The 113,757-nt window shown below is 60.7% G+C and carries 103 protein-coding genes, 1 tRNA gene and 4 pseudogenes (1 of these 108 only partly in view); 54 read left to right on the top strand and 54 right to left on the bottom strand.

The features are described 5' to 3' along the window. Positions 1-705 carry the 5' portion of an alpha-glucosidase family protein gene (locus HGP14_RS13745; protein WP_168830426.1) on the bottom strand. 966 nt of this gene lie to the left of the window's left edge, so only the first 705 of its 1,671 coding nucleotides appear in the window; the start codon lies at positions 703-705; its stop codon lies beyond the left edge, outside the window. 267 nt (positions 706-972) lie between these two features. Here HGP14_RS13745 and HGP14_RS13740 point away from each other — a divergent pair, with 267 nt between their 5' ends. From HGP14_RS13740 to HGP14_RS13705, 8 genes are all read left to right on the top strand, one after another. Continuing rightward, on the top strand, positions 973-2,553 hold the full coding sequence (locus HGP14_RS13740) for a peptide ABC transporter substrate-binding protein (RefSeq protein ID WP_168830425.1): 1,581 nt from the start codon (positions 973-975) through the stop codon (positions 2,551-2,553). Positions 2,554-2,601: 48 nt separating this feature from the next. Continuing rightward, positions 2,602-3,525, top strand: coding sequence for an ABC transporter permease subunit (locus HGP14_RS13735; RefSeq protein ID WP_168830424.1), 924 nt, complete (start codon positions 2,602-2,604; stop codon positions 3,523-3,525). Then, a complete protein-coding gene (locus tag HGP14_RS13730; protein ID WP_168830423.1) occupies positions 3,522-4,439 on the top strand; it encodes an ABC transporter permease subunit in 918 nt (305 codons plus the stop codon). The genes HGP14_RS13735 and HGP14_RS13730 overlap by 4 nt, the downstream gene beginning before the upstream one ends. Position 4,440: 1 nt before the next feature. Next, the gene (locus HGP14_RS13725) at positions 4,441-5,448 is read left to right on the top strand and encodes an ABC transporter ATP-binding protein (RefSeq protein ID WP_168830422.1); all 1,008 of its coding nucleotides are present in this window, start codon (positions 4,441-4,443) and stop codon (positions 5,446-5,448) included. Next, positions 5,441-6,424 carry an ABC transporter ATP-binding protein gene (locus HGP14_RS13720; RefSeq protein WP_168830421.1) on the top strand — a complete coding sequence of 328 codons (984 nt, stop codon included), beginning with the start codon at positions 5,441-5,443 and terminating at the stop codon, positions 6,422-6,424. Before HGP14_RS13725 ends, HGP14_RS13720 begins: the two co-directional genes overlap by 8 nt. Positions 6,425-6,564: 140 nt before the next feature. Beyond that, positions 6,565-6,912, top strand: a complete 348-nt coding sequence (locus tag HGP14_RS13715; protein ID WP_168830420.1) for a hypothetical protein — start codon at positions 6,565-6,567, stop codon at positions 6,910-6,912. Positions 6,913-6,997: 85 nt separating this feature from the next. Beyond that, positions 6,998-7,909: a sugar kinase gene (locus HGP14_RS13710; protein ID WP_168830419.1), complete on the top strand. Its 912-nt coding sequence runs from the start codon at positions 6,998-7,000 to the stop codon at positions 7,907-7,909. A gap of 135 nt (positions 7,910-8,044) precedes the next feature. Next, the gene (locus HGP14_RS13705) at positions 8,045-9,226 is read left to right on the top strand and encodes a glycosyltransferase family 1 protein (RefSeq protein ID WP_168830418.1); all 1,182 of its coding nucleotides are present in this window, start codon (positions 8,045-8,047) and stop codon (positions 9,224-9,226) included. Positions 9,227-9,231: 5 nt separating this feature from the next. Here the strand turns inward: HGP14_RS13705 and HGP14_RS13700 are convergent, their stop codons facing one another. Then, complete coding sequence (locus HGP14_RS13700; protein ID WP_168830417.1) at positions 9,232-10,245, bottom strand: alpha/beta hydrolase; 1,014 nt, start codon at positions 10,243-10,245, stop codon at positions 9,232-9,234. 163 nt (positions 10,246-10,408) lie between these two features. Between HGP14_RS13700 and HGP14_RS13695 the strand changes: the two genes are divergently transcribed. Further along, positions 10,409-10,849 carry a MarR family winged helix-turn-helix transcriptional regulator gene (locus HGP14_RS13695; protein ID WP_168830416.1) on the top strand — a complete coding sequence of 147 codons (441 nt, stop codon included), beginning with the start codon at positions 10,409-10,411 and terminating at the stop codon, positions 10,847-10,849. 132 nt (positions 10,850-10,981) lie between these two features. On the opposite strand, the pseudogene HGP14_RS13690 reads toward HGP14_RS13695, so the two are convergent. Further along, positions 10,982-11,221 (bottom strand): annotated as a pseudogene (locus tag HGP14_RS13690) (hypothetical protein); the annotation flags it as partial. Between the two features lie 309 nt (positions 11,222-11,530). On the opposite strand from HGP14_RS13690, the gene HGP14_RS13685 reads away from it, so the two are divergent. Beyond that, positions 11,531-11,968: a hypothetical protein gene (locus HGP14_RS13685; protein WP_168830415.1), complete on the top strand. Its 438-nt coding sequence runs from the start codon at positions 11,531-11,533 to the stop codon at positions 11,966-11,968. A 158-nt stretch (positions 11,969-12,126) separates the two neighbouring features. Here the strand turns inward: HGP14_RS13685 and der are convergent, their stop codons facing one another. The 3 genes from der to HGP14_RS13670 form a co-directional block, all read right to left on the bottom strand. Beyond that, positions 12,127-13,545, bottom strand: a complete 1,419-nt coding sequence (gene der, locus HGP14_RS13680) for a ribosome biogenesis GTPase Der (RefSeq protein ID WP_168830414.1) — start codon at positions 13,543-13,545, stop codon at positions 12,127-12,129. Between the two features lie 15 nt (positions 13,546-13,560). After that, positions 13,561-14,244: a tetratricopeptide repeat protein gene (locus tag HGP14_RS13675; protein WP_168830413.1), complete on the bottom strand. Its 684-nt coding sequence runs from the start codon at positions 14,242-14,244 to the stop codon at positions 13,561-13,563. 101 nt (positions 14,245-14,345) lie between these two features. Further along, positions 14,346-14,930, bottom strand: a complete 585-nt coding sequence (locus HGP14_RS13670) for an NnrU family protein (protein WP_168830412.1) — start codon at positions 14,928-14,930, stop codon at positions 14,346-14,348. 118 nt (positions 14,931-15,048) lie between these two features. Here HGP14_RS13670 and HGP14_RS13665 point away from each other — a divergent pair, with 118 nt between their 5' ends. Beyond that, positions 15,049-16,050, top strand: a complete 1,002-nt coding sequence (locus tag HGP14_RS13665; protein WP_168830411.1) for a polysaccharide deacetylase — start codon at positions 15,049-15,051, stop codon at positions 16,048-16,050. 82 nt (positions 16,051-16,132) lie between these two features. Here HGP14_RS13665 and sbmA read toward each other — a convergent pair whose 3' ends face one another. Together sbmA and HGP14_RS13655 are read right to left on the bottom strand one after the other, a co-directional pair. Further along, positions 16,133-17,398: a peptide antibiotic transporter SbmA gene (sbmA, locus tag HGP14_RS13660; protein WP_168830410.1), complete on the bottom strand. Its 1,266-nt coding sequence runs from the start codon at positions 17,396-17,398 to the stop codon at positions 16,133-16,135. Between the two features lie 124 nt (positions 17,399-17,522). Then, positions 17,523-18,704: a YbfB/YjiJ family MFS transporter gene (locus HGP14_RS13655; RefSeq protein WP_168830409.1), complete on the bottom strand. Its 1,182-nt coding sequence runs from the start codon at positions 18,702-18,704 to the stop codon at positions 17,523-17,525. Positions 18,705-18,861: 157 nt separating this feature from the next. Here HGP14_RS13655 and HGP14_RS13650 point away from each other — a divergent pair, with 157 nt between their 5' ends. Continuing rightward, on the top strand, positions 18,862-19,452 hold the full coding sequence (locus HGP14_RS13650; RefSeq protein WP_168830408.1) for a PadR family transcriptional regulator: 591 nt from the start codon (positions 18,862-18,864) through the stop codon (positions 19,450-19,452). 27 nt (positions 19,453-19,479) lie between these two features. On the opposite strand, the gene map is transcribed toward HGP14_RS13650, so the two are convergent. From map to HGP14_RS13605, 9 genes are all read right to left on the bottom strand, one after another. Continuing rightward, positions 19,480-20,238, bottom strand: a complete 759-nt coding sequence (gene map / locus HGP14_RS13645) for a type I methionyl aminopeptidase (protein ID WP_168830407.1) — start codon at positions 20,236-20,238, stop codon at positions 19,480-19,482. A 41-nt stretch (positions 20,239-20,279) separates the two neighbouring features. Beyond that, on the bottom strand, positions 20,280-21,341 hold the full coding sequence (locus HGP14_RS13640) for an LLM class flavin-dependent oxidoreductase (protein WP_168830406.1): 1,062 nt from the start codon (positions 21,339-21,341) through the stop codon (positions 20,280-20,282). Positions 21,342-21,458: 117 nt separating this feature from the next. Further along, entirely contained in the window at positions 21,459-21,959 is a 501-nt protein-coding gene (locus HGP14_RS13635) for a GNAT family N-acetyltransferase (protein WP_168830405.1), read from the bottom strand. Between the two features lie 113 nt (positions 21,960-22,072). Next, positions 22,073-22,495, bottom strand: coding sequence for a type II toxin-antitoxin system VapC family toxin (locus HGP14_RS13630; RefSeq protein WP_168830404.1), 423 nt, complete (start codon positions 22,493-22,495; stop codon positions 22,073-22,075). Then, positions 22,496-22,747 carry a type II toxin-antitoxin system prevent-host-death family antitoxin gene (locus HGP14_RS13625; protein WP_168830403.1) on the bottom strand — a complete coding sequence of 84 codons (252 nt, stop codon included), beginning with the start codon at positions 22,745-22,747 and terminating at the stop codon, positions 22,496-22,498. A gap of 134 nt (positions 22,748-22,881) precedes the next feature. Further along, the gene (locus tag HGP14_RS13620; RefSeq protein ID WP_168830402.1) at positions 22,882-23,349 is read right to left on the bottom strand and encodes an SRPBCC family protein; all 468 of its coding nucleotides are present in this window, start codon (positions 23,347-23,349) and stop codon (positions 22,882-22,884) included. Positions 23,350-23,452: 103 nt separating this feature from the next. Next, a complete protein-coding gene (locus HGP14_RS13615) occupies positions 23,453-24,712 on the bottom strand; it encodes an RNA polymerase sigma factor (protein WP_168830401.1) in 1,260 nt (419 codons plus the stop codon). Further along, the gene (locus tag HGP14_RS13610; protein ID WP_168830400.1) at positions 24,709-25,083 is read right to left on the bottom strand and encodes a YciI family protein; all 375 of its coding nucleotides are present in this window, start codon (positions 25,081-25,083) and stop codon (positions 24,709-24,711) included. The genes HGP14_RS13615 and HGP14_RS13610 overlap by 4 nt, the downstream gene beginning before the upstream one ends. Before the next feature lie 129 nt (positions 25,084-25,212). Further along, positions 25,213-25,854 carry an HD domain-containing protein gene (locus tag HGP14_RS13605; protein ID WP_168830399.1) on the bottom strand — a complete coding sequence of 214 codons (642 nt, stop codon included), beginning with the start codon at positions 25,852-25,854 and terminating at the stop codon, positions 25,213-25,215. A 110-nt stretch (positions 25,855-25,964) separates the two neighbouring features. On the opposite strand from HGP14_RS13605, the gene HGP14_RS13600 reads away from it, so the two are divergent. Then, positions 25,965-26,942, top strand: coding sequence for a GlxA family transcriptional regulator (locus tag HGP14_RS13600; RefSeq protein WP_168830398.1), 978 nt, complete (start codon positions 25,965-25,967; stop codon positions 26,940-26,942). A gap of 128 nt (positions 26,943-27,070) precedes the next feature. Further along, on the top strand, positions 27,071-28,027 hold the full coding sequence (locus HGP14_RS13595) for a hypothetical protein (protein WP_168830397.1): 957 nt from the start codon (positions 27,071-27,073) through the stop codon (positions 28,025-28,027). Here the strand turns inward: HGP14_RS13595 and HGP14_RS13590 are convergent. The 4 genes from HGP14_RS13590 to glpK form a co-directional block, all read right to left on the bottom strand. Next, positions 28,017-28,574, bottom strand: a complete 558-nt coding sequence (locus tag HGP14_RS13590; RefSeq protein ID WP_168830832.1) for a TetR/AcrR family transcriptional regulator — start codon at positions 28,572-28,574, stop codon at positions 28,017-28,019. The two genes, HGP14_RS13595 and HGP14_RS13590, sit on opposite strands and share 11 nt — an antisense overlap. A gap of 15 nt (positions 28,575-28,589) precedes the next feature. After that, positions 28,590-29,051: a nuclear transport factor 2 family protein gene (locus HGP14_RS13585; protein WP_168830396.1), complete on the bottom strand. Its 462-nt coding sequence runs from the start codon at positions 29,049-29,051 to the stop codon at positions 28,590-28,592. A 98-nt stretch (positions 29,052-29,149) separates the two neighbouring features. Continuing rightward, positions 29,150-29,290, bottom strand: a complete 141-nt coding sequence (locus tag HGP14_RS13580; RefSeq protein ID WP_168830395.1) for a hypothetical protein — start codon at positions 29,288-29,290, stop codon at positions 29,150-29,152. Between the two features lie 160 nt (positions 29,291-29,450). Continuing rightward, positions 29,451-30,944, bottom strand: a complete 1,494-nt coding sequence (gene glpK, locus HGP14_RS13575) for a glycerol kinase GlpK (RefSeq protein ID WP_168830394.1) — start codon at positions 30,942-30,944, stop codon at positions 29,451-29,453. Positions 30,945-31,162: 218 nt separating this feature from the next. Between glpK and HGP14_RS13570 the strand changes: the two genes are divergently transcribed. The 5 genes from HGP14_RS13570 (at position 31,163) to xdhC (ending at position 37,401) form a co-directional block, all read left to right on the top strand. Beyond that, on the top strand, positions 31,163-31,939 hold the full coding sequence (locus HGP14_RS13570; protein ID WP_168830393.1) for a 3-hydroxybutyrate dehydrogenase: 777 nt from the start codon (positions 31,163-31,165) through the stop codon (positions 31,937-31,939). 29 nt (positions 31,940-31,968) lie between these two features. Continuing rightward, positions 31,969-33,435, top strand: coding sequence for a xanthine dehydrogenase small subunit (gene xdhA / locus HGP14_RS13565; protein WP_168830392.1), 1,467 nt, complete (start codon positions 31,969-31,971; stop codon positions 33,433-33,435). Positions 33,436-33,612: 177 nt separating this feature from the next. Further along, positions 33,613-35,952, top strand: coding sequence for a xanthine dehydrogenase molybdopterin binding subunit (xdhB, locus tag HGP14_RS13560; protein WP_168830391.1), 2,340 nt, complete (start codon positions 33,613-33,615; stop codon positions 35,950-35,952). Beyond that, positions 35,880-36,437 carry an endonuclease domain-containing protein gene (locus tag HGP14_RS13555; protein ID WP_409527080.1) on the top strand — a complete coding sequence of 186 codons (558 nt, stop codon included), beginning with the start codon at positions 35,880-35,882 and terminating at the stop codon, positions 36,435-36,437. Before xdhB ends, HGP14_RS13555 begins: the two co-directional genes overlap by 73 nt. A 154-nt stretch (positions 36,438-36,591) precedes the next feature. Then, complete coding sequence (xdhC, locus tag HGP14_RS13550) at positions 36,592-37,401, top strand: xanthine dehydrogenase accessory protein XdhC (protein WP_168830389.1); 810 nt, start codon at positions 36,592-36,594, stop codon at positions 37,399-37,401. Here the strand turns inward: xdhC and HGP14_RS13545 are convergent. After that, positions 37,383-37,598: a hypothetical protein gene (locus HGP14_RS13545; protein ID WP_409527077.1), complete on the bottom strand. Its 216-nt coding sequence runs from the start codon at positions 37,596-37,598 to the stop codon at positions 37,383-37,385. The two genes, xdhC and HGP14_RS13545, sit on opposite strands and share 19 nt — an antisense overlap. A gap of 84 nt (positions 37,599-37,682) precedes the next feature. On the opposite strand from HGP14_RS13545, the gene HGP14_RS13540 reads away from it, so the two are divergent. Then, entirely contained in the window at positions 37,683-38,588 is a 906-nt protein-coding gene (locus tag HGP14_RS13540; protein WP_205927164.1) for a LysR substrate-binding domain-containing protein, read from the top strand. On the opposite strand, the gene HGP14_RS13535 is transcribed toward HGP14_RS13540, so the two are convergent. Further along, positions 38,582-38,914 (bottom strand): hypothetical protein, encoded by a 333-nt coding sequence (locus HGP14_RS13535; protein WP_168830387.1) that lies wholly within the window; start codon positions 38,912-38,914, stop codon positions 38,582-38,584. The two genes, HGP14_RS13540 and HGP14_RS13535, sit on opposite strands and share 7 nt — an antisense overlap. A 329-nt stretch (positions 38,915-39,243) precedes the next feature. Between HGP14_RS13535 and puuD the strand changes: the two genes are divergently transcribed. The 3 genes from puuD (at position 39,244) to HGP14_RS13520 (ending at position 42,372) form a co-directional block, all read left to right on the top strand. After that, positions 39,244-40,482: a urate hydroxylase PuuD gene (puuD, locus tag HGP14_RS13530; protein ID WP_168830386.1), complete on the top strand. Its 1,239-nt coding sequence runs from the start codon at positions 39,244-39,246 to the stop codon at positions 40,480-40,482. Continuing rightward, on the top strand, positions 40,479-41,795 hold the full coding sequence (gene guaD, locus HGP14_RS13525) for a guanine deaminase (protein ID WP_168830385.1): 1,317 nt from the start codon (positions 40,479-40,481) through the stop codon (positions 41,793-41,795). The genes puuD and guaD overlap by 4 nt, the downstream gene beginning before the upstream one ends. An 85-nt stretch (positions 41,796-41,880) precedes the next feature. Continuing rightward, positions 41,881-42,372: an anthrone oxygenase family protein gene (locus HGP14_RS13520; protein WP_168830384.1), complete on the top strand. Its 492-nt coding sequence runs from the start codon at positions 41,881-41,883 to the stop codon at positions 42,370-42,372. Between the two features lie 143 nt (positions 42,373-42,515). On the opposite strand, the gene HGP14_RS13515 is transcribed toward HGP14_RS13520, so the two are convergent. Further along, on the bottom strand, positions 42,516-42,791 hold the full coding sequence (locus HGP14_RS13515) for a DUF4242 domain-containing protein (protein ID WP_168830383.1): 276 nt from the start codon (positions 42,789-42,791) through the stop codon (positions 42,516-42,518). Between the two features lie 221 nt (positions 42,792-43,012). Between HGP14_RS13515 and HGP14_RS13510 the strand changes: the two genes are divergently transcribed. Next, a complete protein-coding gene (locus HGP14_RS13510) occupies positions 43,013-44,155 on the top strand; it encodes an alpha-hydroxy acid oxidase (protein ID WP_168830382.1) in 1,143 nt (380 codons plus the stop codon). Between the two features lie 2 nt (positions 44,156-44,157). On the opposite strand, the gene HGP14_RS13505 is transcribed toward HGP14_RS13510, so the two are convergent. From HGP14_RS13505 to HGP14_RS13460, 10 genes are all read right to left on the bottom strand, one after another. Then, entirely contained in the window at positions 44,158-44,898 is a 741-nt protein-coding gene (locus HGP14_RS13505; RefSeq protein ID WP_168830381.1) for a metallophosphoesterase, read from the bottom strand. 3 nt (positions 44,899-44,901) lie between these two features. Next, a complete protein-coding gene (gene uraH, locus HGP14_RS13500) occupies positions 44,902-45,258 on the bottom strand; it encodes a hydroxyisourate hydrolase (RefSeq protein WP_168830380.1) in 357 nt (118 codons plus the stop codon). Beyond that, entirely contained in the window at positions 45,255-45,755 is a 501-nt protein-coding gene (locus HGP14_RS13495; protein ID WP_168830379.1) for an ureidoglycolate lyase, read from the bottom strand. The genes uraH and HGP14_RS13495 overlap by 4 nt, the downstream gene beginning before the upstream one ends. 3 nt (positions 45,756-45,758) lie before the next feature. Further along, on the bottom strand, positions 45,759-46,097 hold the full coding sequence (locus HGP14_RS13490) for a DUF86 domain-containing protein (protein ID WP_246704458.1): 339 nt from the start codon (positions 46,095-46,097) through the stop codon (positions 45,759-45,761). A gap of 20 nt (positions 46,098-46,117) precedes the next feature. Next, on the bottom strand, positions 46,118-46,411 hold the full coding sequence (locus HGP14_RS13485; protein WP_168830377.1) for a nucleotidyltransferase family protein: 294 nt from the start codon (positions 46,409-46,411) through the stop codon (positions 46,118-46,120). A gap of 57 nt (positions 46,412-46,468) precedes the next feature. Continuing rightward, the gene (gene alc, locus HGP14_RS13480; RefSeq protein WP_168830376.1) at positions 46,469-47,491 is read right to left on the bottom strand and encodes an allantoicase; all 1,023 of its coding nucleotides are present in this window, start codon (positions 47,489-47,491) and stop codon (positions 46,469-46,471) included. Beyond that, positions 47,492-47,986 carry a 2-oxo-4-hydroxy-4-carboxy-5-ureidoimidazoline decarboxylase gene (gene uraD / locus HGP14_RS13475; RefSeq protein ID WP_168830375.1) on the bottom strand — a complete coding sequence of 165 codons (495 nt, stop codon included), beginning with the start codon at positions 47,984-47,986 and terminating at the stop codon, positions 47,492-47,494. It lies immediately after the preceding gene. Beyond that, the gene (puuE, locus tag HGP14_RS13470) at positions 47,986-48,909 is read right to left on the bottom strand and encodes an allantoinase PuuE (protein WP_168830374.1); all 924 of its coding nucleotides are present in this window, start codon (positions 48,907-48,909) and stop codon (positions 47,986-47,988) included. The genes uraD and puuE overlap by 1 nt, the downstream gene beginning before the upstream one ends. A 107-nt stretch (positions 48,910-49,016) precedes the next feature. After that, complete coding sequence (locus HGP14_RS13465) at positions 49,017-49,724, bottom strand: DUF1045 domain-containing protein (RefSeq protein WP_168830373.1); 708 nt, start codon at positions 49,722-49,724, stop codon at positions 49,017-49,019. A gap of 114 nt (positions 49,725-49,838) precedes the next feature. Then, the gene (locus tag HGP14_RS13460; RefSeq protein ID WP_168830372.1) at positions 49,839-51,017 is read right to left on the bottom strand and encodes an FAD-binding oxidoreductase; all 1,179 of its coding nucleotides are present in this window, start codon (positions 51,015-51,017) and stop codon (positions 49,839-49,841) included. Here HGP14_RS13460 and mnmD point away from each other — a divergent pair. Beyond that, complete coding sequence (gene mnmD, locus HGP14_RS13455; RefSeq protein WP_168830371.1) at positions 51,016-51,732, top strand: tRNA (5-methylaminomethyl-2-thiouridine)(34)-methyltransferase MnmD; 717 nt, start codon at positions 51,016-51,018, stop codon at positions 51,730-51,732. The genes HGP14_RS13460 and mnmD overlap by 2 nt on opposite strands. Here the strand turns inward: mnmD and HGP14_RS13450 are convergent. Next, on the bottom strand, positions 51,722-53,191 hold the full coding sequence (locus HGP14_RS13450; RefSeq protein WP_409527076.1) for a response regulator: 1,470 nt from the start codon (positions 53,189-53,191) through the stop codon (positions 51,722-51,724). The genes mnmD and HGP14_RS13450 overlap by 11 nt on opposite strands. A 387-nt stretch (positions 53,192-53,578) precedes the next feature. Between HGP14_RS13450 and HGP14_RS36670 the strand changes: the two genes are divergently transcribed. The 3 genes from HGP14_RS36670 (at position 53,579) to HGP14_RS13435 (ending at position 58,100) form a co-directional block, all read left to right on the top strand. Next, a complete protein-coding gene (locus HGP14_RS36670) occupies positions 53,579-54,061 on the top strand; it encodes a hypothetical protein (protein ID WP_246704457.1) in 483 nt (160 codons plus the stop codon). 340 nt (positions 54,062-54,401) lie between these two features. Then, positions 54,402-56,075 (top strand): DEAD/DEAH box helicase, encoded by a 1,674-nt coding sequence (locus HGP14_RS13440; protein ID WP_168830369.1) that lies wholly within the window; start codon positions 54,402-54,404, stop codon positions 56,073-56,075. Positions 56,076-56,318: 243 nt separating this feature from the next. Further along, positions 56,319-58,100, top strand: coding sequence for a B12-binding domain-containing radical SAM protein (locus HGP14_RS13435; RefSeq protein ID WP_246704456.1), 1,782 nt, complete (start codon positions 56,319-56,321; stop codon positions 58,098-58,100). A 100-nt stretch (positions 58,101-58,200) separates the two neighbouring features. On the opposite strand, the pseudogene HGP14_RS13430 reads toward HGP14_RS13435, so the two are convergent. Continuing rightward, positions 58,201-58,323: pseudogene (locus HGP14_RS13430) on the bottom strand (IS5/IS1182 family transposase); the annotation flags it as partial. A gap of 215 nt (positions 58,324-58,538) precedes the next feature. On the opposite strand from HGP14_RS13430, the gene HGP14_RS13425 reads away from it, so the two are divergent. Continuing rightward, positions 58,539-59,495, top strand: a complete 957-nt coding sequence (locus tag HGP14_RS13425) for an MBL fold metallo-hydrolase (protein WP_168830367.1) — start codon at positions 58,539-58,541, stop codon at positions 59,493-59,495. An 81-nt stretch (positions 59,496-59,576) separates the two neighbouring features. Continuing rightward, a complete protein-coding gene (locus HGP14_RS13420) occupies positions 59,577-60,242 on the top strand; it encodes a nitroreductase (RefSeq protein ID WP_168830366.1) in 666 nt (221 codons plus the stop codon). A 164-nt stretch (positions 60,243-60,406) separates the two neighbouring features. Here HGP14_RS13420 and HGP14_RS13415 read toward each other — a convergent pair whose 3' ends face one another. From HGP14_RS13415 to iolG, 3 genes are all read right to left on the bottom strand, one after another. Continuing rightward, positions 60,407-60,811 (bottom strand): cupin domain-containing protein, encoded by a 405-nt coding sequence (locus HGP14_RS13415; RefSeq protein ID WP_205927163.1) that lies wholly within the window; start codon positions 60,809-60,811, stop codon positions 60,407-60,409. 477 nt (positions 60,812-61,288) lie between these two features. Then, complete coding sequence (locus HGP14_RS13410; RefSeq protein ID WP_168830365.1) at positions 61,289-62,182, bottom strand: DMT family transporter; 894 nt, start codon at positions 62,180-62,182, stop codon at positions 61,289-61,291. A 162-nt stretch (positions 62,183-62,344) separates the two neighbouring features. Further along, positions 62,345-63,337 (bottom strand): inositol 2-dehydrogenase, encoded by a 993-nt coding sequence (iolG, locus tag HGP14_RS13405; RefSeq protein WP_168830364.1) that lies wholly within the window; start codon positions 63,335-63,337, stop codon positions 62,345-62,347. A gap of 153 nt (positions 63,338-63,490) precedes the next feature. Between iolG and HGP14_RS13400 the strand changes: the two genes are divergently transcribed. After that, a complete protein-coding gene (locus HGP14_RS13400) occupies positions 63,491-63,727 on the top strand; it encodes a hypothetical protein (protein ID WP_168830829.1) in 237 nt (78 codons plus the stop codon). On the opposite strand, the gene HGP14_RS13395 is transcribed toward HGP14_RS13400, so the two are convergent. Next, entirely contained in the window at positions 63,728-64,207 is a 480-nt protein-coding gene (locus HGP14_RS13395) for a hypothetical protein (protein ID WP_168830363.1), read from the bottom strand. It lies immediately after the preceding gene. A 96-nt stretch (positions 64,208-64,303) separates the two neighbouring features. Beyond that, positions 64,304-65,299 carry a LysR family transcriptional regulator gene (locus HGP14_RS13390; RefSeq protein WP_168830362.1) on the bottom strand — a complete coding sequence of 332 codons (996 nt, stop codon included), beginning with the start codon at positions 65,297-65,299 and terminating at the stop codon, positions 64,304-64,306. A 273-nt stretch (positions 65,300-65,572) separates the two neighbouring features. Here HGP14_RS13390 and chvE point away from each other — a divergent pair, with 273 nt between their 5' ends. The 9 genes from chvE to HGP14_RS13345 all read left to right on the top strand — a co-directional run bounded on the left by chvE (position 65,573) and on the right by HGP14_RS13345 (position 76,143). Then, positions 65,573-66,637: a multiple monosaccharide ABC transporter substrate-binding protein gene (chvE, locus tag HGP14_RS13385; RefSeq protein ID WP_168830361.1), complete on the top strand. Its 1,065-nt coding sequence runs from the start codon at positions 65,573-65,575 to the stop codon at positions 66,635-66,637. Positions 66,638-66,731: 94 nt separating this feature from the next. After that, a complete protein-coding gene (gene mmsA, locus HGP14_RS13380) occupies positions 66,732-68,270 on the top strand; it encodes a multiple monosaccharide ABC transporter ATP-binding protein (protein ID WP_168830360.1) in 1,539 nt (512 codons plus the stop codon). Continuing rightward, a complete protein-coding gene (mmsB, locus tag HGP14_RS13375) occupies positions 68,267-69,475 on the top strand; it encodes a multiple monosaccharide ABC transporter permease (RefSeq protein ID WP_168830359.1) in 1,209 nt (402 codons plus the stop codon). Before mmsA ends, mmsB begins: the two co-directional genes overlap by 4 nt. A gap of 110 nt (positions 69,476-69,585) precedes the next feature. After that, the gene (gene araD1, locus HGP14_RS13370; protein ID WP_168830358.1) at positions 69,586-70,581 is read left to right on the top strand and encodes an AraD1 family protein; all 996 of its coding nucleotides are present in this window, start codon (positions 69,586-69,588) and stop codon (positions 70,579-70,581) included. 70 nt (positions 70,582-70,651) lie between these two features. Further along, positions 70,652-72,085, top strand: coding sequence for an aldehyde dehydrogenase family protein (locus HGP14_RS13365; protein WP_168830357.1), 1,434 nt, complete (start codon positions 70,652-70,654; stop codon positions 72,083-72,085). Positions 72,086-72,147: 62 nt separating this feature from the next. After that, positions 72,148-73,887 carry an L-arabinonate dehydratase gene (gene araD / locus HGP14_RS13360; protein WP_168830356.1) on the top strand — a complete coding sequence of 580 codons (1,740 nt, stop codon included), beginning with the start codon at positions 72,148-72,150 and terminating at the stop codon, positions 73,885-73,887. Between the two features lie 114 nt (positions 73,888-74,001). Beyond that, positions 74,002-74,244, top strand: coding sequence for a hypothetical protein (locus HGP14_RS13355; protein WP_168830355.1), 243 nt, complete (start codon positions 74,002-74,004; stop codon positions 74,242-74,244). A 48-nt stretch (positions 74,245-74,292) separates the two neighbouring features. Beyond that, on the top strand, positions 74,293-75,168 hold the full coding sequence (locus tag HGP14_RS13350) for a transglutaminase N-terminal domain-containing protein (RefSeq protein WP_168830354.1): 876 nt from the start codon (positions 74,293-74,295) through the stop codon (positions 75,166-75,168). 99 nt (positions 75,169-75,267) lie between these two features. Then, the gene (locus tag HGP14_RS13345) at positions 75,268-76,143 is read left to right on the top strand and encodes a transglutaminase family protein (protein ID WP_168830353.1); all 876 of its coding nucleotides are present in this window, start codon (positions 75,268-75,270) and stop codon (positions 76,141-76,143) included. Here HGP14_RS13345 and HGP14_RS13340 read toward each other — a convergent pair. The 3 genes from HGP14_RS13340 to HGP14_RS13330 are packed head-to-tail and all read right to left on the bottom strand — an operon-like array spanning position 76,103 to position 79,286. Continuing rightward, positions 76,103-76,921, bottom strand: a complete 819-nt coding sequence (locus HGP14_RS13340; protein ID WP_168830352.1) for a transglutaminase family protein — start codon at positions 76,919-76,921, stop codon at positions 76,103-76,105. The two genes, HGP14_RS13345 and HGP14_RS13340, sit on opposite strands and share 41 nt — an antisense overlap. Positions 76,922-76,932: 11 nt before the next feature. Then, entirely contained in the window at positions 76,933-77,877 is a 945-nt protein-coding gene (locus tag HGP14_RS13335; RefSeq protein ID WP_168830351.1) for an alpha-E domain-containing protein, read from the bottom strand. Beyond that, positions 77,877-79,286: a circularly permuted type 2 ATP-grasp protein gene (locus HGP14_RS13330; RefSeq protein WP_168830350.1), complete on the bottom strand. Its 1,410-nt coding sequence runs from the start codon at positions 79,284-79,286 to the stop codon at positions 77,877-77,879. Before HGP14_RS13330 ends, HGP14_RS13335 begins: the two co-directional genes overlap by 1 nt. Positions 79,287-79,700: 414 nt before the next feature. Here HGP14_RS13330 and HGP14_RS13325 point away from each other — a divergent pair. Further along, positions 79,701-79,777 (top strand) — tRNA-Arg (locus HGP14_RS13325). Between the two features lie 105 nt (positions 79,778-79,882). Here HGP14_RS13325 and HGP14_RS13320 read toward each other — a convergent pair. From HGP14_RS13320 to HGP14_RS13310, 3 genes are all read right to left on the bottom strand, one after another. After that, entirely contained in the window at positions 79,883-80,632 is a 750-nt protein-coding gene (locus tag HGP14_RS13320) for a hypothetical protein (protein ID WP_168830349.1), read from the bottom strand. Positions 80,633-81,086: 454 nt separating this feature from the next. Continuing rightward, the gene (locus tag HGP14_RS13315; protein WP_168830348.1) at positions 81,087-81,953 is read right to left on the bottom strand and encodes a restriction endonuclease; all 867 of its coding nucleotides are present in this window, start codon (positions 81,951-81,953) and stop codon (positions 81,087-81,089) included. 6 nt (positions 81,954-81,959) lie between these two features. Next, a complete protein-coding gene (locus tag HGP14_RS13310; protein ID WP_168830347.1) occupies positions 81,960-83,117 on the bottom strand; it encodes a Shedu immune nuclease family protein in 1,158 nt (385 codons plus the stop codon). A 46-nt stretch (positions 83,118-83,163) separates the two neighbouring features. Here HGP14_RS13310 and HGP14_RS13305 point away from each other — a divergent pair, with 46 nt between their 5' ends. Continuing rightward, positions 83,164-84,750: a PIN domain-containing protein gene (locus tag HGP14_RS13305; protein WP_168830346.1), complete on the top strand. Its 1,587-nt coding sequence runs from the start codon at positions 83,164-83,166 to the stop codon at positions 84,748-84,750. Positions 84,751-84,764: 14 nt separating this feature from the next. Here HGP14_RS13305 and HGP14_RS13300 read toward each other — a convergent pair whose 3' ends face one another. Genes HGP14_RS13300 through HGP14_RS13290 form a run of 3 tightly spaced genes read right to left on the bottom strand, consistent with a single transcriptional unit; the run spans position 84,765 to position 87,877 of the window. Continuing rightward, positions 84,765-85,271 (bottom strand): hypothetical protein, encoded by a 507-nt coding sequence (locus HGP14_RS13300; RefSeq protein WP_168830345.1) that lies wholly within the window; start codon positions 85,269-85,271, stop codon positions 84,765-84,767. 12 nt (positions 85,272-85,283) lie between these two features. Further along, complete coding sequence (locus HGP14_RS13295; RefSeq protein ID WP_168830344.1) at positions 85,284-87,218, bottom strand: AAA family ATPase; 1,935 nt, start codon at positions 87,216-87,218, stop codon at positions 85,284-85,286. A gap of 41 nt (positions 87,219-87,259) precedes the next feature. After that, positions 87,260-87,877, bottom strand: coding sequence for a hypothetical protein (locus HGP14_RS13290; RefSeq protein WP_168830343.1), 618 nt, complete (start codon positions 87,875-87,877; stop codon positions 87,260-87,262). A 454-nt stretch (positions 87,878-88,331) separates the two neighbouring features. Between HGP14_RS13290 and HGP14_RS13285 the strand changes: the two genes are divergently transcribed. Further along, positions 88,332-91,733: an STY4851/ECs_5259 family protein gene (locus HGP14_RS13285; RefSeq protein WP_168830342.1), complete on the top strand. Its 3,402-nt coding sequence runs from the start codon at positions 88,332-88,334 to the stop codon at positions 91,731-91,733. Beyond that, entirely contained in the window at positions 91,730-97,831 is a 6,102-nt protein-coding gene (locus HGP14_RS13280; protein WP_168830341.1) for a DEAD/DEAH box helicase, read from the top strand. The genes HGP14_RS13285 and HGP14_RS13280 overlap by 4 nt, the downstream gene beginning before the upstream one ends. A 35-nt stretch (positions 97,832-97,866) precedes the next feature. Here HGP14_RS13280 and HGP14_RS13275 read toward each other — a convergent pair. Beyond that, positions 97,867-98,109: pseudogene (locus HGP14_RS13275) on the bottom strand (hypothetical protein); the annotation flags it as partial. Positions 98,110-98,474: 365 nt separating this feature from the next. Between HGP14_RS13275 and HGP14_RS13270 the strand changes: the two are divergent. The 6 genes and pseudogenes from HGP14_RS13270 to HGP14_RS13245 all read left to right on the top strand — a co-directional run bounded on the left by HGP14_RS13270 (position 98,475) and on the right by HGP14_RS13245 (position 104,880). After that, positions 98,475-99,323: a hypothetical protein gene (locus HGP14_RS13270; protein WP_168830340.1), complete on the top strand. Its 849-nt coding sequence runs from the start codon at positions 98,475-98,477 to the stop codon at positions 99,321-99,323. A 90-nt stretch (positions 99,324-99,413) separates the two neighbouring features. Beyond that, on the top strand, positions 99,414-99,938 hold the full coding sequence (locus tag HGP14_RS13265) for a metallophosphoesterase family protein (protein ID WP_168830339.1): 525 nt from the start codon (positions 99,414-99,416) through the stop codon (positions 99,936-99,938). After that, positions 99,928-100,256, top strand: a pseudogene (locus tag HGP14_RS35500) (hypothetical protein). The gene HGP14_RS13265 and the pseudogene HGP14_RS35500 overlap by 11 nt, the downstream one beginning before the upstream one ends. A gap of 83 nt (positions 100,257-100,339) precedes the next feature. Further along, positions 100,340-100,963, top strand: coding sequence for a hypothetical protein (locus HGP14_RS13255; protein WP_168830338.1), 624 nt, complete (start codon positions 100,340-100,342; stop codon positions 100,961-100,963). Next, entirely contained in the window at positions 100,960-102,906 is a 1,947-nt protein-coding gene (locus tag HGP14_RS13250) for a hypothetical protein (RefSeq protein WP_168830337.1), read from the top strand. The genes HGP14_RS13255 and HGP14_RS13250 overlap by 4 nt, the downstream gene beginning before the upstream one ends. Before the next feature lie 6 nt (positions 102,907-102,912). After that, on the top strand, positions 102,913-104,880 hold the full coding sequence (locus tag HGP14_RS13245; RefSeq protein WP_168830336.1) for a hypothetical protein: 1,968 nt from the start codon (positions 102,913-102,915) through the stop codon (positions 104,878-104,880). A gap of 159 nt (positions 104,881-105,039) precedes the next feature. Here the strand turns inward: HGP14_RS13245 and HGP14_RS13240 are convergent, their stop codons facing one another. The 3 genes from HGP14_RS13240 to HGP14_RS13230 form a co-directional block, all read right to left on the bottom strand. Continuing rightward, a complete protein-coding gene (locus HGP14_RS13240) occupies positions 105,040-105,210 on the bottom strand; it encodes a hypothetical protein (protein WP_168830335.1) in 171 nt (56 codons plus the stop codon). A 72-nt stretch (positions 105,211-105,282) separates the two neighbouring features. Beyond that, the gene (locus tag HGP14_RS13235; RefSeq protein ID WP_168830334.1) at positions 105,283-105,672 is read right to left on the bottom strand and encodes a hypothetical protein; all 390 of its coding nucleotides are present in this window, start codon (positions 105,670-105,672) and stop codon (positions 105,283-105,285) included. Between the two features lie 323 nt (positions 105,673-105,995). Next, positions 105,996-106,259: a hypothetical protein gene (locus tag HGP14_RS13230; RefSeq protein WP_168830333.1), complete on the bottom strand. Its 264-nt coding sequence runs from the start codon at positions 106,257-106,259 to the stop codon at positions 105,996-105,998. A 138-nt stretch (positions 106,260-106,397) separates the two neighbouring features. Here HGP14_RS13230 and HGP14_RS13225 point away from each other — a divergent pair, with 138 nt between their 5' ends. Genes HGP14_RS13225 through HGP14_RS13210 form a run of 4 tightly spaced genes read left to right on the top strand, consistent with a single transcriptional unit; the run spans position 106,398 to position 112,615 of the window. Then, positions 106,398-107,204, top strand: a complete 807-nt coding sequence (locus tag HGP14_RS13225; protein ID WP_168830332.1) for a hypothetical protein — start codon at positions 106,398-106,400, stop codon at positions 107,202-107,204. 22 nt (positions 107,205-107,226) lie between these two features. After that, entirely contained in the window at positions 107,227-109,512 is a 2,286-nt protein-coding gene (locus HGP14_RS13220) for a DDE-type integrase/transposase/recombinase (RefSeq protein WP_168830331.1), read from the top strand. Further along, positions 109,505-110,461 carry an AAA family ATPase gene (locus tag HGP14_RS13215; protein WP_168830330.1) on the top strand — a complete coding sequence of 319 codons (957 nt, stop codon included), beginning with the start codon at positions 109,505-109,507 and terminating at the stop codon, positions 110,459-110,461. The genes HGP14_RS13220 and HGP14_RS13215 overlap by 8 nt, the downstream gene beginning before the upstream one ends. Continuing rightward, on the top strand, positions 110,462-112,615 hold the full coding sequence (locus HGP14_RS13210) for a TniQ family protein (RefSeq protein WP_168830329.1): 2,154 nt from the start codon (positions 110,462-110,464) through the stop codon (positions 112,613-112,615). It abuts the gene before it with no gap. The last annotated feature ends 1,142 nt before the right edge of the window (positions 112,616-113,757 follow it).

Raw genomic sequence — 113,757 nt, 5'->3', positions numbered from 1 at the left:
ATTGCTATCGGGCGCATCAAGGCCACCGTCGCTGACATCCGGCTCATGAGGCGGATTGTCACGAAGCAGCCTGTCGCAGAAGTAGTAGTTGACCGTATCGAGCCGGAAGCCGTCGACGCCGCGGTCGAGCCAGAACTTCACCGTCTTCAACACTGCTTCCTGCACCTCCTTGTTATGGAAGTTCAAGTCGGGCTGCGACGTCAGGAAATTGTGCTGGTAGTATTGACGCCGCACCCCGTCCCATTCCCAGCCCGGCCCGCCGAAGATCGAAAGCCAGTTGTTTGGCGCCGTGCCGTCGCGCTTCGGATCGGACCAGACGTACCACTCCGCCTTGGGATTCGTTCGGCTGGAGCGGCTCTCCACAAACCACGGATGCTGGTCGGACGTATGCGAGATCACCTGGTCGATGATGACTTTCAAACCCAGCGAATGGGCGGCAGCCATCATCTCATCGAAATCGGCAAGCGTCCCGAAGATCGGATCGACATCGCAATAGTCCGAAACGTCATAGCCCATGTCCGCCATCGGCGACTTGAAGAACGGCGCGAGCCAGATCGCGTCGACGCCGAGGCTGGCGATATGCGGGAGGCGCCGGGTTATGCCTTTCAGGTCGCCGAGGCCATCGCCGTTCGTGTCTTGAAACGAGCGTGGATAAACCTGATAGATAACCGCCCCTCGCCACCAGTCCGCTGCCTGAATTGCCATTTGCCGGATCTCCCGTGTCGTTAGAAGGCCCACAGACTAAAGCCCGGAAAACAAAAAACAACCGCACCAGCGACCTCTTTTGGGAGAGACGCGGACGACAAAGCAAATGCCGCTCACGGGCTTGTCCACATGTCGATCGACGCTCGGTAATTGGGGGTTGCAACGCCAAGCCTTTGGGATAAGCTGCGTTTGACTTGCACGTAACAGGTCAAAACCGGGAAAAAATCACTAAGAATAGGCGAAAAAGCCTAGAAAGGTGGGGCCACCATGAACCATTTAACGAAAAAATTTCTAGCTTCGGCAATGCTTGGCACATTGCTGGCGTTCTCGGCCCATGCGGCCACGCTCAACATCCATAACGGCGGCGATCCTACGTCGCTCGATCCGCAAAAGCTGTCCGGCGACTGGGAGAATCGCATTGCCGGCGACATCTTTGAAGGCCTGGTCACTGAAGACGCCAAGGACAATCCGATTCCCGGCCAAGCCGAAAGCTGGACGGTTTCCGACGACGGCAAGGTCTACACCTTCAAGCTTCGTGACGGGATCAAGTGGTCGGATGGCCAGCCGGTAACGGCCGGGGACTTCGTCTTCGCCTTCCAGCGCCTCGTCGACCCGAAGAATGCCGCCGACTACGCCTATCTCCAGTTCACCATCAAGAACGCGGAAAAGATCAACAAGGGCGAGATCACCGATCCCAACCAGCTCGGCGTCAAGGCAATCGACGACAAGACGCTGGAAATCACCCTCGAAAACCCCACCCCCTACTTCATCAACGCCCTGATGCACTACACGGCCTATCCGCTGCCGAAGCATGTGGTCGAAGCCAAGGGGCAGGATTGGGTGAAGATCGGCAACATCGTCACCAACGGCCCCTACAAGCCGGTTGAGTGGGTTCCCGGCTCTCACGTCACCACCGTCAAGAACGACCAGTATTACGGCGTGAAGGATCTCAAGATCGACGGCGCGAAGTTCTTCGTGCTCGAAGACCAGGAAGCCGCGCTGAAGCGCTATCGCGCCGGCGAGTTCGACATCCTCACCGACTTCCCGACCGACCAGTACGAGTGGATGAAGAAGAACCTGCCGGGCCAGGCGCACGTGGCGCCGTTCTCCGGCCTCTACTACTACGTCATCAATTCCGCCAAGCCGCCCTTCAGCGACAAGCGTGTCCGCCAGGCTCTCTCCATGGCGATCAACCGCGAAGTCATCGGCCCGCAGATCCTCGGAACCGGCGAACTTCCGGCCTATTCCTGGGTCCCGCCGGGCACGGCAAACTATGGCGAGCCGGCGTATGTGTCCTGGAAGGACATGCCCTACAAGGACAAGGTCGAAGAAGCCAAGAAGCTTCTCAAGGAAGCCGGCTTCGGTCCTGACCACCCGCTGACGGCCGAGCTCAAGTACAACACCAACGACAACCACAAGCGCATCGCCGTGGCGATCGCCTCCATGTGGAAGCCGCTGGGCGTCAACGTCGAACTCGTCAACGCCGAAACCAAGGTGCACTACGACCAGTTGCAGCGCGGCGAAGTGCAGATCGGCCGCGCCGGATGGCTTGCCGACTACAACGACCCGGACAACTTCCTGAACCTGCTCGTGACAGGCGTTCAGATGAACTACGGCCGCTGGTCGAATCCGGAATATGACAAGCTGATCAAGGACGGTAATGCTCAGAGCGACCTGACGAAGCGCGCCGAACTCTTCAAGAAGGCCGAGCAGATCGCGCTGGATGATTCCGCCGCCCTTCCGATCTACTACTACGTCTCCAAGAACGTCGTCTCGCCGAAGATAGACGGCTTCGTCGATAACGTGCAGGACATCCACCGCACGCGCTGGCTGTCGATGAAAGAGTAAGGAAAAACGGCCCTTCCCGCGGCTTGCGTGAAGGGCCGGTCCACGCCCATGATCAAATACGCACTCCGTCGTCTGCTGTCGACGATCCCTGTCCTCTGGATCGCCGTCACAGCCTGCTTTTTCACTTTGCGCCTTGCCCCCGGCGGTCCCTTCGATAGCGAAAGACCGTTGCCGCCGGTGATCCTGAAGAACCTTGCGGCCCACTACAATCTGGATAAGCCGCTGATCCAGCAATACCTGATCTATGTCGGCGATCTCTTGAGAGGCGATCTCGGCCCCTCTTTTGCCAGCGAAGATTTCACGGTCGCGCAGCAGATCATGCTCGGCCTGCCCTACACATTCACGATTGGTACCGCCGCTTTTCTGCTCGCCATCCTCGTCGGCATCACTGCAGGCTGTCTTGGAGCCCTTTATCAGAACCGCGCTCCGGACTACTGGCTGGGCGCAATGGTGCTCGTTGGCGTCGTGCTGCCTAACTTCCTCATCGCCCCCATTCTGCAGCTTGTCTTCGGTATTCATCTCGGCTGGTTTCCCGTCGGCGGCTGGGGTGACGGATCGATCAAATTCCTCATTCTGCCGATCATCGTTCTTGCGCTACCGCATGCGGGGCGCATCTCGCGTATCACCCGTGGCTCGATGATCGAGGTCATGAACCAGAACTTCATCCGCACCGCCAAGTCGAAAGGCATCGGCCCGCGTCTCACCATCATGCGGCATGCGCTGAAACCTGCCATGATGCCGGTCGTTTCCTATCTCGGGCCGGCGGCCAGCTACCTTCTCACCGGCTCGCTGGTTGTCGAAAGCATCTTCGGATTGCCCGGCATCGGCCGCTATTTCGTCAATGCAGCCCTGAACCGCGACTACGGCATGGTTCTTGGAACGGTCATCTTCTACATGGTGCTGATCGTGTTCCTCAACCTTCTCGTCGACATCGCCTATGCGTGGCTCGATCCGAAAGTGAGAAACAGATGATCCTCAACCCCGCAAAACGGGAACTGCTCGCCGCCGAGCTGCTGGAAGCCGAAGGCCTTGCGCCAGAGGGCCGTTCGCTGACCAGGGATGCGCTCAGGCGCCTGTCGCGCAACAAGGCCGCGGTGATTTCCATCGCCGTGCTCGTGCTGCTCGTCCTCGTCGCCTTCCTCGGCCCCTATGTCATTCCCTTCAACTATGAAGATCCGGACTGGGCCGCCTTCCGCATTCCACCGTCGATCGAAACCGGGCACTATTTCGGCACCGATCCAAACGGCCGCGACCTGCTGGCCCGCACGCTTTACGGTACCCGCGTTTCGCTAGCGGTCGCCGTGACGGCGACCCTGGTCTCCGTCGTCATCGGCGTGCTCTACGGCGCCATCTCCGGCTATATCGGCGGCAAGCTGGATGCGGTCATGATGCGCTTCGTCGACATCATGTACGCGCTTCCCTATATCCTTTTCGTCATCCTGCTGATGGTGATCTTCGGCCGCAACGTCTATCTGCTGTTTGCAGCGATCGGCGCACTGGAATGGCTGACGATGGCCCGCATCGTGCGCGGCCAGACGCTGTCGATCAAGCAGCGGGAATTCATTGAGGCCGCCCGCGCCTCCGGGCAGCAGCCGTTCAAGATCATCCTCAAGCACATCATTCCAAACCTCGTCGGCCCGGTTGTCATTTTCGCGGCACTGACGGTTCCCGAAATCATCGCCACGGAGAGCTTCCTTTCCTATCTCGGCTTCGGTGTCCAAGAGCCGCTGACGTCGCTCGGCACGCTGATTGCCGAAGGCACGGATGCCATGGAGAGCATGCCCTGGCTGCTGATCTTCCCGGCGAGCTTCCTCGTCGCACTGTTGCTCGGCCTGCTCTTCATCGGCGATGGCCTGCGCGACGCGTTCGACCCGAAGGATCGCTGATATGCCCCAGGAAACGAAAACCGACGTCCTTCTCGAACTCAAGGATTACGCGATCACCTTCAAGACGCCTGACGGCGAGGTGAAAGCCGTGTCCAACATGAACCTCACGATCAAGCGCGGCGAACGCATCGCGATCGTTGGCGAGTCCGGCTCGGGCAAGAGCCAGACCTTCCTGGGAATCATGGGACTGCTCGCGAAGAACGGCAAGACCACCGGCCAGGCTCTGCTTGAAGGCAAGGATGTGCTATCGCTGAAGCCGCGCGAACTCGATCGGGTGCGCGGCAAGGACATGGCCATGGTGTTCCAGGATCCCATGACCGCCTTGAATCCGTCCCTCAAGATTTCCCGGCAACTGACGGAACAGCTTGAGATTCACCGTGGCTTCACGGCACGCGCCGCCTCCGCCGAGGCGCTCGATATGCTAAGGCGTGTTGGCATTCCGGACCCTGCCCGCCGCTTCAATCTCTTTCCGCACGAGCTGTCTGGCGGCATGCGCCAGCGCATCGTGATTGCCATGGCGCTGCTCACGAAACCGAAGCTCCTGATCGCTGACGAGCCGACGACGGCGCTCGACGTCACGATACAGGCGCAAATCCTCGATCTCTTCAACGATCTGACGGCCGAGATGAATACGGCGCTGGCGATGATCACCCACGATCTCGGCGTCGTCGCGGGCCTCGCCGACCGTGTCGCGGTCATGTATGCCGGGCGCATCGTCGAGGAAGCACCCGTGGACGAGCTCTTCGAAAATCCGGCGCATCCTTATACGGCAGCGTTGCATGCGGCGATCCCGCGGCCGGATCAGGACGTCGACCAGCTCGTCGTCATTCCCGGCAGGCCGCCGAACCTGCAGCACCTGCCGAAGGGCTGCAACTTCTCCCCGCGCTGTCCCAAGGTTGAGGAAGACTGTATCGACCGTCCCCCGCCGCTCGAAACGCTGGCGCCGCACCACTGCGCCGCTTGTTTCCACCCCTTCCCGCGCACGGAGGAGCTCTTGAATCATGTCTGAGCGATCACTTCTGAGGGTCGAGAACCTGACGACCCAGTTCGAACTGCCCGCGAAGGGCTTCTTCAAGCCGCCGCTGGTCCTGACCGCCGTCAACAATGTCAGCTTCGACCTCAAGGAAGGCCGCACGCTCGGTATCGTCGGTGAATCCGGTTGCGGCAAATCCACCCTCGGCCGGTCCATCCTGCGACTGTTGAAGTCGCAGAACGGCCGTATCCTCTGGCAGGGCCGCAATCTTCTCGACCTTTCCGAAGAGGAAATGCGTGCCGCGCGCCGCGACATGCAGATCATCTTCCAGGATCCGATCGCCTCGCTTGATCCGCGCATGACCGTGGGCGACATTATTGCCGAGCCGCTGACCGTCTTCGAACCGAAGCTCAACAAGGCGCAGAGACTGGAGCGCGTGCGCGAAATCATGAGCGCCGTCGGCCTCGTGCCGGAAATGATCAATCGGTACCCGCATGAATTCTCCGGCGGCCAGGCGCAGCGCATCGGCATTGCCCGCGCCGTCGTCACACGGCCGAAGCTGATCATTTGCGACGAGCCCGTCTCGGCACTCGACGTCTCGATCCAGGGCCAGGTCATCACGTTGCTGCGCAAGCTCCGCAAGGAATTCGGCCTGACGCTGATCTTCATCAGCCACGACCTCTCCGTCGTGCGGTTGATTTCGGACGACGTGCTGGTGCTCTATCTCGGCAAGGTCGTGGAAGCCGGTGATTGCCAGACGGTGTTCGAGAGGCCCGCGCATCCCTATACGCAGGCCTTGTTTTCGGCCGCACCGATCCCCGACCCGAAGCTTGCCCGCCAGCGTACGCGCATCCGCCTGCAAGGCGATCCGCCCTCACCTCTCAACCCGCCGAAGGGCTGTGTCTTCTCGCCGCGCTGCTGGAAGGCGACGGACATCTGCCGCACCGAAATGCCACCGACCGAACAGGTACGGCCAAATCAAACGGCGGCCTGCTATCACATGGATCGATAGACTCGCGTCCACATGGGCAAGTCGTTGGGCAACATGCGACCTAGGTCCAATGCGCCCCTCGGAGCGGAACAATTTCCGCTCCGAGGCAGTTGTTTTTACGTAGTGCGCGGGGTCTGGATAGGGCGCGAAAGGAGAACAAAATGCTCAAGCTGATCGCCAAGACTGGCCTCGCGCTGGCACTCACTCTCGGCGGCGCGGCAGCGCCGATATCCTTTGCTCAGGCTCAGGATCTTCAGTTCCGCATTGGCCCCGATGGCGTCCGTATCTATGATGGCGACCGCGATCGATACGATCGATACGATCGCTACCCTGACTACCGCAGAGGCTGCAGCCCGCGCGAGGCAGTGATGGCCGCTCGTGACTCCGGATTACGCCGTGCGGAGGTCGTTCGTGTTACGGACCGCAGCGTAACGGTTCGTGGCTGGACGCGTTACGGTCCCGACCGCATCGTCTTCGCCAACCGTCGCGGCTGCCCGGAAATCGGCTAAGGTTGCCTCGCCAATAGGCGTGTCAGCGCTTGCCTCCAAACGCCTCTCCGCGTAATCAGCAAACACGGAATTTCAGGAGGCAACTTTGGGCGGACGTTTTCTGTCGATCGGCGAATGCATGGTGGAGCTTTCTCAGGCCGGCCGCGGCCTGCTGAGGAAGGGCTTCGCCGGCGACACCTTTAATACCGCCTGGTACGCGCGTGCCTGCATGCAACCGTCTTGGAACGTCGACTATTTCACGGCGCTCGGCGACGATGCCATGTCGGAGGAAATGATCGCGTTCTTTGAAGACGCGGGCATCGGCACCGGCTTTATCCGCCGTATCAGGGGCAAGGCGCCGGGTCTCTACATGATCAGCCTGAAGGACGGCGAGCGCTCCTTCAGCTACTGGCGCGACAACTCGGCAGCCAAGCTGCTCGCCGCCGATCCCGATCGCCTGCGCGATGCCATCGAAAGTTCGGACGTGGTGTATTTCTCGGGGATCACGCTGGCGATCCTGCCGCGCGAAGATGCAGACACGCTGCTGGCCGAAACCCGCCGTGCCAAGGCGGCCGGCAAGTTCGTCGTCTTCGATCCGAACATCCGTCCGCGCCTCTGGTCGAGCTACGACGTCATGCATACGACGATCAGTGAAGGCGCCCGCTCCTCCAGCCTCGTCATGCCGAGCTTCGATGATGAAGCCTCGCATTTCGGTGACGACTCCATCGAAGCCACGATCCGCCGCTACCGCGCTCTCGGCGCGCCCAACGTCCTGATCAAGAATGGTGCGGACGGTGCGACGCTGAACTTCGCTGGCCAGGAAAGCTTCGTGCCCGCCGAAAAGGTCGAGAACGTCGTCGATACGACCAGCGCCGGCGACAGCTTCAACGGCTCGTTCCTTTCAAAATATCTCGAGACGAAGGACGCGGTGGCCAGCGCCCATTTTGCGGCGAAAATCGCGGCTCGGGTCATCGGCGAACATGGGGCGCTGGTGGCGAAGGACAAACTCGGTCTATAGGCAACAGCCGAAAACCGCCTGTAATAAATCCATCATGGAAAAGCCTCAAAATAGGGCCTGCGGGAATCACGTTCCGTAGGCCGGGGTCAAAGCCGCCGCAATCCCATCCGGTGCGGCGTGGATGGAAAACAGGACATGCTGCAACGTCCGTCGAAAAGCTATAGCGGCGAGGCTTGGGCGAATGCTGCGCCGGGAAGCCTGCCGGAGCGGCTGGTGATCGTCACCGACGCATGGCATCCGCAAGTGAACGGCGTTGTGCGCTCGATCGAAAACACCAACCGCGAACTCGCGAAACTAGGGGTCGAGGTGTCGATGGTGACGCCCGAGCGCTTCAACAGCTTTCCCTGCCCGACCTATCCGGAAATTCGTCTCTCGATCGCCAATTACAGCCGTGTTGCCCGCGAGATCGAAAAGCACAACCCGTCCTATGTGCATATCGCCACCGAAGGTCCGCTGGGCCTGACGGCACGGCGCTGGTGCATCAAGAACCGCATGCCGTTTTCCACAAGCTATCATACGCGTTTCCCGGAATATGTTTCAGCCCGCCTCCCCGTGCCGAAGAGCTGGCTCTATGCTTTCGTGAGATGGTTCCACAATTCCGGCGCCGGCTGCATGGTGGCAACGCCGAGCCTTGCGCGCGAGCTGTCCGAAAAGGGAATCCGCAACCTTATGCCCTGGAGCCGCGGCATCGACGCCACGCAGTTCCGACCGGCAGAGCTGGAAGAGCGCCCGTTCGGCCTGCCACGCCCGATCTTCATGACCGTTGGCCGTGTTGCGCTGGAAAAGAACCTGCCGGCCTTCCTCGACCTTGACCTGCCCGGCTCAAAAGTCGTCGTCGGCGACGGCCCTGCCCGGGCCGAGCTGGAGAAGCGCTATCCGGATGTGCTGTTCACCGGGCTTAAATTCGGCGAACAGCTCGCCAGCGCCTACGCACAGGCCGATGTTTTCGTCTTTCCGTCGCAGACCGACACGTTCGGCAACACAATTCTGGAAGCGCTGGCCTGCGGCGTTCCGGTTGCCGCCTACCCCGTCACCGGCCCACTCGACATCATCGGCGAGGATGGTGAAGTCGGCGCGTTGAACGAGGACCTGCGGACCGCCTGCCTCGCCGCCCTTTCGGCGTCGCGCGAAAAGGCACGCGAGCTTTCGCTGCAATATTCCTGGGAAGCGGCGACGCAGCAGTTCATCAACAATATCCGCGCCGCCAATGGCGTCATCACGCCGAAATGGAAAAAGGCCTGGCAGTTCGCCGCCAAGTCGCTTCCGAAAAGCAGGAAGCCCGGCGAAACCGCCGGGCCTCTCTCTTCCGGAACCTGAGCCTTCTATTTGTGCAGCGCGGCGCGCAGCGTATCGCTGGCAAGCTTGATCGCACCCCGGACGGCCGGCGTTTCGCTGATGGCATTCAGAAGCACGAAGTCGTGGATCGTGCCGTTGAAGCGCACCGACGTAACCTTCACTCCGGCCTGGCTAAGCTTACGGGCATAGGCCTCGCCTTCGTCGCGCAACACGTCGTTCTCATCGACGATGATGAGTGCCGACGGCAGGCCGTTCAGCTGTTCCAGCGATGCCTGCAGCGGCGATGCCGTCGGCTCCTTACGCTTGGTTTCGTCCGGCAGATAAGCATTCCAGAACCACTTCATGGCTTCCTTCGTCAGCCAGGGTCCATTGGCGAACTCATTATAGGAACCGGTCTCGAAGTTGGCGTCGGTAACAGGGTAGAAGAGGACCTGCTGGCCGATCGCGGGACCACCGCGCTCCTTGGCAAGAAGCGTTACGGCAGCCGTCATGTTGCCGCCGACGCTATCGCCAACGACAGCCAAGCGGCTCGCATCGACCTTGAACTCCTTGGCATGCTCCGCGACGTACTTGGTGGCGGCATAGGCCTGCTCGATTGCGATCGGATATCGGGCCTCTGGCGAGCGCTCGTAATCGACGAAGACAACCGCGGCATCGGCACCATTGGCAATCTCGCGAACGAGGCGGTCATGCGTATCGGCATCGCCGAGCACCCATCCGCCGCCATGGAAATACATAACGACAGGCAGCGTACCCTTGGCGTTTTCCGGACGAACGATCCGAAGCTTGATGCTGCCGGTCGGGCCGGCCTTGATGACCTTGTTCTCGATGGACGCCGGAAGCTTCTTCACGTCGATCTTCTGCGCGCCGGCCAGAACGTTGCGAGCATCAGTAGGCGACAGCGTGTAGATCGGCTTGCTGCCGGCAAGCGCATCGATGAATTTCTGCGTCGTCGGTTCGAGCACCGGATCGGCAGCGGCGCCAAGGGTCGAGGCTGCCAGGATGGTTGCTGCTGAAAGTGTGGTCTTGATGGTCGACATCGTCTTGTCCTCTCGGGTTGCGGTTCGTCCTGAACACGCCTATTTATATCGCGCACGATTATTTATTGAGCAACCTATGCCTTGGGCATAGCTGCCATGCACATAAAAGCGCTTCCGATTCTTTATCGTACGATGTAAGTTTATGCATTTTCGGAGACAGGCCATGAATGACTACCAGCTGAAACTCGACGGTTCCATCTGTTTCGCCATATACACGGCGGGCCACGCGATGAATCGCGTCTATAAGCCGCTGCTGGACGCGCTTGGCCTAACCTACCCGCAATACCTGGTAATGGTCTCGCTGTGGCAGGAAGACGGACAGACCGTCGGCGGCCTCGGTGAAAAGCTCTTCCTGGAATCGAGCACTCTCACTCCCCTGCTGAAGCGTCTCGAAGCCGCTGGCTATATCCGTCGCGACCGCAGCAAGGTGGATGAACGCGTCGTCATTGCCCGCCTGAGCGACGAAGGGATCAGACTGAAGGAGAAAGCCGCCGCGATCCCGAACTGTATCGCAAATGCCACTGGCCGGGATGCAGCCGGTCTTGCGCGCCTGGAAGCCGAGATCGTGGCGCTGCGTGAGGCGCTGAACAAGAGCGCAGTTTGACTACTCGGCGGCAGCTGTCACCAGTTTCGGCTTTTGGATCGAGGCGGATGTTGCCCCAACGGTTCCCTGAGATGGAACTCCCAGGCTCCTGCCAGCACTCTCAACGGAGGAGAACGTCCCGATCGGCGCTTGGGCCGTCGGGCACCCGTCCCGCAGTTTCCGCCACGTCAGGACATTCAGGTTCATTTCGCAGCGAGCGAGATAAGACACTTCGCCAACCCTGATGCAGGCGATCTGGCCAAGGGTGTATTTCGAGCCGTCCTTATTGCGGCAGGCGCAACGTACATCTGCTGCCGCAGCAACGCTATCGGCAGTCACGGCGGCGGCTGCCAGCAACAACATTGCCACCAGTTTGGCGTGCCGGCGTTCCATCCGCTAAGCATAGCGCAAATTGGAAGCAACGAGAACGCACGACGGAGGCCATCCTCGCGCCCGCCCTTGTGCAGATCTATTCCAGCTCACTTTATACTTGAGCCTTCAGAACAAGTCCTGCGCTCCATCTCAGTCACCGCGCCTTTGCATCGCCGCTTCCCGCAATAGAGCCGCGCAGAAGGGGTTCCAACTACACAAAATAGCCGCCGGGTATCATCGTGATTGGACTTCCGCGGCGGCAAGAGTCAATCTTACGTCAGGGCAAGAAGTAAGGGGGCGAAGCAGCCATCGTCTGAAACGGAGGCAGAAATGAAACATCAGGCGCTTGACCAACTGCGTACTGTCGCAAATGTCAACCAAGACCATATGCGCGCACCGATGTCGCGTCGGGACCGTCTGCTACGCTGGGCAGAAGTTCTCGAGCAGTTTCCCAACCGGCACCTCTCGACACTTCACCAGACAGAGTATCAGTCAGAAGCCGGACGCGAAATCATGCGCGCCGACAACTCACCGATCACCGTCGCTTTCAAGGATCCTGTGCTGCGTGCAGCCGGGATGGAAAACGACACCTATGGTGAAGCGAAGCGGTTCTTCGAGTTGACCGACAGGGAACTGCACAAGGTCATCTGCTACTGCCACTTCGGCGCTACGGTGAATGCCGCGACGGCCGCCCGGCACATCCGCTCTTTCGCGACGGAAGGAAAGCGGAGCATGTTCGAGCGGTTCCGGACGACATTCCTCGAGTAGGGTCGCCGAGGTTTCGAAGGATCATTGCCGAAGCGGCTCGTGCCGCAAGGACTGTCATGGAATGGACGCTGCTGCTGGCCGTTTGCTCGGCATCAGCAGCTCCAGCCGGTTGCCATGTGCATAGCCTGCGCATGGCATAAACGCTCAGCTGCCGAGCCTTAGCGCTTCTTCCTCGACTCGTAGGGATTGTCCGGCGAGCGGTAGTGGATGCGGATTGGCACGCTCGGCATGTCGAAATCCTCGCGCAATCCATTGATCAGGTAGCGCGTGTAGGATTCCGGCAGCGCGTCGGAACGCGTGCAGGAAATCATGAATGCCGGTGGACGGGCTTTCACCTGCGTCATGTACTTCAGTTTGATACGCCGGCCGGAAACAGCCGGAGGCGGATGTTGAACCTGCTGCTGTTCCAGCCACCTATTCAAGCGCGCCGTCGAAATGCGCTTGTTCCAGACCTTGTCTGTATCGATGATCGACTGCATCAGCTTGTCGAGGCCACGGCCCGTCTGTCCGGAAATCGGTACGGCGCGGATACCGCGAGCCTGCGGCAGCAGCCGGTCGGTCTTCTCGCGCAGATCGGCGAGAACCGCTTGAGGGTCCTCGATCATATCCCACTTGTTGAAGGCAAGCACCGCAGCGCGGCCTTCGCGCAGCACCAGGTCAACGATGTGCAGATCCTGCTTTTCGAAGGGGATCGTTGCGTCGAAAACGATGACGACGAGTTCGGCAAAGCGGATCGCCCGCAAGGTATCGGCAACTGAAAGCTTTTCCAGCTTTTCGATGACCTTCGCCTTGCGGCGCATGCCGGCGGTGTCGAACATCTTGATCGTGCGGCCGCGCCAGTCCCATTCGACGGAGATGGAATCGCGAGTGATGCCAGCCTCCGGTCCAGTCAGCAGCCGGTCTTCACCGAGGAAGCGGTTGATGAGCGTCGACTTGCCGGCATTCGGGCGCCCGACAATCGCAACGCGCAGCGGCTTCGTGTCGTCGTAGACCGGTTCCTCGTCGTCCTCGCCGTCGACGTCCGTCTGCGGCACGTCCACGTCGGTGACGGCAACGTCTTCCTTCGGCGGAAAGGCACGCTCCTCGCCAAGCGCTGCCACGATCGCATCGCGCAAGTCGAGCATGCCCTGCCCGTGCTCGGCGGAGATCGGCGTCGGCTCGCCGAGCCCCAGCGAAAAGGCATCGTAAAAGCCGCTGTCGGAGCCGCGCGCTTCGGCTTTGTTCGCGACGAGCACCACCGGCTTGCCGCGGCGGCGCAGCATCTCGGCAAGCGCCGTATCGACCGGTGTCAGGCCCGTCTTTGCATCGACGACGAAAAGCGAAAGGTCCGCATCATCGATTGCCGCTTCCGTCTGCGCACGCATGCGGCCTTGAAGGCTTTCGGCGTCCGCCTCTTCCAGACCGGCAGTGTCGACGATCGTGAACTTGAGATCGACGAGCCGCGCATCGCCCGGACGGCGGTCGCGGGTGACGCCCGGCGTATCATCGACGAGCGCCAGCTTCTTCCCAACCAGACGGTTGAAAAGCGTCGACTTGCCGACATTCGGGCGACCGACGATGGCGACCGTAAAGCTCATTATAGATCCTTAGTTTCAGCCTTGAGCAGCTGGTGCCTTGCCGGATGCGGTGATATTATCAAGCATCATCTGGGCGCGGTTTGCAACGTTGCGCGGGCTGGCCACATCGTCGGCGATCGCCTGGAACCACTGACGGGCCTGCGCCATGTTGCCTGCCTTGTAGGCAGCAAGGCCGAGCGCTTCGCGCGCCGAGTGACGGAAGGCGCTTGCCGGAATGGCCAACTCTTCGACGGCTGCGGAAACCTGCTCATAGGTGCCGTTGTCGATCAGCAGCCATCCCGCGCGAATCTTGGCGGCGTCGCGGACAGCTTCCGGAACGGCCTGATCCTTGCCGATCGCTTCGAAGGCGGCGACGGCAGCGGCGGTGTCGCCCTTCTGCGCCTGGACGGTCGCCGCACGCATGCGCGCAAGAACCGGATAGGCGCCGTGGCCGTCCTTTTCCAGTTTTGCGAGAGCGGCAAGCGCTTCGTCGCTCTTGTTCTCGTCGGCAAGCTTCATGGCCGCCAGAAACTGATCGCCGGTGCCGGAAGACTGGTTCTCGTCCCAGTATTCATAGGCCACCTTCGCAGCCGTCCCGAGCACGATCAGAACAGCGGCGGCGATGACATACCGGCCGAACCTGTGCCACGCGCTCTTCATCTGGTCGGAACGAAGTTCCTCGTTGACTTCACGGATGAAGCTGTCGTCGTTGAATACCATTCTCGTCTCCGGCGCGGATAAGCCCAGTCCATGCGTTCCCGCATATTCTGCGGCCTTCTACTCCATTTTGCGGCACTTGTAAGGGGGATGCCAAAGATTCGTCACATAGCGAGCGGCGAAACGCCTATCAGCCACTCGTGCACCCTCCAGATCAACAACGCCCAGGCGACAGCGCCGATGACGATGGCGTAGAGATCGAACTTGCCGGAAACGAAGGGCCGGAGCTTCAGCTCGCCTGCCCGCTGGCGCCGCTTCAACGAGATGCGGAGAATGACGCCCCAGGCAAGGAAGGCACCAAACAGCAGCACAGACGAGGTCTCGCCGTTAGCCAAAAGATGCGCGAATGCCCAGATCTTCACCGACAGCACCATTGGATGCTTTGTCCTGACCGCAATGTGACCTGCGGGGAGCAGCGAGGCGGCAAGACAGATCAGCGCGATCAGCATCAGGGTGATAGCGATGTGCGCCATCCACACCGGCGGATTGTACAGCATACCGGTTACCTGCCGCGCCTGGCCGAATCCGTAGATAAGCACGATCAGCGACAGAATGCTGACGACCGAGTAGGCGATCCTCCAGCCGTTCTCTCCGAGGCTTGCGATCATCGATTGGCGAAATCCGGGCGCGATCACCCTCACCAGATGGAGCCCGAGAAAAAGTATGATGCCGATGATAAGCAATGCCATGGTGCGTCTCCTGTCCGATTACCGAGGCTTAGCGGTAGATGCCGAAAAACGCCAGCAAGACCGCAGCTTTGCCGCAATTCTGTAACAGGAAAACCGCAAACAAATTATCACGGTATCCATGCTTCATCCTATTTTTCCTGCCTCGCTGGCGCTTTGTCTTGTCGCCTCCCTCCCCGTACAGGCCGCTGACCAGCCGCCGAAGCAGCTGTTGATCGTTTCCTTCGACGGCGCGCATGATAACGCGCTCTGGCAGAAGAGCCGCGAGATGGCTGCCCGGAATGGCGCCCACTTCACCTATTTTCTCTCCTGCACCTTCCTGATGAATCAGGCTGCGAAGAAAGCCTACCAAGCCCCTCATCAGAAACGCGGAAAATCGAACGTCGGTTTTGCCCAAAGCGACGACGAAATCCGCGAGCGGCTCGGCAACATCTGGCATGCGCATCTCGAGGGTCACGACATTTCCAGCCACGGCTGCGGGCATTTCGACGGCCGCCAATGGAGCGAGGCCGATTGGTCCCAGGAATACGCGACGTTCAAGGCAACGCTGAAGAGCGCGTGGAAAAGCGTCGATCTCGAAGAGCCGCAAGGCTGGCAGGATCTGGTCGAGCACGGCATCAAGGGTTTTCGTGCTCCCTACCTATCCGCAACGGCGGGCGGCGACATGGTTGCTGCAGAGAGGAAAGCCGGCTTTTCCTATGACGCCAGCTTGGTCACCAAGGGTCCCGCGATGCCGGTGATGGAAGACGGCGTCGTCCGGTTCGGTCTGCCTCTCATTCCCGAGGGACCGAACGACAAGCCGGTCATCGGCATGGACTACAACCTCTTCGTCCGCCAATCCAAAGGCAAGGAAGACAAGGCCGACAGCAAGGCCTTCGAAGAACGCGCCTATACCGCTTTCAGGAACGCCTTCGACAAGCAATATGCTGGAGACCGTATTCCCCTCCAACTCGGCTTCCACTTCGTGGAAATGAACAGCGGCGCCTATTGGCGGGCGCTCGACCGGCTGGTGAGCGACGTCTGCCACCGCCCGGATGTCGCCTGCGTCAGCTATTCGGAAGCGATTCCGATGATCAAGGCGTGGGTGAAGCTGAAGGAGCAGACGCAGACATCAGGGCTTTAGGTCGTCCTTCTGCACTTATCCCGCGGAATGAAGGGGAGCGGCGAATGGTGCCGCTACCCGTCACAAGATCAGCGCGCTCCGCTTAACCGTCGACGTGGATGATACCCGCTTCGCGCTCCAGATAGCGTTGATCGATGTCAGGCAATGGCTCGCCTTCTATCGCGGATTCGAAGGTGCGTAGGCGCTTGTAGATCGACAACAGCTCGACGATCGTCGTCCACGAATTGACCAGATATTGGAACGAGCCTCGCACCTGATCGAAAACGTTGTTGATCTGCGTCAGCAGGCCGAGCGTCAGCTTGCCGGCCACGATCGAAGGAACGAGCACGATCAGACTGAAAAGGTTGTCGGCCTGCAGGTAGAAGATGCGGGCAACGTTGAAATACATGTAGTGGAAATAGAGACGGAAGTAGTTGCGCCGCACATTGGCGAAGAGCTCCGCCACTGTCGGCGGCGTGGCGCGGTCGGCGTGGTCTTCGCCATAAACCAGTTCCTTGCGATAAGACGCCTCGACGCGCTGGTTGCGGAATTCGAGTCCCGGCAGCTTGAAGCCGACAAGACCGAGGAAGACCGTTCCAAAGATCGACCAGAAGAGCGCCGCCCAGACGAGCGCATGCGGTACCTCGCCGATCAGCGGCAGTTCGGTGATGCTGGCGCCGATCTTGAAGAGCACCGGCAGAAAGGCGATCAGCGTCATGACCGAGCTGACGAGGCTCACGCCGAGGCTTTCCACCGTGGACGAGAAGCGCATCGTGTCTTCCTGAACACGCTGTGAGGCGCCTTCGATATGACGAAGCTTCGGCCAGTACGACATATAGTATTCGTTCATCGCCGTGCGCCAGCGGAAGATCCAGTGGCTGACGAAGAAGAGATTGAGCACGCCGACGGTGATCGCCACGAAGGCGATGCCGGCGAAACCCAACATGCCGAGATAGAGTTGAGATGCAGTCACCGGTGCCGTTTTCGCGAGAGCCTGCTGGATCAGATCGTAGAACGGTCCGTACCAGGCATTGATGGCAACGCTCACCTGAACCGAGAAATACGTATTGAAGATGATCAGCGCAGAGCCGAGCACTGACCACATCTGCCAGCGGTGCGGGCTGTAGGTGAACCAGAAGGCGGCAAAGAGCGCAACCGCCAAAACATAGTAGACGTAAAACCACAGGAACGGTGCCGACCAGAAGACCGAGACGCCGATCGGCGCGTCCTGGCCCGGGGGCAGCGGCGGCAGGCCAATCAGGGATCCGAGTCCGGAACCCACGAAATACCAAACGAGAACGGCCACAAGCGCCCAAGCTACAGCTGAGGTGAAGAAAAGCCTGGGCTTGGGAAAATAGGATACGAACACGGGAGAGCTTGCTTTCCTGAACTGGAGTTTTCGGAGTCTCTAAACAGACTAATTGCGGCGAAAACTACGGCAGTTCGCGAGGTGCGGCAATGGGCTCACCCCATCGTTACGTAATTGTAACGGCCTAGTGCAACCTCTTGATCACCGGCAACACGAGCGCTGCGCACAGAATGAGAGCCGCTGCGGCGATATAGGTCGGCACCGTGAAGCTGCCGGTTCGCTCAGCGATCCAGCCGGCGACGATGGGGCCGATGATCTGGCCGAGACCGAAGGCCGCGGTCATTGTTGCAAAGATGCGGCGCGCGCTTTCCGGCACCAGCTTGCGGCCGATCTGAAGTCCATAGGCAGTAATGGCGAGGAAGGTTACGCCGAAGAGAGCCCCGCCGATGAGCGGCGCTATCAAGTGCGGCAGAAGCACCGTCGCGAGAACTCCCACCGCCTCCACCAGAAGAGTGGCGACATAGACCCAGCCGAGGCCAAGCGGACGCACGAGCGGTCGCCACGCAAAAAGCGCGACGGTTGCGGTCAGGCCGGCGATGAACCAGCAGAGGAATTCGACCGTCCGCCCTGCGGCATCCATGCGTGCGATGGTGACGAGGAAGGTCGCCGTGATCACGTAGCCGAATCCGAAGATGCCATAAGATAGCGTCAGCAGAACCGTCGGCAGCTTCCAGGCTATCGGCGGCTCCTTGCCTGAATTGCCCGCGCGCACCGGCTCCAATGGCAGCAGGGCCCAAACGGCCACGAGGCTGAGCGCCGAGAACAGTGCGCCGGTAATCCAATCAGCACGCCAGCTGGCCCCGTCGGCAAAGATGAGACCGATCAGCATCACCATGACGGAAGAGAGCGCAATACCCACCCCGGCACCGCCGAAGTGCGCCGCCTGAACGTGATCGTTACCGGCAGCCATGCCGTGGCTCAACACGATCGACGAGGTGAAGATCATCGCAAAGGCGCTTGCCAATCCGGCAAGAAAGCGGATTACCGCGAAGACGAGCACGGAATCCGTCGCGGCCATTGCAGCAAGCAGCAGGGCGTTCGCCAGAAGCGCCAAAAGGGCAATCTTTCGTTCATGCCCCGTGGCCCAGCCGTAGGCGGCGAGCACGGCACCCGCCAGGTAACCGGCAAAATTTGCCGAGGCGATGAACCCTGCATCCGCCGGAGAAAGGGGCACGCCGCTCAACATGCCGGGTAGGATCGGTGTGTAGGAAAACCGTCCGAAACCCATGGCCGCCGACATCGCGATCATGCCGGCAAGCGCCGTCCCGAAGAGGCTCACTGAATCATTTCCGCTGCGTGCCAACATGCGTGGCTTTATCGCGCCGCACAACGACAGCGACAAACGAGAAAATCTGATCGATTGATCAATTCCGCAAATTCTTGGGCGTCTCTTGAAAGGAGTATCTTACGATATATATTTTACGATATAACAAATGATACATCGAACGATAAAGGAGCAAACCATGAGAGGTTTCAAACGAGGCGGCATGTTCGGCGAGGCGATCCGGATGGGAATGGGCCGCAAGTTTTCGGCGGGCGATCTTCAACTCGTGCTGCTGGCACTGCTCGAAGAGCGCCCGCGCCACGGCTACGAGCTGATCAAGACGCTGGAGGAGCGCTCAGGCGGCTTCTACGTTCCGAGCCCCGGCGTCATCTATCCGGCGCTGACTTATCTCGAGGAAATGGAACTGGCCGAGGTGGAAGCCGAGGGCACGAAGAAGCTTTACAAGATCACTGAGCGCGGCAGGCAAAAGGTCGAGGAAAATCGCGCGATGATCATGCAGACACTGAGCAGGCTCGAGCGCATCGGCGAGAAGATGGCTTTCGTCAACCGCATGTTGGATGCGGAGCACCATGGCCGCCACCGCGACACTGATGATGAAGAGGATTTCATGCGCGACAGCGGCAACATCCGCGACGCCCGCTTGCTGCTGCGCTCGGCGCTCCGTGTGCGTTATCCGTGGTCGAAGGCGGAAGCCGCCCGCATCGCCAGCATCCTGGAACGCGCCGCGACGGAAATTCTGCAGGGCGGCAAGCCGGAGGAACGCAGCTGAGCGCAAACGCTTAGGCAGCAAGCGCCGTTAAACGGCACCATCAGGCAGCGTCAAGATCAGCGGACCGTTCCGGGTTGCGACGACCGTATGCTCGAACTGGACGGTCGGAGCCTGTGGATCGGAATAGAGCGTCCACGCATCGTCACCGCCTTCGGCCCATGTCGCGCCAAGCGACAGGAACGGTTCGACGGTGAAGACGAGGCCTTCGGTCATCATCCGCTTCTCGGAAGGGTCCGGCCAGGTGGAAAGCTCGCCGGGCTCCTCGTGCAGCGAACGGCCGATGCCGTGGCTCGCGAGGTTGGCGACCAGCGTGTACCGGTTCTTTGCGGCAAAGGCGCCGACGGCCTTGCCGATTTTCGCCAGCGGCTCGCCGGCCTTCACCTGATTGAGACCCACCCAGAGCGCGCGTTTGCCATCGCGGCAGAGCTTCTCGATCTTCGGCTTGACCGGTGGCACGGTAAAGGAGGCGCCGGTATCGGAAAAGAAGCCGCCCTTTTCGGCCGAGACATCGATGTTGATGAGATCGCCCGGACGGATCACCCGCGCACCGGGAATGCCGTGAGCGATTTCCTCGTTGACGCTGATGCAAGTGGCACCCGGAAACTGATAGCAGACTTCCGGCGCCGAACGCGCGCCGGCATCCTCCAGCACCTTGCGTCCAATCTCGTCGAGCTCGAGCGTCGTCATACCGGGCTCCACGGACGCTGCCATCACCTGAATGGCGTTGGCGCAGATGCGGCCGATGTCCTTCAGTTTAACCAGCTCGTCGTCGTTTTCGATTACCATCTCTTTTCCCGGCCTGCCGCAAGGCGCAGTCCTCACGGGGTTCAGGCCGTGGCTTTCGCCCCTTCGCCTGTGTCAGTCAATGCCTTTCTGACAAGCGGAGCCACTTTCGTGCCGTAGAGTTCGATACCGCGCATGATCTGGTCATGCGGCATGAGGCCGATCGCCATCTGCAACAGGAAGCGATCGTTCTTGAAGATCTTGTGGTGTGCGACGATCTTCTCGGCCACCACTTCGGGGTCTCCGACGAAGAGCGCTCCGGAAGGTCCACGCGACATGTCGAAATGCGCCCGGCTTGTCGGTCCCCAGCCCCGCTCGCGGCCGATGCGGTTCATGACTTCGGCCTGCGGACCGTAGAATTGGTCGGCTGCCGCATCCGTCGTATCGGCGATGAACCCATGGACGTTGATGCTCGTCTTCAGCTTCGACTGATCCTGCCCGGCCCGGCGCGCCGCCTCGCGGTAAAGATCAAACAGCGGCGCAAAGCGGCGCGGCTCGCCGCCGATGATCGCAAGTGCCACAGGCAGACCGAGCGCGCCGGCACGTGCCACGGATTGCGGCGTGCCGCCGACGGCGATCCAGAGCGGCAGCGGATCCTGCAGCGGACGCGGATAGACGCCTCGGCCGTTGATCGGCGCACGCAGTTCGCCCTGCCAGTTGACCACCTCGCCTTCGCGCAGCGCCAGCAACAAATCGAGCTTCTCTTCGAAGAGCTGGTCGTAATCTTCGAGGTTATAACCGAAGAGCGGGAAGGACTCGATGAACGAACCGCGCCCCGCCATGATCTCGGCACGGCCATTCGAGATGAGGTCAAGCGTCGCAAACTGCTGGAAGACGCGCACCGGATCGTCCGAGGAAAGCACGGTCACCGCGCTGGTCAGCCGAATATTCTCCGTCTTCACTGCAGCCGCGGCAAGCGCAACGGCAGGCGCCGAAACGGCGTAGTCGGGCCGGTGATGCTCGCCGAGCCCGAACACATCGAGCCCCACCTGGTCGGCAAGCTCGATTTCCTCGATGAGATGCTTGAGCCTCTCGGCTCCTTCAGCGCCCTTGCTGCGCGCCGGATCGGGGTTCACGTCGGCGAAGGTATAAAGACCCAATTCCATGGTCGGCAATCCTGTTGAATGTGCCATGGAGATAAGAATGCCGGCGGCGAAGGGCAACCGGAAATTCTGGATCGGATCGTTCGATGCAGTTGATGGGTGAGGCCGTCGAAACGGCCCCTATTGCGTGCAATCAACGATGGCCATGATAAAAGTGTCGTCATAGGCGCCATCATGAAAGATCGCGTTTCGGCGGATACCCTCTTTGACAAAGCCCATCTTTTCATAAAGCCTTATTGCCGCATGGTTTGACGCGTAGACGCTAAGCTCGATACGCGTGAGTCCGATGCGCCTTGCCGCGGCGATCGTCTCGCCAAGAAGAGCCTGCCCAATCCCGCGATTGCGATAAACTGGCAAGCAACCCATTCCGAGCGTGCCGCTATGCCTCGTGTTAAAGTCCGAGTTGCGCCGCACATCGCACCAGCCAACCACGGCTTCACCATCCATCGCCAAAAGATGAGGATTACCGGCCTCTATATTGCCAAGCACAAATGTCCTGGTCTGCTCGATCGGCGGGGCGCTCTCGCGCGACAGATATTTCCGTTCGCGTGCGACAGCGTCGAGGACGGCGCGATAGGCTTCTATAAGCTGTATCGTAATGGGTTGGATTCTGATTGGCATAGAGGCCTCGCTCGTAAACGATGAAAAACACTAGCGCGGCCACAAAAAGGGAACAAATTTAAGTTGTTGAAATCCGCGATCACAGATTGTGATATGAAGCTTTCGCGGCTGTGTCAGGCCGCGCGATCCCACGGATTGACGATCTCGATATCCATCGCCTGGAAATCGCGAACGTTGCGGGTTAACAGCGTCAGCCCATGCACCATCGCCGTCGCTCCAATAAACGAATCTCGCATCGAGCGAGGATCGGGTACGTGCAAGGCAGCACAACGTAACGCAATACCCTGGTCGATGTCGATGATGCGGCCTTGTAATTGCGCCCTCGCCTGCACGAACCAGTGCCGCAAGACCGACGCTTGCTCAGCATCGCGCCGCTCCAGCCTCAATATCCCGTTCTCAATCTCGAAAAGCGTTATGACCGAGATATAGAGACGCTCGGAAGGAATCTCGGAGAACCATTCGGCAAAGACATGATCTGCCTTGCCGGTAAGCAGCTTGCGGAACTCCGACAGAACATTCGTATCAAGGAGATACATTTAGGAAAAATCGGCAGGCTTCAGCCCGAAATCATCAATCCTCGGCGGCTCGAACTCGATCTCGTCCGCGCCCGGAGAATAGAAAAGCTCCGCAATACTCGGCCCTTTTTGCGCGAGCTTGCTATATTCCTCGATAGTCAACAGAACATGCGACGGCTTGCCGCGATCGGTAATGAATACCGGCCCCTTCGCGGCCGCTTTCTTCGCGCCGCTGCTGTCCTGGTTGAATTCCCTGCTGGTCATAACTGTCATGGCAGCCACCTCTATGTAGAAACGTTACTACATATATAAGCCGTTGCCAATCCGAATCCAAAATCAAAGGGTTGCGGGCGCTGGCGGATTCTGGATCGAAACCGCTTCAGCGCCGGCTTGAACTGCTTCGAGCGTCAGAGGCGCGCGAGAAGCTCGGCGAGCTGATCGGCCGCCTTCCCCCAGCCTTCATGGAAGCCCATCTTTTCGTGCGCTTCCTTGTCTTCAGCGCGCCAATGCACCACCTTGGCCGTGTACTTGGTTCGGCCGTTACCCAGGTCTTCGAGAAGGACCGTGGCGGTCATAAAGGGCTTTTCGGAGGGAACCCAGGCGCTGGTATAGGCATCCGTGAAGACGAGCTTCTCGTTTTCGACGACCTCCAGGTAGACACCGCGATTTGGAAATTCCTGACCTTCCGGACCGCGCATGACGACAAGGCTCGAACCGCCCGGGCGGACGTCGCTCTCGACCTTTGTGATGGTCCAGGGGCGCGGGACGAACCATTCCTTCATGAGTTCAGGATCCGTCCAGGCCTTGAAGATCTTCTCACGCGGAGCATCGAATTCGCGGACGAGAACGAGTTCATGTGTTGCTTCGGCAGTCATTTTCGGCATTCCTCCTGTTGAGCGAAACCTGTTTTCCGTCAGGTTGTTGCAAGGACGTCCCGGCAATCGCCGTCCCGACATCACCAGTCATTTTTCTTGAAATTTATTTCGCGGCCGGGTGCGCTGGCTCGCTCTGCAGCTTGTCGATCTGCAGGCGGATGTGAGCCGCTTCGGCAGCGGAATTCGCAAGCGCGATCGCATGATCGAAGGCTTCGCGCGCCTCTTTCACTCGCCCCATCTGCTTCAGCAGCCCGCCGCGCAGGCCATGATAGTAAAAGTAGCCGTTAAGCTTTTCGCCGAGCGTTTCGACGAGCTGCAATGCCTCCTCCGGCCCCTTGAGCTTCGAGACCGCGACAGCGCGATTGAGCGTGACGACCGGAGACGGATGAACGCGCTCGAGCACGCCGTAGAGCAGATCGATCTCTGCCCAGTCGGTATCCTCGGCGCGCTTCGCCCGCGAATGGAGGGCGGCAATCGCCGCCTGCAACTGGTAGGGACCAGGCTGGCGATGGCGGATCGCCTTGTCGAGCAGGTTCAGCGCTTCGTTGATCAGTGCATGGTTCCAGCGCGAGCGGTCCTGGTCTTCGAGCAAGACCAGTTCGCCGTTGGCATCGAAGCGCGCCTCGCGCCGCGATATCTGCAGCAGCATCAACGCCAGGAGACCCATGATCTCAGGCTCACCCGGAAAAATGCGGAGCATCAGGCGTCCGAGCCGGATCGCCTCGTCGCTGAAGGCAGCCGCCTCGCATTTCGGATCGCCCTGCGAGTAGCCCTCGTTGAAGATGAGATAGATCATCGTCGAGACGATCGACAGCCGTTCCGCCCGTTCCTCGGGTCCCGGCGTTTCGAAAGGCACGCCAGCTTTGGCGACTCGCGCCTTGGCGCGGGTGATGCGCTGCTCCATGGCGCTTTCGCCGACGAGAAAGGCGCGCGCGATCTGCTGTACGGAAAGGCCGGAAACGATGCGCAGCGCCAGCGCGATCTGCTGCGTCGCCGGCAGGTCCGGATGGCAGCAGATGAAAAGCAGCCGCAGGATATCGTCACGATAGTTGGAGTCGTCGAGCCGGTCAGCGAGTTCGCCTTCGGCATCCTCTTTGTCGGAAATCAGGTCCTCGTCGGGCAGCGCCTGGGTCTTCGACTGCTTGCGCACGGCGTCGATACCGCTGTTGCGGCCGACGAAGATCAACCAGGCGGTCGGGTCACGCGGCGGGCCCTTGTCCGGCCAGGTGCGGATCGCGCGCAGGCATGCCTCTTGAAACGCTTCTTCCGCGATGTCGAGATTGCGGAAGTAACGCAGCAGCGCTCCCAGAGCCTTCGGCCGGGCAGCAGTCAGCGCAACGTCGATCCAGGCAATATCTGTCATGCGGCTGCTTCTCCGGGCCGGAAGACATAGAACGGCCGAATTTCATAGGATGTCGAGCCGGGATTGACCGCCGAGAGCTCCTTCGAGAAGGCGATTGCCTCATCGAGGGTCTCGAAATCGACGACGTAGAAACCGAGCAGCGCTTCCTTGGTTTCGGCAAAGGGACCATCGAGTACGAGCGGCTCTTCCTTGCCCTTGCGCACGGTGGTCGCAGCCGTCGTCGGCATCAGCCGTCCGACCGGACCAAGCTTGCCGGCCCTGGCGACCGGTGCCTGCACTGCATGGAGTTTCGCCATGACGGCGTCTTCCTCCTCCTTGGACCAGGAGAAGACCGTCTCTTCGTTGGCATAGCAAAGGATCGCGTAGAGCATCTGTTACTCCTCCTCTCAATGACGAAGGAGTAACCCGGCTTCCGACACGGCGCAGCAAAAATTATCGATGGGAAAGGAGCAGCCCTAACGAGAGGGCCGCTACCTGCTGGCAGCGGCCCATGTCTCTCGTCAGCTTGCCCAGTGCGAGCAACGGATGACGCTGCAGAAATTGCCGCGGTGGAAATGCGGATCCTTGTCCGCGAGAACGTCGGCCTTGACGTTGCCAAACGTCGTTTCCGGCTTGTGCTTGATGCCGTCATAGAAGGTCTGGATGATGTTTTCCTTGAAGTGATCGCCGCGCGGATGGGCATGCACCACCGCCTCGCGCTCGGCATCGCTGTATTCCTTGTAGGCCAGCCCCAGCACGTCCATCTCGACGCCGGCCGTGACCAGTGCCACGACAGGATGCATGTGTTGCGGTATGCCGGGAGTGGTGTGCAGCGCAATTGCCGTCCAGACGGTATCGATATCGGCCTGCGAAATGCCGTGGCTCTTGAGAAAATCGCGGGCGGCATTGGCGCCGTCGACCTCGAAGCGCTCATCCGCGCTGCTGTGCTGGTGGGTCAGCCCCATGTCGTGAAACATGGCGCCGGCATAGAGCAGCTCCGGATCGAAGCTCAGGCCGCGCCGTTTCCCGGCGAGCGCCGCGAAATAGTAAACGCGGCTGGAATGGTGAAAAAGCAGCGACGATTCCGTATCGCGAACCAGCGCGGTTATCTCTCGCGCAAGCCTGCTGTCGGGGATGCTGATGCCATCGATCGAAAGTGTCATGGTTTATCTCCTTGCGGTTGGACAAGGTCGAGAGTAAAAGCGGCAGAAATTGTCCTCAATCGACGCAACACGTCATTTACTGCCAAAACCTGACCGGAGCGGACGCTGCCGTGACAAACAAAACGAAGACCATCGCCATCCTCGCCGTTCCAGGCGTACAGCTCCTCGACGTCTCAGGCCCGCTCGACGTCTTCGCCGAGGCCAATGTCCAGGCGGGCAAGGAGATCTACCGGCTGCTGGTGATCGCAGTGGAGCACGGCCATATCCGCAGTTCTTCGGGCGCGCGGCTTGTCACGGACTACGTCGTGGGCGACGACATCCCGAAGATCGATACCTTGCTCGTCGCCGGTTGCCCCAATGCGGCGGAGATCGCACCCGGCGCAAAGATGATTGCATGGCTGCGCCGGGCAGCACCGAAGGCGAGGCGCTACGGTTCCGTCTGCAGCGGCGCCTTCATGCTGGCTGCGGCCGGCCTTCTTGACGGGCGCCGGATCACGACGCACTGGGCGGTGGCTGACACGCTCGCCAAAACCTATCCCACAGTGACCGTCGAGGCCGATGCCATCCATGTCCGGGACGGACCATTGCGAACCGCTGCCGGCGTTACCGCCGGGCTCGATCTGGCGCTTGCGCTCGTCGAGGAGGATTTAGGGCGCGATGTCGCGATGAGGGTCGCAGGCCAGCTCGTCATGTTCTTCAAGCGGCCAGGCGGGCAGATGCAGTTCAGCCGGAAGGGCGAAGCCGCGCCCGCCGGCCGGTCCGCATTGCAGGAAGTGCAGCGCTGGATTGCCGTCAATCCGGCCGCGGACCACAGCGTTGCCGCACTGGCGCACCGGATGGAACTCAGCCCGCGCCATTTCGCGCGGCTGTTCCGCGACGAGGTCGGCACGACACCGGCCGCCTGGGTGGAGGCTGCCCGTATCACGGCCGCGCGAACCCTGTTGGAAGGGGGCCACGCACCAAAGCAGGTCGCTTCCGAATGCGGCTTTGCCGATGCCGATACGCTGCGACGGGCCTTCACGCGGCAAGTCGGCGTGACGCCGGCTGAGTATCGGCGGCAATATGCGAAGCTCAGCGCATCGCATTAACCTGTTGAGGCGGCCGTGATTAACCACAGATGATGCGCCGGCACATCTGCCATGGAACCGCCTGCTTTCGTGTGGATGGCTCGCTGACCGTCGAGGCAATCCATATCCAATCGATTTTTAGGAAGCCGATGAAGCCTATTGCAAGCACCCTTTCCACATTTGCCGTCATCTGCGTGAGCGCCACTGCCGCATCGGCCGCGCCCCAGAACTTCATCTATACCAGCTCCGGAAATCTCGACGCCGCCAAGGCCCTGCTCGAGCGGCCGGATATCGGCGGCGCGCAGGTCGTCTATAATTGGAAGATGCTGGAAGCGGCGAAAGGCGAATACGACTTCTCTGCAATCGAGAGAGATCTCGCCATCACCGACGGTCTTCACAAGAAGCTCTTCATCCAAGTGCAGGACCGCTTCTTCAATCCGAAAGCCCGCAACATCCCGGACTACATGCTCACCGGCACCGAGTATGGCGGTGGCCTTGCGCCGCAGTTCGACAATCCGGGCGAGAACAAGGGCATCGGTTCAGGCTGGGTGGCGCAGCAATGGAACCCGGCGGTTCGCGAGCGCTATCAGGCGCTTATCGCCGCGCTGGCTGCAAAATTCGACGGACGCGTCTACGGCATCAACCTACCCGAAACGTCGATCGATCTCGATCCGAAGAACGAGCCGAAGGATTTCTCCTGCGACGCCTATTTCTCCGGGGAAATGGAAAACCTCGGCTTCGCGCGCAAGGCCTTCGTAAAATCCATGGTCGTTCAATATGTGAACTTCTGGCCCTGCGAATGGGAGAACGACCACAAGTACATGAGCCGCCTCTTCGATTTCGCGGCAAAGAACAATATCGGGCTGGGCGGACCGGACATCGTGCCCAACCGGAAGGCGCAGATGAAGAACTCCTATCCCTTCTTCAACCAGTACAAGGGTAAGCTTGCCTATGTCGGCATGGCCGTGCAGGAGCCGACGCTGACCTACAAGAATCCGAAGACGAAGAAGCCCTTCACCAAGGAAGAGTTCACAGCCTTCGCCGACGACTATCTCGGCGGCAGCGTCATTTTCTGGAGCGTGAGGAGCCCCTGGTTCAAGCAGTGACACTCAACCGCTTCGCCATCTGATCGAGCGCGCGTTTGAACAACGACTTGTCATCGAGGGCGCGCGACAACACCAGCGCGCCTTGTATTCCTACCACGGCATCTTCAGCCGCCGCCCTCGCCTCGCCTGCCGCGCGGCCGCTGCGAACAAGGGCATCGGCAAGCGCATCGATCCAGCGTTGGAAATAGCCATTGATGGTGGAGGCAAAACGCTCGCGGGTCTCGTCCAGCGCAAAGGCGCCGACCAGGCAGATGCGCCCTCCGGAGCGGAAATACTCGTCGACGTTCCGCCACATCGCGCCGATTGCCGCAGCAGGCTCGTCGCGGCGCAGCGGCTCATAGACGAAATCCTCGAACCAGCGATCGACCTCAGCAAGCACCGCAGCCGCCATCTCTTCCTTCCCGCCGGGAAAGAAGTGATAGAGGCTGCCTTTGCCGATACCGGTCCGCTCGGTGATCCGGCTGAGCGTCGCGCCTTCGAAACCCAGCTCGCGAAAGGTTTCAGCAAGCAGCGGCACCACATCGGCGCGTTCGTAGAGCGTTTTCAGAGCGGGTGCCTTTCCTCAGAGGCCAAGGTCCGAGAGGCCCGGATGATCATCCGGCCGGCGGCCGAGGGGCCAGTGGAATTTGCGGTCCGATTCCTTGATGGGAAGATCGTTGATGCAGGCGAAACGCCGCTGCATCAAGCCCGCTTCATCGTATTCCCAATTCTCGTTGCCATAGGAACGAAACCAGTTGTTGCTGTCGTCGTGCCACTCATAGGCGTAGCGCACGGCAATACGGTTCCCGCCGAAGGTCCACAGCTCCTTGATCAGCCGGTAGTCCAGCTCCTTGGCCCATTTGCGCGTGAGGAATGCGACGATCTCGGCGCGGCCGTTGACGAATTCGGCCCGGTTCCGCCAGCGGCTGTCGGGCGTATAGGCCAGCGAGACTTTGTCCGGGTTGCGGCTGTTCCAGCCGTCTTCGGCGAGGCGAACTTTCTGAATGGCGGTTTCAAGCGTGAATGGCGGAACGAGAGCAGACATGACATTTTCTCCTGTACTGATCTTCATCATCTATACCGATCAGTACAGGATTTGAAAAAACGGCGCAAGTCGTTTTGCATGTCGCCGAACGAGCCCTGCTATTTGTCTTTTCTTCCGAGCACCGTCGTGCTTTCGGCATGCCGAACCTGCGATCCGGCTACCACCGCAGACTTCGGAGCGCTCTTGTCCTTCTTGGGTTTGCGTATCTCGCGGTTGCTGCGCAGCTGTCCCTTGGCCATGGCACCTTCCCTCCGTAAATCACATCGAGGAAACGAAGATTGGCGATCATCGAGACCCGATGGTCCAATCCAGGGCCATTCTATCACAACTTCAATGCTGATTGAGGATGCTGTGCCAACGGCTGCTGTCGGGGTACACGCTTTGCGGAAGCAAAGCGCCTTATGCTTCGCTCAATGTCCGCTTCACGGCGCTGCGCCACCCCTTCAGCTTGGCCGCCCGCGTCTTGTCGTCCATATCAGGCTCGAAGCGCCGGTCGCGTTTCCACTTGGCGGAAAAGCCCTTGCGGTCGGGCCACACGCCTGCCCTACTTCCGGCAAGCCAGGCAGCGCCGAGTGCTGTGGTTTCGAGGATGGCCGGGCGGTCGACGGGGGCTTCCAGCAGGTCGGAAAGGCGTTGCATCGTCCAGTCGGAAGCGACCATGCCGCCGTCGACGCGCAGCACCGTGTCCTCCTTGCCGTTCCTCCAGTCCTTCTGCATGGCTTCGAGCAGGTCGCGCGTCTGATAGCAGACGGCTTCGAGCACCGCGCGGGCAAATTCGGCGGGACCGGTATTGCGCGTCAAACCGAAGATTGCGCCGCGTGCCTTCGGATCCCAATGCGGCGCGCCGAGGCCGGTGAACGCCGGGACCAGATAGACCTCCTGCGTCGGGTCGGCCAGTTCGGCAAGCTCCCCGGTTTTCGCAGCGGTGTCGATGATGCCAAGGCCGTCGCGCAGCCATTGCACGGCCGCGCCCGCGATGAAGATCGAGCCTTCGAGCGCATAGGTCGTTTCACCGTTCAAGCGATAAGCGATGGTGGTGAGCAGCCGGTTCTTGGAACGCACGATGTCAGCGCCGGTGTTGAGCAGTGCGAAGCAGCCCGTGCCGTAGGTTGATTTCAACATGCCGGGCTCGAAGCAGGCCTGGCCGATGGTCGCGGCCTGCTGGTCGCCGGCAACGCCGAGAATCGGGATAGCGACGCCGAAGATAGAGGGATCGGTAACGCCGAAATCGGCGGCGCAATCCTTGACCTCCGGCAACATTGCGGCCGGCACGCGCAGGATTTCGAGCAGTTCCTCGTCCCATCTGTTCTCGGCGATGTTGTACATGAGCGTGCGTGACGCATTGGTGGCATCGGTGACGAAGCTCTTGCCGCCGGTCAGCCGCCAGATGAGGAAGGTGTCGATAGTACCGAAGCAGAGGTCGCCTCTGGCAGCACGCGCCCGCGCGCCCTTCACGTTGGCCAGCATCCAGGAAAGCTTGGTGCCGGAGAAATAGGGATCGAGAATGAGCCCCGTCTTCTTCGTGAATGTCTTCTCGAGACCCTGGCGCTTGAGATTGTCGCAGTAAGTCGCCGTGCGGCGATCCTGCCAGACGATGGCGTTCTGGATCGGCTTGCCGGTTTCGCGCTCCCACACGACGACGGTCTCGCGCTGATTGGTGATGCCAAGCGCTGCGATATCCTTGGCTTTGATCTTCGCTTCCCTGAGCGCCATCTTGATGGTCGAAACCACCGAATCCCAGATTTCTTCGGGATCGTGCTCGACCCAGCCCGAGCGCGGATAGATCTGGGTAAACTCCTTCTGGCCGGCTCCGGCGATCTTCATGTCGCCATCGAAGATGATCGCTCGTGTCGACGTCGTGCCCTGATCGATCGCCAAAACATATCCGCTCACGCTGTCCCTCCAATGCGCATCGCTTCTATCGGTGAAAATCATTAAGGCACCAAAGCGAACGTGAAAAGAAAATAAAACGAAATAACAAGCAGCTACGCACCCGGCCATCTCGGCCGCTCGCTTCACTTGCAAATCCATGTCGCGCGCGATTGCCAGAAGCGCCGCTTTGCGCATACCTTCCGGGTAGTGCGTCGGGAACAAGCCACAAGGAGAAGAGCATGAAGAGAACCGTTGTCGTCACCGGATCCACCAGTGGCATCGGCCTTGCGATTGCCACCGCCTTTGCCGGAAAGGGTGACAACGTCGTCATCAACGGCTTCGGAAACACCGATGAAATCAAGGCGATAGTGGAGCGGCTTGAATCGCTCTCGAAGGCCGGCGTGCTCTACCATCCGGCCGATATGACGAAGCCGGCCGAGATCGCCGATCTTATCGCAACCGCGGCCAAGACCTTCGGCGCGGTCGATGTGCTCGTCAACAATGCCGGCGTTCAGCATGTCGAGAAGATCGAGGACTTCCCGATCGAGAAATGGGACCAGATCATCGCCATCAACCTGTCGAGCTCGTTTCACACGATGCGCGCCGCAATCCCGCTGATGAAGGCGAAGAAGCATGGCCGCATCATCAACATCGCCTCGGCGCACGCGCTCGTCGCCTCGCCGTTCAAATCCGCCTATGTGGCCGCAAAGCATGGTATATTAGGCCTGACGAAGACGGCAGCGCTCGAACTTGCCGAGTTCGGCGTGACGGTGAACGCCATTTGCCCCGGCTATGTCCTGACGCCGCTCGTCGAAAAGCAGATACCGGATACGGCCAAGGCTCGCGGCATGACCGAGGAACAGGTGAAGACCGAGGTGATCCTCAAGGCCCAGCCGACGCACGAATTCGTCAAGGCCGAGGAGATCGGCGCCCTGGCGCTCTATCTGGCGAGCGACGACGCACGGCAGGTGACCGGCACCCACATCTCGATTGACGGGGGCTGGACCGCGGCATAACCATTTAAAAAACAACAATAAGGGGTACCATGAAAGACTGCATCCGCTTCATCCTCAATGGCGAGGACATCGCACTCAACGATGTCCAGCCCACCGAGACGCTGCTCGATTTCCTGCGGCTGAGGCGCCGGTTGACCGGGACGAAGGAGGGATGCGCCGAAGGCGATTGCGGCGCCTGCACGGTGCTGGTCGGCCGGCTTGTGGACGGCAAGCTGTCCTACGAGACGGTCAATGCCTGCATACGCTTCCTGGGCTCGATGAACGGCACCCATGTCGTCACCGTCGAGCATCTCGCCGCCAGAGACGGCACGCTGCACCCGGTGCAGCAGGCGATGGTGGATTACCACGGCTCGCAGTGCGGTTTCTGCACGCCCGGTTTTGTGATGTCTCTCTACGGTCTCTGGCTTGCGAACGAAAAGCCCGGCCGGGCTGAGATCGAAAAGGCGCTGCAGGGCAATCTCTGTCGCTGCACCGGCTACGAACCGATCGTCAAGGCCGCGGAGGCCGTCAGCCGCGCACGGCCGAGCGCGCTGTTCGATCCGCTGGAAAAGACGCGCTCGGATATTGTCGCCCGGCTTTGGGCGATGCAGACACGCGAGACGATCACCATCGCATCCGGCGAAGAGCGATTGATCATCCCCGGTTCCGTCGAGGCGCTGGCGCGCATTCTGGCTGATGAACCGGGAGCGATCGTCGTCGCCGGTTCGACGGATGTCGGGCTCTGGGTGACGAAGCAGATGCGGGCGCTGAACCCGGCTGTCTTCATCAATCACCTGAGCGAATTGCAGACGGTCAAGGCGACCGACGGCGGCGTCACGATCGGGGCTGGCGTGACCTACACCAAGGCTTTCGACGTTCTCGCCGCGAAGGTGCCCACGCTCGGCAATCTCATCAACCGCATTGGCGGCGAGCAAGTGCGAAACATGGGCACGATCGGCGGCAATATCGCAAATGGCTCGCCGATCGGCGACAGCCCGCCGCCGTTGATCGCACTCGGCGCCACGCTGAAACTGCGCTCGGCAATGGGCACGCGCATGTTGCGGCTGGAAGACTTTTTCATCGATTACGGCAAGCAGGACCGCAAGCCCGGCGAATTCGTCGAGAGCGTCTTCATGCCCTACCCGGCCGAGGGGAGCCGGTTCGCGGTCTACAAGATCACCAAGCGTCGCGACGAGGACATCACCGCCGTGCTCGGCGCCTTCTATCTGACGCTCGATGACGCAGGCGACGTCAATGACATTCGCATTGCCTTCGGCGGCATGGCGGGAACCCCGAAACGCGCCCGCACCGTCGAGGCGGAGTTGATCGGCAAGCCGTGGACCGAGGAAACCGTCGACAAGGCGCGCGACGCCTTCGACGCCGATTTCCAGCCGCTGACCGACTGGCGCGCCACCGCCGAATACCGGCAACTGACGGCGAAGAATTTGCTTACGCGCTTCTACCTGGAAACGATGGGCACGCCGGTGGAATTGAAACGGTTCGAGGGAGTGGCGTGATGGATCACTTGACTGTTTGCCCCAACAAGCCCCCTCATCCGGCTGCCGCCACCTTCTCCCCGAGGGGAGAAGGGATGTGCCGCGCCGTCTCGTTCCCCCTTCTCCCCAGCGGGGAGAAGGTGCCCGGAGGGCGGATGAGGGGGTGGCTCGCTCCGAGTTGCATGACGGAGGTGACCCATGGATAAATCCACCTTCGACACCGCCAAAGCGATGATCTCAGGCCCGATGCACAGTTCGCTGAAACATGATTCAGCCCATAAGCATGTGACCGGAACCGCTGATTATATCGACGATATTCCAGAACCCGCGGGCCTGCTGCACGGCGCGCTCGGCACATCCGACCGCGCCCATGCGGACATCCTCAGCATGGACCTTTCCGAGGTCCGCCAGCATCCGGGCGTCGTCTGGGTCTTCACCGGCAAGGACGTGCCGGGCGTCAATGATGTTTCCTCCAACGGCAGCCATGACGAGCCGCTGCTGGCCGAAACCAGGGTCGAATTCCACGGCCAGCCGATCTTTGCCGTGATCGCCGAAACCCGCGATGCAGCACGCAAGGCCGCGCGCAAGGCCAGGATCGAATATCGCGACCTGCCGCACTGGAGCGATATCGACGGCGCGCTCGAAAACGGCAGCCCGCTCGTTATCACTCCGATGACGCTGCAGCGCGGCGACGCCAAGGCTGAAATGGCCAACGCCCCTCGCCGGCTGAAAGGCCAGATGCGCATCGGCGGCCAGGAGCATTTCTACCTCGAGGGCCATATCGCCATGGCGATCCCCGGCGAGGACGACGAAGTCACGGTCTGGTCTTCGACGCAGCATCCGAGCGAAATCCAGCATATCGTCGGCCATGCGCTGAACATTCCCTCGAATGCCGTCACCGTGAACGTGCGCCGCATGGGCGGCGGCTTCGGCGGCAAGGAAACGCAGGGCAACCAGTTTGCGGCCCTTGCCGCGATCGCCGCAAAGAAACTCAAGCGGGCCGTCAAGTTCCGCCCCGACCGCGACGAGGACATGAGCGCGACCGGCAAGCGCCACGACTTCCTGGTGGATTACGAACTCGGCTTCGACGACGAAGGCCGGATCCACGCGGTGGACGCGACCTATGCGGCGCGCTGCGGCTTCTCCTCCGACCTTTCCGGACCGGTCACCGACCGGGCGCTCTTCCATGCGGACTCCAGCTATTTCTACCCGCATGTGCATCTGCAGTCGAAGCCGCTCAAGACACATACAGTCTCGAACACCGCCTTCCGCGGTTTCGGCGGGCCGCAGGGCATGCTCGGCGCCGAGCGTTTCATCGAGGAAATCGCCTACGCCACCGGCAAGGACCCGCTCGAAGTCCGCAAGCTGAATTTCTACGGACAGCCCGGCTCGGGGCGCACGCTGACGCCCTACCATCAGGAAGTCGAAGACAGCATCCTCGAACGCATCGTCGGCGAACTGGAGGAGAGCGCCGACTATCAGGAGCGCCGCAATGCTATCATCAGCTTCAATCGCGACAGCCGGTATATCCGCAAGGGCATTGCCCTGACGCCGGTGAAGTTCGGCATTTCCTTTACGATGACCGCCTTCAACCAGGCGGGCGCCCTCGTGCATGTCTATCAGGATGGCTCGATCCACCTGAACCACGGCGGCACGGAGATGGGCCAGGGCCTCTATACCAAGGTGGCACAAGTTCTGGCGGACAGCTTCCAGGTCGATATCGACCGCGTGAAGATCACCGCGACCACCACCGGCAAGGTCCCGAACACCTCGGCAACGGCCGCCTCCTCCGGCTCCGACCTGAACGGCATGGCCGCCTTCGACGCCGCCCGGCAGATCAAGGAGCGGCTCGTCGCCTTCGCCGCCGAAAAATGGAGCGTCGATCCCGCCGACGTCATCTTCCTGCCGAACCGCGTGAAGATCGGCGATAGCGAAATCCCCTTCCCGGACCTCATCAAACAGGCCTATTTCGCCCGCGTGCAACTGTCGGCCGCCGGCTTCTACAAGACGCCGAAGATCCACTGGGACAGGCAGGCGGGTCGCGGCACGCCATTTTACTACTTCGCCTATGGTGCCGCCTGCTCGGAAGTCTCGATCGACACGCTTACCGGCGAATATCTGGTCGACCGCACCGACATCCTGCACGACGTCGGCCGTTCACTGAACCCGGCGATCGACATCGGACAGGTCGAAGGCGGCTTCGTCCAGGGCATGGGATGGCTGACGACCGAAGAACTCTGGTGGGACGAGAAAGGCCGGCTGCGCACGCATGCCCCCTCCACCTACAAGATCCCGCTCGCCTCGGACCGTCCGAAAATCTTCAACGTCCGGCTGGCGGAATGGTCGGAAAACAATGAGGCCACTATCGGCCGCTCCAAGGCCGTCGGCGAACCGCCGCTGATGCTGGCGATCTCCGTGTTTGAAGCGCTCTCGATGGCGGTGGCGAGCGTCGCAGACTACAGGATCTGCCCGCGGCTCGACGCGCCGGCAACGCCGGAGCGGGTGCTGATGGCGGTGGAGCGGCTGCGACGGGTGTGACGATGGCGAAACATCCCTTCTCTTCGTCGAAAGAAAGAACGGATGGCGGACTTTGTCCTAACCGAGAGGACATAACAAAGAGACGAGCTGGCAAGACCGAACAGGCCCGCAGACTGCGCCGAAGTGACACCGAAGAAGAGTACCGACTTTGGGGTGAACTTCGAAATCGGCGGCTGAACGGTCACAAATTTATGCGCCAAGTGCCGCTTGGACCCTACGTCGTCGATTTTCTTTGCCGAGAGATGCGGTTGATTGTTGAGGTCGATGGCTTTCAGCATGCCGCCGATCCCGCTGATGCCACGCGGACGCATTGGCTAAATGGCAATGGATATTCGATTCTGCGATTTTGGAATCACGAGATCACACGGGAAAGGCGGGCGGTTCTGGAGACAATCCTAGCTGCGCTTGAAGGACAGATATTTCAGCGGGATGACACTCTGCGCTTTTATCCTGCGATCGTGCGCCCGAGGAATACTGATAGATGAAGCGCCCGAACCAAGCCCCCTCATCCGGCCCTTCGGTGGAGAATGCGGCAATCGTCGCGAGTCTCTTCTCCCCCTCGGGGAGAAGGTGCCGGCAGGCGGATGAGGGGGTAGCGCGGCACACTCAGCCTCCGCTGTACGACATGGATTGGTTTCCATGACAGATTTCTTTCAATTCCTTACCGCCCACCCCGTTTCCATCCTGGTAGACATCATCGGCACGCAAGGCTCGACCCCGCGTGAGGCGGGCGCCTTCATGCTTGTCTCCGAAAGCGCCAGTTGGGGCACGATCGGCGGTGGGCAGCTTGAATTCATGGCGATCGGAAACGCCCGTGAGCTCCTGAAGGGCGCCGGCCGCGCGTCCATGGACATTCCCCTCGGGCCGGCGATCGGGCAGTGCTGCGGCGGGCGCACGCAGCTGCGGTTTCGGAAGATCACGGATGAACTGGCGGCGGAGCTGAAGATCAGGCAGGCGGACGAAGCGGCGCATCTGCCGGATGTCTATCTCTTCGGTGCTGGCCATGTTGGCCATGCGCTGGCTGCCGCGCTCGCGCCGCTGCCGCTTTCCGTCACCGTCGTTGAGACGCGCCAGGAAGAACTCGCAAACCTGCCGCCAGACACGAAGACACGGCTTACGCCGATGCCGGAAGAGCTGGTGAAGGCCATGCGGGCGGGTTCTGCCGTGGTGATCCTGACGCATGATCATGCGCTCGATTTCATGATCGCGCGCGAGGCACTGGCGAGAACCGATCTGTCCTATGTTGGCATGATCGGCTCGGCGACGAAGCGCGCCACCTTCGCAAGCTGGTTATCGCAGGAGGGCGGCGAGCGGCGATGGCTCGACCGCCTCGTACTGCCGATCGGCGGGTCGGCGGTCAGGGACAAGCGTCCCGAAGTGATCGCCGCCATGACCGCCGCCGAAATATTGGCGGCCCTTTTCGCCTACCGTCAAAACTCGTCCTCGTAACGCGGGTCTCGCCCATCCAGGAAGCCGAGATCGCGCTTCACGCGGTCCGGCATGCTGTCGAGGTCGATCCGCGACGGATGGAACAGCTTGGCGCGGACCCAGTCCGCGACACTGGAAACAAGCGCTGAACTCGAGGGACTGACGGGCCTTGCGCTCTCTTCGATAGCATTGCAGTCCATGACATCACCTTTGTTCATTTGATGCTATGCCTTGCAGTCTGCCGAAAGAAATGCTGCAATTCCAATCGAACAACCGTCTGCATGCATAAAGAGAACTTATCCATGAAGCTGTCGAAGCAATTTCCGCTGAATGCGCTGCGCGCCTTCGAGGCCGTCGCCCGGCTCGGCAGCTTCACCAAGGCGGGCGAAGAGCTCGGCATGACGCAGACCGCCGTCAGCTATCAGGTGAAACTGCTGGAGGAGAATGTCGGTGAGCCGCTTTTCCTGCGGCGCCCGAGGCAGATAAGCCTGACGGAAACCGGCGAAAGGCTGGCTCCGCAGGTCACCGAGGCTTTCGAGATGCTGCAGCTCGCCATGGCAGAGGCGCGCGGAGAGACGGAGGTGACGCTGCAGATCACCTGTCTCGCGACCTTTGCGTCGCAATGGCTCGCCCGCAGACTCGGCAATTTCCAGCTCGCCAATCCGAATATCGCCGTGCGGATCAACACGTCAGATACACTGGTCGATTTTGCCCGTGAGGCATTCGATGTCGGCATCCGCTCGGGCACGGGAGATTGGCCCGGCCTGCGCGCCGAAAAACTGATGGACGTCTATTTCACGCCGATGCTGAGCCCGGCACTTGCCGACAGCATCGGTGGCATCCATGAACCAGCGGACCTCTTAAAGCTCCGGATTTTCGACCCCACGGACCCATGGTGGCACCAGTGGCTCGAAGCGGCGGGCGTGCCCACGTCGAGCCTGAAGACAAGGGCGACGAGCTTTTATGGCGCGCAGGCCTATGAGGCAGCCGCTGCGGTCGCCGGCCAGGGCGTCGCGATCCTGACGCCAGACTTCTACCCGGAAGAGCTGGCAAGCGGAAAGCTGATCCGTCCCTTCGAGCTTGCCTGCACCGATGGCCGTGGCTACTGGCTCGCCTATCCTGAAAGCCGTCGCAACGTTCCGAAGATCAAGGCATTTCGCAACTGGATATTGGAGGAAATGCACGGCAAGGAGGCTCGCCCTCAATAGCCCATTTCCGGCGCGTAGAAGCAGCGTGGTGTGTCCTCGTTCGGGAACAGGCAAAGGTGATAGTCGCCGTCGCCCGATTGCATCGCCTTCGTCATCGGCAGCATGAAGACATGCGCCCGTGTCACCAGCCGATGGTCGCCAGGCAGCAACGTTACGCGGTATCCCCTGGGAGTAACCTGGACGCTTTTCGAAGGGATCATCTGGCAATCGCCATTTTGACTATCGCCGTTGCAACAAAAGGGATCGTAAGACCAACCTGATGGGGCGTCGTGGGCACTCACGCTCGACGCAAACGCAATCATCACACCTGCCAGAATGCTGCGCATGGGCTATTCTCCGTCGATGAATGCCCCGCCTCAAATGCGGTTTCCACCTCATCCCGGCGGCCTTCAATGGAAACTGTAGCCTAATCTTGACATTTCAATGATCACAAAATTTGTGCAGCGCAGCATATTCACATGGGCGTGCTTGTGGATGTTGTTCAAGTAACAATCGCCGCAAGCGGCGTGCTGTAGCCCCACCTTCGCCAGCGCGACGAAGGGAGTGATCGCGTCATTGCATGGTGCGGACCGAGCAAATCGACAGTCATCTTTGCCCTTCCCTCTCGCGTCAACATTCTGCAATGTGGCGAGTCGGAGGAAGACAGGGGAACTCAATGTATGAATATGCCATAGCGTGGGAATGGCTGGCCTTCGCGGCGCGCTGGTTTCATGTCATTACCGCGATCGCCTGGATCGGCTCGTCCTTCTATTTCATCGCGCTCGATCTTGGCCTGGTGAAGCGTCCGCATCTTCCGCCCGGTGCCTACGGCGAAGAATGGCAGGTGCATGGCGGCGGCTTTTATCACATTCAGAAATATCTAGTGGCACCCGCCCAGATGCCCGAGCATCTGACCTGGTTCAAGTATGAGAGCTATTTTACCTGGCTCTCCGGCTTCCTGATGCTCTGCATCGTCTACTACGGCGGTGCCGATCTCTTCCTGATCGACCGCCATGTGCTGGACATCAGCCCGGTCACCGCCATCCTGATTTCGTTGGCCTCGCTTGCCGGCGGCTGGCTCGTCTATGATCTTCTCTGCAAGTCCCCGCTCGGCAAGAATACCTGGGGGCTGATGATCGTGCTCTACGCCGTGCTGGTATTCATGGCCTGGGGCTATACGCAGCTCTTCACCGGACGCGCCGCCTTCCTGCATCTCGGCGCCTTCACGGCGACGATCATGTCGGCCAATGTCTTCATGATCATCATCCCCAACCAGAAGATCGTCGTAGCCGACCTGATCGCCGGCCGCACCCCCGATGCGAAATACGGGCAGATTGCCAAGCAGCGTTCGCTGCACAACAACTATCTGACGCTGCCCGTCATTTTCTTCATGCTGTCGAACCACTATCCGCTGGCCTTCGGCACCGCATTCAACTGGGTCATCGCCGCTCTCGTCTTCCTGATGGGCGTGACCATCCGCCATTGGTTCAACACCACGCATGCGCGGAAGGGCCGCCCGACCTGGACCTGGATCGCGACCGTGATCCTCTTCATCCTCATCATGTGGCTTTCCACCGTGCCGAAGGTGCTCACCGGCGAAAGCGATACTGTCAGCGTCGCGCCCGCTTTCCAGCAATTTGCCGGCGACCCACATTTTCCGGCCGTCAAGCAGCTCATCTCGACGCGCTGCACGATGTGCCATGCCGCCGAGCCCGTCTATGAGGGTCTTGCCCGCCCACCGAACGGCGTGATCCTCGACAATGACGCGGACATCGCCGCCCATGCACGCGAAATCTATATACAGGCAGGCCGCAGCCATGCCATGCCTCCCGGCAATCTGACGGATATCACGCCGGACGAGCGCAAGCTGCTCGTCGCCTGGTTCGAAAGCGCAGTCGAAGGCAAACAGCAATGACGACGAAACTCCTGCGCGGGCGCCTGCTCTCGTTCAAGCGCGCCCCGCAAAGCCTGACCGATACGGACAGCTACAGCTACGAGACCGACGGCGGCCTGCTGATCGAAGGTGGCAAGATCGCCGCGACCGGCGGCTATGCCGACGTAATGGCCAAGGCTCCTGAGGGGACGGAGGAGATCGATCACCGCCCGCACCTGATCATGCCGGGCTTCATCGACACGCACCTGCATTTCCCGCAGATGCAGGTGATCGCCTCCTACGCCGCCGACCTGCTCGAATGGCTGAACACCTATACCTTCCCGGAAGAGTGCCGCTTCGTCGAAAGCGCGCATGCGCAGAAGATCGCCACGCGCTTTTACGATGAGCTCGTCCGCCACGGCACGACGACGGCGGTTGCCTATTGCTCCGTACACAAGACCTCCGCCGATGCTTTCTTCGCGGAGGCCATGCGCCGGAACATGTGCATGGTCGGCGGCAAGGTGATGATGGACCGCAATGCGCCGCAGGGTCTGCTCGATACCCCGGAGATGAGCTATGACGAAACGAGGCAGGTGATTGCCGACTGGCACGGCAAGGGCCGCAACCACGTCGCGATCACGCCGCGCTTTGCAATCACCTCGACGCCTGAGCAGATGGAAGCCGCAGCCACGCTTGCCCGCGAGTTTCCCGATCTGCACATCCAGACGCATCTCTCCGAAAACCACGACGAGATCAAATTCACCTGCGGCCTCTATCCGGAAGCGACCGACTACACCGATATCTACGCCCGCTACGGCCTACTCGGCGAAAAGAGCCTCTTTGGCCACTGCATTCATCTTTCGGAGCGCGAGGCGGATGCGATGAGTGAGGCGGGTTCGATTGCTGTGCACTGCCCGACGTCCAACCTCTTCCTCGGCTCCGGCCTCTTTCCGCTGAAGACACTGGCGCGCCGCCAGAAGTCTGTGCGCATCGGCGTCGCGACCGACATCGGCGGGGGCTCCAGCTATTCCATGCTGCGCACGATGGATGAGGCCTACAAGATCCAGCAGCTGCTCGGCGAACGCCTCAACCCGCTGGAGAGCTATTACTACATGACGCTCGGCAACGCGGAAGCGCTCTCGCTTGCGGACAGCATCGGCACCCTGGAGCCGGGTACAGAGGCTGACCTCGTCGTGCTCAATGCTGCGGCAACGCCTGCCATGGCGCTCAAGATGGAGGTCGTGAAGACGCTGCCGGAGGAGCTCTTCCTGCTGCAGACCATGGGCGACGACCGTGCAATCGTGGAGACTTACGTGGCTGGCGCTGCGGCGAAGACGGCGCTTTCCGCCGCATAGAGACGTCAAGGGATACGCTTCCGGTGGAACCGGTGCTTCGCTCACGAGTTGCGGCCTGCAACCCGCTGAAACGGAGTATCCTGTCATGGAGTTGTTTTTCCAGGTCCTGGCCGGGCTTCTGGCCGCCGTCGCCATGAGTTTCGCGTTGGCGCATGCGGCCGAACTGCCTGGCAAAATGCGGCTCGGCCAAGAGCAGTATTTCATCGTACAGTCGATCTATTATCCGGGTTTCACGATCGGCGGCATTTTCGAAGCCGCAAGCATCCTCGCGACCCTCGTCCTGCTGCTTCTGACCCCGGTGGAAACGACGGCATTCTGGCTCGTCGCCGGTGCGCTTGCCGCCGTCGCCGTCATGCAGCTTGTCTTCTGGCTGGTGACGCAGCCCGTGAACAAGCTCTGGCTGAAAGACGCGAAACTCTCCGGATCCGCCCGGCGCTTCTTCGAAACCGGCGCCTCGGAAATCGACCCGGCGGCGGATTGGACGGTCTTGCGCGACCGTTGGGAACGGTCGCATGTCCTTCGCGCCGTGGCGTCGATGCTGGCGCTGATCCTGCTCTTGATCGCAATCGCGCTTTGAGCCGACCGGGCGCGGGGGGCACAACTTTGGATATCCCCGGCTTCCTGTGCGCGCATCAATTGCTGTCTGCCGAAACCTTCTTCACAGACAGGACCGGCCGCTGCGGCCACCGCTTCCACAGTGATCGCCGGTTACTTGAGACATCATGCGTTGCCGGCCGGCGTTAGGTCGAGCGCCTCGATGACCCGCGTGTATGGAATTGCCGCATCTCGATTGACATTCTCGACCGTGGATGCGTCGGGCGCTTCGAAGAGACACATCGATCGCTCTTCTCCGGGAATATACATCGTCCGGATATATCGAACATCCTGACCAGTCTCAGAGAACTTCTTTGAAGACGCTATTGCGCGCTTCTGGGCGGCCGCGAGCTGGTCCATGGTGATACCTTTGAGATCCCGCTCGACTGCATATACTGGCATGACCGAACTCCCTTGATCGATTGACTGCTAAACTCCCATTCTACGCCGTACCGATTATTAGACATAACGAATTTACGCTTTGATCATCGGGGGCGTTCATCAGCCGATTTTGGACTGAGGGGCGCTCCGAGAGCGGCCTGCAGGGCATGAAATTTCTCATAACAGTTCCTTGGAAATCATGTTATGGGCGGTGGCATTCTCCAGATGTGAAAGTCTTTTGCATGGCCACTCCGCTCACGATCGCCGACCTCAAGAAAATGGCACAACGCCGCGTACCGAAGATGTTCTTCGACTATGCGGATTCCGGCGCCTGGACGGAGTCGACCTATCAGGCGAACGAGAGCGATTTTTCCAAGATCAAGCTACGCCAGCGGGTGATGGTCGACATGACCAACCGCACGCTTGAGACGACGATGATCGGCCAGAGGGTCTCGATGCCCGTGGCACTTGCCCCGACCGGCATGACCGGCATGCAGCACGCCGACGGCGAGATGCTGGCAGCGCGCGCCGCCGAAGAGGCAGGAGTTCCCTTCACGCTCTCGACCATGAGCATCTGCTCGATCGAGGACGTCGCCTCGGTCACGACGCGTCCCTTCTGGTTCCAGCTCTACGTGATGAAGGACAAGGACTTCGTCATGAACCTCATCAACCGCGCCAAGGCGGCAAAATGCTCGGCACTGGTTCTGACTGCCGACCTGCAGATCCTCGGCCAACGCCACAAGGACCTGCGCAACGGTCTGTCGGCCCCGCCGAAATTCACGCCGAAGCATATCTGGCAGATGGTGACCCGGCCCTTCTGGTGCCTCGACATGCTCAAGACGAAACACCGCACCTTCGGCAATATCGTCGGCCACGCCAAGAATGTTTCCGACCTCTCTTCGCTCTCTTCCTGGACGGCGGAACAATTCGACCCGCGGCTTTCCTGGGCCGACGTCGCCTGGATCAAGGAAAAGTGGGGCGGCCCCCTGATCATCAAGGGCATTCTGGACGTCGAAGACGCAAAGGCGGCAGCCGAAACCGGTGCCGATGCCATCATCGTCTCCAATCACGGCGGCCGTCAGCTGGATGGCGCCCCCTCCTCGATTAGCATGCTCCCGCAAATCGTCGACGCTGTCGGCCATAAGATCGAGATCCATCTCGATGGCGGCATCCGTTCCGGCCAGGACGTGCTGAAAGCCATGGCGCTCGGCGCCAAAGGCACCTATATCGGCCGCCCGTTCCTCTACGGCCTTGGCGCCATGGGCAAGGAGGGCGTAACGCTCGCTCTCGGCATCATCCGCAAGGAAATGGATATCACCATGGCGCTCTGCGGCAAGCGCGACATCAACGATGTGAATTCGTCGATCATTGCCGGACGGCAGTAACTCTACGGCATTCTGCCCGACGCCAGCGCGGCCGCCCAGTCCGGGCGGCCGCTTGCCTTTGCAAGTCGCGACATCGCCATGTGATCATAGGCGACCGTGCGAAACTCAACGGTCCACCCGGATGTGTGCTTTTCCAGGATTGCGTAACTCGCCATAGCATGGCCCGTCTCCACCTTGTGGAGATAGGGCCGGTCGTCGTTGTAAGCCGGGCAGCCGACGCTACCAGGATTGACCACAAGACGGCCGCCGGAAAGTTGCACCACACGCGGCAGATGCGTGTGGCCGCAAAGGATAAGCGGCAGGCCGATGCCTTCGGCAAATCGCTCGATGTCGACCTGCGGCCTCAGGCAGACGTGCCCGTCCGGCGTCACCGTCTCTACCCAATAGACGTCGTCGGCGGCCGGCGTTGCATGGCAGAGATAGGCTTCATCCTTGAAGACACGACTTGTCGGTAGCCGTCGCAGCCATTCGAGATGCGATGGGCCGAGTTGATCATAGGCAGCGGCGTCCGGGGCATGCATATCTTCGCGCGCCTGCGTGATCAGATAGCGGTCGTGGTTGCCGCGGACCGTCGGTATCTCGCGCGGAATAAGCAGATCGGCGGTTTTGCCTGCTTCAAGCGGACCGCTGAAACAATCACCGAGATTGACGATGTCACTGATACCTTGAGCCCCGATATCCGCAAGCACCGCCTCCAGCGCCAGAGCATTGCCATGGATATCCGCTAAAGCCGCAAAGCGCATCGTCTAGCTGCCGCGATAGGTCGAGTAGCCGTAGGGCGAGATCAAAAGCGGCACATGATAGTGCGCTCGGGAATCGGCGATGCCGAAGCGGATCGGCACAAGATCGAGAAAGGCCGGATTCGGTAGCGGCGTGCCCGATGCACGCAGATAGTCGCCCGCATGAAAAAGCAGCTCGTAGGTTCCGGCTTTGAAACTCTCGCCGGAAAGCATCGGGCCGCCGTCGATGCGGCCGTCGGCATTTGTTTCCACCGTCTTGATATGCCGGCGAACGTCGCCATCGATCTGGAAGAGGTCAATCCTCAGGCCCTGCGCGGGCTTGCCCGAGGCGGTGTCGAGAACATGGGTTGTCAGTCCGGTCATAGGGCTGGATCTCTGATGATAAAGGGTGTGTCGAAGAAATGCTCTTCGAGATTGTTGCCCGGTCCGTCACGATCGACGACGACAAACGTGCTCGGCTCGTCAAGGGCAATCAAAGGATGGTGCCAGACGTTGCGGCGATAATTCACGCCCTGCCCTCCGCTGGCGAGAAACACCTGTGGCCGGCCCGGCTTGCCGCCCTCGTCTTCGGAAACGACGACAAGGAACGGCCGATCGGCAAGAGGCGAAAAGCTCTGGCTGCCGAGCGGGTGCCGCTCCATCATGCCAATCTCATAGGGAAAGCTGCGCGGCTGGCCGCGGAAAAGGTTGACGATCACGCGCGCCCCCTCGCCTGCCGCCTCTGCCACAGCCAGCGCATGGAAGCGTTCGGTATTGCCGCCGTTGATGTAGCGCATCGTCGCGGGATCGAGCTCAATCACGTCCCCGAAAGGTGCGAAGGCGGTTTTCGTCAGGGGGTGTATGTCGAGGGAACGGGACATCGGCTATTCGCCTTGCGCGCGCCAGTGGCGGACGAGATCTAGCCTGTCCAGCAGATCGGGAACGTCGTCTTTGGCAGTGGCCCAGACCTTCTCAAGATCGATATCGAAATAGCTGTGAGCAATACGGTTTCGCATACCGCGCATTGCCCCCCAGGGAAATTCCGGATGCTCAACCTCGAATTCGGGAAAAGCCTTGATCAATTGCGCAGCAGTTTCCGATGCCATCAGAAGACTCATACCAACAGCGCGCTGCAGGATAATATCCTGCAGAAAATGTTGCTTGCTGACATTCGAAATCATCGAATGTGCATCCGCTGCGGCAGAACGAATGCGCTCCAGCATATAGGGGACGCGACTGTCGTTCATACAGGCTTGGCCTCGGAAAGAACCCGCACGCGGATCGATTCCGGGAAGTCGCCCGGCGTGAGCAGGTGGATTGGTGTGCCGATCATCATTTGCTCCAAGGCATCCTGTAGTCCGCCCAGGCTCAGCAATGTGCTGCCCGGCAGTGCGTCCACCAGAATATCCAGATCGCTGTCCGCCCGGTCCTCGCCGCGGGCCACCGAGCCGAAGACGCGCGGGTTCGCCGCGTTAAAACGCTTCGTCGCGTCGCGGATCGCCTGTCTATTCTTTTCCAGCACTTCCGACGGCTTCATCGAGGCATCACTCCTGATGCCTCGAATATAGGCGAGCCACGGTAAAGAGGAAAGAACTCACCCTTTTACCCCAAAAAGCCGCAGCCGCATGATGCCGCCGTCCGGATGCATCGCGATACGGACATGCGTCACCGGCCCGATATCGGCGATGGCGTCCGCGCCGTATTCGTGGATGTGGTCCATCTGCAGCTTGCTGCGCGGCAGGATCGGCTTCCAGCTTTCGGAAGCGGCGATCTCGGCCTCGCTCAGCGTTTCGCCAAGATTTGGCAGATGAGCGCCGAGAAGTTCGCAGTTATCGGGAAAATTGCCCTTGAAGAAGGCCGTGTCGACAATCACGCGCTTGATCGTGCCCGGATGGCCGAGACGGATGATCGCCCAGTCATGGCCCGGACCACGCCGGCGCTTGGTTTCCCAACCGTCGCCCATGTTGATGCCTCGGCCCGGCCCGAGCATCTTGTCCGGATGGCCATAGTGGGCATCCGACCAGGCGAGCGACTTCGCGCCGTTGAAGATATAGGCGAGATCAATTTCCTCCGCGCTTCCGACCTTCGACCAGTCGAAATAGGCCGAACCATAGACCCGCAGGCGCGCGACGCCGCCGTCCGGATAGATGTGCAGGCGCAGATGCGTCCAGATCTTCTGCTTGTCGGCATTTTCGAAGAAATGATGAGCGCTCGGACCAAGCGGCGACTGCGCCAGGATCTCGGTCCAGATCGTCGCATCTCCCGGATCGCCATTCTCGACGAAGGCGGCCTCGATCGAGCAATGCGGCGGATAGTTGCCCGTGAAATAGCTGGTGTCGACGTCGAAGCCGAAGATGCGGCCTGGCATGGCGAGCTTGATGATTGCCCAGTCATGGCCAGGCACACGCTTGCGCCGGCTCTCCCAGCCATCCATCCACTTGCCGTTGTCGTCATAAAGGTTGGGATCCCAGAAGGCATCCGTATCGGCCAGCATGCGTTCCAGCGGCGCGAAGAATTCGTCCGTTGCGTAAAGTCCCTTGGCGCCGAGCCGGGCGGAAGCAAGATTGATCGCGCCGGCAGCGAAGGAGGGCAAGCTGGTCGTGCTATTCTCGGTCATTCATTTCTCCAGCATGGATGTGAGGCGCAGCAGTGCGATTTTTTCGACCTGCTCCGCTGCGGTCTTGAACTCCTCGTCGCGGCTGTTGTTGATGCGCGTCTCGAAAGCCGCAAGAATATCGTCTTTGTTCAGCCCCTTCACGGCGATGATGAAGGGAAAGCCGAATTTTTTGGTATAGGCCGCGTTGAGTTCGGTGAAGCGGGCATGCTCCTCGGCGCTCAGCCGGTCGAGACCGGCGCCTGCCTGCTCCTTCTTGCTGTCCTCCGTCAGGTCGCCGGCGATCGCGAGACGCCCGGCAAGATCGGGATGGGCGCGAAGCACGCCAAGCCGCTCCTCGGGGCTCGCGGCCCTGAATATTGCGACGAGTTCTGTGTGAACCCGGTCGACGGTCAAGACATCGCTCACGAAGCCGTCGTCATAGGCGCGCTCCGCGATGAAGGGCGAATGTTCGAAGACACCGCCGAAGCGCGATACGAATTCGTCCCGCTTGATCATCAGATTGTTTCCTGCTTGTGGTGCTTGTGCCAGTGTTCAGCAATGTCGATGCGGCGCGGAATCCAGACCTTGTCGTGCTTCAGGACATATTCGATGAAACGCTTCAGGGACGCGGCGCGGCCCGGGCGGCCAACAAGGCGGCAATGCAGGCCGACTGACATCATCTTCGGGCTGCCGGCTTTGCCCTCTTCATAGAGGGTATCGAAGGCATCCTTGAGATAGGCGAAGAACTGGTCGCCGGAGTTGAAGCCTTGCGGCGTGGCGAACCGCATATCGTTGGTTTCCAGCGTGTAGGGAATGATGAGGAACGGCTTGCCGTCCACGCCCTTCACCCAATAGGGCAGGTCGTCGGCATAAGAATCTGACGAATAAAGGAAGCGGCCCTCCTCCTGCACCAGCCGCAGCGTATTGTCCGAAGGCTTGCCCTGGTACATGCCGTAGGGCCGCTCGCCGGTGATCTCGGTGTGGAGACGCACGGCTTCGAGAATGTGCTTGCGCTCGAGGTCTTCCGGAAAATCCTTGTATTCCAGCCAGCGGTAGCCGTGGCTGGCGATCTCCCAGCCGGCCTCCTTCATTGCCGCGACGGCTTCCGGATTGCGGGCCATGGCGAGCGTCACGCCGTAGACCGTCGCCTGCACCTTGAGTTCCGTGAACATCCGCCACAGCCGCCAGAAACCGGCGCGGGAGCCGTATTCATAGATCGATTCCATGTTGAGGTTGCGCTGGCCGGGCCACGGCTGCGCGCCGACGATTTCCGACAAGAGGTTCTCCGAGGCCGGATCGCCATCCAGAATCGAGCTCTCACCGCCTTCCTCGTAGTTGATGACGAACTGCACGGCCAGGTGGGCGCCGTCCGGCCATTTCGGATCGGGAATGTTGCGACCGTAGCCGACAAGATTGCGCGGATAGGTATCGGATGCCATCAGACCACCTTTTGAGAGACAGGCGAGACGGTAGCATCCGGAGATAGAATGTCGAGACGGAAATGCGAAGCCGACTTTGGGCGCTACGGCACAAGCACCGTATCTGATCAGGCGATCTTGCGCGCGCTTACCTTACCCATCGGATGCAGCGAATGAACGCGGAACGGCCCGCCGGTGCCTTCCTCGATCATCAGCGCAATGTTGGAGACAGTGATCGGCTCGGCGAGAACAGGTTCGAAGACAGAGCGGAGTGCCTGCTCGATGCGCGGCATGTCGATTGAATTGACCGGACCGGTTACCGGCATATGGAAGCGGAACTCGTCCATCACATAGGGATTGCCCCAGCGGTGCAGGTTGGCGAACTGCGCAGCCGACAACCCGTCCGGATCGCTCCGCTCGATGTCAGCCTCGGAAAGTGGGGCACGGAATCGGTCGAAATGCTGGACGACTGCCGATGCCAGATGTTGGACATGGTCACAGGGGATCGACGGGACCAGACTGTAGTAGCTGCCGAGGCGTGCGACCTCGATACACGGAATCCGGAAAGGGTGGAGGCTACCGGAGAAACGCATCAAATCGCGCATGAGTTGCGCTTCCGAGACATCGCTCGCGAGATGGAATGGAGCCTTCAACACGCCATGGAAACCGTAACGGCGCGGCACGGCCGTGTGGAAGGCAATCTCGTGGATGCCGATACCGCGGATTGCCGGAGGCTCGACCATTTCGCCTGAAAACACATTCCTGCCAAGCCAGCTCGCCGCCACATGGCTGAGCGGATCGCTCGGCGAAGGCGTAAAGCAAATGGCGTAGCGCATGCAATTTCCTCCGTTCCAGGAAGGCGTCGCGGGCGATTCCCGCGCCTTCAATGCGCAAGCAGATAGGTGATTTGCATGACAGAATAACGAAAGAGATAACTTTCTAATTCACGTTTAGCGTGAACTCGCCGTCATGTGACTCGAAAGCGCGAAGCTTTCGGGCAGCGCAAAGGGCACGGAACGGCTGGCAGCGATGTGGACGGCAGCTTCAGCCAGACGGTGTGCGAGACCGAAACTGACCTTGAAACCGCCGGTCAGCGCGATGAGTCCCGGATGCACAGGATGCTGGCCAACCATGGGATCACGGTCGATCGCCTTGGGGCGAAGACCGGCCCAACGCTCGACCACCGGGGCGTTGCGAAGCACGGGCGCCATTTCGCGCGCGGCTTCGATCAGCGCGTCGAGTTGGGCATCGGTCGAGAGCGGATCGTCGAAATTGTTCTCGCTCGTGCTGCCGATAGCGGCGTGGCCGCCCTCGTGCGCGACGATGTAAAGCCCATCGCGGAAAATGGTTGGAAAGGCCGGGTCGATATCGGCCTTCAGCATCGCCGCCTGGCCCTTGACCGGCTGGCCGAGGGGCTTGTCCAAGCCCGGCGTGAACTGCTGCAGCAGAGGAAATGACTGGTGCCCCGCCGCGATGATGCAGCGGCCGAAGCGTACCGGCTTTCCGCCGACCTCGGCAGTGCCGCGTTCCGGTTCGAGGGCTCCGACGGCCGCGTTCTCGACGATGTGTATGTGTTTTGCCTGCCGGAGAAACGCGGCAAGCGCGGCAACCAGCGCGCGGGGCGCAACGCGGGCAGCGAGCGTATCGTGAACGAAGCCGCTCTCTCCTGCGGCCGGATCGATCCAGCCGGCGACTGGCGCAGCATCCCCGACATGCCAATGGAAGCGGCGGCCGCCTTGGTGCCAATGCGTTTCGGCGTCGGCGGAATGGCGAAGCGCGATCTTGCGCAGATGCGGCTTCGGCAGCGGGATGACGCGGCCGGAACGGTGATAACCGGCGGAAAGACCGGTCGCGGCTTCGATCGCGGCGATCTCGGCTTCAAGCGAAACCAGCGCATCGAACTGGAACTGTTTCTTGGCATTCCATTTGTCCGGCATATGCGGCATCAGCGCGCCGAGCAGCCCGCCGCTCGCACCCTGCCCCAGTTCGCCTGCATCGGCGAGCAGGGTATCGATGCCAAGGCGCTCGGCATAAACCGCCGCCCACAACCCCATGATGCCGCCGCCCGCAATCAGCAGGCTGACAGACGATTGACCAGAGGAGAAGGCCGCACTATCGGCTTTATGCATGACAGAGATTGATCCCGATCAGAGTGGCAGCACGAGCCTGCCGCTCGAATGGCGCGACGGCGATATGCCCTATTCGGCTGCCTTTGGCGACCATTTTTATTGCCAGACGGATGGGCGGCTCGAATGCGGCCACGTCTTTCTGGCAGGCAACGGCCTGCCGGAACGCTGGGCCGGAAAAGACAAATTCCTGATTGGAGAACTGGGGTTCGGGACCGGGCTGAACTTCGTCGAGACATGGCGGCAATGGAAAGCACACCGCACAGACGGTCAGCATCTCGTCTTCATGTCTTTCGAGCTCTACCCGATGCGCGCTGAGGATATCGATCGCGCGCTGTCGCGCTGGCCGGAAATCGACGCCGAGCGGCAGGCGCTGACAAAAATGTGGCCGGGCGAACCACAAGGCACCGTGACGCTGGCATTGGACGGCCAGACGAGGCTGAGCGTCGTCTGCGGCTCGGCGCTCGAAGGCGTCGCAGCGGCCGAAACGGGCTTCGACGCCTGGTATCTCGACGGCTTCGCACCATCGCGAAACGGCGACATGTGGTCCGAGGATCTGATGCGGCTCGTCTTTGAAAGGACAGTTCCCGGCGGCAGCTTCGCGACCTACGCCGCGGCAGGCTTCGTCCGGCGCAATCTGATCACCGCCGGCTTTGCAGTCGAGCGGCGCAAGGGCTATGCCGGCAAGCGGGAGATGCTCTGCGGCATCAAGCTTTAAGGGCGGGACGCTCAGCGCTCCTGCCGAGCCAGAGCTGAATTTTCTCTTCCAGCAGTTCGGGGCTGACGGGCTTGGACATATAGTCGGCCATCCCAGCGGCAAGGCAGAGTTCGCGGTCGGCTTCCAGCGCGTGTGCCGTTACCCCGATGATCGGTACGCGGTGCCCCTGCCCGCGCTCGCGCTCGCGGATCGCGCGCGTCGCATCGTACGCGCTCATGACCGGCATCGTTAGGTCCATCATAATGATGCGCGGCAAATGCGTCTGCCATGCATTGACCGCTTCCTGACCGTTATTGACCACCATGAAGCTGAGACCGGTACCCTGCAGGATTTGCGTGAAGACGATCTGGCTCACCTCGTTGTCCTCGGCGACGAGTACATCGATGAACTCTGGCTCCCGAGCACTCGTATCGAGGCACGCCGGTTTGCCGACGATTCCGGAGGCCGGTCCCCGCTTCACACGGCTTGCGCGCACGACCTCGATGATCGTGCTGCGAAGAATATTGGCCGGCACCGGTTTCATATGATGCGCATGGCCGTTGATGCCCACGAATTCCTTCTCCGTGCCGGAGCTGTCCATCGAGGTCAGGAAGATGATGGGCAAGCTCTCGAAACGGGCATCGGCCATCAGGATGCGGGCAATCTCCGCGCCGTTCGGCATGTGATGGTCGAGTATGACGGCATCGACATCGACACCCATATCGCGCGCCGCTTCGAGGATCGCAATTCCGGTTCTGCCATCTTCGGCTGCCGCCCCGTCGACCCCCCAGCGCGCCAACTGCTCGCGGAGTATCTGGTGATTCACCTCGTTGCCGTCGATCACGAGTACGCGCGCTCCTCGCACATCGATGGGTAGCGGCTCGGGATCGGCGTCCATCTTCGAGACATCGGGAATGTCATTGATAATCTTCAAAAGCGCGTTGCCGGATTTGACGATGCCATGGACAAAGGCTCTCTGCTGCGGATCGAGATCGGTCTTTGCCAAAAGCCCGGCCATGCCGAGCACCTCGTTCGCGGGCCTGCGGAGTTCGTGGCTTATATGGGCAAGGAATTCGGACTTGGCGCGCTCGAGCAGAGGCTGAAGCTCGTCCTCGCGCCGTTCCAACCGGCGGCCGTTGTCAGCGAAGATACCGAGCACATAGGCTCTTTCTTCTGACGGCATGAAGCTTTCGATCTGGATGCGCGCATGCACAGTTTCCGCAGCATCGAAACAGATGGCGTTTTCTTCGGTGCCGAAGACGAGTGCGCGGCGCTCCTTGTCTTCGCGCTCCTCTTCCTCAGGGCGGTCGAGAATTTCGCGTGTGCGGTGGCCGATGAAATCCGAAATCTCCCCGCCGAAGAAACGGGCGTAGGCTTCGTTGACGGCAACGTACCGAAGTTCGCTGTTCTTGACATAAGCCGGGATTTCCAGATCTGCGATCCGGCTGCATGCCAGTTCCAGAAGGTTTCCCGCCAACATCAAAAAGCACGCACTCCCGCAAAAGACTGAAAATTCATCAGGACACCATAATCCCAGGCCGCTTAACAATGCTTTAACCATAAGGGTCGAAGCCGACGGCCGAGCAGGACAACCGACTTAAGGTTGAATCTGAACGGAAGGATCAAGGCGCCATCGCATTGATCCGGCACGATTTTCAACGCTCGGAAGCACCGGCAACTCAGCGGTGGGCCCGCGGAGACATTCGCTCTTGGGACGTTTCACGACGGCGATCCCGCCGAAAACGAAACGCAAGTATAGTCGAGAAGATTTGATTTGCGGCGCCGCTTTTTTCCATCAACTTGCCGTGATTGAAGCGGATTCTACCGTCGCTCAAAGAACAAGCGTCGTCGATGAAAGGAAACGACCATGTCCGTTCTTCATAAAATGGCGACGGGCCTGATTGCATTGACCCTGACTGCCAGCTCACTCACAACAGCAACGCCTGCACACGCCGACTCGGATGACTTCTGGGGCGGTGTCGCCGCCGGCGCCATTGGCGGCATCCTGCTCTCGACGGCAGTGCGCCCCGGATATTATCCGGCCTACGGCGGCTACGGCGGCTACGCAGGTTACGGCGGCTACGGCGGTTACGGAGTTTACGGCGGCTATGGAGGCTACTACCGTCCTTATTATTACCGGCCGTATGCGTACAATCGGCCATACTACCGGCCCTACTACAACTCCTATTATCGGCCCTATTACTACCGGCCTTATCATCGTCCTTACTATCGCTCCTACTATCGGCCTTACGGGGGCTATTACCGCAATTACGGCTATTGCGGAGTGGAGCGCCGCTACGATCATCGGTCGGACGTGTGGGTCAACGTTCGGGTCTGCCCTCGCTATTGAGGAGCAGATCTGCGTCGCGCCGCCGCCCATTGAGGCGGCGCCCGCTACACCTTTCTCTCGCGTGTCGGCTTGACTTTCAACGCAAACTAGCCCAAATGCGGCATAGCTTTCACCTTCCGGCCGCCGCGTGAGCGTGCCCCTGCCAGCAAATAGGATGCAGGAAGAAGGACAAAAGCGCATTTCATACAGGCCGCATCCCAAGACGCGGCAGAAGCGCTGGAAAGCTTTTTCCAACAAGACAAGTTCCCACTTCACGCGGGGTGCTTGACGCCAGAATGACACCGGGCCGCACTCTGCGATCCGGCGATATTGTTTTGGCGCGCCCTAAAAAGGTTATGACTTGACCAATTTTGAATCGCTTGGTGTCTCCAAGCCGATCGTCGCCACACTTTTCCAGCTCGGCATCGAAACGCCGACTCCCATCCAAGAAAAGGCGATCCCGCTTCTCCTCGAAGGCCGTGACCTCATCGGCCTCGCCCAGACCGGCACCGGCAAGACGGCCGCCTTCGGCCTGCCGCTCATCGAAAAGCTCATCCCTGAAGAACGGCGTCCGGACAATCGCACCACGCGCACGCTGATCCTCGCCCCGACCCGCGAACTGGTGAACCAGATCGCCACGAACCTGAAGAACTTCCTGCGCAAGTCGCACCTGCGCATCAACGTTGTCGTCGGCGGCGTGTCGATCAACAAGCAGCAGCTGCAGCTTGAAAAGGGCACCGACATCCTCGTTGCGACGCCCGGTCGCCTGCTCGATCTCGTCAACCGTCGTGCCATCGGCCTGACTGCCGTGCGCTACCTCGTTCTCGACGAAGCCGACCAGATGCTCGATCTCGGCTTCGTGCACGACCTGCGCAAGATCGCCAAGATGGTGCCGAAGAAGCGCCAGACCATGCTGTTCTCGGCCACCATGCCGAAGTCGATCGCCGATCTCGCCGGCGAGTACCTGACGAACCCGGTTACGGTCGAAGTCACGCCCCCGGGCAAGGCTGCCGACAAGGTCGAGCAGTACGTCCATTTCGTCAACGGCAAGAACGACAAGACGGATCTCCTGAAGAAGTCGCTCACCGAAAACCCGGATGGCCGCGCCATCGTGTTCCTGCGCACCAAGCATGGTGCGGAGAAGCTGATGAAGCACCTCGAGCACGTAGGCTATTCCGTTGCCTCCATCCACGGCAACAAGAGCCAGGGGCAGCGCGAGCGTGCCCTCAAGGCCTTCCGTGACGGCGATATCAAGACGCTGATCGCCACCGACGTTGCCGCCCGCGGCATCGACATCCCGGCTGTCAGCCACGTCTACAACTACGACCTGCCTGAAGTTGCCGAAGCCTATGTCCACCGCATCGGCCGTACGGCCCGTGCCGGCCGCGACGGCATCGCGATCGCCTTCTGCGCGCCCGACGAGTCGCGTTTGCTGCGCGACATCGAGCGCCTGATGAGCATCAACATCACCGTTGCCAGCGGTGAAGCACCGGCCAACATGAACGCGGCGCCTCGCCGCGGCAATGGCAACGGCAATGGCGGCAACCGCGGCCAGGGTCGTGGTGGTGAGGGTCGTGGCGGCGAAGGCCGTGGTGAACAGAACCGCTCCGGCGGCCGTCCGGAACGTCGTCCGCGCCGCGAAGGCGAAGGCGGCGAAGTGCGCGCCAACAACGAGGAACGTCGCGAGCGTCGTCCGCGTCCGGAGCGCCAGACCGCCCGCAACGAGGACTTCCGCGGCCAGCGTCGTGGCGAGCCCACGCCTGCCGTCGGTCCGGACAACGATCTGGCCACGACCTCGGATTTCCGCCCGGCCAACAAGCCACAGCGCACGCATCCTCACGGGAACCGCGGCAGTGGCGAGAATAATCGTCATCATCCCGGCAGTGCCCGCCAGGCCCACGGCCGCCCGGCACACAAGCACGGCGAAGATCGCGGCGCGCAGGCCCATGGCGGCGGCGAGCGCCAGGACGGCAGCGGCGGCATGCGCCGCAAAGGCCCCCGCAACGGCGGCGGCCAGCGCCGCGAACGGGCTTGAATAGAGAATTCAGAAAGAGGCCGGTATCTTCCGGCCTTTTTTTGCTTTAGGTCTGTTTGCATGGCTTTCACCGGCGGATCTCCTTGTAAGAAGGCGCGCCGGTGACATATTTAATACTATCGTGATCAGCATTGCTTTTGCGGACTGCCCTGCCGATCATAACAGTCCGCTTGCATGCCCGCGCCGGCAAGGCGACGGTTCTCATTTAGTGCCTTCGATTTCAGAGAGAGAAAGAGACAGACTTTGCGATCACCTGTAGCGACCAGCGGCCGCCGTTTTCAGCTCATTCTCCTCAAGCCGTCGCACTATGACGACGACGGCTACGTGATCCGCTGGTGGCGGGCGATGATTCCCTCGAACTCGTTGGCGGCTCTTTTTGGTATTGCCGCAGACTGCGCGGAGCGCGAAGTGCTCGGCCCGGACGTCGCCATCGACATCAAGGTGATCGACGAAACCAATACCCGCGTGAATATTCCCGAGCTGCTGGCGTTGCTGAAGAAGCACGGCAATTTCGGTATGGTCGCACTGGTCGGCGTTCAGTCGAACCAGTATCCGCGAGCCCTCGACATCGCCCGCCCGTTTCGCGCGGCAGGCATTCCTGTTTCGATGGGCGGCTTTCATGTCTCCGGTTGCCTTTCCATGCTTGATGGCAAGGCGGTCGAACTCGACGCCTGCCGCGAGATGGGCATTTCGATGTTCGCCGGTGAGGCCGAAGGGAGGCTCGACAAGGTTTTGCATGACGCGGCCTATGGCGAACTTGAGCCGGTCTACAATTTCATGAATGACCTTCCGGGAATCGGCGGTACGCCGGTGCCCTTCCTGCCGAAGAAAAATATCGAACACACCCTCGGTCTCAGCAGCAGCTTCGATGCAGGCCGCGGCTGCCCCTACCAGTGCTCATTCTGCACCATCATCAATGTGCAGGGCCGCAAATCGCGCTTCCGGTCGGCCGACGACATCGAGAAGCTGGTGCGTATGAACTGGGCGCAGGGCATCCACAAATTCTTCATCACCGACGACAATTTCGCCCGCAACAAGGACTGGGAAGTCATCTTCGACAGGCTGATCGAGCTTAAGGAAAGAGACGGCATCCCGCTTGGCCTGATGATCCAGGTCGATACGCTCTGCCACAAGATCCCGAATTTCATCGAGAAGTCGAAGCGCGCCGGCGTCACGCGTGTCTTCATCGGTCTGGAAAACGTCAATCCGGACAACCTGACGGCCGCCAAGAAGAACCAGAACAAGATCACCGAATACCGAAAGATGCTGCTGGCCTGGAAGGCGCAAGGCATCATGACGCTGGCCGGCTATATCCTCGGCTTCCCGTCTGACACGCCGGAAACCATTCGCCGCGACATTCAGATCATTCAGCACGAACTGCCGCTGGATGTCATCGAGTTCTTCGTCCTGACGCCGCTGCCCGGCTCAGAGGACCACCAGACGCTTTGGCGCAAGGGCGTCGAAATGGACGCCGACCTGAACACCTATGACGTCGAGCATGTCTGCACTGCCCACGAAAAGATGAGCAGACAGGAATGGGAAAGCATCTATCTCGAGGCCTGGTCGCTCTATTACTCGCCGGAACATGTGAAGACGCTGCTCCGCCGCGCCGTTGCAACGGGCGTTCCGCTTGCAAGCCTCGTCAAGGTTCTGGTGTCCTTTGCAACGACCGTGCCGCTGGAGAAGGTGCACCCCCTGCAAAGCGGCCTGCTGCGGCTGAAGCATCCGTCGGAGCGACGTCCAGGCTTGCCACGGCCGCACCCTCTCGTCTTCTGGCCGCATTTCGTGTGGGAAACCGTGGCCAAGCACGTTAAGCTGGCCGGCGTTATCCTGCGCATGAGCGCCGCCGCCTTTTTCATCAAAAGGGATCCGGCCTCAAAGAGCTACATGGATCAGGCATTGACTCCGGTCGATGACGGCGAGGAAGAGAAGCTGGATCTGTTCACCAAGACAGCCGGCGGTGCCGCGGCTGTCACGCATGTGAGAAAGATTCACCAACTGACCCATGCCGACCCGGCAGCCTGACTAAGCGGTAGATTCATTACGCCTGGCACCAGATGCGGGCTGCGACGAGCTTGACGGCGGCGAGGTCGTTCGCCGGTCCTTGTCGTAGCGCGTGGCGATGCCACAGGATGCCGTTCAAAACCCGACGGTCATCGACACGCGGCACGCCGCGAGGCTTGTTGGGCAGCGGCGGAGTAATGATCGACCATTCCCGGTCGATCATTTCGTAACGGCGTCGCGTCATCAAAGGTCTCCCCGTCAAGCACCCTTGGATCAGTCGCGCTATCAATTGCCAACGACATTTGTGATTATACGGCCTAGCGCAAGCCCGCTATATTAACCGCCCGCGGTCTGCCCTGATCGGTTGCGCAAGGCGCAAGCCAATTCCGAGTTCGGCGGCGCGTGCCATCCCACGGGAACCGGCGGCTTCGAGACCAAAGCGGTCGACAGGAGGCAAACATGAGCTTGGACAACACCCCACACCCCCCGGTCAAACATTGCGCCGACACGGTGAACGCGAGGTACATCCACGGTAGACCGGAGCACGAGTTGGTTCCGTCGCGCTATGCGCTGAAGGTCGGCACGATTGACGTAATGGTGGTCAGCGATGGGGTACTATCGCTACCAGGCGCGATGTTGGGCCACAACGTCGACCCGGCTGTCCGGGCGGCCTGGCTGGAGGACATGTTCCTGCCGCCGGACGTGCTCGAGTGGGCGCTGAACGCGGTCGTGGTGCGCAGCGGCGGCCGGACCATCCTCATCGACGCTGGGATCGGGGGCGAGTTCCCGGATTTGCCGCGGGCCGGGCAGTGGGGCCAGCGACTGGAGGCGGCGGGCATCGATCTCGCATCCGTGACCGACGTGGTGCTCACCCACCTGCACATGGACCACATTGGCGGGCTGCTCGCCGATGGGGTGAAGGAGCGGCTGCGTCCGGACCTGCGGGTCCACGTGGCGACCGCCGAGGCCGAGTTCTGGGAGTCGCCCGATTTCTCCCGCGTCTCCATGCCGCCCGGGTTCCCCGACGCGCTTCGGCGGACGGGCAAGCGATTCTTGAAAGAATACCACAGCCAGTTGCGGACGTTCGAGAACGACCACGAGGTGGCGCCGGGGGTGCTCGTCCAACGCACCGGCGGCCACACCCCCGGGCACAGCGTGGTCCGCCTGGCGTCCGGCGGCGACCGGCTGACGTTCGCCGGAGACGCCGTGTTCCAGGTAGGGTTCGAGCACCCCGACTGGTACAACGGTTTCGAACACGATCCCGAGGAGGCGGCCCGCGTCCGGGTCCGTCTTCTGCGGGAGCTGGCGGCGAACCGTGAGTCGCTGGTGGCCACTCACTTGTCGTTCCCGTCCGTCTGCCATGTGGCGGTCGCCGGCGACGTTTTTCGTTGGGTACCGGGCCCGTGGGAGTACTGACCGCTTGTCGGGTTAGGCCCGAACTGGACGACCGCATGCGTTTGAACGAAACGGATGACCGACGGTAGGGAGGCAATCATCATGGACGTATATGAGGCAGTCACAAGCCGACGGTCGATGCGCGGATTCAAAGACGAGCCAGTGTCGAGGGAGGTGCTTGAGCGCGTGCTGACCGCCGCAGCTTGGGCGCCGTCCGGATCGAACATCCAGCCGTGGAACACCTACGTGCTGACCGGCGCGCCGCTGGTCGAGCTCAAGACGTGCGCCGTCGAGCGCGTGGCCCACGGCGACCCCTGGGACGAGCGGCAGTACGAGATGTACCCGTCCGTGCTGAAGTCGCCGTACGCGGACCGCCGATCCGCCTTCGGCAAGGAGCGCTACAGCGCTCTCGGCATTGCGCGCGAGGACTGGGAGGCGCGCCAGCGGGCAGCCATCGCCAACTGGAACTGTTTCGGCGCGCCAGCGGCCCTGTTCTGCTACATCGACCGCGACCTGGGCCGGCCCCAATGGGCCGACGTCGGCATGTATCTGCAGACCATCATGCTGCTGCTCCGCGCCGAAGGGCTGCACAGTTGCCCGCAGATGGCGTGGTCGCAGGTTCGCGAGACAGTCGCGGAGGTCCTGTCACCCCCGGACGGGCTCATCCTCTTCTGCGGCATGTCGATCGGGTACGAGGACCCCACGGTAAGTTACCCCCGGACGGGCCGCGTCCCGCTCGACGAGACGGTCACGTTCGTCGGCGATTAGTTACTTGCGCCCGGAGGACAAGAGACTCCTTCCATGATTCTTGCGCATGATAACGTCCTTTTTGCCGGAGGTGGCGTCCGACCGGCACGCTAGATACGAAAGCGACGATCATGCCACGAGTTATCAGAATAGGGTGCACCGGTTCATCGCCACCGCACTGAATGTTACTCTACCGGCATGAGAACCGGAGCGTCCTTGTTCTTAAGCAGCACCACGATAAACTTCGCCGGTTCAGTCGTGCTCGCATTGCGGCTGACCAAGTGAATGTCGGAAGGACCTTCGTAGAAGGTCTGTCCCGGCGACAAGGTGACTTCTTTTTCTCCCTTGACCTGCATCACGATCGAGCCCTCCAGAACATAGACGAAAGCATTTGCGTCATGTTTGTGAATAGGATCGGAACCTCCTGGCCCATACTCGACCGATATCATCAGCCCCTCCTTGCCAGGATAATTTGGGAGGTCCTTTTTTATGAGTGGTGTGACGGTTGCAGCGTTGTCCGCGGCCACCGCCAAAGTGCCAAGGAGGCTGACTGTTGCTGACACAAAGAGCGTTAACAAAGCTGAATTCATTGTCGTAATCCCTCTGCTTGTTGAATGCGGATGTGGGTTTGCATGAATGCATTTCGAGGTCGAAAACTCCCGAGCAAAAGATCACTTGGCCCAGTTGTTTGATGCCTTGGACTTACTTCGGCTGCTAGGACTGTCGAAACCGCTATTCAGCGCGTGCTCTAAAACGCATATTCGTCATCATCGATGCTATCGGAGCCGTCGACCGCCAGGACAAGCGCGATGTCCGAGCAGCGCCTGCCTGAGCCGCCGTGCAGGCTCATCGACAGCAAACAGACAAAGAAGCCTATCATGAACGACGATGAAACCGTAGGAGTATGCAGCCATTCCGCTCCACACCGCATGGAGACGCGTCGCGCGCTAAGGGCCGCGCCAGCTCTTCCAGCGGCCGCTTATGGCGCACAGTTGCCATAGGGTCGGCGGTCGATGGAATTTGATACCCAACGCGCCGCGTCCGGCTCCGCCGATTTAGGGTAGGACCTAGGCTTCAGCCACCCGGACGGCGCTTTTACGGTTGGTCAGATAGACGCCAGTGACGACGACGATCGTTCCGCTGATCAACGGCAAGGTCAGCGGCTCGCCGAAGGCTATGAATGCCTCGATGGCGACCGTCGGCGGCATCAGGTAGATCAGCGACGCGGCGCGGGAGACCTGCCCCCTGCGGATCAGATAGAGAAGCAGCCCGACCCCGCCCATCGACAGGCCGAAGACCGACCAGGCCAGCGCCGCAAACGCTTGCGCCGTACCGTCGAAATGCAGCCGCTCGAACGCGAGTGCTAGAGGGACAGTCACGATAAGCGCGCCCACATACTGCAGCGTCGCGATCGCCTTGAGGTCGCCGCTGTGCAGGTGCTTTTTCTGGTAAATCGTCCCGTACGTGACCGAAGCCATGGCGAGGAGGTTGATCGCCAATGGCACCGCCGCATGAACAAGGCTCACGGATCCAGGGTCGAAAAGCTTCGGGGAAACGGCAATCGCTATGCCGAGAAAACCGAGGAGAAGCCCGAACTTCTGCGTCGGCTGCAGCCGTTCGCCGATCAGGAAGGGCGCGGCCATAGCCGTCATGAGCGGCTGGAGAGCGGCGATGATCCCGGAGATGCCTGCCGGAACGCCATTGGCGATCGCCCACCAGAGGCCGCCGAGATAGAAGCCGTGCAGAAAGAAGCCGGAATAGATCGCCCGCAGCACCGTCGCCCGGTCAGGCCATTTCGCTTTCAGCACCAGACAGAGAGCGAGAAAGGCAAGCGCCGACAGCGCATAGCGCATACCGAGGAAGGTGAAGGGCTCGGAATGAAGCGCCGCATACTTCGCCACGACCCAGCCGGTGGACCATAAAAGCACGAAGATAGCGGGCGCGGAACGATCGAGGGTCATGGAGGACTCTGGGCAAGTGGTGTTGCCGGGCCAATAGCGGTCCAACCTCTTCGCGTCAAAGGCAAAGCGTTGATAATTATTTCAAGTTTGGCTGATGGTTGGCGCCGAAAGGAAATGGCCGGGCGCATGCCCGGCCATCCAGTATGGTGGTCCTGAGCGAGCTCAGCCGATCTTGACGAGCTTGCCTTCCTTGACGGACCGCACCGCCGCGTCGGCGAGCACCAGGGCCGCAAGGCCATCCGAGCCGGAGGGTGAAATCTTTGCGCCCTTTTCGATCGCCGCGATGAAGCCTGCAATCTCGTTGGCGTAGGCTTCGGTGTAGCGGGTCATGAAGAAATCGTGCAGCGGCGGGCGGGTGTAGCCATCGCCGTTTGCGACTTCGATCGAGACCGGACGCTGGTTCTCGGCGGCAACCATGCCCTTCGAACCGTGCACTTCGATGCGCTGGTCGTAGCCATAGGTGGCGCGGCGGGAATTGGAGATCACCGCCTGCTTGCCGGACTTCGTCTGCAGGATGACCGAGACGCTGTCGTAGTCGCCCGCCTCACCGATCGCCTTGTCGACGAGGACGGCGGCAGTCGCCACAACCGATACCGGCTCCTCGCCGAGCAGGAAGCGGGCCATGTCGAAATCGTGGATCGTCATGTCGCGGAAGATGCCGCCCGAACGCTTGATGTAGTCGACGGGCGGAGCGCCCGGATCGCGCGAGGTGATCGTCACCATCTCGACTTCGCCGATGCGCCCGTCGTCGATCGTCTTACGCACGGCCATGAAATGCGGATCGAAGCGGCGGTTGAAGCCGACCATTAGCTTGGCATTGGTTTCCTCGACGACCTTGATGCAGGCCTTCACGCGGGCAACGTCGAGATCGATCGGCTTTTCGCAGAAGATCGCCTTGCCGGCGCGGGCAAAGCGCTCGATCAGATCCGCATGCGTATCGGTCGGCGTGCAGATGACGACGGCATCGATATCCTTGGCCGCTTCGATCGCCTCGATCGAGCGCACCTCACAGCCATAAGCGGACGCGATCGCTTCGGCTGCCTGCGGCATCGCATCAGCGACAGCAACGAGCGTCGCGTTCGGATCGCCGCTCACCGCCTTGGCGTGAACCTTGCCGATGCGGCCGGCGCCGAGAAGACCAAATCTGACTGTCATGAAACCCTCCCTGGAATTCGGAACAAATGAACCGAATTTGCGTATCTGTGGAATTTTCATTCCACCTTCCGTTCGAGCCGTCAAGCCCGCTGCCCTTTCACTTTTACAAAATCCGGCCTAAAGACAAGTGATCGAAACATGACCGGGGAACACATGCAGCTTATCGATCCGAGCCATCCGGCCTACCGCCATGTCTGGGTACGGGCTCTGATCGTGGCCGTATGCCTGGGCTGGTCAGCTCTGGAGTTCGTCGGCGGCGACCCCTTCTGGGGCGTGTTGTCGGGCGCTGCCGGTATCTACGCCTTTTATATGCTCTTCTGGACCTACAAGCTGCCGCCGCCTGCCGAGCCAAACGAAGCTCCAAAGCCGGACGAGACGGACCCTGAATAGTCAGCGGCCGAGACGCCGCACGGCTTCGTCGATCATGAGGTTTGCAAGCGTCATGCGCGTCGTCGCGTTCTGCCGGAATGCCGGCGCCACCCGATCGGGATGGTTCAACTTGGCGAAGGCGCGCCGCTTCTCGTTCAGCGTCTGAAGTGTATCGGCCGCCGTTATCGAGAGTTCAGCTGCGATTTCTGCAGGCGTGATGCGCGCAAGGTGCTCCGGCATCACGGGCTCCGGCTCCGGAACGGACTGCGGCTGCACTTCCTCTTCTGCCGCCGCAGCAGGCATTTCCGGCTCGAGATTGTCGAGATAGGCCTGCCCGGGACGCTGCGACGCGGCCGACACCCCCTCCATCACATCGAAAGCAAGCCCCGCGCTCAAACCTTGGACGCGATAGGCGGCGGGGGTCTCATCCTCGTCATTGCGCTCTTCTTCCGCCTTCAGCCGTTCCAGAACGGATTGGAAAATCGATTGCCCGAACAACATGCTGCCACCCTTCGAAGGCGAACATTAAACAATACCAGAATGGCGCCGGGCTTGCGTGAGGACTGCCGAGGGCCAAACATCGAGCCTTTCAAGGCTCTAGGTCTGGCACTGCTCCAGAATGAGATCGTGAAGAAGCCGCGCGCTCGGAGGCAGGGCGCGCTCGCGGGCGGTGATCAGGCTATAGGGCTTTATGTTGATTTCGAAGTCGGTCGGCAGCACATGCACATCGGAGGCCCTCGAGCCCTGGCCTGCGAGAAACTGCGCGACTTCCAGCGCTACGGGTGCGATCGCGTTCGTCTGGCTAATGATCGCGCAGGTCAGCAGCAGGGAAGATGTGTTGACGATGCTCTCGGGCAGCGGCACGCCCGCCGCCAGAAAGATATCCTCCAAGGTGCGCCGGAGCAGAGAGCCCGGTGGCTGGAAGACCCACTCGTAGCCACGAATGTCGGCAAGGCTGCACACCCTCTTCTCGGCGAGCGGATGCCCGTAGCGGACGATCAGGCAGGCTCTCTCTATGCCGATCTCCTGCACTTCGAAGAGCCGGGGATTGAGGTCGTCGGGAATGCGGCCGATGATGAAGTCGTACCGGGCCGCGAGCAGGTGCCGCGCCAGAACGTTGCTGGTCTCCACCTCTATATTGACCTCCATGCCCGGAAAGGCCTTGCGGACCTTGTCGATGGCGGGAACCACAAGGCTCATCGCCGGCGCGGTGACCGCGCCGATGAAGACGGATCCGCCCTTGCCGCTCTTCAATTCGCCGATTTCCCGGCTGGCCTCGCGCAGCTCGAGCATAATCTTTCGAGCGCGTCTCGCGAGCGCCTCTCCAAACGTCGTCAGCACCACCCCTCGGGCCACTCGCTCGTAGAGTGACGTCTTCACGATCGACTCCATTTCAGCGAGCATTCTGGAGGCGGCAGGCTGCGAGATGTTCAGGCTTTCCGCCGCCGCGGAAATCTGTCCGCTATCTTCGAGTGCGACGATCATCCGCAGGTGATTCAGCTTCAAACCCGCGCGCAGCAGGGCATCATCACCAAAATTTTGACTGTGGACATCGATACGATCCGCAGAAATCGGCCCGGAAATACCCGTCATGGCTGCACTCCCTCTTCTCATCCCCTTCAAAAGTAATACTTTTTAACGATATACCAAAGTTGGTATGCATTTTAACACTGATTCTATTTGACAGTTATAAGATTCCATACGAGTTTGCGGCCGTGTGCTGGTTGGCACTCAACACGTGTGAGATCGTGGAGGAAACCTACTTCTTTTCTCACCATCTGAAGTAACTATCCAATCTACGGAACCTGCCACAGTTTCGTGGCGGGCGGCTTGCCGTCCGCCGTTCTATTAACAAGGGAGAGAGAAATGAAATCCATTATCTCATTGATGGCTGCGGCAGCCTTCGGCGTCGCTTCATTCGTTATGCCTGCCATGGCGCAGGACAAGGGCCTCGTTGGTATCGCAATGCCGACGAAGTCTTCTGCTCGCTGGATCGACGACGGCAACAACATCGTCAAGCAGCTCCAGGCAGCCGGCTACCAGACCGACCTGCAGTATGGTGACGACGATATTCCGAACCAGCTTTCGCAGATCGAAAACATGGTCACGAAGGGCGCCAAGGTTCTCGTTGTTGCTTCGATCGACGGCACGACGCTTTCCGACGTTCTGCAGAAGGCCCACGATGCCGGTATCAAGGTCATCGCTTATGACCGCCTGATCCGCGACTCGGGCAACGTCGACTACTATGCAACGTTCGACAACTTCCAGGTCGGCGTTCTGCAGGCCGGTTCCATCGTTGACGCGCTCGGCCTCAAGGACGGCAAGGGCCCGTTCAACATCGAACTCTTCGGCGGTTCGCCGGACGACAACAACGCCTTCTTCTTCTATGACGGCGCAATGTCGGTCCTGCAGCCCTACATCGACAGCGGCAAGCTCGTCGTGAAGTCCGGCCAGACGGGCATGGACAAGGTTGGCACGCTGCGTTGGGACCCGGCAACGGCCCAGGCCCGCATGGACAACCTGCTCTCGGCCAACTACACGGACGCTCGTGTTGACGCCGTTCTGTCTCCTTACGACGGTCTCTCCATCGGCATCATTTCGTCGCTGAAGGGCGTTGGCTACGGTTCGGCTGACCAGCCGATGCCGGTCATCAGCGGCCAGGACGCAGAAGTTCCGTCCGTCAAGTCGATCATTGCCGGCGAACAGCACTCCACGATCTTCAAGGACACGCGCGACCTCGCAAAGGTCACCGTTTCCATGGTTGACGCTGTGATGTCTGGCAAGGAGCCGGAAGTGAACGACACGAAGACCTACGACAACGGCGTCAAGGTCGTTCCGTCCTACCTGCTGAAGCCGGTAGCGGTCGACAAGACCAACTACGAAAAGGTCCTCGTAGAAGGCGGCTACTACACCGCTGACCAGCTGAAGTAATATGAAGAACGGCCGGAACCCGCATTGCGGGTTCCGGTCTTGAATTCTACGATCGCCGGGCATTCCTTGACGTCACGGCGCTGGATTTTTGATCATGGAAAATACACTCCTCGAAATGCGGAACATCACCAAGACGTTCCCGGGCGTGAAGGCGCTTGAGAACGTGAACCTCAAGGTTCGGCAGGGTGAGATCCATGCAGTTGTGGGGGAAAACGGGGCCGGCAAATCGACCCTGATGAAAGTTCTCTCCGGTGTCTATCCCGCAGGCACCTATGATGGCGAGATCGTCTACGACGGCAATGTCCGCAACTTCAAAGCCCTGAAGGACTCCGAAGAAATCGGCATCGTCATCATTCACCAGGAACTGGCGCTCGTGCCGCTGTTGTCGATCGGGGAAAACATCTTCCTCGGCAACGAGAACGCAAAGAGCGGCGTCATCAGCTGGGAAACCACCTACAACCGCACCAAAGAGCTTCTGGCCAAGGTCGGCCTGCGCGAATCTCCGAATACGCTCGTGACCGACATCGGTGTCGGCAAGCAGCAGCTCGTCGAGATCGCCAAGGCGCTGTCGAAGAGCGTCAAGCTTCTGATCCTCGACGAACCGACGGCCTCGCTCAACGAGAAAGATTCCGACGCGTTGCTCAACCTGCTGATGGAATTCCGCAAGCAGGGCATGACGTCCATCATCATTTCCCACAAGCTGAACGAAATCCGCAAGGTCGCAGATCAGATCACCGTCTTGCGCGACGGCATGACGATCAAGACGCTCGACTGTCACGCGGACGAAATCAGCGAAGACATCATCATCCGCAACATGGTGGGCCGCGATCTGGAAGACCGCTATCCGCCGCGTTCGGTTCCGATCGGCGACACGATCTTCGAAGTGAAGAAGTGGAACGCCTTCCACCAGCAGCATCGCGACCGCCAGGTGCTGCACGATATCGACATCAACGTCCGCAAGGGCGAGGTCGTCGGCATTGCCGGTCTCATGGGCGCTGGGCGCACCGAATTCGCCATGAGCGTCTTCGGCAAGTCCTACGGTCACAAGATATCAGGCGAAGTCCATGTCGACGGCAAGCCGGTCGACACCAGCACCGTCCGCAAGGCGATCGATGCCGGTCTCGCTTACGTGACCGAGGATCGCAAGCATCTCGGCCTCGTGTTGGCCGACAACATCATGCACAACACCTCGCTTGCCAATCTCAACGGCATTTCGAGCGGCACCGTCATCGACGGCATCAAGGAAAGCAGGGTTGCGACGGATTATCGGTCGAAGCTGCGTATCCGTTCCTCGAGCATCTACCAGGAAGCGGTCAACCTCTCCGGCGGAAACCAGCAGAAGGTCGTGCTTTCCAAGTGGCTGTTCTCGGATCCTGACGTGCTGATCCTGGACGAGCCGACCCGCGGTATCGACGTGGGTGCAAAATATGAAATCTATAGCATCATCAACCAGCTTGCCGCCGATGGAAAGGGCGTTCTGATGATCTCGTCGGAAATGCCGGAGCTGCTTGGCACCTGCGATCGCATCTACGTGATGAACGAAGGTCGCATCGTCGCTGAACTGCCGAAGGCCGAAGCGAGCCAGGAAACCATCATGCGCGCTATCATGCGCTCAGGGGAGAAGAAACAATGACTCCTGTCAACCCGACCAGCCAAGAGGAAAGCAACGTCGTTTCGATCGCCGACTACATCCGCGGCAACATCCGCGAATACGGCATGCTGATTGCGCTCGTGGCGATCATGCTGTTCTTCCAGATCTATACCGGCGGCATTCTGTTTCGTCCGGTCAATCTGACGAACCTCGTTCTCCAGAACTCCTTCATCGTCATCATGGCGCTCGGCATGCTGCTCGTCATCGTGGCGGGGCACATCGACCTCTCCGTCGGCTCCATCGTCGCCTTCGTCGGTGCGATTGCGGCAATCCTGACAGTGTCATTGGGAATGAACTACTGGCTGGCCGGCCTGCTCTGTATCCTGGTTGGCGCAATCATCGGCGCGGCGCAGGGCTATTTCATCGCCTATCACCGCATCCCCTCTTTCATCGTGACCCTCGCGGGCATGCTGGTCTTCCGCGGCCTGACGCTGACCGTTCTCGGCGGTAAGAACATCGGCCCCTTCCCCAAGGAGTTCCAGATCATCAGCACCGGCTTCCTGCCGGGCGACATGATCGATATCGGCGGGATCCCGGTCCAGTCGACCTCGCTGATCCTCACGCTGATCATTCCGGCCGTTCTCTTCTACCTCGCCTGGCGCCGCCGCAAGGTCAATGAAAGCCACGGTATCGATGTCGAGCCGATGAGCTTCTTCATCGCCCAGAACGTCATCGTCACGCTGGCGATCCTGGCGCTTGGCTGGCAGCTTTCGACCTATCGCGGCCTGCCGAACGTTCTCGTCGTCATGCTGGTGCTGATCGCGGCCTATACGTTCGTCACCCGCCGCACGACCATCGGCCGCCGCATCTACGCCATGGGCGGCAATGAAAAGGCGACCAAGCTGTCGGGTATCAACACCGAGCGACTGAGTTTCTACACCTTCGTCAATATGGGTGCGCTTGCGGGGCTTGCCGGCATCATCGTCGCACTTCGCCTGAACTCGGCGACGCCGAAGGCCGGCGTCGGCTTCGAGCTCGACGTGATCGCGGCGTGCTTCATCGGCGGTGCCTCGGCATCCGGCGGCGTCGGCAAGATTACCGGTGCGGTCATCGGCGCATTCATCATGGGCGTGATGAACAACGGCATGTCCATCATCGGTCTCGGCATCGATTTCCAGCAGATGGTGAAAGGCTTCGTGCTTTTGGCCGCCGTCTTCTTCGACGTTTATAACAAGAACAAGGGCTGAGCGCTCCGGCGCCGGTTCAGGCATTCGCAGTCATTGAAGATCAATTCCGGCTCCCTCGGGAGCCGGAAAGGCGGAGCGTATTCCGCGATTAGCAAAAGAGGATCAGGGCCGTGCTTATTTCGCAGATCAAGGGTTCGAACGGAGAGATCATCGTATCCGTGCGCGAGCCGGGCGGTGCAGCGAAAGCCGTTAAGAACGCCGGCAGCGTCTACGCGCTGGCGACGGAAGCCGCAAAGAAGGGAAGGTCGCTCGTCTCCGTCATCGAGGAGCATGGCTATGGCGATGCCGTCGATCTGGAGAAGGCCTATGCCGAAGGCAGGTTCCTTCCGCCGATCACGCATCCGGATGCCGCTCACCTGCATCTGACGGGCACCGGCCTCACGCATCTTGGCTCGGCGGCGACCCGCGACTCCATGCACAAGAAGACCACCGAGGCCGCCGAAGAAACGCTCACGGACTCGATGAAGATGTTCAAGATGGGCCTCGAGAACGGCAAGCCGAAGGCCGGCGAAAAAGGTGTTCAGCCGGAATGGTTCTACAAGGGCAACGGCCATGCCGCTGCCGCGCCGGGCGCTCCCCTCGTCTCCCCTTCCTTCGCGCTTGATGGCGGCGAGGAGCCGGAAATGGCGGGCATCTACATCATTGGCGAGGACGGCACGCCGTTCCGCATCGGCTTTGCGCTCTCCAACGAGTTTTCCGACCACGTCACAGAGCGGATCAACTATCTCTTTCTCGCGCATTCCAAGCTGCGTCCTGCAAGCTTCGGTCCGGAGATCCGCATCGGCGTGGCGCCGGACGACATCCGCGGCACATCGCGCATCAAGCGCGGCGACAAGGCGATCTTCGAGAAGCCGTTCCTCTCCGGCGAGGCGAACATGTCGCACACCTTTGCGAACCTCGAATATCATCATTTCAAGTATGGCCTCTTCCGCGTGCCTGGCGACGTTCATGTCCACATGTTCGGCACGGCGACGCTTTCCTTCGCCGATGGCATCAAGACGGAAGACGGCGATGTCTTCGAAATCGAAGTTGCCGAATTCGGCCTCCCGCTGCGCAATCCGCTGAAGGTTGCCTCCGAAGAAAATATCGCTGTGAAACAGCTTTGAGGTTTCGTTGGGCTGGCCGCCTCCCACGGCCAGACCACATTTGTAAAGGTAAAGGAGGCTCGTTCAGCCCATGACCATTTATCAAAACCTGATCGCCGGCGAATGGACTGGCGCCGACGCAGTCGAAAACATCAATCCGTCCGATACGAAGGAGGTCGTTGGCCTCTATGCCAGCGGCTCCGCGGCCGATACGAAGAACGCCATTGCCGCAGCCAAGGCTGCCTTCCCTGCATGGTCCCGTTCCGGCATCTGGGAACGCCACGTCATCCTGAAGAAGGCCGGCGACGAGATCATGGCCCGCAAGGACGAGCTCGGTGCGCTGCTTGCCCGAGAAGAGGGCAAGACGCTGCCGGAAGCGATCGGCGAGACGATCCGTGCCGCGCAGATATTCGAGTTCTTCGCAGGCGAAGCGCTGCGCCTCGCAGGCGAAGTCATCCCGTCCGTGCGTCCGAATATCGGCGTCGAGATCACCCGTGACCCGCTCGGCGTCATCGGCATCATCACGCCCTGGAACTTCCCGATCGCGATCCCGGCCTGGAAGATTGCGCCGGCGCTCTGCTACGGCAACACCATCGTCTTCAAGCCTGCCGAGCTCGTTCCGGGCTGTTCCTGGGCGATCGTCGACATCCTGCATCGGGCCGGCCTGCCGAAGGGCGTGCTCAACCTCGTCATGGGCAAGGGCTCGGTCGTCGGCCAGGCGATGCTCGACAGCCCCGACCTTACCGGCATCACCTTCACCGGCTCCACCGGTACGGGCCGCCGCGTCGCTGTTTCGTCGATCGAACATAACCGCAAGTTCCAGCTCGAAATGGGCGGCAAGAACCCGATGGTCGTGCTCGATGACGCCGACTTGACCGTCGCCGTCGAAGCGGCCGCCAATTCCGGCTTCTTCTCCACCGGCCAGCGTTGCACGGCATCCTCGCGTCTGATCGTCACGGAAGGCATCCACGACAAGTTCGTGGCGGCGCTGACGGAAAAGCTGCAGACGCTCGTGGTCGACAACGCCCTGAAGCCCGGCACCCATATCGGCCCGGTCGTCGATGAAAAACAGCTGAAGACCGATACCGATTACATCGAGATCGGCAAAAAGGAAGGCGCCAAGCTCGCCTTCGGCGGCGAACTCGTCACCCGCGAAACGCCCGGCTTCTACCTGCAGCCGACGCTCTTTACCGAAGCCACCAACCAGATGCGTATCAGCAGGGAAGAGATCTTCGGACCGGTCGTCTCGCTCATTCGCGTCAAGGATTACGAAGAAGCGCTGGCCACCGCCAACGACACGCCCTTCGGCTTGTCGGCCGGCATTGCCACCACCAGCCTCAAGCATGCGACGCATTTCAAGCGCAACTCCGAGGCCGGCATGGTGATGGTGAACCTGCCCACCGCAGGGGTCGACTTCCATGTTCCCTTCGGCGGCCGCAAGGGCTCGTCCTACGGCCCGCGCGAGCAGGGCAAGTACGCCGCCGAATTCTACACAACCGTCAAGACAGCCTACACGCTGGCGTAACCACATGATCGGGTTCCGGACCGTACGAGGCGGTACGGGAACCCTCTGAAGGAAGAAAGTCCATGAAGAAGAAAGCGGAGTGGCCGCGCAAGCTGAGGTCACAGGAATGGTACGGCGGCACGAGCCGCGACGTGATCTATCACCGTGGCTGGCTGAAGAACCAGGGGTATCCGCACGATCTGTTCGACGGGCGGCCTGTCATCGGCATCCTCAATACCTGGTCGGATATGACGCCGTGCAACGGCCATCTCCGCGAGCTCGCCGAAAAGGTGAAGGCTGGCGTCTGGGAAGCCGGCGGTTTCCCGCTCGAAGTACCGGTCTTCTCGGCTTCCGAAAACACCTTCCGCCCGACGGCAATGATGTACCGCAATCTGGCTGCGCTCGCGGTCGAGGAAGCGATCCGCGGCCAGCCGATGGATGGCTGCGTGCTGCTGGTCGGCTGCGACAAGACCACGCCGTCTCTGATCATGGGCGCCGCGTCTTGCGACCTCCCCTCGATCGTCGTCACCGGCGGACCGATGCTGAACGGCTATTTCCGCGGTGAACGCGTCGGCTCGGGCACGCATCTCTGGAAATTCTCCGAAATGGTGAAGGCCGGCGAGATGACGCAGGCCGAGTTCCTTGAGGCGGAAGCCTCGATGAGCCGTTCGTCGGGCACCTGCAACACCATGGGCACCGCCTCCACCATGGCCTCCATGGCAGAAGCGCTCGGCATGGCTCTGTCGGGCAACGCCGCGATCCCGGGCGTCGATTCCCGCCGCAAGGTGATGGCGCAGCTCACCGGCCGCCGCATCGTGCAGATGGTCAAGGACGACCTGAAGCCCTCCGACATCATGACGAAGGAAGCCTTCGAGAACGCTATCCGCACCAATGCGGCGATCGGCGGTTCGACCAACGCCGTCATCCACCTGCTCGCCATGGCCGGCCGCGTCGGCATCGACCTGACGCTCGACGACTGGGATCGTTGCGGCCGCGACGTCCCGACGATCGTCAACCTGATGCCGTCGGGCAAGTACCTGATGGAGGAGTTCTTCTATGCCGGCGGTCTTCCGGTGGTGCTGAAGCGCCTCGGCGAAGCCGGCCTCCTGCACAAGGACGCGCTGACCGTATCGGGCGAGAGCATCTGGGATGAGGTCAAGGACGTCGTCAACTGGAACGAAGACGTCATCCTGCCCGCCGAAAAGGCGCTGACCCAGTCCGGCGGCATCGTCGTCGTACGCGGCAACCTCGCCCCGAAGGGCGCGGTTCTGAAGCCGTCGGCCGCCTCCCCGCATCTGATGGTCCACCGCGGACGCGCGGTCGTCTTCGAAGACATCGACGACTACAAGGCCAAGATCAACGACGACAGTCTCGACATCGACGAGACCTGCGTCATGGTCATGAAGAACTGCGGTCCGAAGGGTTATCCAGGCATGGCCGAGGTCGGCAACATGGGCCTGCCGCCGAAGGTGCTCAAGAAGGGCATCACCGACATGGTCCGCATCTCCGATGCCCGCATGTCCGGTACGGCCTACGGCACCGTCGTCCTGCACACCTCGCCGGAAGCTGCTGTCGGCGGCCCGCTCGCAGTCGTCAAGAACGGCGACTTCATCGAGCTCGACGTCCCGAACCGCCGCCTGCATCTCGACATCTCGGAAGAGGAACTGGCGCGGCGTCTCGCCGAATGGAAGCCGCAGCACGATCTGCCGACGTCAGGCTATGCCTGGCTGCACCAGCAGCATGTCGAAGGAGCCGATACCGGCGCCGACCTCGACTTCCTCAAGGGATGCCGCGGCAACGCGGTTGGCAGAGACAGCCACTGAGCCAAACCGGGAATTGGCATCAAGGCGGAGCGGAAGCTTCGCCTTTTTCTTTGCATACCTGGCACACCCGGAACGAACTCCCCTCCCCGCCGTTATTGGCGCAGGAGAGGCGCCATGCCTGGTGTGCGGAAATTGATTGTGCTCAGCGCCTTTAACAAGGATGGCAACGGTATCTTGCGGCCTGCCTTCGAACCTCGTCAGATGAAGAAGGAGGACACCGCTGTTTACGTCGCACAGACGCTTGTGAATGATTATGATGGCGTCGTCGTATGGTGCAGCGAAGGAAATCCGGCCATCGGCGAGCAAGGCCCATCGGTGATCCTGTTCCAGTCAGGCTCGGTGCCGGAATTCGAGTGATCGCCGGCTTTTTCCTTCATCGGATGTTCTCAGGACGGGCGATGCAGCATGACCGTTTTTTCCGTCAGGCATATTACCCAGTATTCTTATAAACGGCCCGTCGCCTTCGGCCAGCACCGGATCCTTTTCCGCCCGCGGGACAGCTTCGATCAGCGTCTCCTGGATGCGACCCTGACAGTGGATCCGCAACCGGCCCAGATCCGCTGGATCCACGACGTTTTCGGCAATTGTATTGCGCTTGTGAACATTGACCGGGTGTCTGATCACCTTCGGTTCGAAAGCAATATCCGCCTTGATCACACCCCGCAGGTACCGCTCGATCTCGAAATCGATCGCAAGGCGCTGACCTATCCGTTCTCCTATGACGAGGAAGAGTTGCCGGATCTCTCCTGCACGATCACCCGCCATTACGATGATCCGGATGGCGCGGTTGCAAAATGGGCGCAACAATTCGTCGGAACGCGCTCCTCCGGGCAGACCGGCCGTGTCCTTATGACGCTCTGCTACGGAATTCACGAGAGTTTCGCTTATGCGCGCCGATCCGCTCCGGGCACCCAGACGCCGTTCCAAACGCTGGTGCGACGGCAGGGCACCTGCCGTGACTTCGCCCTGCTGATGATGGAGGCGGCGCGTTCGCTCGGCTTCGCCGCACGCTTCGTCACCGGCTACATTTACGTGTCTGATCGCGACGGGTCGAGGACGCTCGGCGGCGGCGCCACACATGCCTGGTGCCAAGTCTATCTTCCCGGTGCCGGCTGGGTGGAGTTCGACCCTACCAATGGCATCGTCGGCAATCACGATCTGATCCGCGTCGGCGTTGCCCGCGATCCCCGCCAGGCGATCCCGTTGTCAGGGAGCTACGACGGAGAGGCGGATGACTTCGAGGCTCTGGTTGTGCAGGTCAATGTTACCAGCGGACCGTGAAATCCGCCGGCGCGCCCATCTATATGGAACTCATAGATTTTTGCGGCGTTCGATGAGGGCTGCAGTCTGGTGGACTCCCAGCTTTCCATAGGAGGTTCCGTGAAGATTCGCGCTGGTTTTACCTTAGGCTATGAATGCATTCAGCCGACGCCGATGCTTCTGGTCCTCAATATCCATCCCTCGCGACGCGCCGATCTCCTGACCGATGAGTTGCTGTCGTTCAGCCAGCCGGTCCGTGCGCGGACCTATACCGATAGCTTCGGCAACCGCTGCACCCGCATCCTCGCCCCGCGGGGAGTAATCAAGATTTCAACCGAGTTCGAAATCCGTGACAGTGGGGAGCCGGACGTGGTGCCGCTCGATGCCCGACAGCATGAAATCAACGATCTGCCCGACGATGTTCTCGTATTCCTTCTGGGGAGCCGCTATTGCGACACGGACCGGTTGGGTGATTTCGCTTGGGCGACCTTCTCGAACACCGAACCCGGCTGGCCGCGCGTCCAGGCGATTACCGATTTCGTCCACGGCCATATCGCATTCGACTACCAGAAAGCCGACGCCCTCAGAACCGCGTACGGCGGCTACTGTGACAAGACGGGCGTCTGCCGCGACTTCTCGCATCTTGCGATAACGCTCTGCCGCTGCATGAACATACCGGCGCGCTATTGCACGGGCTATCTTGGCGACATCGGCGTGCTACCCGATCCGGCACCGATGGATTTCAATGCCTGGTTTGAAGTCTTTCTGGGCGGGCGGTGGTACCTGGCCGATGCCCGGCACAACATTCCGCGCATCGGCCGCATATTGATGGCAAGGGGCCGCGACGCGACCGACGTGGCGATCTCGACCGCTTTCGGCCAGGCTGCATTGGTGCAGTTCGAAGTCCTGACGGAAGAAGTCATTCAGGATCGCGGTGTCAGGCCCGCTGCGCTTGTCAGCTCTGGCTCTGCATCTGGCCCTGAGCCTCGACCCTGACCGTGACCGTCAGCTTCTCGCCCGGCGTACCGATCCGCATTCCGGAGACCGGGGCTGCGTCACGGTAGCAAAGGCCTGAAGCGATCCGCACGTAGCGCTCATCTGGGCAGATCTTGTTGGCGGCATCGAAGCCGACCCAACCGAGACCCGGAATATGCGCCTCGCCCCAGGCGTGCGTGGCGGCCTGTTCGGCCTCCCCTTCCATCATCAGGTAACCGGACACATAGCGGGCGGGCACCTGCATTGCGCGAGCGGCCGCGATAAAGACGTGGGCATGGTCCTGACAGACGCCACTCTTCTTCTCCATCGCCTCTTCGGCGGTCGTTTCCGTGTCGCTGGTGCCCGGCATGTAGTCGACCGCCTCGTGGATGGCTGCCATCAGCGCATGCATGCGGGCAAGTTCGCTATCGCCGTTGACGGTCCTGATGAGGTCCTTGATGAGCTTGCCGGGCCGGGTGCGCCCCGTGTCCCGCAAGAACAGCCACAGCGGGCAATAACCGGTATGCGGACCAGTCACTCCGTTGCGATTTTCGGTTTCAACTTCGCCCTCGGCGACGATACGCGTCACCCGTTGTTCGCCCTCCAGCGAGACAAGGTTCACATGGTTGCCGAACTGGTCGTCGTATTCCACCTCGGGTTTCGCGCCTTCGACATGCAACGACCAGTTCAGAACCTTCTGCCCGAAAGCACTGGGCGGCGTCAGCCGCAAGCGCTGCAGCGAAAAGTGCGCCGGCTCGTCGTAGCGGTATTCGGTGACATGGCTAATCTTCAGTCTCATCTCATGCCCCGCTAAACGTAGAACCGGTAACCCTCGGAAATTTCAATACCAAGCTGGTTGTTGCGATTGACGAAATCCTCGAGGAACTCATGCAGTCCTTGATCGATGACATCCTTGATCTGCCTTGCTTGCAACGAGGTTCGGATGGCGTCCGCCGTATCATGAGCAGGCAAGCGTTCACCGCCGTAGCTGCGCGAAATGTAACCGAGATTGCTGACGATCTTTTCGTAGCAATAGGCCAGCGAACGCGGCATCTGGCCATTGAGGATCAGGAAGTCGGCGATGTTGACCGGTTTGTATTCCGCATCGTAGGCCCAGCTGTAGGAGCGGTGCGCCGAAACCGAGCGCAGGATCGATTCCCACTGGACGTTGTCGATGGACGAGCCGACCTGCGAAACAGAGGGCAGCAGCACGTAATACTTCACGTCCAGAATGCGGCTCGTATTGTCCGCCCGCTCGATGAACGTGCCGATGCGGGCGAAGTTGTAAAGCTCGTTCCTCAGCATCGAGCCGTGGAACGCCCCGCGGGTGAGCCCCGCCCGCCGCTTGATGACATCGATGACCTCGGGCATCTCGGCCGCCTTCAGGCGCTTGGAGAGCAGCCCCTTGAGCTCGATCCAGAATTCGTTGGTCGCCTCCCAGGTTTCGCGCGTCAGCGCCGTGCGGACCATGCGCGCATTGTTGCGACCGTAGTCGATGCAGGACATGACGCTCGACGGGTTCGAGCGGTCGCGCAGCAGGTAGTCGATCGCATCGGCCCGGGTAATCTTGGAGTGAACCTCCTCGTAGGCCTCTCGAACGCCGGCACTCTGCAGCACGCCGTCCCAGTCATCATCGCCGTCACCGCTTCTGGTCAGCGACATGCGCAGCCCGGCATCGATAAGGCGCGCGATATTCTCGGCGCGCTCAATATAACGGAACATCCAGTAGAGTCCGTTTGCAGTTCTTCCGAGCATCAGTCCTCCAATACCCAGGTGTCTTTGGTGCCGCCGCCCTGGCTCGAATTGACGACCAGCGAGCCTTGCTTCAGTGCGACGCGGGTCAGACCGCCGGGAATGATCTGTACCTTATCGGAGACCAGCACATAGGGACGCAGGTCCACGTGGCGCGGTGCAATCCCCTTGTTGACGAGGATGGGCACGGTCGAAAGCGAAAGCGTCGGCTGCGCGATATAGTTGTTCGGCCGCGCCCTCAGCTTTTCCGCAAAGTCGGCGCGCTCCTTCCTGGAAGCCGTCGGGCCGACAAGCATGCCGTAGCCGCCCGAGCCGTGGACCTCCTTGACGACGAGTTCGTCCAGATGCTCGAGCACATATTTCAGGCTGCCGGCTTCCGAGCACCGCCAGGTCGGCACGTTCTCGAGAAGCGCCTTCCGGCCGGTATAGAACTCCACGATCTCCGGCATGTAGGAGTAGATCGCCTTGTCGTCGCAGATGCCGGTGCCGGGCGCATTGGCGATGGTGATGTTGCCGGAGCGGTAGACATCCATGATGCCCGGAATGCCGAGGGCGGAATCGGCGCGGAACGTCAGCGGATCTAGGAAGTCATCATCGACGCGGCGGTAGAGCACGTCGATCGCCTCGTAGCCGCGGGTCGTGCGCATCTTCACCTTGCCGTCGAGGACGCGCAGATCCGCCCCTTCGACCAGCTCCACGCCCATCATGTCGGCGAGGAACGAATGCTCGTAGTACGCGGAATTATAGATACCGGGCGTCAGCACCGCGATGCGCGGCTTGCCCTTGCAGCCGGGAGGGGCGAGCGAGGCAAGCGACTGGCGCAGCAGATACGGATAGTCCTCGACGCGCTGCACCTTGTTCTCGTGAAAAAGCTCCGGGAACATGTGCATCATGGTCTCCCGGTTCTCCAGCATGTAGCTGACGCCGGAAGGCGTGCGGGCATTGTCCTCCAGCACGTAGAACTGATCTTCGCCGGTGCGCACGATGTCGGTGCCGACGATATGCGTATAGACGCCGCCGGGCGGGCGGAAGCCGATCATCTCGGACAGGAACGCCTCATTCTTCTCGATCAGTTCGCGCGGAATGCGGCCCGCCCGGATGATCTCCTGCTTGTGGTAGATGTCGTCGAGGAAGGCATTGAGCGCGATCACCCGCTGCTCGATGCCTTGGGCGAGCTTGCGCCACTCGCGGCCGGAGATGATGCGGGGAATGATGTCGAAGGGGATGAGTTTTTCGGAGGAATCCGCGTGTCCGTATACCGCAAAGGTGATGCCGGTCTTCCTGAAGATGTTCTCCGCGTCGCGGGATTTGGCAATCAGATGCGCCCTGTCTTGGGCATTGTACCACTCGAAGTATTTCTCATATGGCTGACGGGGACTTTCATTCCCGGTGATCATTTCATCGAACGCCAAAGGTGTGGCTCCCCTTTTTTTGTTCATTTGAATACAATGCAAAGGGCAATGCAAGAACCATGCAAAATGGAACGGCAAGGCGTATTCAAATGCCAAAACCCGTGAAAAATCGGGAGCCGGCAACGGCACGAGGCAAAGGCGCAAGAACTCGCTTGGGGTGTGGCGGCCAAAGACTGGGCATGTGATTATTTTCCGCTCGGGATCCTGCCCAAATAACGGCTGCGGCTCCCCAGGCACTGTGCGCTCCCCAGGGCTCGTTTCGCCAGCGCCGACGCAGACCCGAACGGATCGGCCGAGAATATCAAGCCCACTGATCGCAAGAACGGGGGACTTTTCCATTTTGGAGATTGAAGCGCAGGAGAAGCTAGGCTAAGAACCACGCATCGGACAGGCGATTCAAACCGCCTCAGGCATGCACCCGTAGCTCAGCTGGATAGAGTGTTGGATTCCGATTCCAAAGGTCACAGGTTCGAATCCTGTCGGGTGCGCCACCATTCACGATCTCGCGCGTCGCATAATTTTAGACTGACCACCCAAAATCTTGGACTGGCAGACCGTCAATTTTAGACTGACGCTGAATTCGTCTCAGCTCTGCACTAGGGTTCGAATCCTGGCCCGGCCTCATGGTCGTCATCGTCGACCCCCACCGGATCAAGTTCAAGACGCATGGTGTGGTTTCTGAAAAACTCAGAAGACCACGACGACGATACGTACGGGGGATCGCCGTCCAGCAGACGGTAGTTCTGCAACGCGTTGGTCACCTTCTTGCGCATGTCGGCGAGGTGATCGAAATCTCTGAAGTCGTAGAAGTCAGTCTGGATGAACCAGGGTTGCAGCGCCATGGCTGAGATCGCATATCCTGCCCGGAGATCGTGAACTCGCCACGCAGCCGCGAGATTGTATCTCCCGAAATGCGGATTGAGTTCTTCCAATTCCCGAAGAGCCTCCTGCACACGACCCTCGATCTCTCCAAGATTGACGACGCCCCATTCCGTCTTGTTTCGGGCGAGGTATATCCACTTCGCATCGTCGAAGGGTGGGATCGGATCGCGAGCCCGTGTGGAAGCGAGGAAGTTCTCGAGCCTAGTCGGAGCAACTCGCATAGCGTTCAAGCGCTCGACCACCTGCCCCACGTCCCGCCGGTCGCACGCAGATGCGATCTGTTCGAAAGCCCTTCTGAGGCCTCGTGCGATGTGCGGGGTCGGATGGGACATCGTTCCGGAAGTGTAGAACCACTCCGGCTTCTGCTGCTTACGGATCATGTAGAACACGTCCGCAAGCACGAGAGCGGCATCACGCAGAAGTGAGAAGCGTTCGAGGCTCGGGCCGTCCTCGAACGCGCGCATAAGTTCCCTCGTCGCTTCGCGTCTTGCCGTCGTCACTTCGGCGCCGGGAGGAGCGAAGCCATGTCGAAAAGATCCGAGAAGCCTGCTATCCTGTCCCATTTGCTCCACCCGCTCCTTTTCCGGAGACGATGGAGCGGTGAACGGCAAGGCACAAAGGCCGTAGGTTCCGCGCGGTCTTTCAAGATGACGCCTGGCTTCTCATGATTTTTCGCAGGCCGATGAACAATCCATCCTGGCCGTCGTTCGAGGAGCGTCGTGGGCAAGCCTGTCCGGGGTGAAGGGCGACCGCATCATCTACATGCGCCAGATCGCACTGTGTGACGATGCCACGGGGAATTTCACGCTGGAGTACCCGGCCGCGCAGCAGAAGCGGTACGGACCGATTGTTGACAGGTTGGTAAAGACGCTAAGGGCCCCGAAGCACTGCGCTTGATTGCAGTTGCCTCGCCATCGCCTACGGGAAGAGCTCCAGCACCTTAGCGAATGGGTTCTTCCGCTCTGAAGCCGCTCTCGCCTTTTCACGGATCACAATCCCTGGATCCAAGCGCCTGTTGAGCGCGATGTAGATGTCCTGACCGTCCATCAAAATGACACGCCTCGAGGTAAATGCAGCCGAGGACGGGGCGGAATAGCCGGCGTGGCTAACGTGTAGGCCACGGGTCCAAATGGTTCGCTCTTCAATCTTTCCTTGGAAAGAATGCAACATTGCTGCGTCAGTCTGCGCGCGATGCCATTTCGCCTCGACGAGGTATGTCGTGCCGTCGTGCTGGAAAGATCCATCGATCTGTTCACCGATAGTCCTGAAGGACGCACGGGCATCCAACCCCCAGGTGTCAAACCATCGCTTCAGAAAACGCTCGAATGCGTACCCTCGTTCCTGAGGTCGGTCAGTCATCGCCTCGAGCGCGAGAAATTCGGACTCCAACGCAGCGAGGATGCCCTCCGCAGGGCGTAGCGGCTGCGTGACCTTGGGTTCCTCGACCACAGCGGCGCCAAGCAGCGGACGCCCCCCAAGCCGCTCGATGATCGCGCTGAGCTTCTTCCGATTGTCGTCGGTGGCATTGTCGGGGCGGTCAGCCTGCAGATATTCCCATAATCCCGCCAGAGCCTTTGCAATGGCCCGCGGCTGAGCCTTCTGCGTGAAGGCGACGAGACGCTTGCCTTTCGAATTTCCGCGGAAGCCGTAGACATCATCATAGATTTCCACGCCGACCTCATCTCGGAAGAATTCGGAGAAGGTCTGGTTCGTAAAGTTGAGAACGTATCCTCCTTGGACGAAAAGATCATCGACGAGCTTGGCTTCTATGGGGCGGAGGGTCATGTGACATCAGTCTCGGGTTATGAAACGGGCACGATCCAGGAGTTCGTCGAAGGTGACGATGTCCAGGTTTCGAGTATCCCGCCGGAAGAGTTCGAACGTGTCGCGCCGAACCTCAGCATCTCTAAGGCTGCCGACAGCCGCGATCTCGGTCGAGGTGCCGATGACGAGGATCGCCTTCGGATCGCGGGTTCTTGTCTTAAGCCTTCGTTCCCCAGACTTATCATGGTTCTGTCCCGTCTGGGCTTGCAAAAGCCATTCTGCCTTCTGCTCCAGAACCTGAGAGACGGCGTCCATGAACTCGTTGCTAAAGCGCCAAGTGCCGGATCGTCCTGCCCGGCGCTGCGCGAAAATCGGAGTCTCCGGCCGCTTGATCTCAACGAGGACAGAATAGTCGGTGAAGTTCATCAAGTAGTCGATGGTCGGCCGGTCCCGATCATCAGTCCCCCCGGCACCGACAACCATCTCCCGATCAAACGGGCGCATGATCCGGTAATCGAGACCGTAGCCAAAGACCCAGCTTTGCCGCTCGAAGAAGTCTTGCCAGCTCGTTTCCGACCACGATCCCTCGGCGAGTTCACGCTCAAACTCCTCAAGGCCCTGGCGCCGCCCTAGTAGCAGGTTGATCTCGTTCTGGCTAAGGTCAGGCTGCACGTCCCGCAAGAGCCGCTCTCGCTCCTGCGGGTCGAGCCGTCGAATCCTTGTCAGGAGCGCGTGGTCGGAAGCATCGGTGATGATCTTCGGGCCGGTGCCAACAGACACGTCCCGAACGTCGAAGGTTCCCTCGTTCGAGCGATCAATGAACTTGATGCTCTCCAGGAATGCAAGCAAGCGTTCGAATTCATCCGAGCGGAATGTGAACGAGTCCTTCTCGTAGCCCTGGTACCAGTCGCCTGCACGGTTCTGGAAGGTTTCTAACGTGACCCGACGAATGCCACCGTCGTCCTGGCTGACGAGGGCCGTAACCTGCGTCTTCCGCTTCTCGCCGGTTATCCGGAGACACATGGATCCTTCTATCTCGCCGAGAAGCACTTTCTCGGTTCCTTCCATGACAGTTCGGATCAGCCGTCGGCGCTCGGGATTGATCGAGCCGTGCTCGAAAACCTTGCTGAGGTAAGCTTTTCCTTCCTTCCGAAGCTCGAAGAACTTCGCGTCGTCATCGCTCATTCCCGGACATCCAGCAGATCGTGTCGGACAGGAATAGATCACGTCAGTGCTTGCATCACAACTAAAGAGCGGGCTCGATACTTGCTCTCCACAATTAGCATCTGGCTCTTCTCTCAAAGATGCACCAAACCAATGGTCGATCCGGGAGCGGTGTGCTGGCCGATGGTATACGCCATTGAAGGATTGCACTTCCATCGCGGCGAAGGTTGAATGCATTGGGGCCAAGGATTCAAGAGTGGAGCGGATGACGAATAAGGGTGAGCAAAAGACAGCCGGCAAAAATAGTTCGGGACCTGCTGTCAACTCGATCACGGAAGACGGGCAGCCAGTATTCCTTCTCGAGGACTTGTATCCCGATGCGAAGTCGCTATTCGCGCCATCGCATGTGCCTTCAGCCGATCATGCCGACACGCTCGTTTCCTTCGACACGAATGCGCTGCTTCTTCCCTACAACATTGGCAGCCAGGATCTCACTGCGTTGGCGAAGGTTCTCAAGGAACTTGCCGAGTCCAACCGTTTGTTCGTTGCCGATCGTGTCGCCCGTGAGTTCATCAAGAACCGAGACAGGAAGCTCGCGGACATGCTCAAGGCTCTGCGCGACAAGACTTCCCGTGTGCAACTCCCCGAGCAGAAGCTCTCGCCCCTTCTCGACGGTGTCGAGGGTTACGAGGACGTCACCGCAGCCTCTGAAAAGCTTTCCTCGGCATGGAAGGAATATCGAAAGGCTCAGGATAAGATTCTGACCAAGATGCGCGACTGGAGGGGCACCGATCCAGTCTCGCTCGTTTATAACGAAGTCCTTGCCGACGGGCGAATCGTGGATTTAAGCGAAAGCCGGGAGGCGCTCCTCAAGGAGTGGGAGACCCGGCGGTCGAATAAGACACCGCCAGGTTACAAGGATTCCGGAAAGGATGACACCGGGGTTGGCGATTTCCTGATCTGGAAGGTTCTGTTGAAGCTCGGCGCTAATCACAAGAAGGACCTTATCTTCGTTACCGGTGAGGAAAAGGCCGATTGGTTCGTTCGCTCGGACGCAGAGCGGGTATATCCGCGACCGGAACTCGTCGACGAGTACCGGAGGGCATCGGGTGGGAAAAGCATCAGGCTATCGACCCTCGGAGAGCTGCTCGAGGAAATGAAGGTTGCCGCAGAAGTGGTCTCAGAGGTCAAGGCGGTTGAGCGTGCAGCCAACAACGCCGTCCAAAGCGCACCAGTCATTAAGACCGTAGGGATCGTCACGGCGGTAAGACGTCAGCGTGTCAAATCGGCTGAGTTCGACTACTCAACACACGACGGGTGCATATCCGTTGATCAAAACGGTCTGTCGGTTGATCTAAGGTTCAGCAAAGCTAGTCAGGAGGCTATCTATTTCCTCAGAAGCGGGTCAACCTCGCGTATCGCGCGCCTAAAAGACGTCGCACCGGGTCAGTCTGTTCAAATCGAAGATTTTGACACGACGTCGAGCTCTTACAGGATCGGTTTCGGAGAAGCCTTCATGGCCCTGAACACCCGCGGAGAACTGCTCGTGGGGCGCATCACCAGGATCTTGGACGATACGCGAGGCGACGATCACGATGAGGTTGCCTTCATCTACGATATCTTCCGCGAAGGGGAATTCGCTACAGCACCGTAGTGTCGTCAGCGTGGTCAATGGTCAGCAAAGACCGGACAAGGTGAACCTATTCTGTCAGCATCATCCCTGCCCTCTTGGTACGCCGTCCGCAGCTCGCTCCACACAGGATTCGGAAACGCCCACTTCTGCGCATACGGCCGCCACCCGAAGAAGACCCGCGCTTCATCCGTCAGCTCATCCCGTATGGATTCGATTCCTTCGATAACGGCCGTAACCTCCCGAAGGAACGGCAGATTTCTCGACATCCGGTTCAGGTCGTCCTGAGCCATCGACAGGTCTTCGTCCGCGTCGATGAAGTCCTGGTCGAGGAACTGGAAGACCTCCGCTGCCTGGCGACCGCGCCGGTAGGCGACATGTCGGAGATCGTCCAGGATGCGGTCGGCGGCCGCGCGGTCGAAGCGGCCGCGCGCCCTCGCCCGGAACAGGGCCGTCCTCAGTCGCTCGAAGTGGGCGGCGTCGCTCAGGCCCTTCCAGCCGGTGACATTCTGAGGGCCGGTAGTCATTATGGCTTCGATTCTCATGCTGTCTCTCCTTTATCCATGCAGCCGTTGTCTGATCTTCCGGCGCGTCTTCGGCGTCGGCATGTCCTTGGGGTCGTCCGGCTTCAGGCCGTCGACGATCTGCTGTCCCGTCAGATGCCCTGCCCCGATCAGCTCGAGCCAGAGGCCCTCGATCGAAGTCCGATAGGATTCGACGATCGTCTTCGCGCGTGCGAGCTGCTCCTGCAGGACGGGTTCGATCCTCTTGAGCAGCGGGTCGTCCACCCGGCGGGCGCTGTCGATCAGCCGCTCGTCGACGCCCGCCGGCCACGAGGCGAGCATGCCGTTCATACCGAGGTGGCGGTCGAGGATGATCGCGATGCGCGTCGCCCCGTCGAGGTCGGACGCGACCCCGTCGCCGTGATGACCGACAAAGACCTGCTCCGCTGCCATGCCGCCCATGTGGATCGCGATGTTGTCGAGATAGAACTGCTTGCCGTTGTTCGCAAGGTCTCCTCCTTCGAGCACGGCGCCGCCAAGGATCTGACGCTCCAGCGAGGCCGACGCCCTGCTCTCGATGGAGACGCCCCAGACCTTGCGGGCGCCCGTGGCGACCGCGACGACGGCATGGCCGAGTTCATGGATCGCGAGTGCCCAGCGGAACTTCTCCGAGAGCGGCACGCGGCCTGGAAGGCTTCCCATGACGTCCGCGACGGTGACCGCCCTGCGGTCTCGCCGGGCGACGCGGCGGGCCAGCCGCACGATCCGGGCGATGTCCGCGCCGGTCAGGCCGAAGCTGTCTTCGGCGAACTGGGAGAAGTCCTCGTCCGGAAGGTCGCCGCGCAAGTGGTGGCGAAGGATTCCGACACGTGCCTCGGCATCCGGCAGTGGCAGTCGGACATGATTGTCTAGGCGACCCGGACGGAGGATCGCCGGATCGATGACGGCAGGATTGTTGCAGGCGCCGACGACCACGACGCCTTCCCGGTCGACCGTGCCGTCGAGGCATTCCAAGAAGGAGTTGATCACCTGCCGGACGTAGCTGCTGTTGTGGCCGTGGTCGCTCTCGCGGTCGGTGAATCCATCGATCTCGTCGATGAACAGGATCGCGGGCGCTGCCTTTCGGGCGTCCTCGAACGCCTTGAACATGGCCCTCTGCATGTCTCCCAGATGGCCCTTCGCCTGCCATCGGGCAGCGGAGCCGACGACGAGCTTCGCGCCGCACGTGTTCGCGAGCGCCTCCGCAAAGATGGTCTTCCCGACGCCCGGCGGCCCGGACAGCAGGAGGCCTCGGTCGACGTCGCTCCACGGGATAAGACCGTCCTTCCAGTCCTTGAGATCCTGCTTCACCTGCAGTCCCCACTGGCGAGCCTCGCCGTAGCCGCTCATGGATTCGAGGCGAAGCTCCTCCTCCTCTTCGAATGACCGTCCAGGCGGCGGCTTGCGTACGTCACGCGGAGCCTCGGGACGCATGACGAGCTGGGCCAGCATACGGCCGACGCTCCGCCCTGGCCGGACGACCGCACGCTGCATCTCCTCGTCGACAAGCAGGAAGATTTCCGCCTGCTGGTCGGTTAGTCGGCCGCCGTAGAGTGAACGAAAGACGCCCTTCACCTGCCCGATGGTCGGCGGCTTCAGATGAACGACAACATCGGCGGCGAGCCTGGCGGCAACCGTGATCGAAGCCTCGTCCGGAAATAGGAGGACGACCTTCTTCTCGTCGAGCGCGCTCGCAATCTCCTTCGCCGAGTTCAGCGGCCGCTTCGGGTCGAAGTCGACGATAGCGGCGGTCTTCCTGTAGCGGTTGCCGCTGCTGAGCATGGCGTCGGCCGCTCGGAAGTATGGGCCGTTGTCGGCGCCGGGCGGGACGACGACGACGGCGACGAACGCGTCCGCCCTGAGCAGCGGCCGGATGGCGCTCCTGATCGATGCGTAGGCGAGCTGTTCGGGAAGGCCGAAGCGCCTCCGCGGGGTAATGTGGTTCTTCATGGACCTGTCCTGGATTACGAGTTGAGACAACATGGGCAGTCTCAGTCCCGTATCCGGCGGACAGCCGTCTCTGGCCCGATCAGGGCGTCGTCCAGATCGACCTCCAGGAATCCTTGCAGGATCAGCGCGGCGAGGCAGGCCATCGGCCGCCCCTCCCGGAAGGCAGACAGCGCTTCGGCCACGGTCAGCGATCCCATCTCGTCGAGCGCGGCGAGGATTCGCACGCGGTCGCCAAGCGGACATCTGTAGAAGCCGTATCGAAGGAGGTCTTTGGCGTTCGCAAGCCGGTTGCCGTCGACGAAGTCGTGCATGGAGACCGGACGGTAGGCGTGACCCAGCCGGCCGAGGGCAATCTCGATCCAGTCGGGCGGCCTCGGCGAGACTTCGGCGACGTCGACCATGAAGGTTCGGCCGTCCTTCCCGGTGACGACGAAGTCGACGCGATAGGTTTCTCCACCATAGGAAAGCTCGACGCCATCGCACGTCCATCGGGCGACGTCCGGATCGACATCGAGAAGGCATGCGAAGTCGCGGGCGTCCTGGCTCCGGAAGAACGGAGAGCCGACGCATTTGACGGTGGCAAGCGGATAGTAGAAGCGAGGAGGCTCGTTTCGCTGGACGACATCGCCCGGCGGCCTCTCGTAGGGAATGCTCTTCATGGCACCCTCGTGAACACGATACAGATAGGCGGACGCCGGACGAGCAGGTCCGGCAGTCGGTCAGCGTATTCGTGCCGAGGCGTAGCGGGCGATGTGGAACATGATGGTGGAACAGATAGAGAACAAGGCGGCGGGCGTCAAGCCGGCATGAACGCAAAAAACCCAGCCCGAGGTCGCGGCGCACCTGCTGCTCCTCCGAAGTCACGCCGATGTATTCTCGGGGGCCTCTCGCCCGACAGGTCAGGATCTTTCGGATTTTTCGACCGCGAGCTTAGCTGGTCGCCGTAACCCATCTGAAATACCAGCCCGAATTATCCGCTTTCCCCTAAGCGCCATTCTCCGACTTCCCGCCGGCCAGTCGATGCCGCAAACTATTGGTGATGCAAGATATTGCGAAACCGATTCAACTTAAGATAACTATTGTTGAGGAAACTACGATGCAACCGGGGGAAAGATGTTGCGTCTGAGGGGATACACCGACGCGGAGCTGAGGACCGAGTTCGCGCGAAACAGAGACGATCTAGTCCAGCTCGATGCCTTGAACCGCGAACTCAATAGCCGCGACACAGACGAGGCGTTCGACCTCCAAATAGAGGTGGTGCAAGTCCTTACCAACCTCCGAAAGGCCGCGCAGACTAATTCGAGAGGAGATCCTGTTGCTGCCTGGCTGAAGGCTTTTCTCCTGAGCCGCCGCATGTCCGCAGCCGACGGGCGTCCTCTCCATCAATATCGAATGTCGGATGCCGAATATCAGAGCGCACGCTTACTTCTCAAGGCGTCGAGATCCAGACTTGATCGGGACGATGGTCCGGCGGCAAGTCTGTTTGTGGCCTTCTGCGCGGAGTGGTTTCGGCGCGAAGCGACATCATTCTTCCTTCGCTGGGATGCCCTTGCGCCGGATGTATTCAGCACCATTCCCCATAGCCGCCGTCGGAACCTCGTGGAGGTTGGGCTCAACTATTGGAAGCGCTCGCTGATCAAATCGGAGACGGCAACAGAGTTCTTGCTTACGATTGCGATCGAAGGCGGCATCTCGGCTCACGTGATCTCGGAATATGGTTCATCGTGGCTGGCAGAATATCTCCGAAAACTGATGAGGTTCGCTCTAGCCGACGGCAACCGTGACCATGTACGGGGGTTCGCCGGCGACATGTCCAACGAAATTCGAATTTCATTCCGGCAAGACGGGTTCATCGATCTCTGTTGTGAACTTATCCTGAAACTCGTCGAATGGAAGCGCATCGCGGATCAAGGACCGACCGGCGTCGACCCACTATCGTTTCTCGACGCCCAGCACCCGGACTGGAAGGATTCGCTCCCGATCTACATTCCCGGCGACGACGACAGGATCGCGAGGCGCCTGCTGAGCGGGCTACTTGTCGAAAAGGCTGGCCCGGCGGGCGGTTCCGGGATCACCTTGGACCGCTATCTCAAGTTCGAGGCCGGTGTCTGGCGACCGGCGGTTTCCCTTACCGCAGATGGCGAAGTCTCATCAGGCACGCTGCCGGGCCTCTCTGGTGTCGGACGCTGGAAGGCGAGCCCTTCCGGACAACTCGCCAACTACCTTCCCAGCCACATCGCACTCTTCGAGCCGCCAACGGAAGATCAACCGAAGTGGCGCGTCAGATCAATGACGTCGCTCGACAAGCTTCTCGTCGGTATCTCCCTGGCGCATACCGTCACAGTCAATCTGACCTGCGGCTCCGAGGTTTTCCCAGTCGCCTGGCCGGGCGGTGCCGGGGTCACCTCACGAGTCTTGTCGTTCCTGCCGATAGAGGTCACAGAGAGCGATGCGCCGAAGACGTTACGTCTAGTAAAGACGGGGTCCGCGAGCTTACCCGCCAACAAGATTTACGTACTTGTCCCCAGGGAGTGGAAGGCAGTTCCCTCGGAAGGGGCAGAGCCTGGTCCGACTTGGAATGCTGAAGACGAAGGAGTTCTGCACGAGGTCACCGGCACCGTCTACTTTATGAAGCCGGGCGCCGCGCCGGGCGAGCGCTACCGGATCGAGGCCAACAAGGAGGCCCGCCAGGAGTCTCTGAACCTTTCGTCCGCGGGCGAGGTCTCGATACACGCAGAAGATGGCATCGAAACCTTGGCAGGACCCGTCACGCTCGGCATCCTGTCCGAAGGCGCTACACGAGCCCCGGTGCCCGGAGAACTTCTGATCCGCTCGGTGGACGATCGATGGAGACCGATCACGGATCGAAAGATCACTTCGGCAGGTTCTTATGAAATTTCCTGGCGGGATCCAAATGCAGACATCCAGCTAGAGCGCCGAAGAATAGCGATTGTTCCTTCGGGAGGCCGTATACACGGGGAGATGGTCGGCGCGCAGGAAGGGCGAATAGTTCACGACCGGCTTCCTGGATGGCGCGTCGACGTGACGAATGAGATGACCGCCCTGAGGAAAACGGAGGGAGAACTACGGTTTACGGTGGTGGGTAAACCTAGATATCGCATTGACGCGATTCTTCATCCGCCCGTGGGTCGCCCGTTCAGGATAAGCGTCCCTATGAAGGTTCGCGAAGCCGCCATCATCCTTGCAGACGGCTCAGTGGTGAGCGGCGGACAGACAATCGACGTGACGGCGCTCCGCGGTGCCATCGCTGCGTCTCCGCACGCGACGACGCTGACCCTTTCTTCTCGAAACGATCGTTCGAACTCCATGCAGTTTCGATTTGCTGGGGAGTTTCCTCTGGCCGCCTTGAAACCGGCCGTCCAGGAGATGATGGCGCCGATGAACGATCAGGATGCCATGCTCGAACTCGAGTTTCTCGGCGAGACAAGGATTCCGATACGTCTCCGGAAGTACCGATACCCTCGCCCGGTCATGGTCGAAGGGGCCGTCGTGTTCGGCGAAAATTTCAGCGCCCTTCCCGTCGCAAAGATGATTCTTCAACCGGCCAAAGAGCACCTACTTCAGCGAAAACCCGATGGGAGCTTTGAGATTCCAGATTGGTGCCATGGCCCTTGCCTGGTCTATCTGCGTGATGGGCCAGATATCGTGGCCCGGCCGCTCGTAGTGAACCGCCCGATGCGCGACAATCCCACGACGCCGCTACAGGCAGCTCTAGCCCAGACCGAATATACTCGATTGAAGGTGGAGGTGGGCGCAGCCTTGGACGACCTGTCGAAGGGAAATCTTCCATCCAGCGACGTTCGTCTGCTCGTTGACATGGCCGTCAACTTGAACGGCATGCCCGCTACCGGGTTCGTCGCTCTGCAGGAGCTTGCATCTCGGCCGAAGGCTCTACTGCGACTTCTTTTGAGCGCTCCCGCGCAAGATCGCCAAGCTTTATGGGCTCTGCAGCAGGAGCTTCCATTCCTGTGGCTTGCTCTTCCGTCAACGACCTGGTCGCAGACGTTGATGTCGGAGACTGACGCTCTCCACGCGGCCCTCTCCCAGATGCCGGAGGACTCGCGCGTGCAAATGATCATGGCCCACCTCACGGGACTAAGGGAAAAGCTGGTTGAGATCGAGCCCGCTCTCGACACGGTATTCGTTCGCGCCGGATTCCCTCCGCTGGAAAAGCAGTCCCTCGACGTGGTGCTGCAGGGGTTTGTTCAAAGTCAGAGGATGCATGACGACGAGACGCAGAAGCCGTTGGGAAGGAACTCCGTCCTCGAAGACCTCAAGAAATCGGCGATTAGCCTCCCTAGCGATTTCCACCGCTTCAGCTTCGAGGAATTCGAGTGCATGGCCGCACCTGCGGCGCTCGCGGCCATCGCGGCAGGAAGGTTGAGCCTGTCAGCCACGACAGAACTGATCGTGCGAAAAACCCTAAGAGAACACGCGCACTTTGTGTCGTGCGCATACCCGCATCTATTGAAATTCTATGAGGTCCAGGCGTGAAGCCGTTCAATACTCTCTCCGACATCCGCGCCAGATCCGCCGAAGCGATCCTCTCTCAGTCCAGCGTACGAAACACCGCGTTGCTCGGCCACCTGCGGTCGATGTTCAATTCGCCGTCCACGGCAGAGGGAGGCCTGCTCCAGCAGCCCATCGTCGAAGGCGCACATCCGTTCGTTCCGGCGGACGTCGACATGGGCGGAGTGGATCCATCGGTCCTTCATCCCGACTTCGTTGCTGCAATAGACGCCCTCCCAAATGGCAGCGACTACCGCTTCCCGAAGAAGCGCCAGCCGTTCAAGCACCAGTTGGAGGCATGGAGACATCTCTCGAGCACGGGGAACCCTCAATCTGTCCTCGTCACTTCTGGCACCGGCTCAGGCAAGACGGAATGCTTTCTCTTCCCCATCCTCAGCGACCTCGTCTCGCAAGCGAAGGGTCGGTCGGCGCCGCTCGAGGGCGTGCAGGCGATCATGCTCTATCCGCTCAACGCCCTTATCGAGAGCCAGCGGGAGCGCCTATCTGCGTGGACGCGGCCCTTCGATGGACAGGTCCGATACTGCCTGTACAACGGCGACCTGCCCAACTCGCAGCCTGCAAGTCTGCACCGGGCCACACCCGAGCAGCAGGTCGACCGCGAGCAGCTCCGGGAAAGCCCGCCCCCCGTTCTAGTGACAAATATCACAATGCTCGAATACATGCTGGCGCGTTCCGAGGACCAGCCTATAATCGAGAAGTCCAAGGGGAAACTGAAGTGGATCGTTCTGGACGAGGCACATTCGCTTGTCGGAGCAGCGGCCGCGGAGATCGCGCTCCTCCTTCGACGCGTCCTGCTTGCCTTCGATTGCAAGCCGGAAGATGTCCATTTCGTAGCCACCTCCGCGACCATCGGTAGCGGCGACGACGTCCAGAACCAGTTGAAGCGTTTCCTCGCGGACGTCGCAGGGATCAAGGACGCCAACGTTCACGTAGTCGAAGGAAAAAGGCAGCTCCCTGCCCGTCCTGGTGCGCGAGGAAAGCTGCCTCCTGCAGATACCTTGAGGAACTTGCCACCGTCGTCGCTATTCGATGCGCTGTCCGCCGACGAGGCGGTTTGGAATTTCATCGAAAAGCAACTTTTCGTGGCCCCCCAAAACCTTGCGGAGTTCGAACGCGTCGCCCGTTCAGCCGGCCTCGATGCTGACGAATTCCTTGCCTTGCTTTCTACCGCGGCTCGGCCTCACCCCAGGACAGGCGAAGAGGAGCGGCTAGCGCCGATGCGCATACACAGCTTCGAGCGAGCGGTGCCCGGCGTATGGAGTTGCATTAACCCGGCCTGCAAGGATTCCCCCGACGGATGGCTGTTCGGCAAGATCTTCCTGGACCGATGCGATACGTGTCAAACCTGCAAAGCTCCGGTCCTCGAGGTCATAAGCTGTGTCGACTGCGGCGACGTCGTCCTGGAAGCAGAGGAAGATGCTGCCAACGACCGGATCCTGCCGACGCGCCGCGTGGCGGAGAGGGACGAGTTCGAATTTGAAGCTGGTCGCGAGCAGGACGAGGTCGACGCCGACGAAAACGCTGAGCCTGACGAAGCGACAGAGGTGGCACTTCGACGCCGGGTCCTGATCGGTCCTTCCACGGGCGGCCGGTTCCGGCCTCTGCATCTGTCGACCACGACATGGACAATCGAAGCGTCAGCGACGACCGAAACGGTCACCGTCGGGTCCGACCTTAAGGGCGATGCCTGCCCCTGCTGCAGCACCCCATCCAGAAACGGCATCGACAAGCTACTTCGTCCCATGCGCTTCGGTGCGCCCTTCATGATCGCCAACGCCGCGCCTATCCTTCTCGAGGGTGTCGACGCCTCCGGCAAAGCGGCAGCCGTTCCATCCGAAGGTCGCCGCCTGCTATCTTTTACAGACAGCCGACAGGGCACTGCGCGGATGTCTGCTAAAGTCCAGGCTGAAGCGGAACGAAACTTCCTGCGCTCTTTCGTCTACCACTCTGTCCAGGACTCCATGAGATCGGGGGCCGCCATCGACAAGGTCGGGCTCGAGACACAGATCAAGGCTCTTGAGACCGCGGTCGCCGCGACGCCCATTCCAGCGCTACAATCCATGCTGGACGACGCACGTAAGAAGCTAGCCGACGCGAGCGGACCTAACATGGAAGGCATCCGTTGGGGGGAGATGGTCGAACGCCTGAGCCGGACGAGGGAAGTCAGCGACTGGCTGAAGGACGTCTGGGAGCCGCGCGACGATGACTCTCTTTTCCATGATAACGCCCGGCTCGCAGACTTCCTGCTGATGCGGGAATTTGCGAGGCGTCCAAGAACCGCTCTTTCAGTTGAAACTCTGGGACTGGCCCGCCTTCGTTTCAAAGAGATCGACGACCTGACGACGATGCCGTCCGCCTTCTCGCGGTATGGAAAGTCCATGGAGGACTGGCGGGCCTTCCTTTACGCCATGACCACCTTCTTCCTCCGCGCCAACGCGGTTGTCGATGTACAGCAAGGCGTCATGCGCTGGATAACGCCGCGCGCAAAACTTCGGTCTCTGCTAGCACCTGGGGTATCGGCCGATGGCGATAGGCGGCGTCAGACATGGCCTGGGATACCTGGCAGGGCGATATCGACGCCGCAGTTTCTTCTAATGACCGGCCTCGGTCTGGACGTCTCGAATCCCGAACATCGAGCGGACATCCTCGAATGCTTCGACCGCGCTTGGCAGCAGCTCCAACCGTTATTCAGCAACGACCCGACACATCGCGCTCTCGATCTCCGCAAAGCGTATATCGCTCCCGTGGTTCAGGCCTATCTCTGCCCCCTCACACGGCGGGTTCTCGATGCCGCCCCTTTCGGGATCACTCCTCTCGGAAGGACCGCGCGACATGGCGCCCGTCGGCAGGTCGAAGCCATCGAACTCCCGCGTCATCCGCATCCGTTGATCGGAAGCCCCGATCTGACTAGGGATCGCGCGTCCACAAAGAAATGGCTCGAAGAATCCGACGTCATTGCATCGCTTCGGAACAGAGGCGCGTGGAACAACATCACCGACCGCGTCTCGATGTTCGCGGACTACGCCCGCTCGGCGGAACACTCCGCCCAGCAAGATAGCGCTCTGCTGCGTCGCTATGAGCAGATGTTCAAGGACGGCCAGATCAACATTCTGAACTGCTCGACGACCATGGAAATGGGCGTGGACATCGGCTCCGTGTCGACGGTGATGATGACGAACGTACCGCCGTCGGTGGCCAGCTACAAGCAGCGTGTGGGACGTGCCGGCCGCCGCGGCCAGCCGTACTCGCTCGCCTTCACGTTCTGTCGGGATCGTCCACTAGATCGCGAAGCGTTCACGTCGCCGATCAGTTACCTCAACAGGAGCATGGCGGCGCCGAAGGTTGCCCTGAGCAGCCGCCCCATCGTTCAACGGCATGTCAACGCTTATCTTCTGCGCCGCTTCATGGTGGAGCGCGGTGGCGATGCACTACGAATGACGATCGGCTCCTTTATGGGAACGCCGGCGAGGCTCGGTGATCCACGACCGCTTATGGCCGAGCGGCCAGTCTCCATGTTCAAGGACTGGCTGGCTGCTCCGACAACGGCGGCCGCCGTAACGGCCGATCTCGAAAAGCTCGTGCGGCACTCCGTGCTCGAGGGCGAGACGCTCCTTACCGACGCCTCGCGAACGATCATCGACGAGCTGCAGGCCAACTTCGAAAACGAATGGGACGGCCTTCTCGCGCTTGCAAAGGACGAAGGTGTCAAGGAAGCCGGAAAGAGCCGCATGGGAATGGAGCTTAAACGGCTTTGCGACGAGTTTCTTCTTAGCGCGCTAGCAGATCGCGGGTTCCTCCCTGGTCACGGCTTTCCGACCGGCGTGGTCACGTTCCTTCCTCACAAGCCGCGGAAGGAAGACTCTGTGGACGGAGGGCGGATGAAGAGGCTCACGGGTCCGCAGCGATCGTTGGATCTGGCCATCAGGGACTATGCGCCGGGGTCGGAGATCGTGCTCGACGGTCTCGTTCACAAGTCGGCAGGCGTCCTCCTGAATTGGAAGCGCCCCGCTAGCGAGGAACACATCCGGGACGTCCAGAGTCTGAAGTATCATTGGTCGTGCGACCGCTGCGGCACGAGCGACACGGCCCGCAGTCGTATGGCGGAATGCCCCGTCTGCGCGGCTACGGTCTGGAACCGACCCTATATCCGGCCGGCGGGGTTTTCAGTCGACGTCCGCGACAAGGTTCACGCGGAAACGGATATAATTTCATACGTTGCTCCAGAGGAGCCGAGCGTCTCCGTGCGAGCGAGCCCATGGACCTCCCTTGCGGTTCCGGAGATGGGACGTTTCCGGAGCAGCCGCGAAGGAGCGGTCTACTATAGCAACAGGGGACAGACGAAGAACGGCTATGCGCTGTGCTTGCATTGCGGCCGCGCGGCTCCGGATCATCAGGCTCTCGAGAATGGCGATGCCGACCCCACGCTAGGTTCGCCGCTGGCGCAGCATCCACCGCTCCGCTGGAAGCGGGGCGAAGATGCGTCCCGATGCCAAGGGAATGACAATGCCTGGGCGGTACGGCGAAACCTGGAACTCGGCTACGAGATTTCTACCGACGTATTCGAACTTCAACCGTCCGCCTCGCTGAAGAAGCCTGCGGCGACCGCTCTCGTAATTGCGATGCGCGAGGGTATCGCACGTATCCTGGGTATCGAAGCGGACGAAATGGGCTACGCCACTCAGACATCGGAGGGGCTTCTCGCTCAACATGCGCGGTCGGTATTGATCTTCGACCGGGCTGCCGGCGGCGCAGGCTTTTCAGCTTCCATCGCCAGCCGTCTCCCTGCGGTCCTTGGTGAAGCCCGCAAGGTGCTTGAATGCCGGAATCCTGGTTGCGTTACGGGATGCGCGGCATGTGTGCTGGTCTCGGATGCACCCTTCGAAGACGGCGGCTTGGACCGCTCGGCAGCCCTGCGCTTCCTGCTGAACCACCTTACCTTTCAAGATGCCTTGGAAGAAGAGGACCGCCTGTCACCGGACGCGGCAATTTCGATCTCGTTGGTGGACGAGGTCGAGCGAAGCCTTCGTGAAACGGCAAAGCCGACCGTCTACGTATTTCTCCCCGAAACTACCGACACCGGACGGCTGTCCGAATGGTATGCGACGGCATATCTCGATCGCTGGCGGTTCCTCGGGAACCGCGTGGTGATAGTGATACCAGACGGTTTCGTTTCGCGTTGCGATACCGCAGGCCGCCTGGCGCTTTACGATCTTGGACAACGGTTCGCGCAGGCGGGAGGCAGCCCTCTACGCACCGGCGCGGCGCCGGAGATCAATGGTCTGACCGTTGGTATCGCAGTTGCGTACCAATCTGCCATGAAGGTATGGGCGACACGAGATTCCTCATCTTGGGAGGCTAATCCAGAATGGGGCCAACCTATGTCGGCACCGATAATCGTGGGTTCGGCGAATGCCGAAATTCAGACTACCGTCGTTGAGCTTGGAAGCCTTCTCCCCGCCGCCTCGTCCCACTTCGAGCGGATCACCACGGAACTTGACCGAAGCCTCTCCCTCTTCGGTGGAGGCATGGCAAACCGGCTGCGGGCTCGTCTGGAGAGCGTCGGAATACCAAAGGCGCAAGCCATTCGAGGCATTTCCTACAGCGATCCATACATCAGGTCGCCCCTCGTTGCGAAGATGTTCATCGATACCGTGGCAGGCCTGCTGAAGGGAGCGGCGGGGGTCGCTGTCGAGCTTTCGACTGGTGCACCTGGCGGGAAGCTCAACATGCCTTCGCGCATTTTCGATGACTGGAGGCACAGCGTCGACGCCGAAGCTGTCATGAGCGAGTACGCCAAACTCAAGGGGATCGATCTGACGGTTCAATTCGCTCAGGTGCCACACGGACGTTACATGACCATCGCCTTCGAGGGTGGAGCGAACGCCACCATCGTATTCGACCAGGGCTTCGGCGCATGGCGAACGACATCGTCCGGACATCTCGTGGCACACGACTTCAGGACTTCGCCGCGACGGCAGGCGGAGGCTCTTTCGCGGTCGAGCGTCTCTGTCGCCAAGTCTGGATACGGCCCGACTTACATCGTCGCGTCAAAAGATAGCTGATCTTCTTTCACTAGAGGAGCGACCGCTCTGCCCCTCTAGTGAAAATTCCGTGCCTTCACCTTCAGCGTGTCGATGTGAAGATCTCTGACGAAGATGTCCCGCGGCTGCGGCACGGGCTTCGGCCGATCCCTGGAATCCGGACTGCCCGGCGATCCGTGCGCGAACTCGTCGCCGCGGCCCGTCGGCAGCTTGAAGTCCATGTCGCGGTCGGCCAGTCCGGACAGGTCTCCCGACAGATCGAAGAGCTGCTGCGCCACGAGATGGACGACGTCGCCTTGGGTAGCAGCGGGCGCGCGGGCATTACGCCGAAGGCAGGGGGTGAGATGGCTAGAAGACGGCAGAACCTCGGTGGCGACGGGCCGACGTTGAAGGACATCCGTGATGCTGTGATCCTGCTGGAATGTAATCGCTGCGACCGTCGCGACGGCTTTCATAGAAAGACCTTGGTGGCTCAGTACGGCGCAGGAGCGAGCTTGGCGAAGCTTCGCCGCAGGCTGGCAATGGGATGCGAGAAGATGTGCCATCCGGCCGGCGATCAGTGTGGAGTGAGGTTTCCGGAACCACAGATTGACAAGACGGCGGCAACGAAACAGGTACGGTTCATCGACGGACAGCAGCACGCTGAAGCCTCATCGGAGAGACCATGACTGCAAGTGCCAGACTATTGGGGCTCGCCGACCTCAAGATCGACCGTTTTTCGAAGGATGCGCTAACCGCGGCCTCAATGGTTCTCGCGGACGGCAAAAATCCGCTTCGTCTGGTGTTCTTTTCCGTGTCGATTAGGGTCCTGCTCGAACACGTCATGGGAACTCTCGCTCCCAGTGACGACGTGGAGAATTGCTCCTGGTACAAGAAGGAGCCGGAACGGGATGGGCCGGTTCGCGCTCAGCGAATTCAGTACTGGCTCCAGGGCGGCCTTACGGACGAATTTCTTTCGAGCGAGCTCGGCTTCGATCCTCGGCCGCTTCGGTCTCGTATTCTCCGATCATTCAACCGGTTGAGCAAGCATGTTCACGCTCGGCAGGGCACCTTGATTTCGGATCTAAATCTTCAGGACGGGGAAGTCGCACCAGTCGTTGACGACCTTGTCGATCTGTACACGGCTTACTTCGAATATCGCTCCGCCCTCATAGGGCCGTTAGTCGAGTCTCTCGATGAACAAGCGGTAGGCGATCTTATGTCTGAAACAATCCAGTCTCTTGACGAAATCGCCACCCATCACGGAATCGAGGAGATCTATACCGAAGATACGGAGGTGGTCGAAATCACGAGTTCATGGGTGCGCTACCGAGCTTCGGGGTCGATAGCTGTAAGCTTGCAATGGGGATCGAATTCCGACGTGCGGCGTGGTGATGGAGCGGAGATGGAGAAAAGCTTTCCATTCAGTTGCGATTTCGTAGTTCCTACCGAAGACCCGCGGAACCTCGATCTTGCGGAGATCGCTTCTGGCGTCGATACGGATTCCTGGTGGAGCGGTTGGTATGACGAGTGACACTGTGACTAGCGTTCGTACTGCACGCACAGACGGCTCCAATTAGCAGAACGGGTCGACGAAAGGTGCAATGGCACCATTTGTTAGCCGATGATCTACTTCACCGGCGACACCCATTTCGGCGATCCACGCGTCCTCCGTCTCGACAGACGACCGTTTCCCAACATGGTCGAACACGACGTCGCGCTCGTCCGGAACTGGAACGAGACGGTCGGTCCCGAGGACGAGGTCTGGCATCTGGGAGACGTCATGTCTTCTAAGGCCGGAAGCTGCGACGAGCTGCTGGCTAGGCTGAACGGCCGCAAGCACCTGATCATCGGCAACAACGACCCGGAGACGACGGCGGGGTCTTCAGGGTGGGAAAGCGTGCAGCATTACGGCGAACTCCGGCTGGACGGTCATCACCTTGTCCTGTGCCACTACGCTTTCCGGACATGGAACCAGATGGGCAAGAAGTCGATCAATCTGCACGGTCACTCGCATGGCCGGCTGAAGCCCCTGCCCCACCAGTTCGACGTCGGCGTCGACGCGCGGGGTCTGCGGCCTGTCACGCTCAATGACATTCTCCGCAGAAAGCCCGTGGCCGTCGGTTGGGACCGAGCCAATGAAGACTAGCGAGGGCGTGCTCACGACGCCGGACGGCCATTACGTAGTCGTTCGAGGCCGTCTCTGGCGGAAGGCGAACCCGCATCTGCCGGAGAATGAAAGAAAACGGCTAGTGTCGGAGCTGATGTCTGCTCGTCGTGGGTCAAGGAAGCGGACGACGATCCAGATCGGCTTCGCGCCGCAAGGAAGGCGGTGGACGCCGCGAAGGTCGGGCTTGGTGAGCGTGGGCCTGTGTGGTGGACTGACGGAGCGCCGGATCTCAATCGCCATATGGCGCGGACGACGGAATACGCGGAGTGGTTCGCGGCACGATCACCGGTTGTCTGATCTTTACCCGGAGCCCGTCATCATTTTAAATGCGAAGCCTAGGACCCACCGCTTCGATGTGGCTGTCCATTTCGAGGCAGTGCATGGCAAACACCGAATACCGCGACGCCGTTCGAATCCTTTTCCTTCTCGTAGAGGGTTCGGTGGAAAACCCCGATTCCGATACGTATTCCGGCTATCCGCGCCGTTTTGAAGGCGAAACCCGCCTCCAGGCCTTAGACTTCTGGGTCCGCTACCCCGACTACCTTGCAGACGAACTGCTGACGCAATACGACGAATCTAGGGAGCAAGCGCTTCTGGATGCCGCACGAGCGATCTTCGACGACAACGAACCTTCCGAGAAGGCCATCCCGATGCTGCGTCGCTACTTCGGCGCCTACGAGCCGCTCGACACCGTGCTTTCGATCCTGGCGGTCGCAGGACTCGTGCGGCCTGTTACCGTTCTTCATCCAACCGCAAATCCCCGTCACTTCCTCCTGAGCGAAGCCGGGATCGAACTCGCCGACCGGATTGTCAGGGAGCACTCGATCTTCGAGTGGTACGCTGGCCGCGCGAAGCTTGTCCTCAAGGTCGCCGGGGGCCGTGGCGGGAGCGCTCTGAAGGAGCGGCAGCATCAGCAGAAAGAATACCACGAAGCGCAGCTACACGATCTCATCCCGACGATTGCCGACCGCGTCCGTGCCAGACTGGAGGAAATCGAAGCATGAGCGCTATCACACGCGAGCAATGGGTCTCACAGATTGCCGAGAAGACCAGCAGAGGCGTAGACGAGGTCGAGGTGCTGCTCAAGCGGCACGGCATCGAACCCCGCCTGACGCATGCGATCCCCCGTCGCCTCAGGCTCGTTGACCTCAAGTTCGAAGGCACGAAGACGGGCGAGTACGAAACGTCGGCCATCGATTTCTCACTTGAGAAAATGGGCGTCGGGTTGCACGCCTTCGTCTCCTCGAAGAACTTCAAGGGCAAGACATCGCTCCTCAAAATCATCCGTTGGGCGCTGACGGGAACGCGCACGCTTCCCTCGGACATGAACGGCTGGTTCCGGACACTGTCGCTGCGGTTCAATTTGGACAACGACGAGTTCGAGGTGCGTCTGGATGACGCCGAACGGGGTGTCGGCAAGCTCGTGAAGTTCGTCCGCGGCAAGGAGTTCATGGTCGCGCGGTTCGAGGATTCGAAGGCCTTCGCAGAAGCGATGGACAGCTTCTTTCTGAAAGAACTGGGCCTCGACTCCCTTGAGGCGATCGCGGAGCGCGAAGATGGCACAGGCGTCGAGCAGCGGCATGGCTGGAACTGGCTGTTCGGAGCGATGTGGTTCGAGCCGGATCCTTCCACCGTGTTCGGCGGCTCGGACATAAGCCATGGAAAGCCGACGCGCATGATGCAGATGTATCTGGGCCTGCCATGGATCATGACGCGGGCATCGTTGATGGAAGCCAGAAAGCGCGAGCAGATCGAAGGCGATCAGAAAGCGAAGGCACAGCGGCAGGTCTCCGACGCGGCGCGGACACGTCTCGACGAGCTTAACAAGAGCCGGGCGAAGATCGTGTCCGTCCAGTCCAAGGAGAGGCCGGTTGCGGAAGTCCAGCGGGCCGTGTCCGACGCGCTGACGAAGTTCATGGCCGCTGCGGAGAGGGTTCGCAAGAACATCATCCTGATTGCTGAGATCGACGGTCAGAGGCGTGCCGCCGAAGACGCCGTCACCGCATCGTCGCGTGAGCTGAGCGCATTCCTGGAGAGTCAGGCGGCCGGCCACATTTTTCGTCGTCTCAACCCGGTCTCATGTCCGAGCTGCGAGGAAGTCTATGACGAAGACGTTCGCACCGTCAGGCAGGATCACCACGACTGCATCGTCTGCGGCCGCGCGGAGCCGCGGGGGCCTGACGATAGCGCGGGCGTGGAGGCAGAGCTGCGGGAAGCCGTGAAAGTCGCCAAGGACGAGGCCAAAAAGCTCCGGACCCGCCTGGCCGACTTCACCCGGAAGAAAACGGAAGCGGAAGCGGAGCGGGACCGGTACGACCTGGAGTCTCGTCGGCTGGAGCAGGAAATGAAGGACATCCAGTCCCGGCCGGACGGCCAGATGGAGCTTCTAAAGCTCGACGCCCAGATCGAGGAGCTGGAGAAGATGGCCGGCGACGCACCGACCACGGCACCTGCAGACGTCGGACTTCTCGATGCCGCCATCGCAGCGACCGAAAAGATGTACAGGGAAGAACAGACCGAGGTGCTCGGACGCGTCTCCGACCTGACGGCGAAGTTCGCGCAGGCGTTCGGCATCACCGACCTGAGAGAGGTGAAGCTGAAGGGGAACACGACCATGGACGTCTTCTTCGTGGGCGGCCCGAAGACCTTCAGCAAGTGCACGTCGGGAGAAAAGACGCGTCTCAAGCTCGCCGCGACCCTTGCCATGATCCACGTGGCCGAGGAGAGCGGCATAGGCCGGCATCCGGGCGTTCTGCTACTCGACTCCGTAGGAAGCGCCGAAGTCGTCAACGAGGACGTCTCCCAGATCATCGAAGGTCTGGGCAAGCTGTCGGAGGCCCTGCCGACTGTTCAAGTGTTTTTGGCGGGCATCGAGAACGATGCCATCCTCAGCCATGTTCCTTGCGACAACGTCGTCAAGAATCGAGCGGACGGATATCTGTGGTAGACGCTGATGCAGTACGACGAGATCATGGAAGGTCTGCTCTCCCATCAGGAGGCGCCGACCGTCGACAGCTTCGGAGGGCTTGAGAGCCTCCTGTCGGACGGCGTTCGCGTCGGTGCGTCGGTCTTCTCGGACATGCTGGTCGACCTGGTGCTGCCATACCGGGAGGGCCGCCCGGCGGACGTTGACAACTTTCTCGCCGAAGTCCTGACGGTCATCGACCGCGGCCCGGAGCTGAGTACGATCTCGGACCGTCTGCTCGCGCTGAATTTCTCGGAATCGGCGGCCGAGACGAAGGTGTTCAAGCGTCTCCTTTCGCTGGCCACCGAGCAGAGAAAACCGACGCCTCTACGCATTGCGGCGCTAAAAGGCGCGTTGGCGTTCGCGCGTGACGACGCCATCCGCCTTGCCAGGCTGATCGCCGATCTTTCGGAAACTTCTCCCGGAGACGAGCCGACATACCTCGCTCATGCTGCCAGGATAGCGGGCGTTCTGCATGGAAAGACCCGTAATCCTGCACTGGCGGATTTCCTTCGCCTTCTCGACGGCGTCGACGGCGCGGACGACCAGGTTCACTTCGAGCTTGGACTTGTATCCCTGCAACAGGCGATCGAAGCCGAAGACACAGCGGAAGTCGTCCGCCATCTGTCAGATGCGCGTGATGAGTTCGACTGCGCCGTCGCGTCGAGAGCATCCCGGCACGACGCCCGTTCCTATCAGATTGCGATCGACCTCCTGATGGAGTTTCACGAGCGGACGATCCCGGCGGGGCTGGATGAGTCCCTGCGCGCGATGCGAGCAAGCGCCTTCGCATACTCAGAATATTCGCTGATGGGCCGAAGCGACCCTGTTCTCGGGTCGATCGCCAGCCAAGTCGCGGCGCTCGCATCGCTTGCAGGCAATCTGGCAGCCCTGACCAGCAGGCTCGACGAGGACGTGTGGCTCGAGGCAGTTGAGATCATCGAAAAGCATCTGCTGTTTGCCTACGAGGCAAACCGCTCTGTCTTCGCCGGTCCTCCCGGCTGCGGCGTCGACTGCGTGATCAGACCCGTCCTTGAGCCACGCCTTTTCGGTAACCGCAACCACGTGCTGCAACTGTCGGCATGGCTGCGTCGGCATGCTGCGAATTTCGACGCCGAGCTGACACGCGACCTCGCCGCGGCTGTCGAGGCATCATACCAGGGAGGGCCCGATTTCCCTTTCGACGCGGAGTCCAGCGACCCACTGGATTCCGCGCTCAAGGAAAGGGTTCGATCCACTAGCGACGAGGCTTACGAGGATCTGGTGGTCACGGCGGCGAAGGTTGTGTACGCGCACCAATCGCAGAACGTCGGCATCGCAATCCGCAGAATGCTGGAGACCGTGGACCGGGCGTTCGCCTCCATTGAAGACTATGCGAAGCCCGCAGTACGAAACCACTTTCTGGCACTCGTACTTGGGGCTGCGAATTTCCTCGCTCAGAAGCTGGACAGTTCAGTGGAGATGGATCGCTTCTCGGAATATCTCTTCGAGCGTGGGAAGCCCCTCCCCCTGGAGAAGGAACTCCAGCAGGACTTCCTGCGACATGCACGGTCGGCCGGACTGCCGGTGACCGACGAACTGAGAGGTATCGGCGGCGGAAGGGCGGACGTCGCCTACGTGAGCGACGGCGTCGTCATCATCGTGGAAGTAAAGCGGGAGCTGGCCGACGCTTCGTTCGACAACCTCCTTGCTTCGTACGGAGAGCAGACCGCGATCTACCAGGCGACGAACGTCAAGCTGGGCCTGATGCTGGTCCTCGATCTATCGAAGAAGAACAGTCGTCTGGCCCATATGGACACCTGGTACGACACTCGCCTCGGCGATCTTCTCGACGACGGGACTGAGCGGGGCGTCCTGATCGTGAAGGTGCCTGGCCGCCGGGAGACGCCAAGCACCGCGACGGTGGCCGCCAAGGCTAGGAAAGGAAAGGCTCGTCTTGCCAAGTCTGTGAAATGAACAAACCGTCAGCGCTGCTAGCCTCGACGGCCCCCCGGCGTTGTTGCTACCATCAAGGCGCTTGATGCCGGCGGGACGGCAATCCACGCTCAAAGCATGATGATGAGAGCGATAAAGAAACGTACTCCGGAGGAGAAGCTGCTAGGGATCGCTCGGGCGTCACAGCTTCTCGGCGACGTCGCGACCGCACGCGCCGCTCTTGATCGACTGACTGCAGAACGGGTTCCGGAACATCTTGCACCTGAGATCGCAAGGGTCGCGAAGCTCGTCGCGGACGACTATGAGCGGGAGAAACCTCTTGGCGAGGGCGCTCTCCTTGATCTTGACCATTTTTTCGTAAAACTGGGCATCAGCCGGGGACGCTACCCCTCTGCAGTCTTGGAAACAGCGAGGCGGTATCGCTCACCCGCCCAATCCGTGGCTTGATGCGAGCTGATCGACGAAGTCTCTCGCCGACTCAGGGCCGTTGACGCGCAGCACTTCCTCAGGCTCGGAAGATGACATGCAATAGCAGGCATCGCCTTCATCGAGCGTGGCGACTACCGTGATTATCCCGTCTTCGACATCGACAGCCACCCAGTATCCAGCGATGAATTGGAAAGTCCGAAGGGCCATGCCCTGCACTTCTGCGGGCCGAGGAATTTCGCGGCCGTCCTGCCATTCCTCCTCCTCCAGAGCCTGAAGCTCGTTTGCGACATCGCTGTAGGACAACGAGCAACGCGTCGTCTGCTTCCCTGATGTCACGCCGAAGAAGTACAGCTTTGGGCCGTACTCGAAAAACACGATGACCATGACGTTCTCCTGTTCATGCCGCTTCTAACGGCCAGGCGTCTACAAGATCTTAAACGAAGGTCCTTGACGCCTCGAACAAAATAGGAACATATGCCCTCGCGACATCCTTCCGAACCCGCGATGAAAGCGGCGGATGTCCTTCTTCGTTTCCCTGAGGAGACATGTGATGGCCACGTTGCAGATACGAATAGGCGCCTTCCGCCGGGCTTGATCCCCGCGACGCAGCGCGTGACCGCCGTTTTCGTCAAAAAAATCGAGCTTCCAGAAAAAATATTTAGGCTGGCCGACGAGGTTCAGTGCGCCTGAAAATGCGCTCGAATCCTTTACGCACGACCGGCCTCGCGCACCCCGTGCGTAAGGATTCGCGAATCCTTGCCGACGACGACGCGCGATCTGGAAAGCCGTTTTGCGACGCCAACTTGCATTGCGCCACTGACGATGGCGACTAAGGCGACCGACCGGGAAATTCCCTGAGTGCGCAAGGATTCGACGCGGCCAAATGGCTTGTTTCGCGAATCCTTAAGCCATTGATTGGCAACATTTAAGGCCATCTGGAGGATCTTGTAATCCCGCTTTTCCTGGTCCATCTGGATCTCGTGCAGCCGATCGCTACCCGGCGGAAATGACTGACAAACCATCAACCAACGTGCTTCCGACGCCGGGAGCGCGAACGGGAAAGCCGTGCCCGCAAGACGCCGGCCCCGTCCAGGAGAAGGACTGCAGACATGGAATTCAAAAAGCAGCTCGAGAACGAGGCGCATTGGGCGCACGTCTTCTCTCCCGCTAACTTCCCGCACAAGACGATCAAGCCGGGGTCGCACTACAAGACCCTGCCCGGCTGGTTTCCGTCGTCGAAGTCGGTCAACGGACTGATGCGCACGAGCCAGCCGCTTATGCACGACCTGTTCATCCACCTCGACACAAACCCGGAGGTCGTCGCGATCGCGGAGTTTCCGGAGGAGGCCGAGTACTGGACGATCGCCACCAACGGCGAGCCGAACCTCCGAACGCATTTCCCCGCCGCGGCGGTCAAGACGCGGACCGGCCGGGTGGTCGTGTTCGATGTCGAACCCGTCTACGTCCAGGAAGAGCGTGGCTGGCTGCCGCGGCGCACGGCGGATCTTAAAGCCCATTGCGCAGGACTGGGTGCACACTACCATCTTCTCGACGAGCGGACGATCCATCTAAGGCCCGTCTTCGACAATCTCAGGCTCATGTGGCTGCACAAGCGCGTCGAAGCCCAGCATCCGGAAATCGACGTGATCGCGCAGAGGATCGCCGACGCCGCGCTACCGCTCAGGATCGGCGACCTGATGCGCCGGGTCACGCCGAACGCCTTCTTCGGACAGTGGGAGGGCGAGACGACCGCCACCATGATCCCGGAGGTCAATCCCATCTTCACCGCCGTCATGCAGCTCGCGATGGCCGGCCGGGTGGAGGTCGACCTGAACCGGCCGTTCTCCCAGTGGACCGTCGTGCGCCATCCCTCGCATGCGCTCGCCGGGCGGCGCGCCCGGACCGCCGCGGCCTGACGCGGCAGATTGAGGGAATCCGATGGCCAACGGCTACGATACAAGACTGCGCACCATCCACGAACTCAAGCTCGGGCCGGACCGGCCCGAGAACGCGCCTGTCCAGGGGTTCGACCTGAAGCCGGGCGACGCCTACGTCGTTTCGACGCCGGACCTCCTCAAGCACGGGACGTTCGTGTTCGAACGCTGGTTCCAGCAGGACAGCCAGTCGGCCGTGAAGGCGATGATGAAGCATGTCGACTCCAACGAGACGGCATGGCTCTCGAACTGGCATCTCGCAGAGCTGTCGCGTGCGGGACGGATTCGTCCGCTCGTCGGCAACGAGGAGGCGCGGCGAAACCTGCCGGGCGGCGCGCTTGCAGTAAAGGAGGAAGCCCTGAAGCGGGCGGGGATGAAGGTCGCCTATGTCGAGGCGGCACAGGAACTGATGCGCGAAAAGAACGGCGCCGGCCTCACCCGCCCCGACATGGAGGCGCTCATCGCGGAAGTGGCCGAGAAGATCGGCGACCCCAAACCGCCCTGCCGTGCCTCCGTCTACAACTGGCTCGACAAGGACCGTAGTGGCGGCAACTTCGATCCTCTGATGAACCACGTCCGCAAGGAAGGAAGCGGATGGTGGCGCAAGACGCTGTCGTCCGAAGTGCGCGAGCTGATCGCGTCCGCCATCAGCTCCGCACTGCAGGTTGGCGGCCGGATGGACTTGATGAAGACCCTGGTCATGCGGCTCGTCAAGGAGGATGGCGACTACTTCCACATCCGCGAGCAGGTCATCGACGTCGACGGCGGCCTCAAGATCAACGAGACCGCGATCTATCGCGAGTCGAAGAAGATGGGGCCCTACGTCCACGACCACCTCCTGCACGGTCGCGACTATGCCGAACGCGTGCATGGTTCAGCGATCGCGCAGGTCCGGCCGACCGCGCCGCTCGTCGTCGTCGACGTCGACCACACCACGCTCGACATCACGGTCTACGATCCCGAGCTGCCCATCGCCTACGGCAGGCCCGATCTGCTGGTCTTCCGCGACCGGTACACCGGCATCGTCGTCGGATGGTCGGTCAGCTTCGGGAAGCCGTCGTGGCAGACATTCCTGGACGGTCTGCAGCACATGATGTTCGAGAAGGACCCGAACACCATCAACGGCGCCCGGTATCCATACTTCGGCAATCCGCTTCAGCTAGGGACGGACAACGCCAAGCACCTGGTGGGAATGAACATCCAGGAGGCGGCGCGGCAGCTCGGCTTCGCCACGGTCGCCTACCGCCCGGCCCGAGGCTGGGAAAAAGGAGCGCTCGAGCACCTGTTCGCGATCCTGAACATCCATGTCGAACACGTGCTGCCGGGGACCACGAGGGGAAATCCGCAGGAGCGGATGAAGCTCGACGAGGAACGCCGCAAGGCGGAGCCGGTGCTGACGCTGCCGGAGTTCCAAGGTTTCCTTGAGTACTATTTCGTCAACATCCTCACCAAGGAGCCTCACAAGGGACTGGGCGAACTCGCCACCATCAAGGGCGTCTCCGAGGACCTGTGGCGCGAGAGCATCCGGAACGCTCCGGTGCGGCCGCTGATCGACCGGGACATCTTCACCAGGCTCGCGGGCGACGTCACCTACAGCACGATCACGAACAACGGCTTCCAGTGGGACGGCCTGTACTACGACTGCCCGGCCCTCCAGTTCGTCCGGAGCGGCGGCCACTCCCGAGGCAGGGGGCATAAGACCGGCCGCCGCGGCCATAAGGGCACGCAGTACAAGGCAAGCCGGAATCCGAACAACCTCGGAAAAATCTGGGTCGTCGATCCGTGGGGCGAAAAGGACCGGGCGATCGAGGTTTCGATCGTCGGCGCGCAGGCCGAGTACGCGACCGGCCTTCGTCTCGACCAGCACAAGAAGATCGTCGCCTACCGTCGGGAGCAGGCAAAGGAAGCGGGCCGGAAGCTCGGCCTCCTCGAGGCGAAGATGGAACTGGCAGGCGCCATCGTCGCCCTTCATCAGAAGCGCAAGAAGGCCGGCACCGCGTCCATCCTGGCGCAGTGGTTCAGGTCGATGACGACGAAGTTCGCCCGCTCGCGCCGCTACGAGATGCGCACCGTGAACTACGACGGCGGCCACTTCGACCTCGTCAATCCTACGGTTGTCGACGCCCCGCCCCCGTTCAGCACCCGGTCCAGGCCGGTGATGCCGGCCGGACGACATGAGGAGGCATCCCCTCCATTCGACGACATGATCGAGCCGCCCTTCCCGGCACAGCCATCGACTTTCGATCCCAACTACGACCACGACGACGATGAAGGAGACTGGAATGTCTGATCAGGAAAAGACTGCCGACGAACTGTTTCACATGCATTCGTTCGAAACTCCGGAGGCTCGTCTCGCTGCGAGCAGGCTGAGCGTGGCGAAGAGGCAATGGATGATCGAGCATATGCTCGTCGAGTATCATACCTTCAACGTCGGCACGAGACAGATCGCGACCCTCCACAAGCCGTTCGACGGCGGCACCGCCTCTGGGGGCAAGGTCGGCGCGCTGCTCGGAGAATCCCGGACCGGAAAGTCGTGGATCTGCGAGGCTTATGCAGCGCGACATCCTCCACGGGTCGAAACGGACCAGGAAGTGTTCCCCGTGCTGTATCTGCCGGCGGACGTGCGCTGGACGCCTTTCGACTTCGCGCAGGAAGTCAACACGCGGACGGACAACCCGTTTGCGACAAGACGCGGGGGCGAGAAGGAATACATCCGCCGCGCGATCAGCAGGCTTTACGATCTGAAGGTGGAACTGCTGATCGTCGACGACGCCCAGTACCTGTTCTTCGAGCGCCGCGCGGATACCGTGATGGACATGTTCAAGATCCTCAAGCGGATCCTCGACATCAAGCAGACCAGCATCCTGCTTTCCGGGGAGGAGCGGGTCGACGACTTCGTGAGTTCGATCGACGCGTTCAAGCGTAGAGGCTACAACCGGGAACCGCTCAGGCAGCTTACCGGCAGCGACCGCGATCTCGTCAAGTTCGGCTCGCTTCTGAAAAGCATTGACCGGCGTCTGCCCTTCGCCGAATCCTCCGGCCTCGACGCCAAGGCGATCCGGAACGACATCCACAAGTTCAGCAACGGCCTGATCGGCGTCGTGATGGATCTGATCTGGGCGGCCTCCGCGCGTGCCATCAACCGTGGCGGTCTTCGCATCATGCTCGAGGATCTTAGAGCCGCGTCGCTGCCGCGCGCGGGCCTCGGCGACCCCTATAAATATTTTCGGAGCGCTTGAATGAGACCCCGATTTCGATTGGCACGTCCTTTCTCGCGCTGGAAACTTCGACCTGTTCAAGGCGAGGCTGCGACATCCTACTTCGCAAGACTTGTCCGGGAGCAGGCGGCGACGGCTCCTGCGACCTACGCGCACGCTCTCGGTCTTCGGAGCGGCAAGTCGCATGCGGCGGACGTATTGAAGAGCGTTACGTCGTTGCCGATCTCGGAATCCGAACGGGCAGGTCTTCTGCACTGGACGCCCGTCGCACAGAAGAAGGGACTGTGCTACGGCGGAAACCTTATCAACGAAAACACCTTCAAGGTCAGCCGGCGGCTGCACTGCGCGTCCTGCGTGGCCGAGGCGGCGTACCACCGATCGTGGTGGAATCTGAACGGATTCGAAACCTGTCCCTTCCATCGGGAAGTACTCTTCGCCGTTCCCGACTTCGAATACCGCGCGGGTAATTGGCCGCCAACGTATGAAGGGCCGCCACCTCCCTCCGGCTATGACCACCGGGCAAGGCAGGCGGAAGACGGACAGTTCGAAACGTACCTGCTCCAGCGCCTGGGTCTTCTTTCGCAAGGTGCAGCGCCACTGCTGGACCTCTGCCCGCTGTCGGATGTGATCTGGTATTGCGGCATGCTGGGCCGTGCGCTGAGAAACCCGGTGGCAGGCAATCGTCCTCGACGTCGTCCCGGCGACTACCAGGCCGGCTTCGAGGCCCTGCGTTTCGACCGCGAGGTGCTCGCGGTCGCGATCGGAGAATGGGTCAAAACCTACAAGGACGATATAAAGGCAGTAACGAGCGAGGAGATGCTCGGCTGGACCGCGCTGATCAACACCGGCCGGAATGCCGCCTATACGCGGACGCTTCCGCTCCTCGGACAGGAAATCGTGCTAGCGCAGACCATCGCCTGCCGTCGTACCGGGATCGTCGGCAACAGGCGGCTTATCGGAAGTCGCGTGAGGATCTGGCCGATCCCACGTGCCCAGGCAGCGCGAGATCTCCACGTGACGGAGACAGGCATGCAGCTTCTGGAACGACAGGCCGGACTGCCGCCAAAGACGAAGTTCTTCTGGCGAAAGCAGTTCGAAATCCTCGGGGAAGCCCGACGCACGGCGCAGGACGCGTCGGCGGTCGCCAAGCGGCTCGGCTGCCAGCGCGGCGACGTGGAAGCGCTTCGGCGAGCGCGGGTTCTATTCCCGATCCTTGCGGCGCGGGGCTCGACGACGCTCGTCTACCTTCCAGCAGCGGTCGACGAGATGCTGGCGAAGGTGAGGACGTCGGACGGCGCGGAAAGCGGCGTCACGTTGGACGCGTACGCGCGCGGCGCCGCTATCACCCGGCACGAGGCCATCTTGAAGCTGGTGAAGGGAAGGATTCTAGCTGTCGGACCTTCCGCCTCGAACATCCGCTTCGATACTGTCCGGGTCCAGAGCCCGCGGTCGGCAAGGCGCTACGGCGGAAAGCCCTCGGCTCTCGGACGGAGAAGCCCTTCCGGCGAGACGATGCTTCGCAGCGAGTTCGCGGCACTTACAGGTTTTTCTCCGTCCGCGATCACCCGGCTCATGGAACAGGGGGTCCTTTCCGACGACGGAGGCAGGATCATGCCGCGTCGAAAGGCGCTCGAGTTCCACCGGCGATATCTCAATCCGAACGCTTTCCTGCGCGAGCCGATGACGAGGCAGCGACTTCGGGACCTGGGCATCGAGCCCCAGTTCACGGGCGTCCAGATGGCGACTATCGTCGACCGGCAGCAGTTCGAATCGGTGACCGGCGCCAAGACGCTCCCCGACGAGCCGGCGATCTTCCAGCTCTGGGGGCTGCTGCGACAAGCTGCGGCGGAGCACGCGCCATCATTTGTAATTCCAGAGCACGCCGGGGCATATCGAATGCGAATTCGCACGAGCGCATCCAAGTGTCCGTTCAAGATCGAACTTTCCTCGGATGGCTTCACGTTCAAACGGACGTTCGAGTACTCCATAAGGTTCGACTGGAAGGCATTTCTATCTGAGAGAGAAAACATCCGCGAGGCGATGAAGGACTTCGAGTGGATCGAAACGGGGCTTCGCGTCGACGCGGTGCGAACGGCTCGTGACCAGATCGAGATCGAACAGTGCATGCGGGCGCTCGGCGAGGTCTGCGACCTTACAAGGTTCAGGATGCCGTAAGCCGATCGTGACCGTAAGACCGACGGAAGAGTGAAGGCCGGGGCTGTGCTCCGGCCTTTTGCGTGGGCGGAGCCGCCAAACCTCGGGAAAGTCAGTCCAGAATTATGTGAACGAAGCGTCATCCAGTCCAGAATTGAGCGGCGACAGTCTAAAATTTCACGTGCGGACAACTCCGAAAAATCAATAATTTCAACGGCCTTCAGTCCAGATTTATGCGCTGGCCGAGACACGAGCAGCAAACCTTTGCATATGGCTATGAAGTAAAGGACCCACATTCAGCGCTGAAGGGCGTCCATCATCAACTACGTTGTCCAATCCGAGTTCTTCGGCAACATCACGATGATGACACACCGTAGCTTGCACTACCCTTTTGATGTCTTGTCGCTGCGCGTCCGTTTCCGGAGACATATTGATCCTGCTCAAGGTGGCCGCGATGGAATTGGTCACCCTCGTACCCTGATGGCACGGCCTGCACACGCTAAACACCGGTTCGCGCGGACGCGGCCGTCCATCGAAGATTGATATCGGCGGAACATGGTCGATATCCTGCGCTGCCTCTGTGCCGCCGCAGTAGATACAAAACGGGTTCTCGGATAGCGTCCTTTTAGTGAACGACTTGCGTTGTCTGGCTTCTCCCATCGGTACCCTTTCGCTTCAATGCCAGCGATTCGAATCACCGTCTAGGTTAGCGCCGCCGGTACGTTGGTTCCTACAGTCCGTTCGCTCGTGGGGTTTTGGGTCCCATCTAGGGGGCACAGGGGGGAGTCGCGTTGCCGTTGTCACGTAGGTGGCCTCTCAGAAAAGTCACCCCCTGACAAAGTCGCGCGTTACTGGCATTAAGGGATGATGGTTTGTGCACCGGTGCAACCGGCGTAAGAGGGGCTATCGGAACGAGTTTGCACGGCCACTGGCACGCAGAGATGCCAAGTGAAAACGGATAAGGGACCCATTTTTATACTCCCAGTTTTGAGCGCGACGACTAACCCCGATGTGACATCATGCTTTTGTCGCGCTGACCTGATGTGGTGGACGGCCTCCGCTCCCGGCATCGCAATGTGCCAAAGTGTGGCTGTCGAAAGTCACATAAGGGAGAGCCGTCCATGGAGAAGATTACCACAATTGGTCTGGATATCGCCAAGCAT

Source organism: Rhizobium sp. P32RR-XVIII (assembly GCF_012641395.1).
Classification (GTDB): Bacteria; Pseudomonadota; Alphaproteobacteria; order Rhizobiales; family Rhizobiaceae; genus Rhizobium.
Note: the sequence above shows the minus strand (reverse complement) of the source record. Positions and strands in the feature narration are given on the sequence as shown.

What these genes read in the sequence shown, in the direction of transcription:
- HGP14_RS13740 (WP_168830425.1), top strand. Translation starts at nt 973, where the DNA reads ATGAACCATTTAACGAAAAAATTTCTAGCTTCGGCAATGCTTGGCACA.
- HGP14_RS13735 (WP_168830424.1), top strand. Translation starts at nt 2,602, where the DNA reads ATGATCAAATACGCACTCCGTCGTCTGCTGTCGACGATCCCTGTCCTC.
- HGP14_RS13730 (WP_168830423.1), top strand. Translation starts at nt 3,522, where the DNA reads ATGATCCTCAACCCCGCAAAACGGGAACTGCTCGCCGCCGAGCTGCTG.
- HGP14_RS13725 (WP_168830422.1), top strand. Translation starts at nt 4,441, where the DNA reads ATGCCCCAGGAAACGAAAACCGACGTCCTTCTCGAACTCAAGGATTAC.
- HGP14_RS13720 (WP_168830421.1), top strand. Translation starts at nt 5,441, where the DNA reads ATGTCTGAGCGATCACTTCTGAGGGTCGAGAACCTGACGACCCAGTTC.
- HGP14_RS13715 (WP_168830420.1), top strand. Translation starts at nt 6,565, where the DNA reads ATGCTCAAGCTGATCGCCAAGACTGGCCTCGCGCTGGCACTCACTCTC.
- HGP14_RS13705 (WP_168830418.1), top strand. Translation starts at nt 8,045, where the DNA reads ATGCTGCAACGTCCGTCGAAAAGCTATAGCGGCGAGGCTTGGGCGAAT.
- HGP14_RS13700 (WP_168830417.1), bottom strand. Translation starts at nt 10,245, where the DNA reads ATGTCGACCATCAAGACCACACTTTCAGCAGCAACCATCCTGGCAGCC.
- HGP14_RS13695 (WP_168830416.1), top strand. Translation starts at nt 10,409, where the DNA reads ATGAATGACTACCAGCTGAAACTCGACGGTTCCATCTGTTTCGCCATA.
- HGP14_RS13685 (WP_168830415.1), top strand. Translation starts at nt 11,531, where the DNA reads ATGAAACATCAGGCGCTTGACCAACTGCGTACTGTCGCAAATGTCAAC.
- der (WP_168830414.1), bottom strand. Translation starts at nt 13,545, where the DNA reads ATGAGCTTTACGGTCGCCATCGTCGGTCGCCCGAATGTCGGCAAGTCG.
- HGP14_RS13675 (WP_168830413.1), bottom strand. Translation starts at nt 14,244, where the DNA reads ATGGTATTCAACGACGACAGCTTCATCCGTGAAGTCAACGAGGAACTT.
- HGP14_RS13670 (WP_168830412.1), bottom strand. Translation starts at nt 14,930, where the DNA reads ATGGCATTGCTTATCATCGGCATCATACTTTTTCTCGGGCTCCATCTG.
- HGP14_RS13665 (WP_168830411.1), top strand. Translation starts at nt 15,049, where the DNA reads ATGCTTCATCCTATTTTTCCTGCCTCGCTGGCGCTTTGTCTTGTCGCC.
- HGP14_RS13655 (WP_168830409.1), bottom strand. Translation starts at nt 18,704, where the DNA reads ATGTTGGCACGCAGCGGAAATGATTCAGTGAGCCTCTTCGGGACGGCG.
- HGP14_RS13650 (WP_168830408.1), top strand. Translation starts at nt 18,862, where the DNA reads ATGAGAGGTTTCAAACGAGGCGGCATGTTCGGCGAGGCGATCCGGATG.
- map (WP_168830407.1), bottom strand. Translation starts at nt 20,238, where the DNA reads ATGGTAATCGAAAACGACGACGAGCTGGTTAAACTGAAGGACATCGGC.
- HGP14_RS13640 (WP_168830406.1), bottom strand. Translation starts at nt 21,341, where the DNA reads ATGGAATTGGGTCTTTATACCTTCGCCGACGTGAACCCCGATCCGGCG.
- HGP14_RS13635 (WP_168830405.1), bottom strand. Translation starts at nt 21,959, where the DNA reads ATGCCAATCAGAATCCAACCCATTACGATACAGCTTATAGAAGCCTAT.
- HGP14_RS13630 (WP_168830404.1), bottom strand. Translation starts at nt 22,495, where the DNA reads ATGTATCTCCTTGATACGAATGTTCTGTCGGAGTTCCGCAAGCTGCTT.
- HGP14_RS13625 (WP_168830403.1), bottom strand. Translation starts at nt 22,747, where the DNA reads ATGACAGTTATGACCAGCAGGGAATTCAACCAGGACAGCAGCGGCGCG.
- HGP14_RS13620 (WP_168830402.1), bottom strand. Translation starts at nt 23,349, where the DNA reads ATGACTGCCGAAGCAACACATGAACTCGTTCTCGTCCGCGAATTCGAT.
- HGP14_RS13615 (WP_168830401.1), bottom strand. Translation starts at nt 24,712, where the DNA reads ATGACAGATATTGCCTGGATCGACGTTGCGCTGACTGCTGCCCGGCCG.
- HGP14_RS13610 (WP_168830400.1), bottom strand. Translation starts at nt 25,083, where the DNA reads ATGCTCTACGCGATCCTTTGCTATGCCAACGAAGAGACGGTCTTCTCC.
- HGP14_RS13605 (WP_168830399.1), bottom strand. Translation starts at nt 25,854, where the DNA reads ATGACACTTTCGATCGATGGCATCAGCATCCCCGACAGCAGGCTTGCG.
- HGP14_RS13595 (WP_168830397.1), top strand. Translation starts at nt 27,071, where the DNA reads ATGAAGCCTATTGCAAGCACCCTTTCCACATTTGCCGTCATCTGCGTG.
- HGP14_RS13585 (WP_168830396.1), bottom strand. Translation starts at nt 29,051, where the DNA reads ATGTCTGCTCTCGTTCCGCCATTCACGCTTGAAACCGCCATTCAGAAA.
- HGP14_RS13580 (WP_168830395.1), bottom strand. Translation starts at nt 29,290, where the DNA reads ATGGCCAAGGGACAGCTGCGCAGCAACCGCGAGATACGCAAACCCAAG.
- HGP14_RS13570 (WP_168830393.1), top strand. Translation starts at nt 31,163, where the DNA reads ATGAAGAGAACCGTTGTCGTCACCGGATCCACCAGTGGCATCGGCCTT.
- xdhA (WP_168830392.1), top strand. Translation starts at nt 31,969, where the DNA reads ATGAAAGACTGCATCCGCTTCATCCTCAATGGCGAGGACATCGCACTC.
- xdhB (WP_168830391.1), top strand. Translation starts at nt 33,613, where the DNA reads ATGGATAAATCCACCTTCGACACCGCCAAAGCGATGATCTCAGGCCCG.
- xdhC (WP_168830389.1), top strand. Translation starts at nt 36,592, where the DNA reads ATGACAGATTTCTTTCAATTCCTTACCGCCCACCCCGTTTCCATCCTG.
- HGP14_RS13545 (WP_409527077.1), bottom strand. Translation starts at nt 37,598, where the DNA reads ATGAACAAAGGTGATGTCATGGACTGCAATGCTATCGAAGAGAGCGCA.
- HGP14_RS13540 (WP_205927164.1), top strand. Translation starts at nt 37,683, where the DNA reads ATGAAGCTGTCGAAGCAATTTCCGCTGAATGCGCTGCGCGCCTTCGAG.
- HGP14_RS13535 (WP_168830387.1), bottom strand. Translation starts at nt 38,914, where the DNA reads ATGCGCAGCATTCTGGCAGGTGTGATGATTGCGTTTGCGTCGAGCGTG.
- puuD (WP_168830386.1), top strand. Translation starts at nt 39,244, where the DNA reads ATGTATGAATATGCCATAGCGTGGGAATGGCTGGCCTTCGCGGCGCGC.
- guaD (WP_168830385.1), top strand. Translation starts at nt 40,479, where the DNA reads ATGACGACGAAACTCCTGCGCGGGCGCCTGCTCTCGTTCAAGCGCGCC.
- HGP14_RS13520 (WP_168830384.1), top strand. Translation starts at nt 41,881, where the DNA reads ATGGAGTTGTTTTTCCAGGTCCTGGCCGGGCTTCTGGCCGCCGTCGCC.
- HGP14_RS13515 (WP_168830383.1), bottom strand. Translation starts at nt 42,791, where the DNA reads ATGCCAGTATATGCAGTCGAGCGGGATCTCAAAGGTATCACCATGGAC.
- HGP14_RS13510 (WP_168830382.1), top strand. Translation starts at nt 43,013, where the DNA reads ATGGCCACTCCGCTCACGATCGCCGACCTCAAGAAAATGGCACAACGC.
- HGP14_RS13505 (WP_168830381.1), bottom strand. Translation starts at nt 44,898, where the DNA reads ATGCGCTTTGCGGCTTTAGCGGATATCCATGGCAATGCTCTGGCGCTG.
- uraH (WP_168830380.1), bottom strand. Translation starts at nt 45,258, where the DNA reads ATGACCGGACTGACAACCCATGTTCTCGACACCGCCTCGGGCAAGCCC.
- HGP14_RS13495 (WP_168830379.1), bottom strand. Translation starts at nt 45,755, where the DNA reads ATGTCCCGTTCCCTCGACATACACCCCCTGACGAAAACCGCCTTCGCA.
- HGP14_RS13490 (WP_246704458.1), bottom strand. Translation starts at nt 46,097, where the DNA reads ATGCTGGAGCGCATTCGTTCTGCCGCAGCGGATGCACATTCGATGATT.
- HGP14_RS13485 (WP_168830377.1), bottom strand. Translation starts at nt 46,411, where the DNA reads ATGAAGCCGTCGGAAGTGCTGGAAAAGAATAGACAGGCGATCCGCGAC.
- alc (WP_168830376.1), bottom strand. Translation starts at nt 47,491, where the DNA reads ATGACCGAGAATAGCACGACCAGCTTGCCCTCCTTCGCTGCCGGCGCG.
- uraD (WP_168830375.1), bottom strand. Translation starts at nt 47,986, where the DNA reads ATGATCAAGCGGGACGAATTCGTATCGCGCTTCGGCGGTGTCTTCGAA.
- puuE (WP_168830374.1), bottom strand. Translation starts at nt 48,909, where the DNA reads ATGGCATCCGATACCTATCCGCGCAATCTTGTCGGCTACGGTCGCAAC.
- HGP14_RS13465 (WP_168830373.1), bottom strand. Translation starts at nt 49,724, where the DNA reads ATGCGCTACGCCATTTGCTTTACGCCTTCGCCGAGCGATCCGCTCAGC.
- mnmD (WP_168830371.1), top strand. Translation starts at nt 51,016, where the DNA reads ATGACAGAGATTGATCCCGATCAGAGTGGCAGCACGAGCCTGCCGCTC.
- HGP14_RS13460 (WP_168830372.1), bottom strand. Translation starts at nt 51,017, where the DNA reads ATGCATAAAGCCGATAGTGCGGCCTTCTCCTCTGGTCAATCGTCTGTC.
- HGP14_RS13450 (WP_409527076.1), bottom strand. Translation starts at nt 53,191, where the DNA reads ATGTTGGCGGGAAACCTTCTGGAACTGGCATGCAGCCGGATCGCAGAT.
- HGP14_RS36670 (WP_246704457.1), top strand. Translation starts at nt 53,579, where the DNA reads ATGTCCGTTCTTCATAAAATGGCGACGGGCCTGATTGCATTGACCCTG.
- HGP14_RS13425 (WP_168830367.1), top strand. Translation starts at nt 58,539, where the DNA reads ATGAGCTTGGACAACACCCCACACCCCCCGGTCAAACATTGCGCCGAC.
- HGP14_RS13420 (WP_168830366.1), top strand. Translation starts at nt 59,577, where the DNA reads ATGGACGTATATGAGGCAGTCACAAGCCGACGGTCGATGCGCGGATTC.
- HGP14_RS13415 (WP_205927163.1), bottom strand. Translation starts at nt 60,811, where the DNA reads ATGAATTCAGCTTTGTTAACGCTCTTTGTGTCAGCAACAGTCAGCCTC.
- HGP14_RS13410 (WP_168830365.1), bottom strand. Translation starts at nt 62,182, where the DNA reads ATGACCCTCGATCGTTCCGCGCCCGCTATCTTCGTGCTTTTATGGTCC.
- iolG (WP_168830364.1), bottom strand. Translation starts at nt 63,337, where the DNA reads ATGACAGTCAGATTTGGTCTTCTCGGCGCCGGCCGCATCGGCAAGGTT.
- HGP14_RS13400 (WP_168830829.1), top strand. Translation starts at nt 63,491, where the DNA reads ATGCAGCTTATCGATCCGAGCCATCCGGCCTACCGCCATGTCTGGGTA.
- HGP14_RS13395 (WP_168830363.1), bottom strand. Translation starts at nt 64,207, where the DNA reads ATGTTGTTCGGGCAATCGATTTTCCAATCCGTTCTGGAACGGCTGAAG.
- HGP14_RS13390 (WP_168830362.1), bottom strand. Translation starts at nt 65,299, where the DNA reads ATGACGGGTATTTCCGGGCCGATTTCTGCGGATCGTATCGATGTCCAC.
- chvE (WP_168830361.1), top strand. Translation starts at nt 65,573, where the DNA reads ATGAAATCCATTATCTCATTGATGGCTGCGGCAGCCTTCGGCGTCGCT.
- mmsA (WP_168830360.1), top strand. Translation starts at nt 66,732, where the DNA reads ATGGAAAATACACTCCTCGAAATGCGGAACATCACCAAGACGTTCCCG.
- mmsB (WP_168830359.1), top strand. Translation starts at nt 68,267, where the DNA reads ATGACTCCTGTCAACCCGACCAGCCAAGAGGAAAGCAACGTCGTTTCG.
- HGP14_RS13365 (WP_168830357.1), top strand. Translation starts at nt 70,652, where the DNA reads ATGACCATTTATCAAAACCTGATCGCCGGCGAATGGACTGGCGCCGAC.
- araD (WP_168830356.1), top strand. Translation starts at nt 72,148, where the DNA reads ATGAAGAAGAAAGCGGAGTGGCCGCGCAAGCTGAGGTCACAGGAATGG.
- HGP14_RS13355 (WP_168830355.1), top strand. Translation starts at nt 74,002, where the DNA reads ATGCCTGGTGTGCGGAAATTGATTGTGCTCAGCGCCTTTAACAAGGAT.
- HGP14_RS13350 (WP_168830354.1), top strand. Translation starts at nt 74,293, where the DNA reads ATGACCGTTTTTTCCGTCAGGCATATTACCCAGTATTCTTATAAACGG.
- HGP14_RS13340 (WP_168830352.1), bottom strand. Translation starts at nt 76,921, where the DNA reads ATGAGACTGAAGATTAGCCATGTCACCGAATACCGCTACGACGAGCCG.
- HGP14_RS13335 (WP_168830351.1), bottom strand. Translation starts at nt 77,877, where the DNA reads ATGCTCGGAAGAACTGCAAACGGACTCTACTGGATGTTCCGTTATATT.
- HGP14_RS13320 (WP_168830349.1), bottom strand. Translation starts at nt 80,632, where the DNA reads ATGCGCGCGTTCGAGGACGGCCCGAGCCTCGAACGCTTCTCACTTCTG.
- HGP14_RS13315 (WP_168830348.1), bottom strand. Translation starts at nt 81,953, where the DNA reads ATGACCCTCCGCCCCATAGAAGCCAAGCTCGTCGATGATCTTTTCGTC.
- HGP14_RS13310 (WP_168830347.1), bottom strand. Translation starts at nt 83,117, where the DNA reads ATGAGCGATGACGACGCGAAGTTCTTCGAGCTTCGGAAGGAAGGAAAA.
- HGP14_RS13300 (WP_168830345.1), bottom strand. Translation starts at nt 85,271, where the DNA reads ATGAGAATCGAAGCCATAATGACTACCGGCCCTCAGAATGTCACCGGC.
- HGP14_RS13295 (WP_168830344.1), bottom strand. Translation starts at nt 87,218, where the DNA reads ATGAAGAACCACATTACCCCGCGGAGGCGCTTCGGCCTTCCCGAACAG.
- HGP14_RS13290 (WP_168830343.1), bottom strand. Translation starts at nt 87,877, where the DNA reads ATGAAGAGCATTCCCTACGAGAGGCCGCCGGGCGATGTCGTCCAGCGA.
- HGP14_RS13285 (WP_168830342.1), top strand. Translation starts at nt 88,332, where the DNA reads ATGTTGCGTCTGAGGGGATACACCGACGCGGAGCTGAGGACCGAGTTC.
- HGP14_RS13270 (WP_168830340.1), top strand. Translation starts at nt 98,475, where the DNA reads ATGACTGCAAGTGCCAGACTATTGGGGCTCGCCGACCTCAAGATCGAC.
- HGP14_RS13265 (WP_168830339.1), top strand. Translation starts at nt 99,414, where the DNA reads ATGATCTACTTCACCGGCGACACCCATTTCGGCGATCCACGCGTCCTC.
- HGP14_RS13255 (WP_168830338.1), top strand. Translation starts at nt 100,340, where the DNA reads ATGGCAAACACCGAATACCGCGACGCCGTTCGAATCCTTTTCCTTCTC.
- HGP14_RS13250 (WP_168830337.1), top strand. Translation starts at nt 100,960, where the DNA reads ATGAGCGCTATCACACGCGAGCAATGGGTCTCACAGATTGCCGAGAAG.
- HGP14_RS13245 (WP_168830336.1), top strand. Translation starts at nt 102,913, where the DNA reads ATGCAGTACGACGAGATCATGGAAGGTCTGCTCTCCCATCAGGAGGCG.
- HGP14_RS13240 (WP_168830335.1), bottom strand. Translation starts at nt 105,210, where the DNA reads ATGGTCAAGATCAAGGAGAGCGCCCTCGCCAAGAGGTTTCTCCCGCTC.
- HGP14_RS13235 (WP_168830334.1), bottom strand. Translation starts at nt 105,672, where the DNA reads ATGGTCATCGTGTTTTTCGAGTACGGCCCAAAGCTGTACTTCTTCGGC.
- HGP14_RS13230 (WP_168830333.1), bottom strand. Translation starts at nt 106,259, where the DNA reads ATGGACCAGGAAAAGCGGGATTACAAGATCCTCCAGATGGCCTTAAAT.
- HGP14_RS13225 (WP_168830332.1), top strand. Translation starts at nt 106,398, where the DNA reads ATGGAATTCAAAAAGCAGCTCGAGAACGAGGCGCATTGGGCGCACGTC.
- HGP14_RS13220 (WP_168830331.1), top strand. Translation starts at nt 107,227, where the DNA reads ATGGCCAACGGCTACGATACAAGACTGCGCACCATCCACGAACTCAAG.
- HGP14_RS13215 (WP_168830330.1), top strand. Translation starts at nt 109,505, where the DNA reads ATGTCTGATCAGGAAAAGACTGCCGACGAACTGTTTCACATGCATTCG.
- HGP14_RS13210 (WP_168830329.1), top strand. Translation starts at nt 110,462, where the DNA reads ATGAGACCCCGATTTCGATTGGCACGTCCTTTCTCGCGCTGGAAACTT.